The sequence below is a fragment of the Lottiidibacillus patelloidae genome (genome assembly GCF_002262935.1).
Taxonomy (GTDB): domain Bacteria; phylum Bacillota; class Bacilli; order Bacillales; family SA5d-4; genus Lottiidibacillus; species Lottiidibacillus patelloidae.
Genome location: NZ_NPIA01000006.1, coordinates 1 through 115,343, shown reverse-complemented (window position 1 = coordinate 115,343; position 115,343 = coordinate 1). Strand labels below are relative to the sequence as shown.

The following is a 115,343-nucleotide window of genomic DNA, read 5'->3' as shown; positions in this document are numbered from 1 at the left end:
TTAAATAAGGAAGTAACGAAAGTATTGTTTAGTAATGACGCTAAAACCGCAACCGATTATGAAATGGATATTAATATAGCTGGTCCATTTTCAATGGTGTTACCTGAAGTAGATAGTCATATTGTTAAAAAGGGCCGTTCTTTGTGTGATGTCTGTCACACTAGAGTTTCGGCAGGTGCATTTTCCTCTACGTTTGCTCCTGTTACGGTAAGCATTTGCGTCACCTGTTCAGCTAGAGGAGCTCAACCTTATGGTGTACTTGTCACATATTATGCTATTAGAAAACATGATTGGGGTAGTTATAATCCATCTCCTAAAATTCAATATATTACCAAAGCAACATTAAAAACTTGCAATATTACGAAAGAGCAATTTGAAAAGGACGTTGATGAAAGAGTTAAAATAATGAGCCAAAAACAAATAAAATGATAAATCTACATTTTATGATAACGAAACCATAATGAGCCCAGTTCCATTTTCCTAAAAAGTATACCTACGTACATTGTAGAACAGTAAACCATTTGCAATCTTATCACAACGAAGCTTTCGTTTATTTAGGTGCTGTTGACCAGAACGATCAGCAGTTCTTGACTTTTATAAAAGATAAACTGTTAGAAGCATATGAAATTTATTATTTAGGTAGGTATTAAATTAAGTAGGAAGGCTTGAGATTATTTATGCTCGAGCCTTTTTATAAGTAACTAATTGCCTGCCACAACACTAAACTATTTAGTAATAGTTGTCAGATATAGGACATAATAATAAAGAAAAAGTGAAATTTTTAATAAAAGTATTCCATGGTGGAAAATTACTTCATTTTTAGCCCCAGCATGTAATTCGACATTTGTTAGAAACAGGGTCATTTTTGGTCGAATTTCCGTCGAAGTAGCACGAAATTTGAGGAATTTTGGAAGGTGGAAAATTTTAGTTTACATAATATATTTTTGAAAAACGGAAAAAATCCGCACCATGTAATTTGGCTCTTGAAAGCCTTGGGGCAGTAAGGTAAAATATGGGTACAGTAGAAATGAATATGACTCGTCCAGAGTATTAACACACATCAAAGTCGCGACGGTGATGTGAAGTACGAATTACAGTAGAAATGAATATGACTCGTCCAGAGTATTAACACTCTCCTTTCCGACGCATGTTACGACGTCGGAGTGGAAGAGTAGAAATGAATATGACTCGTCCAGAGTATTAACACTTCATCAAAGATATTCACTTTATTGATGATATTTCTGTAGAAATGAATATGACTCGTCCAGAGTATTAACACACCCCTTTGTTATAGAGCAGACTTTTACGGACTAGTGTAGAAATGAACTTGACTCGTCCAGAGTATTTTCATCTGTGTGATCTATTTCCTTACTTCAAAAAACAAAACCCAGCGCAAACTCTTTAACATAAAAGAGTTTACTCTGGGTTTTTAGTTTGACTAATTCCGAGAAGTGACAGATACCTTAATCAAAAATACTTTGAAATCTTATTTGATCCTCTAACTCTTCAAGTTGTTCCTCGGTAAATTTCGGCTCAATTCCTTTATGCCGTTTGTCCAAATGATCAATCATTGTTGCTAGCCAGCTGATTTCATATACCTTAATAAACTTCGGTGCATTAAGGTCGATTAACTGGTTCGTACGAAGATAACGGTTTTCCGCCATTCTCCATGTATGGAATTTCTCATCAAATTCAGAATCACTTTCATTAATTGAGAGTCTAGACATATAAATACTTTTATTGATTGCATTAAGAGTTGATTGTATATCTTGATTGTCATCTTTTTCTACCATATCAAATTCATTAATAACATTTGCTGAAGTTTTCCTTGTAAATTAATTCTTTTTCGGTAAATCCGCATAAATCCCCAAACATAAACCTTGAGCTTGAACTTGTTTTACAACATCCGCCCATAAATCTTTTGCTTTTTCATTCTCAATCTCTGTTTTCTTGAACCCCATTGATAAGTTATCAGTAATATAGTCATTAATTTTAATGCTAGGTCTTGCAAACCCTACTGAATTATCATCATACTTTTTACAAGGAAAGAAGCTATACATTCCTTTATATTTGTCACGCTCGCTAAAACTAACCCCTTTGTAGAGACGGAATGACAAATCTCCGGAACAAATTAAGCCACCATTGTACAACTCTTCCTCTCTATCAGACTCCCGCTCTTTTGGTATGTTACAAGAAAGCTGAGTTTGGGCATCGGCAGTATCAGATGTATATAAACTAGGATATAAAGGTAGTATTGTAGTTTCAAAATATGTTTGTGAAACATTTGCCTTAATATCACTCACTATGTTTTTACTGTTGTAATCAGTAAAGTTTTCTCCAACAACAAAAACTGTATCTAAAATAAAGTCATTGTTCTTTCGAGAACCAAATAATATAATTGATCCTGGCGCTAAATGCCTAACACTCGTTGAACGAAATTTACCTTTATACTTCTTATACTGCCGACAACATGTGTAGTAAAAATTCTCTCCAAATACAAAAGGGTCCGTATTTTGTAACCCCTCATAAGAGTCAGGTAAAGAATAATATGGTTCATAAAGATACTCTGGCTCGCTGGTATTTGAACGGCTTAGTTGCTCAATTAAAAATGCTTGCGCTTCCCATTCTCCCCAAAATTGCAAAAGATCTTCTTTCACTTCACCATTTTCTATATAACGCCCTTTACTACGCATAAATTTACGCTTATGTGGACTTTTGTTCCACTTTTCACCTGTATTAGGCTTATGTTCTACTCCCGGATGCATGAATTGCACAAATAATTGCTTGTTCTCACTCAACCTTTTCTCCCCCTTTATACTCATTACTTAATAGCTCTAGCGCACATTGTCCAATTTCATATTTTTGCTTACTAGAAAAGTTTTGATATGGCAAAAAACTCCTTTTGAAGTGATAAATTATAAGAGGTTTATCTTTTTCACTAAGGTAATATACTTTTTCTCTTTGTCTATCCTCATTGATTACTGCTCCATCTGCCATTATTTCTTTTTTGTATAATACTTCTCTGTCTTCATATTCACCGAACAAACTTTTAAAGTCAGTTTCAATAACGGACTCCATGTCCCTTCTTTTTAAATCTAATAAAATTACATCTGGTTTTAAGATTTGAACTAACTTTTTCCACAAATTCCTTCCTGCTCTTTTTAACTCACTTTGCTCTCTAGTAGTAAGTTGTCCAAAAACAGGATCTGTAGGTAAGATAGAAAAAATATCCGTTTGAATTACTGTATTTTTAGGCTTTCCCTTTCTATTAACCTGACAATTTCTTAATACTTTACATTGATAGTCATCCCAATAACTACTGTTCATTCCATTTAAGATTGGCTCATAAGAATAAAACCAATTTAATGGCCTTATACGAAAGTAATTATTTAATGATTTAAGGTAAGTTTCGCTAGCTTCACTCTTTGATTGAATATCCTTAAACGTTAGATTTTCTGCAGTTGGAAATCTCATAAAGGACTGAACGTTTTTCTCTGGTTTATGTGGGAACTCGTTTCTTGAAGGGTTAACGCCTACTGTAATGATTTTAACTTCTGACTGTAGATACTTCTGAAGATCACCAAAATATAAAATTGGCATGGATTGAGGCATGCTTTCTGTTGCAATAATTCCTTTTAACCGTTCACTTGTTAGTGCATTTTTGTATGTATCCCAAGATTCTCTTACTAACTCATCTAACTTTAACTTAATTCTATCCTCCATAAATTCTCCTTCCATAACTTTATTACTAGTAACTTCTATTTACATATGTTTGTCTTGTTTCATTTATACCTTTAGCCTAGTAAAAACGTTATATAAGGGCTAGATACCACTAAAATGCAACATTTTTTCATCTATGGACACATTAATATTGAAGGAATTGAATATAAATGGATTACATGGTGGAAAATTGCTTCATTTTAAGCCTTAGCATGTAATTTGACATTTGCTAAAAGTAGGGTAGTTTTTGGTCGAATTCTTGTCGAAGCGGCACGAAATGTGAGGAATTTTGAAAGGTGAAAAAATTTAGTTTACATAATATTTTTTTGAAAAACGGAAAAAATCCGCACCATGTAATTTGGCTCTTGAAAGCCTTGGGGCAGTAAGGTAAAATATGGGTACAGTAGAAATGAACTTGACTCGTCCAGAGTATTAACACATCGTATTCATGTGAACCCCTCCGAAATTTTTATTTGATGTAGAAATGAACTTGACTCGTCCAGAGTATTAACACAATGAAACATGAAATCATCTCCTTTTTTTGGGTTTAGTAGATATGAACTTGACTCGTCCAGAGTATTAACACCGCCTAACACTTCTGCTAAAGCAGCGTCATAGCGTTTTGTAGAAATGAACTTGACTCGTCCAGAGTATTAACACTTTAATACAACACGACTTTTTTTCTTCATCGCTTGTGTAGAAATGTACTTGACTCGTCCAGAGTATTAACACACCTTCGTCAAGAGTCATTCCCGATGTAGTTTGATAAGGTAGAAATGTACTTGACTCGTCCAGAGTATTAACACGCGTTCTTTTTAGAACTACCTTCTTCGACCGTGCGGTACCCAAGTAGAAATGAACTTGACTCGTACAGAGTATTAACACACTAACTGGAAGATCGCTTGGATTCCTTGGTTATTCATGTAGAAATGAACTTGACTCTCCAGAGTATTTTCATCTACGCTTATACAAAAACAAAACCAGCGCAAACTTAGATGTTTGTGCTGGTTTTTTGATTTGATTAAATCCGGAAAGTAACTGGCATTAAAGGCTATATTATTTATCCTTTCCCCGTGGAATTTGCCCGAATAAGTGCTGGTCTTTAATTACTTTCGTTGGTTTTTCACCTGCAGTAAGGCAATCTAAATATTTCATGTGCAGATATAAACTATTCCTATTACGATCCTGCCATATATGAGAATTTTCTTGCAGCATACTTTCTGTAAAACTTTTACCAGCTTCACTTTTCGCCTTAAAGTTATTTTGAACCATATACATTCTATATTCGGGCATACTTTTTAAACAAATTGCATTTTCCTCTTCACTCCATCGTTTCGCCAAATTGTTCAACCCCTTTTAAAAATTTAATTTCTAATACATTTCTAATGATACTTCGGGCATGTAGAATCATTTCCTACACCCCTATATACCAACATACTTAAGGGCTTAATATCGGTAATAAGAAAAAATAGCTTTTATCACACTGTCTGGAATGCGCGACTAACATGCGATTTATCTGACCTTATCCAGAAATTGACTTACATCCATCAAGCCACTACTTCCCTCTCCTTCACTTGTACTTAAATGTTGTATAATAGATTACAAGGAAGAATTTAACACTATTTTAATAGAAGAAAGCAGGGGGAAAATGAAACGGATCATTTATTTCATTTGTATTGTTTTTTTACTTTCGGCGTGTACGGAAGAAGCAACACCAGTTCCTACTCAGAATGGTAAAAGTGGTGGAAAAGAACCTGTGGTAAAAGAACCCGCGGCGAAAAGCGAGACGTTAGCTGGAAAGTTATATTTTATGAAGGATAATTTCATTTTTTCAGCAAATACAGACGGCACAGGTATAACGCAAATAAGCACGACTGGTGAGAGTGAAAAACCAGACGCCAATCCTAGTGTTTCACTGGATGGAAAATACATAACGTATAGTAATAATAAAACAAAAATTTATATGATAGCATCAGCTGGTGGCGAGGAAAAATTAGTTGCAAATCAATGGTTCGCTGACCACCCTGTCTTTTCACCTGATGCAGCAATGGTCACATTCGATATGGAATCTTACGGTATGACGATTGCTACTGCTCATACGGAAAGTGGAGATTTCGGCAAAACGTACGATAGCATTTATCCTAGAAGTTGGCCACATTGGTCACCTACTACAAAAACTGTTATTGCAACGCAAATTAGTAATAATGGCGAGTATTTTAAATTAATAACGATTGATTTGGATACTAAGGACGCCGAAATTCTAATTGACGATCCAAACGTTGACTATTTCTTTGCAACTTATAACTACGATGGGGATAAAATTGCTGTAATACGTGCTCCTACTGGAACCGAAGATTATAGTTTGTGGATTATGAATGCTGACGGATCAAATGGAAAAGAGTTAGTGACCGACGTTACGATGGCAAGACCTGCATGGGCGCCAGATGGAAAGCATATCGCTTTCGAGAAAGATAATTCAATATTTATCATGCCTGTAGATGGTGGCGATGCTAAAGAAGTTATTAAAGGCGGAACTGCACCTGCTTGGGGAAAATAAATAAAAAAACTCCGTTAGCCAGCAAATGGACAACGGAGTTTTTTTCTGCAAATTTTGGGAAACTTCTTCGGGAAGTGACTGGCACCACCGATCATCATCAACAGGTGATAATGATTTGTCATTAAGCAATAACACGGTAACTCAAATGGAATTCTAGTATGAATTTTCATTAGCATATAAAAGAAAGTTTTATAATCTCCTACATCTAAAAAGAGAGCTTCACGTCGATTACCACGGCTAACAATGTGATAAAAGAACGCTGGATTCCAGCTACGCGGCTTTCGCCCCATGACTCTTCTCCCTCCTTTGTTCTGAAGAAATAGTTCAAGCAATCATCTATTTCCCTTAAACCTACTTTTTGAAACTTTTTGGGGTAACAGACATAAAAAATACAGCCTCACTCCGGACTGGTTCTTTATTTTATTCGTTCGACAAATCTCGGGAAGTGACAGGCACCACTTATGGGGTTTCCCTCCTTTTAACAACCTGCTTACATACTGGACATGGTAATTGCATTGGATTGTGGAATATTTGCACATCGTCAATTCCACAGTTATTACACAAAACTGCGTGAATCGGCTTGTCTAACTTTTTATCATAAATCACTATTTGTTCAGCACTATGTTTACAATGAGTACATATGACTAAACTTTTACGGCATTTTATTTCTTCCTCTAGGATTTCTCCATTTACAAAGCGATGATAAACACTTCTCCATTCATTCAATGCGTGATGATTTGTAGCTAATTGAAGCTCCTTTTCTAATTTCTGATAAATTGTCCTTTTCCTTTTTGAAATTAACGAAATCCACTCTTCTTGCCAGCCACAGTCACACCGAAAATAATATATGGTTAAAGCCATTAAGGCTTCACCTCCTAATTTAAAATTTTCAATATTATCTACATATATATTATCTATAATACAGGTACTCTCCTACACTATTGAAGAAATAACAACTACTTATAATTTGTAATTCCTTCTATTTAAAATTTATATGATGACAGGTACTATTAAAGCTACTTCACGTTTAATATAAGGAACTTTATACCTAGACAAAGAAGCGCAAGCCTCTTAAGATAAAAGAGCTTGCGCTTGTTTTTGGTTCAACTTAATCATGGAAATCACAATATGAAACCTAAGCTTCAACCGATGGAGAAATTGAACTTACATCTTCAACTTTCAAAAAAGATGTAACGAGTAAACCTATCGCAGACAGAAACGTTAAGTATCCTCCATAAGCTAAAAATGTGAAAATAGGAGCTCCATCCCTTGCCATACTCACTGCAACTAAACATATTAATAAAGTAAATATTCCAGCTATCATGCTCCAAACACGAGATTTCGCTGTAATCAAAGAAATTACTGCTAAGACAGGAATAAGGTAAAGAACATAAAAGATATTAGCAAAGGAATCTAGCATTACTACGAGTTCAGATGTGAAAACTTCTACAAGCTTAAACCCGGAAATATTAGCATCTGTAATTAAAAAATCCATTGAAAACCAAGGTAAGAAAAAAGACAATAATAATAGTGCAGATAAACCCATTTTTACATTTTTAATCATACAATCTCTCCCATCTTTCACCTTATTTGCAATGTGCGTTTCATAAATTTTAACTTTCTCTCATGCTTTTCTTTTTATTTTCTACTGAAATGTCGTTATCTTTTTACAGAATCTATGCATTCTAATATAATGTTTATTGCTCGATCGATTGTTTGCTTACCCAAAAAAGTTTTTAATAACGATAAATACAATGATGTTCTCATAAAAATTCATTAGAAGAAAATTAGGAATGAAAAATAAGAGGGTCTTCCTCTTATTTTTCATTCAAGTAACTATATTACTAAGCGCTAATACGCTCATGTGAATTGTTTTTGTTAATTGCGTGTAATGATTCATGCATTTTAAAAAGCACAATTAATAATTCACAATAAATGCGAGATACTATTGGACCTACAGACATAATAAATAACCCTACTAGTACCTGCAAACCACCTTGAAACATCATTGCAAATCCTGCCAGAATTGATAAACTTGCACATGCCCAGAAAATAAATTTAATAATTGCTGGTGTTATCATCTTGTCAAAATGTAAAAATTCTTTCACTATATATACCTCCTTTTTAATGTTTAGCAGGAATAAATTCCCATTATAGTATATTTATACTATATAGAGTTGGGGTGTAGAAGTGAAGATATTAAATATTCAAAATAATTTTGAAAAAAATAACAGATTACACCAAGTATGTCTCTAAAATCTAACTGTGGAAAAACGCTGTTATTGAGAGTTTCTTTTATCAAAACTCCATGAAAAAGAAAATTATTCTATATTACAACGAAAACCGAATCCATTATAAACTTGGATTCGGTTTCTCTAATAGTTACTACCTAAGTTACAAAAATTTATAAATAGTGTAGTGTTTTAAGTTTGTCTATTTTTGAAGGGATTGACCACAGGCACCACCAATCATCCCATCAATTTTTTTATTATTTTCAAGCCATATTTCGCATTTGGATAGCGGAAGGAGAAGTCGAACTTAGTCGTCTGCTTTAAGACGCTTTTGTAATGAGAAAAAGTTTTAAAACTGCTTTCTCCGTGATAACTTCCTAATCCACTTTCGCCTACTCCGCCAAAAGGAAGGTAAGGCGTTGCGACATGAAGTAGCGTATCATTGATACAGCCACCACCATACGAGATTTCTGTATTGATTTTCTTCTGCACCTTTTTTTCATTACTGAACAAGTAAAGTGCTAATGGTTTCGGTCGACTGTTTACAAATGCAACAACTTCTTCAAGATTTTCGTACTCTATCATAGGCATAATTGGACCGAAAATTTCCTCTTGCATGACTGGCACTTCTAAGCTTTTCGGAACAAGGATCGTCGGCTCAATTTTATGAAGCGCTTCGTCTACTTTTCCACCTACAATGATATCCCCATCAGATAAATAAGAGCTAACTCTATCAAAGTGGCGTTGATTGACGATTTTTCCGTACGTTTCATTTTTGATGGGCTCGTCCCCATAAAATTCTGTTATCGCTTGTTTGTATGCTTGAATGAAAGCATCTTTTACTTTTTTATGAACGAATAAGTAATCAGGGGCAATACATGTTTGTCCGGCATTTGTTACTTTTCCGAATGCAATACGCTTCGCTGCTAATGAAATATCTGCATCCTCATGGACAATACAAGGACTTTTCCCACCAAGCTCTAATGTCAGTGGCGTAAGATTTTTCGCTGCCGCTTCCATCACGATTTTCCCTACCGGTACGCTTCCTGTGAAAAAGATATAATCGAATCGCTGCTTCAGTAAATATTGATTTGTTTCAACGCCACCTTCTATTACATGAATATAGCCTGGATCAAAATGTTCATTAATGATTTTGCTTAATAAGGCTGCGACGGTTGGTGTCAATTCAGACGGCTTGAGGATTGCAGTATTCCCTGCCGCAATTGCGCCAAGTAAAGGTGAAAGTGCTAGTTGAAACGGATAGTTCCAAGGAGCAATAATTAAACTTACTCCGTATGGTTCGGGAATCTGAATGCCCTTTGTGCCAATGTGCGTTAGGGCTGTCTTTACTTTTTTCGGTTTGGCCCAGTTGTGGAGGTTTTTCAAAATGAACTTTATTTCCTCTTTTAATACGGCAATTTCGGTAATATACGCCTCGGCTTCTGATTTGTTCAAGTCTTTCATTAAAGCCTGAAGTATTGCTTGTTCATTGTCACTAATTAATGTGCGAAGTTTCCGCAATGCATCTTCCCTTGCTTGAAGTGGACGCGTCTTTCCTGTAGCAAAAAACGATTTTTGCTTTTGTAAAACCGCATCAATGTCTTTATTCGCTGTTTCCTTAATCGGCGAAGGCGTAGAATTTTTCTCTATAACTGTCGTCTTCATGTTGCACCCCTTTAGATTTTATAATCGCTTCATTGGACAAGCACCGGATAAAAATTACCTATCCCACTTTAACCGTCTATTTATGACACCTATGTTATAGTCTCTATATAAATTTCTTTTTCCCCACTGCATAAAATGCTCATAATCAGGATGGTCTTTATTAGCAATTACTTCTAAGTAATGCTCATAACCACCTTCACCACCGACATCTTCCGGAGGTGTTTCCCCTTTCAGTTCAAGACATTGCGGGTAGTTTTTATCGAAGTCTTCTATTTCTCGTTCTACTTCAAAATAATGCTCCCAATTATCACCAAAGTCATACACATATTTCCCTCTTGCAGGAAGATATTCCTCTAGTCTTACATCCTTATCAAGTTTTGCTGGCAGATCATCTTCATCCCGATAGCCGAAAGACTCTTCATCACAAAGTAAATTAATGACAGGGTGATGCCCATCTGGATGATACGGGTTTTTTGTCCACGTAAATTCCTTCTTATCCGCATTCATATATATATAAAATTCATGTAAATGATAGTCTTCCCAATCAAAAGCTATTTGCAACGCATTATGAAATTGCGCAAATGTCATGTTAGCTGGAACGACTAATCTACGCCATACTTCATGATTCTCTAAATGAAGGAAAACTTTCATCACGTAAGCTTTCACTTCAAATACTTTTTTCCCAGTATAGTCAGCTAAATCTTGAAACATTTCTTCATTAGGTCGTATAGCGTTTTTCATACCTTCCCCTACTAATTCGCCGCTTGCTTTCATACTAACAATTGGTTGAAAGATGGAAGATTGATCAATATCTCGCTCATAAAAATAAACATAGTCGCAGCCTTTATTCATTCGAGCTACTGACTTACGGTCTTTCGTTTTTGTATATGTAATTGTCGATGCATTCTCCAAAAAGTCATCAATGACAGATTGTTGGATGTTTTCTTCAGTAAAAGTATTGCGAATTGCCTGAACAACAAGCGTATTAAAGTTTTTAAAGTCCTTTGCTTTTAAGCCAAACAGGACGATTACATAGCGATTTTTATCATTTACTAAAACAACCGTCTTTCTACGCATGATCGTAATGATATTGGCATGCCAGGATGTGAGAGCTGTCTCCTCTTCACTTGCAACTTCTGGCTTTATTTTTAATTGGTCTAGTAGTTTCTTCGTACATTGAATTAGCAATTGTCATGCTCCTTATGGTAAATGTCTTTGTGAAAATTGATAACTATTACTTCTATTTTAACTCATTTCTTAAATAGAAATAAACTTTGGGATTTAAGATGTTTTTTTAGCACAAAAAAAAATCAAGCGAATTATCCCATACATTTAACAAGAATCTTGGTTGGGCAAACAAAAGCAGCTCATATTCTCTTGATTGAGAGCATGAGCTGGAAATTGTTTTTCGAGGTGACTGGCAACCAAAAAAACGGTAACCGAACACTATTCATTCATATACTGCAATAACATTGGATCTGGTAATTTATGACCATATTGATCAAAAACATGCATGTCTTTAATTCTAATAGAGTAAGACTCTCCATCAACTGTGAAGGTAAATACTTCACCATTATTTGTAGTTTCTTTGCCTACTTTTGTTAGTGTCGGCCAGTGCAAATCTCTCTCAAGATAAAGTTTCGCCTCTTCCCAATTCATTTCAACTGGGTAATGAGTTGCATTATATGAAAGCATGCTATCGATTAACCAGACACCATTTCGCTTTACAAACCTATAATTCGTTTTATATGCCTCATCCATAAAGAATAAATTAGGATCAACTCGATACGGAAAATCTATTCTAGTATAGATGATATAATTACTACCTTGTTCTCTTACTTTTAAATGTCCTACGCCTACATCAATACCTAATCTTCGATGATGGTATCGATTTTCAAAATCCACTTGATATCCTAGTAGAACATTAAACAAAGCTACTTCTTTCATATCATAATGGACTTTTTGATCTCTTAAATAGTTGTAATAACTTTCTGTAATATATTTTAGTGCTTCTTTTTTTACTATGTTATATTCATCTGCCGTTAACGGTCTGTCTGTGTTCCAACCATTTTTACTGCCTAGCCCGATCATTGCCGCATGGAAGTTAGCACGAAGTTTCATATAGTCACTTGCTGTCATCTTTTGCTTTGGTGGATCAGATGGTTCTGTCGTTTCCGTTTCATCTGATTCTTCTGTTTCCTCAGAAGTTTCTTCGATAATCTCTGTTATTTTCCCTGTTTGGCGATTCATCTCATAGTTACTTTCTTTTATTGTGAAAAAGAAAACTTTTTCGCCGCTCTCATTCTTTTCTTCCTTCATGTTTTCAGGCGTACCTTTTTTAACTACACTTTCATTCGTAATTTTACTAAGGTACTTTTTCGCTTCTTCCCACGTTAACTTTAAGTCGCCCTCTGTAACTTTGTACGTATCCACTTTCCAAGATGCGCCTTCACGAATTAAAGTAAAGGTGAAGTATTTCCCGCCTGTACCTAACTCTGTGTCAAAAATTAACGTGTACACTGTCGCGTTAAGCTCATCTTCCTTGATAAGTTCTGCTCTTATATCAGGTGATAGACCGTTTGGAATCGGACTTGTACCGTTCTTTACTTCTTCAGTGCCGACTAACTGGTGAATAACCGTTTTGTCCGCAAGCAGTTCCTTTTCGAAAAAGCTAACTGTAACAAAGTTTCTCGCAGTTTTTTCAATTAATAAATAGTCAGCACCTTTTAAGCTAGTTTCATAGTTCCAACCTTGTTCTGTTCCTAAAGCTTTAAGTGCTTCGCTTATTCCGTTATACTGCTTTACGGCTGTCTCTATTGTGACAGCGCCAGGTATATCGGTAATATTGACTGTAATTTCAGCACTTACTGTTTCACCATCGACAGTAGCTTTAATTGTAAGGATTGCATAATTTTCAGTAACTGTGTCCATAACAGTGATAAAAATACTAGTTTCTGTTTTCTCAATCCTTATGACGTTTTCGGATGAAATACTAATTTCAAAATCATCTACTCTATCATTATCTTCTAAAATGTTAAGCATTTCTTTATCACTATTGCTAAGATTAGTTACTGTTGCAAAAACTTCTGCAATTTCAGCACTTTCCCCCTGTTTTAAATGCAGTACATTCGGGTTAACTGTTAAGCTTTGCTCCACGCTATATGTATCAGTAATACCTTCGTCTGATGGTTCAGTGTTAGTCGGAGTATCCGTATTTGAATTAAAAAAACTATAGATAATAATACTAGAAATTAATAGCAATAAACTACTACTAGCGATAACTGCAATCTTCTTATTTTTTATGAACTTCATAAATACCTCCAGTTTAAATTATCTGCCCTCCTCATTTTACCTTGTTTTTCTAGTTTTTAATAGGCAGTAAAGGTGACAGGCACCAAAAAATACACACACCAAATTTTAATTACTTTTCCAAGAAGTGTATAATTAAGAAATAGAAAAGTAGATAAATAGAAAAGAAATGAGTGATCACGTTGTATTGTTCAAAGTGTGGTAATAAAGTTACAGAAGACGCCTTATTTTGTTCAGCTTGTGGTGAAAAAGTAATAAGAATAGCCGCTAAGAATGATGAATCGAATGCAAGAGAAGATGAAAAATTTGAAGAAATCAAAGCAAATAAAACAAGTGAAGAAGAAGTAATTGTAGAAAGTCAGAGTGAAGATTTATCTACAGAAGAACCGAATCAAGATGAAGTTCTTGCAGAAGCATATGTTGGTTCTAAATATCCTTACTATAAGGAAAAGTGGGTTAAGATGGATGAAACTGGCTCGGGTGGTGCCGGTAACATTGCTGCATTTTTCTTGGGAGTATTTTGGTTAGGCTACAGGAAAATGTACAGAGAGCTTTTATTTATCGCCTTAGCTTTTCTGTTAATTGACTTTCTATTAGTCTATGTCATTAATTATCAGTACTCAACTGAAAGTTTCATTGATCCAGTCGATAGCGTTATCGGTCTAGCAGCATCTATCTTAATGGCTATTTTCGGAAATAAATTGTATAAATCTCATGTTGATAGAAAGATAGAAAAGATAAAGAAGGAAGATTCAAACTTTGATGAAACTATTAAAATCGCGAAAAGAAAAGGCGGAAACAGGTGGCTTGGAGTCCTTATTGCTTTAGGCGTTTTTCTGGCTTATAGTTTTCTGACTTCCTACATAGCTCCAAGTAATTTGGACGCTATATATGCTGTGCAAGGGGGCGCATTTTACGATTACCCTGAGAAAACGGTTGAAGAAGCTTTTGATGATTTTTTCTTAGAGGGTGAATGGGAGTATATATCGCAGAATACTCCATATGATGTTGTCCTTTTTAGAGGTCTCGCTCCTTCTAAAGATGGTCTCGATGAGTTAGATGTAGAAGTTAAATTCATTTTAGATCCAGATAATAAATCGTTTGAATTAACAGAAGTTATCATTGAAGGTAAATCATATACATCAGATGAGGATATAAATGAGTTCTTAGAAATAGTGTATGAATAGTTTATGCCTTCTTGCATTAATTAATGGAGAAGCCGACTAATGAAGGGTTTTTTCAAAAAATTCTATATATTAACAATTTTATTAATGATATAATTTTCGTAGAAATATATTTTATTTTATTTAGGAGGTATTAAAATGGAGTGGTATTTGAAAGTATTAAAAAACTATGTAAACTTCAGTGGTAGAGCTAGAAGAAAGGAATACTGGATGTTCGTTCTTTTTAATATGATCGTAGCATTCGTCCTAGGTTTTATTGATGGAATTCTTTTCGAAGTTGGATTATTAGGAAACTTATATCTCTTAGCAGTATTATTGCCATCATTAGCAGTAAGTGTAAGAAGATTGCATGATACAGGAAGAAGTGGTTGGTGGTTACTTATTAGTTTAATTCCTCTAATCGGTGGTATTATTTTATTATTCTTCTTATGTGAAGATAGTAAAGACGCAAACCAATTTGGTCCTAATCCGAAAGCTGCTTAAATCTACAGTTAATTCTCAAGTTATAAGCCGCATCTTGCATGGAAATGCAAAGTGTGGCTTTTTTCATGGTGACAGGCACCACTTCCGGGAACTGAGCGCATGACCAATACAAAATTCTTAGTAATACATAAAAATATAAGGGCATATTAATATAGAAGAAATGGAACTAGTTCTTGAAGTGCTACATGGTGGAAAATTGCCTCATTTTAAGCCTTAGCATGTAATTCGACATTTGCCTGAAATAGCGTAGTATTTAGTCGAATTTCTGTCGAAGCGGCATGAAAAGTGTAGTATTTTGCCAGGTCGAAAATTTTAGTTTACATAATATATTTTTGAAAAACATAAAAAATCCGCACCATGTAATTAGGCTCTTGAAAGCCTTGGGGCAGTAAGGTAAAATATGGGTACAGTAGAAATGAATATGACTCGTCCAGAGTATTAACACATAGTTGGACGTGAATTCGTTAATATTGGAGTTTAAAGTAGAAATGAATATGACTCGTCCAGAGTATTAACACTAAGATACTTGCGTATCCTAATAAAACTGCCCATTGTAGAAATGAATATGACTCGTCCAGAGTATTAACACATTTTTTTCAATTCCATTAAAATCGCCACCTTATATTATTTGTAGAAATGAATATGACTCGTCCAGAGTATTAACACATCTTGTTTTTGGATGTCTATTTCTGAGATTGCTATTTCAAGTAGAAATGAATATGACTCGTCCAGAGTATTAACACACAAACGTCCCAGAGGTCTTGGAGTCCACTTTGCCGTAGAAATGAATATGACTCGTCCAGAGTATTAACACACCTTACGCTCTACAACGTCGATGATAATAGGGACAGAGACGTAGAAATGAATATGACTCGTCCAGAGTATTAACACACCATGCTTATCATTTAGATGCTTCAAAAAGTTAGCATGTAGAAATGAATATGACTCGTCCAGAGTATTAACACACCGTTCAAATATGTAGTAACGTCTTTAAATTCATTTTCGTAGAAATGAATATGACTCGTCCAGAGTATTAACACATTCAGACGCCGTATATAAAATCTCCGAACTAGATACGTAGAAATGAATATGACTCGTCCAGAGTATTAACACTTCCATTCTGTGTCCTTTTCAGTCACAAACAGAAGTACGTGTAGAAATGAATATGACTCGTCCAGAGTATTAACACATTTACTGCTGGGCAACAGTTTGAAGATGTTCTTTGTAGAAATGAATATGACTCGTCCAGAGTATTAACACGCTCCTGCTTCTTCATGCCCAATATCTTGAAGTTGATGTAGAAATGAACTTGACTCGTACAGAGTATTAACACGAAAACTTTTTTGGGCTAGTTGATACTTCTGCCATCATTTCGTAGAAATGAACTTGACTCGTACAGAGTATTAACACCACTTAATACCTTTCACTGCATGTGGTTTTGCCCACGTAGAAATGAACTTGACTCGTACAGAGTATAAACGCTTTGAATTTTCAGATTTACTCTCTTTTAGTTCTCAGCACACACCAAAAAATCCAGCTCACACTCTTATTTGCAAGAGTACGAGTTGGATTTTTTTCTCTTCATTTTCGTTTGGAGTAACTTTCAAAATTCCCGTTCAACAAAAATCGGGTAGTGACAGGCAATAAAAACTTTTTTCACCGTAGGCAGCTTTCCTACACCCCAAAAATAAACTGTTCATGTAAAAACTTAAAGGAGCTGATTTTATTGTCATTTAATATCTTTAATCCTACAGTACCGAATTATTCAGGAGGTATTAATAGCTATGACCGAAGCTTGCGGACATATATTGACCAATACGTGGAGGTGGTAATATGTGGGTGACTAATCATTTAATCCGTTTCAATAACAATGGAACACTTTTTATTAACGAACGTACATTGCAACACATTAATAAACAGTTTAATACTCAATTTGCTTCAAATTTAGGTATAGATGTTTGTAACTCTATCATTATGGATGCATTATTGGAAACTTTTGAGCACATTAGAAGAAATAATATCTCTATTACTCATCAACAAGTTGCTAGAATTTTTAAAGCCAATATAAATAAACGTTTAGATGTTGTTGAATTAAATAGTTAAAAATAATAGTTTTTTTAATTTCATAAGGTGTAGGTACTCCTGCACCTTTTCTTTTGCAAAATCACATAATAGGTGTCTTTTTCAAAAGATTCATAGGTTTTTCATAGTATATTCTTCCGTTTATGCATGGGTAAGTAAAGGTTTGAATATAGCTTATATATGTATGAAAAAATTCGAAATGTAAATGGGAGTGAATTGCTTGTTACCTGAAGAGAAGTTTAATGAATATGTAACTTATCTAATAGAAAAAGATGAGTTATATACTATCGTACTAAAAAATTTTATGTATTATAGTGCTGCAGAGTCTCATGCAACATTAGCTAGAATTTTGAGACGTCACTTCGATGATCAGCATCCCGAACGGAAAACGGACGCAATATCCTTGTTGGAATCATCGATTGACTTGCACCTTAATACAGAACAATACGACGATGACTATATTAACTATGATCATGTCATTTGGGCATACCAAGACTTAATTTCTTTGCATTGGGATGTATATAACGATGCTAAAAAATGTTTAGAACTTTCTTTAGATGCATTAAAAATATTAGATTTCGTTAGTGATGATCAGCTTAATTTTGGTGTACGGGGAGAGATTTGGTATAACAAGTGGTATTTCCTTTCACAAACAGGAAAGGAAGCAGAGGCAATTGTGGAGTGTAAGGCAAAATTAGAAGAAATAGAAGCCAAAGATTTACCTTATCGGCAAAACAGTATGCTTTACTATGGCAACCTTTTTCTAGCAGTCACATACAAAAGGCAGGAAGACTACCTACAAGGAATTAACTATCTCAAAAAAGTAGCAGTGCTCACCCCTATTTACGATGATTATCACAAATATAATCTCCCACGTTATAAAGAAATATTACTAAGTCAAGATGATGACCCAAAAGCTTGCTATGAGGAACTGTGGAGTTTTTTAGATAGGATAAACGTACACCCTACTTGGGATTTTGATCCGAAATTAATAGAAAACAGTGATGGTTCAAGAAAGTGATTCACTGAAAAGCTAAAGCCGTAATTCCGCCTGCTGAAATTACGGCTATTATTTTTAGATTATCTTTTCCTTAGAAATCACAGAAAAGCAATCTATATACTTACTGTATTTCTACATCCAGGAAACGAACTACAACCGAAAAACTTACCGCGCTTCCCTTGTCGCAAGACCATTTTCGCTCCACAATCGTCGCACATCAGTTCACGAATTGTCGTTTCATCACCTCGGCCATTAGCGTCTGAAACACCATTTTCCCCTATGTGGTTTGTCTCTATAATTAATCTTATTAGTTCATTGCGGCCAACTAGTTTTATGCCATTAGCTTTTGCTAGCTGTATTGCAGGTCTAGTATATGTACTATTTGTAACAACCCAGCCAATATCTGCACTATAGTGTGCTAGCGATCCAATTACTTCTTGCACAGCTTTAATACCAACTTGTTTGCTGTAGCGCTTTGCTTGTACACAAATTCGTTCGTCTTCTTTTTCTAACAGTAAATCCGCCCCGAAGTCTCCCTGGGAGCTTGTTATCCTAACTTTATAGCCCTTGCGCTTAAATAGATGAGATAAATACTGTTCAAATGCAATACCATCCATTCTGTCAATTTCATTAATCCCAGACTTCTTCAAATCTCTTTTTCTATTAAAACTAACCTTTATGTTGAATAGTTGAATACAAACATAAACAGATATCCAGTAAAGGAAAAAGATTTTGAAATTTGTATAAAACAAAATAAATAAACTAACTAAAAATGCTCCTAAGAAGATTACTAAAGCCCTTCTTCTAGATATATTTTTCGCTAAAGAATTAATGAAATGATCCCCTAATAAATCTACAACACTTGCATTTTTACTCATTTTATCCCCCTAAACTTTATTCTTCTTCATTTATACACATAGGAATAGCTCTTTGAAAATTTTATTCTCATCGATGAATAATCAATTCTTTCTGAGCCTCTTATTGCGTTTTCTTTACCATTTATTTCTTTTCTGTATATAACTCCTATATTACAACACATTTTTTAATAATGGTGTCGAATATTGTCTTGCTAAAAGGCAAGTGAAAGACACCTTATTATAGAAAAAATCCAGCCTTTTCCCCTTTGTCATAGAGAATGGACTGGATTTGACACTTTTCATGAAGTCATACATGGGACTATAACTAACCTTTTTTTCGTAAATAAAACCACATTGCTATATATGTTAAGAAGAGCAATAGTAAAAATATAGGTACAGAAAGAACATCATTAATTACCATGCGTGTATTAACACCTCTTTTTATTTTAGACTATCCAAAGGTACCGGGAAAAATAAGTAAAAAAGTATTGCTAATGGAATGGATATTAGTATAGCTCTTACTGGATTTTTATAATGAATATACAGCACAGTAAATAAAACTGAGTTTAATATAATATTTAGCCAGCCATTCCAGCCATTATCGTAAACATACATACCTTTATATGCAAAAAGAGTCTCGATTACAGAATAAAATATTACCCAAACTGCTATGTAAATCAATTGATTCATTGCTTTCTGTTGCGGAAAACGTTGCAAGTAAATAATTAGGCCAACTGGGCAAATAAAAAATGTAAATGCCATATTAATGATGGAATGATTTATCCAATCTGCTGTTACTCCTCTGAATGCCCATAACGTATGATTATAATATAAGAAATTATACGAAAGATTTATTACTATAAAATATAGAATCGTCGGATATTGTTTTTTCCATTGCGACCAGTCTACAAACTTATATGCAAACAAGATCCAGACAACTATTACTAATAACAAGTACAAATACCTCACACCTCCACTTTTTTACTACTTGCATCTTTAACATCAATTGGTCATTTTATTCCTTTTTTCAGAATTTTAAATACTTAAGAGGTAATGCACATTATTTTTTCCCTACAAATTTTGAGTGACAGGCAACTATACGAGAATCTTTATATGTAACTGAGCGCATAACCAAAACAAAACTTCTTAGTAATACATAAAAGTTTTAGGACATATTAATATAGAAGGAATGAAAATAGACCTTGAAATAATACATGGTAGAAAATTACCTCATTTTAAGAGTTAGCATGTATTTCGACATTTGGCAGAAATAGCGTAGTATTTGGTCGAATTTCTGTCGAAGGAGCGCGAAATGCGAAGAATTTTGGAAGGTGGAAAATTTTAGTTTACATAATATATTTTTAGAAAACGGAAAAAATCGGCACCATGTAATTTTGCTCTTGAAAGCCTTGGGGCAGTAAGGTAAAATATGGGTACAGTAGAAATGAACTTGACTCGTCCAGAGTATTAACACCGTTTTTAGTAGCGGCAAGAAAATCCATCTAAATAAAAGGTAGAAATGAACTTGACTCGTCCAGAGTATTAACACACTTTCGATGTCTTCGACATTTTCAAACTCTGAGAAGGTAGAAATGAACTTGACTCGTCCAGAGTATTAACACCCCATATAGGGGATGCTAACATCTACCTTTACGATGTAGAAATGAACTTGACTCGTCCAGAGTATTAACACATACTTTTTATCTCCAAACATTGCATGCAACGATTTATAGTCGTAGAAATGAACTTGACTCGTCCAGAGTATTAACACACAGAAGAAAAAGTCTTTTTTCCTTCGATCTCAATTTCTTGTAGAAATGAACTTGACTCGTCCAGAGTATTAGCACCATACTTCGGTGTCCAAAAGTCCCTAAAATAGTTAGATGTTAGTTTTAGACACAAAATAAACCCAGCTTAAACTCTTTTTTAAAAGAGTTTAAGCTGGGTTTTTGGTTCGTCATCATCTCTGGAAAGTGACAACCTCCCTTTTAGAGCAAAGACATCTGCTCTACTTCTTTCGCTTTGAATACAGCCTTTTCTAGTTTCTCATCTTTTTCTAGTGTTGCATCTTCTTTTATTTGCTGCTCCAGTTTAAGGTATTCACTAGTCCCAAAGACGTTTTGCCTTATTTTAATCATGTAAATGAGATTGAAACAGTTTAGAATTGAGTTTTGCTTCAAGTCAGTTAAACAAATTAGTTGGGTATTGTATTTGCTTGCAATATTAAATAATGGCTTTAATAAATGCTCTGATGAAATTGGTCCAAATGGGTTGTCCATGATTAACACTTTTGTATCGGTATTTCGATCATAATCATCTACGTACTTCATGCTAGTTCGAGTATATGACATGAGTGCGACAAGGACGGCAAAAAATGAGACGAAGCGCTCACCACCGGAATTTTCTTTCATTACTTGTTCCCACGTTTTGTACGTACTATTTTTCGCATTGATATCAATTTTATAGGCAGATACTTTCATTTTCCCTAAGTCAGATAAAACGTTTAATAGCTCTTTCGTCGACATATATTTGCTTATCTTTTTACGGATTTCTTCGATTTTTTTATCTTCTTTCATATCTTTTTTTATGATTTTAACAGAGTCTTCAATATACTCCTTCATCATTTTGATGTTTTCTTCGTCTGTTTCACGTAATGCTTCCATTTCAATTTTGAGCATTGGAATCGGTCTGTTCTTCCCATCGATTTTAATCGATGAGTTTTCAGCAATCTTTTGCACTTCATCATAAACTTGTTTTGCATGAAGGTAACTATGTTGAACCATATCTTTTTTGTTCTTTTCTACGTTCATTAACCTTTGCTCACATGCTCTGATCAAGTTCTGCAATGCTTCATTGCTCTGTAGCATTCGTTCGCCTAAATAGTAATATTGATCCTTATCACTTACTGCAGCTTCAACGAAATAGTCTAGACCTGTCATTACGTTTTGGATATGTTGGTTTTTCTGTTCATAAGAAGCCTTTAAATTACTATATTGTCGAGTAACATTTTTTTCATGATTTTCATTACTTTTTTTCATGTCAGAATGTTGCTTTACTAACGCTTCATAATCGGCATTCACATTTACTTTTATGTCATATTTCGCATTCACTTCATGATTAGATAGGTCAATTTTTCCTTCAAGCTTATTCGAAAGCTTTTCATATGCCTTACTTTGATCGCCTAACTTTTGAATTGCCTCGTTTGCTTTGGCAATTGACTCTTTTTCCGCTTTTCTTCTCACTCTGAAGTTTAATTTTATAAGTGATTTTTCCAACGGCGCACCCGCTAAATTCTTCACTTCCTTTTCCGCAGCTTCGAACTTTCCTTCTGCGTTTCTAAACTCCCCTTTTAGTTCATGGAAAAGGGAGTTATTTTGCTTTTCTTTCGCTTCTATTTCTTTAAAAACTTTTTGTAGCTCTTTTAACTTTTCGGCGTAAAAGGTGACATCTTTATATTGGCTGTCTTCCAGTTCATATGACAATAAAGTGTCCTGCTTCTCTTCAAGTTCCTGCTTGGCTTCTTTGAGATTTTTCTCATACCATTCTAAGTTATTACTTATTTCACTTTTAAGTTTTTGAAGTTTTTCTTCCATAATGTAAATTTCTTCTTCTAACAATACCGCTTCTTGGGCATTTTCATATAGCTTGTACTTCTGCGCTTTTTCTTTAATTCCTAGTTCAGTTTTATTTTTACTAATTCTCAATTCTTCTCTTCGATTAGAAAGAACTTCTTTTTCCTTTTCGAGTTCTTCCTTCTCTTTTTGTAACGATTTTAACCTTGAAACAGTATGTTCCAATGCATGTCTATTTTTTATATAGTTTTCATTCGCTTCTAAAAACTGCTCAAATTTTTCTTTGCGCTTTTTTTCAATACTTAAAAGTTGCTCAATCTCATTATCTCGTTTCTCCAACTCACTTTTTCGATTAGCGATCCGTTGTAGTTCTTCATCTAGTTTAGAGATTTCTTCTTTAATGCTTTTCATCTTTTGCTCTAAACTATCTTTTTCTTTTTCAAGCTTCCACAAATAATCTTTATCAAACGTAAATTGCTTGAGCAGTTGTTTTTCTTCTCTAGCTACTTCCAATTCATTTTTGAAATGTAACAGTTGCTCGGTTACTTGTGTTAACTCATGCGCTAGTTCTTCTAAATAATTATCTAAACTAGAGGAGTTAAACATACGATTGTCATATAAACTGAACAGCTGCAATTTATTTTGGACATTAACTGCATTTCCGTTTACTACTAGCATTTTGTTTACATCACTATAAGATATTACTGGCACTATATGTTGCGTTTTACAGTCTATCTCCATCTCATTTAAACGTTGTAATTCACCCTCATTCAATAGAAATGCATATGGTAGGATTGGGTTTTCTTGAAGAAGTCTTGCTTTGACACTTTCACTTTGTTTTCTTAAATAGTTCTCGCCCGTCTCGAAGTCAAAATCATGATTCATTAACCATTGTCGAAAATCATTAGAAACGTGGAGTGTTCCTTTCTCTAGTGCTTTCATTGTTTCTGTTATTGTATGACTATTGAATTCAAGGTCTCTTACGTTTTTTTCCATCTCACCTATTCGTTTTTTGATAAATGAAACGTTTTCTTCATGATTAAATCGGCGTGTAAAATCAAGTCCATACTTATCAAACAGCTGCCTAATCGCGTCTTCTATTTTATGATAGCTATAAATTTTTTCAGCAAGTTGAGTATCGTTAGCTACAAGGACTGCCTGTTCTTCTCTTAGACTAATTAGGTTTTCCTTTATTTGTCCACTTCGCTCATCGAGTTTTTGTCTTTCATCACTATTTTCCACTTGTTCTGCATGTAAGCTTTCTTTTTTTCTTTCCATCTTTTCCTGAAATGCATCGAAGTAAGCTTGCTCGATTTCCCCTAACAGATTTCTTTCATAAGACAATTCTAACTCGTCACATGTTTGTTGTTCCGTTCGTTCAAACTGTTTTATCTCACTTTGAAGCGATCCTTTTTCAGTCTGCAATTTACTATTTTCTTTATCGATGTCCTTCAAGCTTTTGTCCAGATTAGAAAGTTTCTTCACCAACTGTTCCAACTGGTCATTAACTTCTACTTGTTTCTGTTCTAACTTTCGACACTCGTTTTCATAACGGATTTTTAAAGAGTACTCTAAATTGCGAATTTCTTCATTTTGATTTCCAATATTTTTTAATTTGTTAATTTCTGTATTAATACCTGCAATTTTTGCAGTTAAGTTCTTTACTCTTTCATAATCTCTTGCCGCTTCCTGTAGCGTAGCTTCGTTCTCCTTTTGCGCCAACTCCGCTCTTACTTCTTGCAACTTATTTTCTTCAATATATAATTGTTCTTTTAATGTATGTACCTTGTCCAAGGCATCGTAGTAGTCTTTCGATCTTTCTTCTAGCTTAATTTTTTGTAATTCCACTTCACTTGCAGAAATATCTTCTTGATGTTTTTCGACTTGCTCATTCATTTGCTGGATGCTTTTCTTTAAGAAAAAGTACATGTTGGCAATACGACGCTCTACGTCTTTTTCTTCATCTAACGATTCCGTTAATTTATTGAGCTTGTCCATAAATTCCGAGGACTCTTTTAGAAATGTTTCATACATCTCTTTTTCATAAATGAACTGCTCATTTTTTATCATTTCTTCTACTAAGTTTTCTAGCATTTGTTCTAGCTTTTTCTGGTCACGATCTTCTTTGTTCACTACTTTTTCAATTGATTTTAATATCCAATCATTCATTAATTGCTGGGACGTTTTGCATTTTTCGAAGATTTCAATGACGCCGCCTTCAGATTCATTTATTTTTAGAACGATAGACTTCCATTCATCTTGAAAAATGTTAAAGCTTTCTAAGTGCTTTCGATATTCCACTCCGTCATCATCATTGAAAAGCGTTAATTGCGCAGTAGCATCTCGTTCTTTTAGCCGTTTTCTCGCTTCCTTAAACCCTTTGACGACAATATTTCCATCTGTCTTTTCGATTAAAGGAATGTTTTCAATGTCGAATGGATTGGCTTCACGGTAATTAGATGTAAACGTAAAATACTTCAAACTGTTATTCGCATCTTCTTGCTCGCGCACCTGGCTCTCTCTATTACTTAAAGCTACCCCTGTTAAGAAATAACCACCTTGGTCCTCAAGCTTCCATTCTATTAAAATATAAGATGGTGTTTTCTTACCTTTGAAAAAGTCTTCTAATCTTCTACTCATCAATCTCGTTTTCGGAATAATCGGCTGTAGAAGCAGCTGTACTAAAACACTTTTCCCTCCACCGTTTTTCAAGTTAAGCAGGGCGTTTTCCCCTTGAAAAAAGTCAAATGTTTCATCGACGATATTACGATTATGGTTGTTATATGAAAAGTTAATAATACGTATTCGATTAATTTGAGGCATGGACAGGCTCCTCCTTAAAAATACTATTAATCTCCTGAATGCGGCTATCATTTAAAAAGTAGTACGTCATTAAGTCATCTAGCTTTTTAGTTGTGCGAATTTCCTTTTTGTCTTCCAACAAACGAATAAGCTTTTCTTGTTCAAGTAGCGAACATATTCTGATTACTGTTCCGTATTTCGTTGATCGCTTATTTTCTTCATGGACGATTTTTTGATTCCACACTTCTGCAATTCGAATTAGATTGATGTTTAATTCCTCTTCCACTGCAATCATATCTTCTTCATCAGTAGATAAAATAGCCTCGAACTTTTGGTCTAAGTCATCGATTAACGTCATCACACGAATAAAGTCTCGTTGTTTTGGGTTTTGATTTTTCCCACCGTAAAATTGATGTAAAAGAAACATCGTTATGTAATAGGAAAGATAGACATCGCTATTAGTGGCTCCAGAACCAAACGAACTTCTAAAATCTTTATTACGAAAACCTAGTAAACTATTATCAAAGTTAGGCAAAAGATAAATTGAGTTATTTAACTTAATAATTTTGCAGTCCATTTCTTCTTCAAAATCACTTAATACTTCCTGCACTTCTGAATTTAAATACTCAATAAATAAATCGCTATGATCGTCCCTGTCTAGTTGGCCGTGCTCGACAAGGATTTTAAAGATTTGGATACCTGACTTTACACTACTCACCGCTTTTATCCACCTTTATTATGAAATTTGATACTGTGACCTTTTCTAACACTTGCAATTCTTCATTTATGGTTCTTTTCACATCAACTTCTACGACGGAATTATCTTTTTTAAACAGGGAAATCTTTTCGATATTATTCATGTACTCGTACGTTTGATGTAATTCGGAAAAACAATAATCTAAATTTAATTCTTCCGATAAGTTCATGACTACTTTATCGTTATTACTACGCCATACTTTCAGATCGATTTCTCCGATATCATATAACTTTAGTAACGTCGTAAATAACAGGCGATCTTCACAAAAGCGCTGAAATAGTTCATCATCACGTTGTAAGGAAGCGATAACCTCTTCGAGACTAGACTCATTAGTATCGTGTAGTCCATAGTTAAAAAGATAATGTAAAATTTCTACATATGTTTCATTTATTTGCGCGATGCGCTCTTGTTCTGTATCTTCTTGCAGCACTTCTTTTTCAATGACGTTCGTATTCTCTTGTTCTTCTAACTTAATCATTCCTTGCGGCTCGTACACACTTCGAATATTCATATTTTGATGGATGTTCGGTAAAAACAACGGGTTAACTAGCTTCCAAAAGTGTTCAACTTTATCGACATGCTGCTCCATCTGCTTAAGAATTAATTCTTCAAAATCAAACCTTTTTTCCATGCTATAGAGGAAAGAATCACCGATCGTTTCAATGTACACTTTTGATAAAGATTGACGTGTAATTATTAAGTCCTTTTGCTCACTTAATGTCGCTTTAATATTTTGATTGATCTGCTTTATTTCAAACTGGGCCTTTTTTAAACTTTCATCCAGCTTCATTTTATCTTCGTATTCCTGGCGTATTTTCTCTTCTGATTTTCGCGCCATATCCATAATGCCACTCAATAACTCATACTCTTCATGTAGTAAATCATAGGTGCTATTAATTAACCGCTCGTACTCATCAATATCGACATCATGGATATTTTCTTTAATTTTCATCATAAACAAATGTATTTCTTTTTTCTTTTGACGGACCATCTGTATAAGATTTTGGCTTTGATTATGCGCTTTTTTAAAGTTTTTCCGTTTAATCAATTCTTTTAACTTTAATTCTTCTATTGTAATTTGGATTTCTTGGTCAACTTCTTTTGTCCGAAATAAAAAGTCATATCCTTGGTCTGTAAGGGAATATGTTATTTTATATCCTCCATTAACCTCTTGCACGTGGTCAGCGACTAAGCGAATCGCTATATTTTTTCTTTTCTTCTGTTCATAATCTATCGTTTGAAAATGGTAAGCGACTCCTTCGTTTTGGAGGACATTTTTCAATATGTACTGTGTTAACTGATATAAATCCTCTTCTTGTAAGTGCATATCGTAATAAGGAGGGAGAATGTTACCGATAAACTTTTGGATATGGCTACTATCACAATCACTATCTTCCGCTAATGTTTTTTCCATAATAAATAATAAAACAGAGAATACAAGGTTAATAAAATCATTGTCATTAAATAAGCGCTCGATTTCCATGTTTCTTTTCTTCCGATTGACGATTGATTCAACAATACCGACAATCTCCATTCGCCTTTGAAAGCCTTCTAAAAAATTAAACATCTAGTCATTCAACCTTTCCATCATTTTTGCTTTAAATAATGGGTAATTTAATATTTCTTGCGGGATATAATAACCATTTTCTAAAATAGTTGTGATGTCTGCCTTGTCGGAGGCTGTAAATTCATTTAAAAATAGTGAAAGATCGATTTTCTTTTGGCCAGCTTTTGCCTTTGGTAAGTTGTATATATTTGCTTCCTTTAGCATCAACACATACAGCTCTGTACATAAGTGGATTGATAGTTCACAATTTTTTGTGACAAGCGTTTGATAAATATCAATTCCTTCGTAATCTAAATCACCGAAATAAAAGTAGTTATTTGCACTTCCAGTTAATAATTGATCATACTCGTTTAAGCGGTTGTTTCTACTAATGATCATTTTCCCTTCGCCGTATAGCAACACATGGTAATCCCTGAACAAATAGTTAATTCCTTCCTCACGCATAATTTTTCGTAACGTGAACCACGTGTCTTTATTTTCGATAATTAAAATATTCATCTCTTTTTCATTCGCAAAATTGTATTCAAAAAACGGTTCAGGCGTTTCATAGACATTTAAGATGGACATATCTAAATCATTAAATTGAAAGATCGTTTTAATGACTGATTTCTCTTTGATTAGCTTTTCGATTCCCCATATTTGAAAAGAACGTTCATTCATAGACATTGGTTGTTTTAGCAGGTCTTCCTGTTCCCAAAAGAACTGACTTAATAGTTCAATTTCTTTTTTGTACTTCACGTACATGGCAGGCTGTTTAGCGTACTTGGAATGATTAAAGTTTGGATGTAGTAATTTTATTTCATCTAATGCAGTTGAGTAGTCTTCTTTTGGTTTGTTAATGCGGTATTTATTATAAAGCGAGGGTCTTCTTCCATTTGTCCGGCTAGCATTTACAGGCTCTAGTAGATTTTCTGCGACATATTCATTAATGGTTGTAGCAAATTCATTATAATCAACATCGCCAGCCAGCTTCATCAATTGCTCTATCGTTATCGTTTTCGTTTTAAATGATAATAGTTTCTTCTTCATTTCTTAGCCACCTCTTGTTGATATGGAAACCTATTACTCTACTATCATTTTAACTTAACTATTGCAAATAATCACAGAAATTACCTAATTTTAGCATAATTTGTCTTACTATATGTATTTTTAATTTTCCTCTACCTAATATTCGAAAGAACTTGCGAATATTTGAATACCAATAGCATTCCTCTTACCTTAGAAGTAAAATGTTTAATCACTTATTCCCTCTGAAGCACTTATTAAAACATCAAATCAAGCAGAATAAAAAAATCCAGCCTATGCTCCTTTAAGAGCATGGACTGGAATAGACATTTCTAAAAAAGTGACAGAGCACATTTAGGGAAGTGACAAGCACTCATAACTAACGCTTCTCTCCACCCCCGCCCCATATTTCTCTTCCACCTGTATGTCCTGTGTTGCTATGAGATTCCTCATTTACAAGTTGGAGAACTCCAGGATCTTCGCTATGATGCCAAACATATCCTTCAGGCGTTGTATTTTGGGAAATGTCTACAATATCAGATGAGGATAGACCTAGTTCATTTGCCAAAGTAGGATTGCCTTGAATCGATTCATAAAGAACATCGTTTGCTACTGAAAAATGGAATCTATCACTTTTCTCATATACCTCTTCTGTAAGAACAACAGTAAACTTAGATTCAAATACAGGGAAGGTCCCTTCTATAACATCCCCATTTGATAGCTCAATCACTTTTGTTTGAAACGGTACACCTGTTTCTGAATGTTCCAACCCTTGCAAATGATCATTTCTAGTTTCAAGAATCTTGGCTTCCGCATGGTCTGTCCCATCTAATATGTCAATTATTCCAACAGCAAACGTTGTAACGGCAGCCACTTTCCCCAAATTTTTAAGACCTTCTACAATTTGTCCTCTGTCATTTGTCCGAAGGCCACGATAAACAACTTTTCCATTATGAAATGTATATTTAACACTTGTCCCAATTCCTCTTACAGTTCGTACAGTTGAATCTTTCATCTCACTCCAACCTTGCTGTTTGATGCTATCATCTTTTTTCCATGCACCATAACTTGTTCGTACTGCACCATCGGCAAATTGACCAACAGAATCCACCGCACTCTTTGAAGCGTTTATTACACTAGTGCCTACTTCATTGATATAATTACCGACCTTATCGTTTTTAGTAGAAACTACTTTACTAAATAGATTGACTCCACCCTCTGCCGCTCCTCCTACAACTGAGTTTGTAATTTTTCCTACTTTACGGAATATGAACATAATATCCCCCTTCTCTACTTCAGATTGTTATGTATATTATAACACCAATAGGAATAATTTACCTTTTATGTTAATTAAGTAATTATTTTTGAACGTAAACATTTTCTTTTAATCTATAGTAAGTGTGGTGTTCATAAAAAAATAGAACCCTTCAAATTTACGAGGGTCCTACTATATTAAAAAATGAGTGAAAATTTAAATTATTTTTTTAAAAAACTTTTTATTTGTATATGAGTTACTACATTAATGTGGACTAATTGTTGTTGGTACCTCATAACCTTAGAACTTATATTACTCTTTTATCAATTTGTTTCAACATCCAATTAAAAGATACATCATTTGAATTTAGACTGTTCTCGTTAAATAAAGAACTCCTTGCAAAAAATTGATAATTACTAAATTTATGTTCCAATCTATTCAAAAAGTTGGCTTCACCATTTTCCTTTAGAAACTTTTCGCACATCATATTACTTACTTTTCTTTCATTTAGTTTAAATAGTTTTCTCTTATTCTCATCCATATACTTTTGAACCGCATTTACTCCAATTTGCTCCGATAAATCATATGCATCTACTTTTGTGAAAATAAATGATACAGGCTGTGACACTTTCTCTTTTGCCTTTATTCCATAATGTTTCTCTAAGTATAAAACAAGAATGTCTAATGTATCTGACAAACAACTCTCACTAGCCCTGTATTTATCAAATCCTTTTTGAGTTTCATACCTCTCTCGGACCTTTGAAATTGAAAATGGATCAATAATAACAGTTAGTCCATGGAAATAATTAAATACTCGATATTGCGCCATTCTATTACTACTTTCATAGATTTCACCAGCAAAATCATATAAACAGACCATTCTTTCCACGTTTATTGAGCTTGACCCTTTTTTTACTAGCATATTATAGTCTAACGGCATAGCAGTTGCTGTTTTGGGAGGGAAAATTCCTTTTTTCATTCCTTTTGTTAATCTTAATAATTCATGTTGCCCATGCTGGCTAGCCATTTTAACTCGCAAATTATTCATTACCGATTCGTTTAAAAATTTATTTATCGTAGATATTACGTAGCTTGTCTTCCCCACGGAAGGTCCACCAATAACAGGAATACAAATTACCCTATTCTCTTTAAATTCTAATGGTACATGACACTGATTACAAATCGCCTTATTTCTTACCCTTTTTGAAAATAAGCTAACTGCAATTCGAGTGCCACAGTTACACTTTTTAAATAATATATGAGTAAAATGTGGGCTAATATCGGAATGGACTTTCCCACAATTTTTACATAAATATGAAGGTACTTTCATAGTATTAAGACAGGATGGACAAAATGTGAGTACCTTATTTACTGTAATATAAGACCATTCCATAAACTTAACACCATAGAGGTTTATAATAACAAAAGGTGCTATCGAAAGAAATAACATCATATGAAGAAATAAAAATATAAGCATTATTGGAAAAGAAAATAAAGCGTATGTTATAAGAATATATACAGGTGGATGTGGCAATCTATTTCTCATTTTTAATCTCTGCTTTTGATGAAAACTAACTAAAAAACCTTTTATTCTGTCCAATATTAGACTGGTAGTTTTACCAACTCTTCTTACTTGTAGTTTATTCGTTTTTAGATATATGTACGGAATGTGTAATATTGGAAAAAAACACCCTATTATGACATAGAATACGCATACTATAGAGTAGTATATACTATAAATAAATGCATACGCTAAGCCAAACAACGATCCTGTAGCTATTGTCCAAATCCAAGAAAAAGAAAAGTATGACCTTCTATAAAAATATTCTGCAGATGAAGTGAAGTCTTTATTATGAAAGTACTCTTTTTCATTTTCAATGTAGGTAAATATATCTTTTTTCGTAATTGTGTAAGCTAAATGAAAATTGGAAGTTATACCACTTTTCCAAATTTTTATTACTTTTACCGTTGCGTTAATGCCACCATTCAATGATCCAAATAATAAACCATATATTAGTCCTATACCTACATAGCTAAGAACAATTATTAGAGGAACAAGAACTATCCAGAAAACTAAGTAAACAATGAAATCCACTATTTTACACTCCTTTATTGAATTTTTTTTTGTTCCTCTTAGTCCGTTTGAACATAAACTTCAAGTTTCTAATTATAGGATTCATATTTTCGTAAGTATATTCGTCAAAAAATAACTTGAATTCATTACATGATTGATTTAATTCAGATTCAATTTCCTTAAATGTTCTGATAGTGGTTGTCTTCGCTTCAGCATTTATTAATTCTTTTATCGTATTAATTATTTCATCTTTATTTTCAATAACCTTATTATCATTTTCTAAAATTAGAAAATAGAAGTATATTACTTTCTTTTTCCATTTATTAAATTCCATTGAGCTCAGTGAATTTTTAGTAATACTCCAAGTTTTAGAAAGTTTGGTCCATAGGTGGTTTAAGCAAAAATAATGGATTTCGCTTAGCTCCTCTAAGTCTTCTTGTATCTGCGTAGATTCAAATATTAGTATTAAAGTAGTAATTCGAAACTTCTCTTTAATTTTTCCATCTGGTAAGTTAAATAAGAGATCTGAGATAGTAAATAATGACTGACCTTGGGTTTTCCAATTTTCAATAGCATTTAGGTATTCGATATGAATGTCTGAATCTAATTTATACTTTTTCTGAACATTTAATGTCATATGTATTAATTTATGAAACTTGAAGTCACTAAGATAAATAAACAACTCTCTCAGGCTAATATTTGATATTGTTTCATTAATTTTCTCTTCCAATATTTTGATTATGTTTTTGATTATGTCTATATTTTTTAAATTTGGCTTCTCACTTAACTTCTCAAGTACAAATAACCAATCCTCAACTATTAAACTTTCATCTTCTTCTAATATTTTACAAAAATATTCCATTTGCTCAATTAATATTATGCTAGTTTGTTTTTTATATGTCTGAAATAATTGTTTATATAATAATTGTAAAAAAAACTTAAGTTCTTCCTTATTCTTATCCCCTTCTATATACAAATCTTGTATGAAGACATCTTCTAATTGGCTGACGAAAATCGAATTCCAAAATAGTTCTTTGTTTTCTACTTCATTCTTTAAATAATTCATTAATAACTTCGTAACTTTACCCCTCATGAATACTTTGCTGTACATATATAATAAATAGTTTAATGTTGCTCTTTTGTCCTTATTAAATTTATTATATAATTCATCTAAACTAACTTCGGCAATATAGGAACCCATTAGTTCGATAGCATAACATTCAACACTATTTTCATTGTTCTTGCTTTGAATATAAGGTTTATTTGATTGAAATGCATTTATTAAAATATGACAATCAAGTAGTAACTCTCCTAGATATATTTGTTTATCATTTTGCAAACTAGAAAAACTACTAATATATTTACTAAGCCTTTCCTCGTTCATTAAATGTGAAATCCATTCATTTGACGGAAGACTAATAATAACTTTCTTCAAAAAATTAGAGTGCTCATTAAGTGAACTATCATTTTGCATAATCAACCTATCTAATTGATTAAATATAGCACCAATGCTTTTTTGGTACAGATGTTCTTGTAAGTCATACTTCGTAATACTTTCTAATAAAAATTCTAAAATTACTTTTAAATTATTTACTTCTATAATATCCTTTGTGATCTCTCCGATCAGTGCATTCAATAATTCTAATTTAACAATGTGATGACCGTTTTCTTTAGATATTCTTATTACTTCATCTAATTCATTTAAAGAAAGTTTAGTTTCTTTAAAATAAATAAAATCATATACTTTAGCTACTTTATTTATTGATGTTAATTTTACATCTTGAAATTTTGTGATGAAGGATAAACAGTTCTTTATCTGTTCGATATTATTTGTTTGTAGCAAAGCATTTAGTGTAATTAAATACTTTCTATTATTCGGTTCTATTTCATTTGACTCTCTTTCTAAATCTACATATAAAATTTCTGGATGATTTTGCAAAGCATATGATGAAAACCTTGCACCGCTTGCTAAAACTCCTGAAAGAAAATAACTCTCCTCAAGAGGTCGTTGCGTATATGATATAAAAGAAAATTCTCTTGATATTTGTTCAGGCAGGAGGAAATTAACTGTTGCTATATATTTTAAAGCGAGTTCATTTTCGCATGAAAACACAATTCTCTTGTTTTTCTCATTTGCTTTAAAAACTAAATTTAATAAATGTAATACTGCCTTTCTATGTTTAACTGCAAAAGCAATACTATTTTCTTCGTTAATAATTGATCCTTTTTCAATAGTATTTATTGAAGACAGTTGCTTAACCTCACCACTACTTAATTCAGATTCATCAAAAGATTGAATAAAGGAATTTGACCCATATACTCCCACTGGGTTAGCTATATATTTTTCATCGTTAAATACGTATACATGACAATAATAATTACCGAATCTGCCACTGTAATCTTTACCTAAAAATTTAGTATACATAATTGCCCATTTACCATTTGATAATTTATAATAGGAAAAAACTTTAGGGAATAACTCTTCTATTTCCTCTTTGTTGGGCTGGGATGTTAAATTACTGGGTGGAATGTAAAAACAATGCGTCTCTATCTCCTTGCGTTCCTCTTCAGTAATGCCTTTTGACATAGAGAAGACTTGAAACCCAGCTCTTCCGCTTACTCCATTTCGACAGGAAGTATATATTAATTGATCTATGGCCACTTGATCTCCCCTACTTTCTATGTATCTAAATCTCAATTATTGGAAGGATTATGATATGATTTTATTTTTCCACAATAACCATAAAAATGGATCCTCAACGCGTCGCGGTTGCAAAGTATTAGTAATTTTTGCATCTTTAGGGTTACTTCCTAAAGCACTTATTCCAAAACAAGAATAATTTATGAAATTAGCATTTATTTGACTAATAAAATGTCCGCCACCGAATCTTGTAATATAGTTTTGCATTTGATGATGTACATCTTCAAAGTCTTGTTTATTTATAGCCTGGCTTTCAATATGTGGTGAATTGTTTTTAACGATGGAAGATCCATCGATAATATCATCTAATGCGTCCATTTTTGAAAAAGAGACTGCCACAGGAATATTTATAAGCTGATTTGGTAATATATCTCTACCTTTTTTAATTAAGTTTGCAGTACGAGACAACAAGTCTTCTACCTCAGAATTTTGGTATGGCAAAGGAATTTTACCTTCTAGGCGTTCTCTTACTTCAGTAATCTGTAGTGGGTCTAATAAAAAAATAATACCTGATGAATTATAAATATATTTATTTACTGTTGCCATAGTATCTTCATCATTCATGTCTTCTCCTGCAGTATCAAAGAATGCCAATGTAATGACAGATTTTATTACTTTTTTCCCGAAAATATTCTTTCCAAAAAATGATAAGTTGTACAACAATGGTCTTTGTACTTTCTTATCACTTCGAGCAGACATAGTCACTTGAAGTGTTTCTTTGTTTTTAAATAGAGGATTATGGAAATCTTCCCGGTATCTTCTTATTGTTTCATCACTTAAAGGCTGTAGGGCACAATGAAAAGCCATGCCCATTTCATTCATAATTTTATTTAACAACACCCCTATGTAGTGACTCTTTCCAGCTTCTTTTGCTCCTATTACGGAAATAACAACTTCCTTTTGTAGCCCAAAGGTATACGGAAGCTCTGCAGTACAATGCCCACAAATTCTTGTAGTTGTTGTTTTTTTACATGATTTACAATTACCTTTCATTTTTGAAATGCTTTTACTAGGAAAGGTTTCCTTACAACACTTAAAAAATACTTTTGACTTCACCAATTTTGTAAAGCAATAGGGACAAATTGCTTCCATCTTTTTCTTCATAAATATTCCTCCAATTACCATAATTTGATTTCTTTTAATGTTTTTGGTATTAATTTGATTGAATTATATTGGTTATTGGCAGCATAAAAAAGTTGTACAAAAGAATTAGGCTCAATGAAATCAATCGGTATAACAATTACTAATTTTAAAGAACTCTCGAAATCAATATCTTCCAATTTAATAATAGTCGTTCCATCATATCTATTGATTGGTGGAGTAGAGTATCTTTTAACTAATACTAACGGTGGTATTTTTGATATGTTCCCCTCTTTTTCTAGATGTAACTCAAGCTTTTTGTAACCTCCAAAAAGATCTCTTTTAATAATTATAGAGTAATGTATTTTTGTGATCTGTAGTTGATGAACTAATAGATTAGTACCCATTGATATATAGTTTGAATTATTTGTATTTAGTTCACAATAAGCAGTAAGTAAATACTCATTATCGTTTTCAAACTCAAATATTACTTGTCCACTAGGTTGATTATCTATTCGATTTTTTCTAATTGTATCTATTGGTATATCTGCTTTGTTACAGGAGAATTTATTACTTCTAAAACTAATAAGGGCACTCGTAACGTTATCAGGCCATGACCAACTAATATATGCTTTGCCATTAGTAATATAACTACTTAAATCAGTAACTTCTGAGACATATACAACTTCTTGTAAATCTGCGATTATTCCAACAGAAGCAAACTTCCTTACCGTAATTATAGTTATCTTTGCACTAACGTCTATACTAATCTGAGATCTTCCTGTCTCAGTAATATCTATACTGTTCCAGCCCTCTTTTGTAAACTCATTTAAATCTAACACATTACCTTTAACATATTTTGTATCTAAACAAGAATAATATAGTTCGTGTTGTCCAAGAATAGTTGGGTCATAGTAAACTATGAATCCTTTTTCCATTCTTTCTACCTTGTACTCACTTTTAATCATTAAGTCTTCAATCAATAGTTCTCCATTAGAAAACGTAATAAACTCTTTATCTTCATCTACTACACCAAAACTAACATCTTTATTTATCCTATCTATATATTCGTACTTAGGTTGTATTAGCCAATGTCCACTAGTTGAAACCGCACCCCAAAGTTTATTTTGTTTTACTGGTATAATGTTATTAAATTCCAAGCCAACCTCTTCAAAACTCTCATACATTACTGGAGCAAACATTGCATTTAAGATTAAATATTTATGATCCTCTTTCATTCTGAAAATTGGTGAATCATTATCTTCAAGACCATTAATTCTTTCCCCTACTTTGTCTCCTAATTCATTATAGATGTATATGTTTTCAGCTTTTTTAGCTTCAATTAATTTTTCTTTTTCAAGCCATAAAAATGAGTCATACTCAGCATTAATCACGTATTCATTTGCCCTTGTGAGATCAATTACCCCATATTTATCATTCTCTTTTACAGTTATCAAATGTTTATGTAGTTTTTCTATGTAATTAAATTTAAGGTCATTTATGCTTAACCCATCTTTATCTAACAGAATATATTTCTCATTATCTTGCACAGACCATATATATTTATTTGCATTATTACTATAAAGTTTCCTTCCAACCTTTTTTAAGTTTTGATCTAATAAGTATTCATGCTTATCTTGTGTCACTTTATAGTAACCATCAAATGGAACAAACTCCTTAAACTTTGGTTTAAGTAAAATCTCTCCACTTAGTGTACTAATACCATATTTCTTCCCTTTTTCTATTAGTAATAAATTATCAGAAATCCTATTTATACTCGTATAGGATAAAGAAAGTAAAATCCTCCCTTGGTTATCTATTAAACCCCATTTTCTTTTTTGTTTCACTAGATATAGTGATAAAGAAAGTGTTATTATTTCGTCAAAAACTAACTCTTTATTTAAAAGTTTATTTTCATCAATAAGTTTTTTCTTACCATCTGTGAATATTGCAAGAGACAACTTAGGCTTAGCAGAAGCTACCGTATACTTTTTCCTTCCATCTTGCAAATACAATTCAGTGACTGCTAATTGCTCGGATTTTATTGTACAAACATCAAATTGAGCGTAAATTATAGGTCGAGAGGTGTTATTAAATTTACTCAATTTTTGTGGAGCAATATTAAAAACAACCAACGATTTAAAGCTTATAAAAGAATTCCAAGGTGTAACATCTAAAGATAAAGGTATTATTTTTTCGTTTGGGTGGTTGTATAAATCATCTAAACTGTTAGCATAACCCATAGGAATAGGTCCTAATTTCAGCAAACGCATATTATATTCTTCATTTGTTTCATAAGCTGTTTTTGTTAGTAATATAGGAGTCAATTTTCTTTCTTCACCTAATAATGTTAAGCTAAGTGTTTCTAAATCTGCATATATAACTCCATTGTTAAAAATAAAGCTACAATATATTATGGATATATCTGTGTATTTCAAGTTGTTGATTGCTTGGACTTCTTCCTTTTTTATCCTTAAAAAAAGATTATTTGTTTTTGGGAATTCAATTGGTAATAACTCATTCCATTCACAGTGATAAAAAACATATTTATCAAAAAAAACCTCATTCATCTGCTTTATATACCCTACTGGAAATGTAGTGATTTTCAAGCGCTTAGTGAATTCGTCATCTGTTTCGTTAGGGGTTTGACTAATAGAACTTTCCCATTTATCTAAAACTTGAATAACAGAATTAATTCTTTTTTCCGAAACAACCTCTCCACTCAAATTTACTTCTTTTGTAAATTGTTCAAGTTCACTAAGTTGAGAGATAACTTGTAGCTCTATTCCTATAGCCGAAGCTTTTAGTCTAAGATTACGATCCTCGCTAAACAAAACAACATTCTTTCCATCTTCTTTTAAGAACATCGCATGAGCAATAATTCTATTATCTGGAACCTTTAAATCAAAAGATACATTTCTTTTAATTTTATTCGTTATATATAAATTGTTATCATTCTTCTTGCTTTCAATATTTCTAGAAGCTTCTCTTGCCTTATGACTCTTTATATGATCTGAATTTAGTTTTAATTTATCTAATTCATCAAGGACGGTTGTACATATGACTACATTTACTTCATTATCTTTGATTTTTGAAAATAAATTGACATCATTCATTATAGTATTTGTATCTATTAATAAATATATCATTCTATCCTTCCTTATCTATTGTTTCATTACCTCTACATGGTTTATAAGTAAAGACATTATTTTACATTAAAGACTATATTAATAGTACTTTCGACACATAAGCATTATATCCTTTGAAATAATGTTATATATTTAAATCTTTTGATAATACCAACTTCTTAGTTAATTTATCACGATAGATATGAAGAACAATATGAACAGGTGCTGTATATAACTAATACAAGCTTGGAAATACATACTGGAAGCAACAGTTCTCGCATAAAAACTGTTATAATCCTACGGTTTCATCACACTAGAACAATAATCATTTTGGAGTGGTTAAATCTTTAATTCAGACTTGATAACAAAGGGGGTTTTCATTAATGGGGAGGCTAAACTTTATACTCTTTTAGATAATAATATATGGAAACTATAAGTGTTATCTAATAGATATTGTATTACCAACAACTTAAAACTATTTATATATTTATATCCTAGTTAGTAGATTTTAAAGCCTGCAAAAGGGTCTTTTGGTACAGCAAACCTTAATGATTTCACTTTCTATGTAATTCACTAAAACACATAGAAATAGACGCTCCCAATTCGGGTATCGGCCATATCTGCCTCTTTAGAATTATGGAGAAGCGATTTGATTTTTAAGATATATAACACTTTTCTTCTCTTTTATTACATATCTATCCAATAATATACTGCACCTACCAATGTTTCAAAGCAACCAAATAATAAACCACCCTCTATCTCTTCTCTTCTTCCACTGTATCCGCCTGCAAGCCCCTTTGTTTATAAAGGATTATTAAATACTTTGTCGAAAATAGGATATATGTGGTGAAAATTAACATGCAATATAATTGGAGGGTGTAGATATGTTCAAATTAAATTTAATAAAAAGGAATGACAAGAAGGCTGATAAAAAGAATACGAAAATTTTAAAAGTAATAAACTTTATTACTAACTATAGGGTTTTGTCATTTATTTTTTCTGTTCTATCATTGTATTTAATTTCATTCACTTTACCTCTTGCTAAAGTAAACATTGTTGAATATATGGAGAATGCTAGAACTTTACTTTTAGCATTAGGCGCTGGATTTTTTGGGTTACTAGGGTTTATTGTAGCTGGTTTTTCTTTATCTTCAGGAAAAATGCCAGACACTTTTAAAAAACAATTGAATATGTATAGTTTGGATATGTTTAGAACAAAAAAGCATAAAGATAATCTACTAAATAATTATTTAATTATTAACAAAACGTATTCAGATATTCTTAATGCTTTTAAAAATACCATAGCAATAATTATTTTTAACATTATTTCTACATTTGTTTCATTTATTATAACGCTAATACCAAATGAATTTAATGAGGTATTGTTTTGGTTATGCATCTCAGTAATTGTTACTTCATTTTATCTGGCTATTTTTAATACTATGAAATTATTTAAGCTTGGGATGACACCATTATCAATAGATTTAATTTTTTTCGAATTTGAGATTAGAGAATTGATAGAACACCACTATAGAGAGTTTGGGGAAATTTCATTATTGCTTAGAGAAAGGATTAAGAATAACATAAAGAATGGGGAAGAATATTTAAAGAGATTCGATAAATAATTAATTAGCTTCAGAATCCTCTTTATTTAAATGGCTTTTAAGTGAACTTTTACTAGAGTATGAAATTCCTGACACCGTACCACCTCGTATTTATTGGTCATCCCCGAACACATTTAGATAACTTCCCTAATACGACTTATTTAATATACGGCTTTATGTCATTTGGAATTTCGCTAGCGGATCTTCCCAATACGACCACTCTCATGTGTACCAATTGGATTGAAGTAACGCCAATACTCTATTAATACATCAAACCTTACTATAAAAAAACCAGTCCTTGCTATATAAGCAAGGACTGGTTTTGGTTCTAAATTAGACAACCAACAACAAGTGATAAGCACACCTGCACTACACTGAAAAAGAGAAGTCTCCGCCATATGGAGGTTGCGGAGGAGAGAATGGTGTAAATCTATTTGCTACTCGTGCTGCACGCATTAATTGTTTGTCTAAAGATTCATACGATACGTTAATTCTCTTTTTCTCCCCATTACTGAAAATGACTTCTACACTATTTTTATCTATTTCTATGATGTTTAGAACGTGATGGAAAAATAACCAGATATTTTCGTCATTGTCTGGCGAGTGCGTTGGCACTGCAACTACTCCATGTTCTGGAAATACAGGAATGACCGTACGTTGAATATATTGAAATGTTTTCTGGATTGCTTTTCTGCGCCCTTCATATGTAGATCCACTTATAATGCAAGCTTCGTCCATTAATTTTTTCCAACTATTTTTACTAAATACTGCCTCATTCTCATTAGCATTTTTTATTTTTGTAAGATGATCTGGATGGTTTACCTTTTCTAAATAAAGTGTTTGAGTTGTAATTCCTCCGGCCATATCAATTCGCCCCTTCTTTTCAAGTGATTTATTAAAAAGATTATTAAAGTAAGTCATCACTCATTTCCCTCCTTAAATTTTTTTCAAAATCATAATTTTCACACGAGTGATATTATTACTAGAATAAATAATTAACAAAGTAATTTAAGGGTAAATAGCTTTCTACTTTCATCTCTCATCTACATTACAAATCTACATTACAAATAGAAGACTGATAGGAATCAACTACAGTTAGCTCACCTCTACACTATGAATAATTTCTACCTTCATCTTTCTTCTCTCCCTTCAATATTATTTATCTATTTGTTGAAAATCCAAGGTGTTTATATTCCTATACCCACTTTGAAAAATTTTATAAACCTATTTTTGGAATTTTTTATATTTTTTTAGAAATTTCATTATTAAGGACAGAGCACTAACAAAGTCATGAAGAATTTAATTTTTGAATGTGTAAGGAAATTGAATATAAGCCTGACTTTGGTAATGGTGGGAGCAAGATGCTATGAGAAGTAAAGAATGGGAGATGATTGAGACTATAAGCAGCCAAACGCAAAATAAATGAAGAACTGAACTATGTAATAATTGATCCTTCTTAGGCTATTTTCACCTGGTGTTGCCGCTCCTTTACAAAAGTGGGACAACGATTTTATCTAAAGAGAAAAAAATATTAAAGAAAAAGCCTATTTCTTAGTTTTTCTTAGAAATTAGGCTTGTGGCCATCTGTGACTTTGCAGCAAGCTGTCAGTTTTTTTATTGAACTGTATCCTTGTTCTGCGCTGTAGTTAAATCCCTGTTGAAGAGCAGTCGTAACTTGAAGGATTTTTTGTAAATTAGTTTATTGGTACAAACCTTTTTAGAGTTTCGTGCATCTAATATATTAATAAAGTTTAGGAGGTGAATAATTTGTCAAATTTTCAACAGCAACAAGAATTAAGACAAATGCGTTGTTGCGTTTATCTTAATAACCAATCGGGACGCTTTACAGCGTTTTGTACTCCGGTAGAAGCTTCTGGAACGCTTTGTCCAGAAAGACAAGGACATACAGTTGTTATGGGTTTTACTTTCGGGACAACTCTCCCACCGGGGCAAGCCTGTGAAGGTTGCAGAGATCTGGGACAAGCATTTAACCAAATGAATATGTTCAATGATATGACAATTGAATTCCCAGATCATCTTTAATTTTATTATTAATGAGGCTGGGACATAACTAGCTTCAAATAGTGAGGAAGTTGAATTTGTGCGCACTCAAATTCTCCTTTCTCTTTATCTCGTGTGTAAAATCTTCTCATTTTAGGTAAAGTTCACCATGACTTCTTCTTATACATAACTGCCTAAACTAGAATAGTTGCAGTAATCTAATTCGTTTAGTTGAACAATACTCCACCTTATCTCAACAAAAAGAGCGAGCACTTTTCATTAAGGGAAGTGACAGGTACCCTATTTTATGGAGAATATATCTTTTCAAGATTGCAAGATATTGGCAGTGAGTAAAGTAATAAATGTAAATTAATGAAATAAAGTTCTTTTTTTTATGAATATTAAAATATTAAATGGTAATAATGTATCAAGTCTAAATTTTTCAATCAAAAAAATTCATTCATACTAACTATATAGAGGAGAATGGCTTTGGATAAACTTAATCAATCTTTTATAAAAATTGACACCGCTTGGAAGAAAAGAAGCTTAGCTAAGAAAAATAATCATCAGGAGTTTTTATTAGCTGAGAAGACAATTGATTTACTTAATAAAGAATTGCTAAATTATAAGAAAGGAGACTCGCTAGAATTTTTTAAGGGATACATAATAGGAGATGGACCAAATTCAATTTCAAGTGAAGGTCAAGCCACAAATACACAGAAAAATTTACTGACTTTTTTTGAAGATGACATTACTAAAGATAAAATAAAGGAATTGATTATACTTAAGCAAAATAGCTCAATTATTAAATACCAAAAGATTAATAAGATAAATAGTATTGGCTTATTAGATTATTTGCTTAAATATAAATTTTCAAATGGAAAACGCCCGATCTTATACGTCCATAGAATATTAATAATGATGTATACTGAAATATTTACTACAATAACTGATAGTAAAGCTCTAGAAGAAACACTTAAAGAATTAGATATAAAGAACGTAAAGTCTTTTGCAAATAAACAGGCTCAAATTAGAGAAAAGATAAATGATTATCTTCATATTACAGGAAAAAAGGGAAAAGAAAGTGAATTTTTTGAATGTTCTTTAGCTTGGTGGTTATTAAATTAATATACTCATTAACTAGTAAAAGAGGTGTAATTTATAGGTATGAATTGGTATACAAATTTTTTATGTAATTATAAACAAGATGAAAACCAAGCAACGAAAATTTTATTAAATATATTAGAATTAAATGTTAAATATGCAATTGAATTTATATACTTATTTACTAAAGAAGATAAGATTAATAAAAATGCAAAAATAAACTTCTTTCACCAACGAGTACCTGAATCGCTAGCTAATGAAATGAGATCAAAAAATATCCTACTATGCATATCTGAAGATAGTAAATACGAACAGAATGATTTAATAAATAAATCTAATAGTAGACCAGATGGTGTAATAAAAATAAAAGACTATGATAAAAAGATTAATATTATCATTGAAACGAAAATAAGAAATGCAGAATTAAATAAAGATCAACTTGAAAGGCATAAACAGTTCTTTGGTCATAATAAACCAATAATAATTGAAAAGAAATGGGACGAGGTATTAGACTTTTTAAGAGTAGTAAAAGATAGAGAATTAAATAATAGTGAAAGGGATAATCGATTAATTGTATTAATAAGCGAATACTTAAACTTTTGCATAATAAAAGGTATCGGAAATTTTGAACACGATAAGAATACATTACTTAGTAGCTTTCAATATTATTATGATATAGCAGTCGAGATAGATGAATTTCTATTAAACGGAATGGGTATCGGTGTGGAAGTGTATGAACATGATTTAAAAGTAACAAAAAATGGTATTAATTATAATATGAAAGAGAATGCATTAAAAGATAGATTTGCAAAACTAGAAGCTGATATATACAAAAACAAATACCAATTAATTTTACATTTCTGTAAATCACATGAAAAAGAAGCGTTATTAATACAAGAAGAATACAATATTCCTGTAACAAACAATCCAACAACACATGAATTATGGATACGTCTTGAATGGATAGTTGAGGGGAAAGTAAAAATGGAAACTGTAAAGGAATTATGTAGACTAGCATACTTAAAGAAGTATAATTTAAATTAAGTAAAAATAAAAGTAAGTACTAGGTAAATATGTGCTTAGCACATTCTCCAAAGCCTGTAATTAACTCTTTTACCTGAACTTACATCCATCCTGAGAAAGTGCTGAAAGTTTTGACCTTAAAGATGGTAAGTTCAATTTTGGAGTTGTGCTTCTTTCTTTAGTTTTTTGTTTTCTTTCTTTTTTACACAACAGAAGCTGCAGAGTCTGTTTGATTAACTGCCAATGCATACACCAATGTTTCAATACCCCTTCTAATTTACGTAAATGGGTCACTAAATCAAGAGCGAGTTTGATTTTGCGCATTTTTTTCAGCGCCATGAGTCCACACACATTTCGTAGATTCCTTTTTCTGCTTTCCAACCTTGTTCTTTTTCTGACTTTGTTGGGTCTGCATAGCATTCTCCAATGTCACCTGGTCTACGAACAAAAATGTTATAAGGAATTTCTTTACCTGATGCTTCTTCAAATGACTTTACTAAATTTAGTACGCTATAGCCTTGTCCTGTATCGAGATTATAAGCTTCCACTCCATTTGTACCCATTACTTTTTTTCAAGTGCTTTTAAGTAACTTTCGCTAACTACCATCTGGTGTGTCGTAATCACTATCGATTACGTTTAGCTTGTTCAGCTTACCGACAGCAATATGCGTAATGTATGGCATTAGATTGTTTGAAATAGCGAAGTAAGGCTACGCTCCACTCGTTATCAGATACGAAAATGTCTCTCAAATCGGGAAGTGACAGGCACTCAACACTAACTCGACTCGTCCAGAGTTTTAACACACATAACGCTCTTCAAGAAGTTTTTTCTCGTTAGCAAAGTAGAATTAAACTCGACTCGTACAGAGTATTGTTTCAAGAGAAGAACCCTTCTAAATAAGTTCTCAACACACCAAAAATCCAGCCCACTCTTCTTCTCAAGAGTGCAAGCTGGATTTTTTAACTTTCTACTATAGCTCCAACAATAAATAAAGGAGTTAAGTTTTCCACCTAGAAGTATAGTTAAAATTAGTTACAATCGTATAAAACATAATACTGAAAACAGATAGGTGCGTTTTTTCCTAAACAAAAACGATAGAAATTACACATGCAATCGCACAACATCTATCATCATATATTTTTATCAAAAGAAGGTGAGCCCAATCGACTTAAGACCTAAACATTCCTTACATTCATTTAAAACAAAGCAGTCTGCTGTTAGGCAATTTACTGATCGCGAAAAACCTACTGCTGCTTTTAAAAAAGCATTAAAAGAGAAAGTGACGGACCAATATAAAGTTCTGACATACTATGGCATCGGTGGTATTGGAAAAACTAGACTTCAAGCAGAATTACTTAATAAGGTTGAAGAAATAGATCCGAAAGCTATTAACGTTGTACTAGATTTTAAAGAAGAAAAACTTCGTAATGCTAGTGATGCTTTAATTTCATTGAGAGAACAATTAAGTAAAGAACAGAAAGTAAAGTTCACGACTTTTGACTTAGCTTATGCGATATATTGGACAAAATCTAATCCGCAATTAGATATGAAAGATCCGGCATATCATATTCCTTTTATTGAAGAAGGTAGTTTTATAAGTGAGTTAATCGACCATTTAGAGTATGTCCCTTTTGCTCAATGGGTACCTAAATCATTAAAATTCATTACGGGAATGATGAAATACAAAGACATGCTTTCATGGTGGAATGGACGAGGCAAAGATGTCTTAGCACAGCTGCAAGAAATGAAGCCTTTTGAAATAGAGGAGAGGCTACCTGTTTATTGGGCAGCTGATTTAAAAGATTATTTGAAGAACAATGACTTGTCTGCCATCATTTTTATCGACACTTTTGAAGCACTATGGCAAAACGCTCGGCTAGTTGGGTCTTTTCATAAAAAAGATGAATGGGTTCGTGAGTTCGTGCTACATTTACTAGAAGTGTTATGGGTCATTTGTGGAAGAGAAAAAATAAGATGGGACGAAATAAACCCTTCTTGGAATGACGTTTTAGATCAACATCTTATGGGAGAATTGTCTTCAAATGACTCCAATAAATTTTTATTGTCATGTGGAGTAAATGAAGATGATATTCGTGATGCAATGATTTCTTCTTCCCAAGGGTTACCATACTATCTCGATCTTATGGTCGATACCTATCATTTAATTCAAGAGCAACGTATACCTAAAACAAAAGATTTTGCTAATACTCCTCATGAGATTTCCGAGCGCTTCATGAGATATCTAGACCTTTCTGAAAGAGAATCATTAAAGATTTTAAGCTGTACACGTTTTTGGGATACACATTTGTTTCGCGAACTCATTACTCACTTTAAGACAGGCTATCCAGCGACTGCTTATGATGAATTATTTCGCTTTTCGTTCATTATAAATCACGAAGGCGAGTGGCAAATGCATGCAATTATGAGAGCTAGCCTCCAAGAAGAGATGAAGAAGCAAAGCATGTCACTTTTTAACGATGTTCATCACTATCTCTTCTCCTATTTTGATAACGTTATTACTGCAGATAATCCAGTTGCCTTTAGGGAAGCTTTTTTCCACGGAAGTATATTGGGGAAATCTCAAGAGTTGCTAGAATGGTTTCTTAAACGAGGAGAGCTTTTCAAAAAAGCTGGTTCCTATCAATTGCTATTAAGTTTTGAAGACGAAGTCACCGAAATGTATACAGACAACGAGGATGTTTATGCTTTCTTTGCTACCATTCATATGTATGTAGGAAACTATGAGAAAGCAATCACATACTATGAAAAAACGATAGATATCACCAATGAAGAAAAGCTAACTAATAACATAACAGTTGCTAAATGCTATACTGACCTAGCGGAAATCATGATTCAAATAGCAGAATATGAGAAAGCGTATGCCTATTTGTTTAAGGCGGATAAACTATATGATTTTGTAGTGGAAAGAGGAGATGACGTCGCTACGAACCAAGCACTATTACAAATTCGTCTAGGAAAATTAAACATCCGGTTTGCTAAATATGACGAAGCGATGGAAAATTATACGAAGGCAATTTCTTGTTGCGATCAAGTTTCCACAGTAGAAAGTAAAGGCATCGAAGCACTGGCATATGAAAAACTTGGGGAACTTCTTGGTAGCACTAACCTAGAAAAACAAGGAGAATGTTATCACCAATCGGTCGCTTTATATAAAGAAGCACTCCAAGGAAAAACAGCTACAAATAACATGCGCTTACTAACGAATCAAGGGCTTGCATACAAACGACTAGCAGAATATTATTGTTCAAAAAATGAGTTGCCAGAAGCAATGAAAAGCTTCCGTGAGGCACTATCCATTTACGAACGTGTGCTAGAAAAAGCTCCTAATTTTGTAGATACATTAGAAAAGAAGGGACATGCCTCTGTGGACTACCTCGCCCTGTTAATTAAGGTTGGATTCTACGAAGACGCACTACAAGTATTCGAAGACGCAAAAGATGCGTTCCAAAAAGCTTTAGAACTCTCGCCACAACAAGGTAGTTCACGAAACCGTTTAGCTTCGGCATATCGTGAAATTGCTGGACTGTACTTAACAAAAGGTGAAGCAACACAAGCAATAGCTACCCTTCATGAAGCCTTGAAGCTAAGTGAAGAGACTCGTAAATATAGCCCTGACTATATTTATGTTAATAATAGTATCGGGAAAATACACAAACGTTTAGCAGAAGCATATATAACTTTGAATGAAAATAAGATGGTCCAATTTCACTATACAGAAGCGCTAGAATACTTCAATAAAATGCTAGAAAAAGCACCTGGTTTACGAGGAACATTACAAAACATTGCTGAAATAGAGGAAAAGATGCAGCAACTTTAAACCTATCCTATAAAAATTAACGTACTCATGCCCAAAAAAGATCCAGCCAAAATCGCTCTTTAGCGCCGGCTGGATTTATCTTTTTATATACTATTCATTCGCTAAATCAATGATTTCTTGTAGTACCTTTTTCAACTTCCTACAGCTTGTATCGATCGTACCCAAATGCTCATTACGAATGACTAACGTTATTGTGTCAAACTCTTCTCCATCAGTAAATCTCCACCACGAATGGCTTGTTGGAGCATTTTTTTCAATCGGAATATACTTCAAGTTACTAGTTGGGTCAATCACTTGTGCGACAGATTCTCGCGTTAACGAAGCCTCCACCTAAACCTATACCGAATGTACTTCCAACCCTTTAATACCTATACTTTGAACTACACCCAAACAATCACCCCTGAAAAAATTGTTTGCACACCTATTCCCGGTAATCTGCTGTCCAAAACACTTTAAAACACAAAAAATACAGCCCGTGCTCCTTTAAGAGCACAAACTGGACATACTTTTTTATTCGACAAACTTCATCAAACTCCGGGAAGTGACAGGCACGCAAAAATTAGTACATTTTTAAATATTATGTAACTCATAAAAGTGCTAATTAATACTACAGAATTTAACTGAAAAATATTTATATGAATTACAATTAATAAGGATAAGTATGATGTACCAAAAAAGTTCATGGCTGTTTTTTTGTCTATTATTAATATTAATATAGTTATTAATAGAAAAACAAATCCATCACTATATTGATTTCTTTGCTGTGCATTTACACCAATTAATAGGAATAATAACATAACCTGTAATACTATTGCTAATAAATTATTTTCTTTAAGATAATTAATTAGTTTATCAAACGGATTTGTTTTATACAAAATAATAATCCTCCTAAGTAAATAATCCTAAGCTAATAAATTGTACATAACACAAATATACCCGCCAAGCCAATAATTGGCATAACGGGATTTTGATAAATTTACTTTTTCTTATAATACTCAACATACCAATCAGCAAACTTCTGCAAGCCTTCTTCGATTGAAGTTTCAGGCTTAAACCCAACTGCTTTTTGTAATAAGTCGGTTGAAGCATAAGTTGCTGCCACATCTCCAGGCTTAATAGGCTCAAATACTTTTTCAAATTGAACTTCTCTGGCTAATGATGTGCTTAGACACTTCTCTAATGTTTCAATGAATGTCATTAACTTCTCTGGATTGTTATTTCCAATGTTGAATAATTCATGTTGAACTTCTCCTTCAGGAGGATTACTTAACAAGCGTTCAATTCCTTCAACAATGTCATCAATATAAGTGAAGTCACGATATAGGTCATTTTCAAAGTCACCGTTATTAAAAATCTTAATTGGTTCATTTGCAAAATACTTATCCGTAAATCCAAAGTAAGCCATATCTGGTCGTCCCATTGGACCATATACTGTAAAGAAGCGAAGCCCTGTTGCAGGAATTTTATATAAGTGGCTATACGTATGAGCCATTAATTCATTTGATTTCTTAGTAGATGCATATAATGAAACAGGGTTGTCCACAAAATCAGTTTCTTCAAATGGTATCTTTTTATTGGATCCGTAAACAGAGCTTGAGGAAGCATAGACAAGGTGATCCACCGGATAGTGTCTGCATGCTTCAAGTATATGGTAAAAACCAATGACATTGCTTTGAATATATACGTCTGGATTTTCTATTGAATAACGAACTCCTGCTTGTGCAGCCAAGTTTACAACAATATTTGGCTTGTACTCTTCAAAAATATTGATAATTGTACCTTTGTCGGAGATATCTCCTTTTATAAAGGTAAACTTATCAAATGGTTTCAGCTGTTCCAAACGAGTATGTTTAAGGTTTACATCATAGTAATCATTAACATTATCTATACCAATCACATGGCATCCTTGTTCTAATAGTTTTTTAGATAAATAGTAACCTATGAAGCCCGCTGCACCAGTGACAAGGTAAGTTTTATTAGCATTAAGAGTTTTGTATTTCAATGTTCTTCGACTCCTTTTTACCTTCTCTACTTGCAGGTTGTCTTCCAATGGAGTGGTATTCAACTCCAACTTCTTGCATTTGTTCTACATCATAAATATTTCTTCCATCGTACACTAAAGGAGTTCTCATTAACTTCTTATAGTTTTCAGGCGTGACTGCTTTAACTTCTCCCCATTCAGTAAAGATAAAGCAGACGTTTGCATCTTCTAATGCATGTTCAACATTAGAAACATACGTAATTGTTCCCTTGCCATTCTTATCTTCTGGATGCACTTTCGCAAAGTTAGCTGCTCCTACCGGATCATAAGCATAAATATCTGCACCTTGCTCTAATAATAAAGGCACATTTTCAAGAGATGCTGCTTCCCGTAAATCATCCGTTCCAGGTTTGAATGTTAAGCCTAATACAGCAACTTTAAGACCGTTAAATGTAATAAGTCTTTTGCTAGCTTTTTTATACAACATTGTCTTTTGTTTATTATTAACATCAATTGCAGCCTTTACAGTTTTCAGCTCATATCCGTTCTGTTTTGCTATATATTCAAGTGCTTTTGTATCTTTAGGGAAGCATGAACCTCCATAGCCAATACCTGCATTTAAAAATTTATTACCGATACGCGCATCATAACTCATACCTTTTGCTACATCCTGAACATCAGCTCCAACTAATTCACAAAGGTTCGCAATATCGTTCATATAAGAAATCTTAAGTGCAAGAAAGTCATTAGAAGCATACTTAATCATCTCAGCAGACCTTCTATTTACTGACACAATTGGTAATTTAAACGGTTCATAGATTTTCATCAATCGCTCTTCAGCCCATTTACTTTCCGTACCGATTATAATTCGTTCCGCTTGCAATGTATCATGTACAGCTGAACCTTGTGCTAAAAACTCTGGATTAGATGCTACTTCTACTTTGACATCGCTAACTAAAAAGTCTTGGATAAATTGCTCTACTTTATCATTCGTCCCAACTGGAACAGTTGATTTTACAACAACTAAACAATCTTTTTCAACGGATTCAGCAATTTGCCTTGCAACTGTAGCGATATATGATAGATTTGCAGAACCATCTGGTTGCTCTGGAGTACCAACTCCAATAAATATTGCATCTGCATCCTTATAAACTGATTTATAATCAGTTGTGTAATCAATTGTTCCAGCATTATAATTTTTCTGCATTAAATCTTCCAAACCAGTTTCAAATATAGGAGATATGCCAGATTTCATTAACTTTACTTTATCTTCATCAATATCCACACAGGATACGTGATGGCCAACTTCAGCAAAGCATACACCTGCCACTAAGCCGACATAGCCTGTTCCAGCCACTGCAATTTTATACATGATTAATTTCCTTTCAATAAGTATGATAATTTATATATATTAATTACATACGGGATCACACAAATTAGAATTAATTCTAATTTTTACTTGATACAAATAAATCTTTGTACTTATCCTTATTAGTGGTGAAAGATTATCAATTCGAGAGAGTATCCAAGGACATATGTCGCAAGTACTGTTCAATCTTTAGAATAGATTACTTTTTCAATTCCCTCGACACTTTAGTTATCTTTCCAGAAAATATTTTAATCTTATATCTCTATTATAAATAAATGTATCACCTTACGCCTACACTATGATAGACCCTAATGTCAGGTTATTCAATATAGTCCAGGCACGTTCTACGGGAAAAGGGTTTAGTGATTATCTGAATTACTTGAAGAGGAACTGGATTGAAACAAAAAGGAACTTAATTTTGATTAGTTTTGTTGTATATAATGTAGCATCTTCTTTATTACTTCATTTTCTCAGCTATTAAAATTAAATTCTAGTCGGAAATCTATAACATTCATCTTTTTAGCAAATATTACCTATATTCGTAAAATAAATTCTTTAAACTAACATTTAAGATATGAATGATTAGCCCTCTTTCCTGACTATAGATGCTTCACTTTTACTAATATACATTTTTTCATAATATTTAGTGTATTCCTTTGAGATTATACTATTAATCCACTCACTATTATTTACATACCAATCTATAGTCTCTTCTATACCCTCTTCTATCGTATATAATGGTTTCCAGCCTAATTGTGATGTTATTTTGCTATTGTCGATGGCGTATCTTCTGTCATGTCCTGGACGATCTTTAATATATTTAATAAGTGAATTAGATTTTCTTAGCTTTTTTAATATCACACTAACTATTTCTATATTTGTTTTTTCATTGTTTCCACCTATATTATAGATTTCTCCCTCACTACCTTTATGTAGGACAGTATCGATAGCAGAACAGTGATCGGAAACATGTAGCCAGTCTCTTACTTGCATTCCATCTCCATACACAGGTAATTCTCTTTCTCTAATGCAGTTAACAATCATAAGAGGAATAAGTTTCTCCAAGAATTGATATGGACCATAATTGTTACTACAGCGAGTAATGTTAACTGGCATATTATATGTTTCGTGGTATGCTCTTACAAGTAAATCTGCACTGGCTTTAGAGGCTGAGTACGGGCTATTTGGCATTAAAGGCGTAGTCTCTACAAACTTCCCTGTTTCACCTAAGCTACCATAAACTTCATCAGTAGAGACTTGTAAAAATTTAACACCAGGTTTAAATCTTCTGCAGTATTTGTCACTGGGGTTTAATTTCCAGTTTTTCTTTGCAACATCAAGAAGTACCTGAGTCCCAATTACGTTAGTACTTAAAAATATCTCTGGTTCTTCAATACTTCTATCAACATGGGACTCTGCTGCAAAGTTTATAACAGTATCAATTTCGTGTGACTGAAATATTTCTTCTATTTGCTTTCTGTTTCTAATATCTACCTTTAAAAAAGTGTGGTTTGGATTATCTAAAACACTCTCTAAATTTTCAAGATTTCCAGCATAAGTAAGTTTGTCTATATTTATTATTTTAAAGTCCGGGTGCTTGTGTAACATCATTTTGACAAAATTGCTACCTATAAAACCTGCACCACCGGTAACTAAGATATTTTTCATTGTCATAATCCTCTCTTTTTTAATCAGCTGACTTTCCCAATACAAAATACTACTATTATAATAAATGTTAACAGAACGTAATTAACACATGCTTAAGTTTCAATAAATTGAATTTCCATAGTAATACAAGCTAAGATTTTGCTATGCTTAATATATATTTTCCATATTCAGTTTTTTTATAGACTTGTCCTAGTTTACAAAGCGCTTCTTTACTTATCCATTGGTTTTTATATGCAATTTCTTCTAAACAAGCTATATATAGCCCTGTTCTTTTCTGCATAGTCCTCACAAAGTCAGAAGCATTTGCTAATCCATCATAAGTTCCAGTATCAAGCCACGCAAAACCTCGTCCCAATAATTCTACCTTAAGCCTTTGCTCATTTAGATATCCTTTATTTAAGTCAGTAATTTCTATTTCACCTCGAGCTGAAGCTTTTAAGCTCTTTGCTCTATTGATTACACTGTTGTCATAGAAGTATAAACCTGGGATTGCATAATTTGATTTTGGTTGATTAGGCTTTTCTTCTAATGATAAAACATTACCTTCTGAATCAAACTCAACAACTCCAAATTCACTAGGGTCTTTTACATAATATCCGAATATTACAGCCCCATCTTTTACAGAACCTGCAGCGTCCAATCTTGGAACAAAGCCTTGCCCATAAAAAATATTATCACCTAGAATTAAACAAACACTGTCATTTCCAATAAACTCTTCTCCAACTATAAAAGCATCTGCTAAACCTCTTGGTCTTTCTTGCACTTGATAAGTAATTTTCATGCCTAGAGAAGAACCATCGCCTAGCAGATTCTTATAGAAGTCAATATACTCCGGGTTAGATATTATTAATACTTCTCTAATTTTAGATAACATAAGAACACTCAAAGGATAATAAATCATAGGTTTATCATAAATAGGCAATAATTGCTTACTTATTCCTTTAGTTATTGGGAAAAGTCTTGTTCCTTTACCTCCAGCCAAAATAATTCCTTTCATAAATAAATCCTCCCAAACTCCAATTTTCTGTTATTACAATCATTTTATTCGATTACATTATCATGCAAGGTATTAATTATTCTGGCAACTTTTTATTATACTATACCATTTTAAATTCTCGTATTTCCCTCGAATAATAACATGTTCTGCAAATTCTCCTTCATATTTAAAACCATACTTTTCATAAAAACGGATAGCTCTTGTATTGCTAGATATAACATTTAAATACACTTTATGAAGTTCTAATTCCTTGAATGCTATATCTATTATTTTGTCAGTCGCTCTCTTGGCAATATTATTACCCATAGCTTTTTTCCTCAAACTAATCGCATACTCTGCATTAGCATCTTGATAATTAATATTTTTCAGGCTAATTGTTCCAAGATACTCATCGTTTTGATCTACGATTGCAAAATGCTTATCTTTTTCATTCACATCTGCATTAGTTATAAAGTCAATGATTTGTTCCTCACTAATTTTATTTGGATCAAATCGAAAGTAGCTATTTATTTCTGGATCAATCATCCATTCAAGCATACCAAATTTATCTTTTAGCTCCAATTTTCTTATTTTCATATAAAGTCACAACCTCTCTATTAGTTGTCATTTCTCCTAATTAATGAAGTTATTATAGTTTTTATATCTCTGGTGTATAAAATAAAAATTAAGACTATTCCTAAGAACGAGAAAATATTACTGTTAATATTATCAAATAAAAAAATTATAATAACTGTAGCAGCTGTGGCCATACTGACTAAAATAAACCTTGTACTAATTTCTATTAATTTTACTCTTTTTACCATAATTATCATAATTATAGCGGATATGGAATATCCAATTAAGGTAGCTAAAGATGCCCCCTTAATTCCGTAGGTATTAATGAAAATATAATTTAATGTAACATTGGTTAATACTCCAATAATTAAACTTACTGTAATTAAGTAACTCTTTTTGGCAATAAGAAATTGGTTTCCTGCAGTTTGAAACAACATCAAAAGTAGAGGTGACAAGAACAAATATGGGAAAACAGAAGAACCAAGAACGTAATCGCCTGTGAAAATTATCCTGAATATAAAGTCATCAAAAAAAATCGCAATGAAAAATGCAAAAAATGATATTATTCCTAAATATTCTAATATCTTAGATGTTAATCCCACTTGATCCTTATCTTTCATTGTCGAATATGCAAAGTATTGCCACCCTCCAGAAAATGCTGTATATATGAAAAGACTTATTGAAGCTACCTTAGCCCCCACTGAATATATACCCACTTGTGCTAAATTAAGCATATTAGCAATCATTATCTTGTCCATGGAATTAAATACCCAATAAATAATAAAAGTAGGCATTAACGGAAGTCCTATTTTAAACAATTCCTTTATAATCTTTTTATCGAAAACCTTCAAATTAAAGAATTTTCTATTAAGTGTTATAAAGAAAATGAGTATAATTGAAGCCGAAACCAAGTTTCCATAAATCATACCTTTATATCCAAATCCAAAGTAAACTAATGTAATTGCTAAAATATAATAAGTAATCGAGTACAATAGACCAGATACAACATAAACGGTTCTTTTATTCTGTATTCTTGTAGGAGTTGATATAATCTTACTAATAGCTGCAATAAGTAACCCTATTGAAGCCATAACAACTATAGAGCCACTCTGTATATCTCCTAAAAAAAACTGTGAAAGAGAGTGATTAAAGAAAATTAATATGATTGACAAAATAAGAGATGATATTAATACTATAATCAACGATAAGGAAGTAACTCGTTGTCTATAATCTTTATCATCTTTTTCAAAATATTCTCTAAACATGGCATCATTCATACCAAGTACAGCAAGACTTGAACCAAGACTCATAATTGTGATATACATATCAAACTTTCCAAATTCAGCAGTATCTGTTAAAAGCCGCGTAATAATAGGTAACATTAATAATGGTACTACTTTATTTAATGCATTTATAGCTCCATAGGCCATAAAGTTTTCTATAAACAATTTCGCTCTACTTTTAGACATATTTTACACTCTTCTTTTTTAGGCTCTTCATAAAAAGACCTTAAAATTTATTTAATATATCTACGACATAATCTATTTCTTCATTCTTCATTCCATTATATAGCGGCAGACTTAAGAGTTCATTTGAGTATTTTTCTGTGGTAGGAAGATCTCCTTCATTGTATCCCAACTTACTGTAACATTCAGCCATATGTGGTGGAATTGGATAATGAATCTGAGTTTTGATACCATTATCAAATAAATATTCTTGTAATCTATCTCTCATTGAACATTGAATTACAAACAAGTGGTATACATGTTCTGCATTTTCAAGTTTTTCAGGAAGTAATACTTTATTATTGTTTATACTGGTATGATATCTTCTTGCAATTCTTATTCTGTCTTCTGTAAGCTCATTAAAATATTTTAGTTTGACACTTAAAAGAGCTGCCTGTATCTCATCTAATCTGGAATTAACACCTTCAATTTCGTTACGGTATTTTACTTTACTACCGTAGTTACGCATCATCCTAATTTTTTCAGCTAAAGTAGGATCATCAGTAATAATTGCTCCTGAATCCCCGAAAGCCCCCAAATTCTTAGTAGGATAAAAACTAAAACAACCAATATCTCCAAATGTACCAGTAATTTGACCCTCAAATCTTGCTCCATGAGATTGAGCACAGTCCTCTACCAAGTATAAATTATATTTTTCAGCTAACTCCTTTATTTTTCTCATATTACAAGCTTGTCCATAAAGGTGAACGGGAAGTATTGCTTTTGTCTTACTCGTAATAGCATCTTCTATTTTGTCAACATCAATATTATAATACTTATCCGGTTCCACAAATACTGGTGTAGCACCATTTTCTGTAATACCAATCACTGAAGCAATATAAGTATTGGCTTGTACAATAACCTCGTCTCCTTCACCAATGCCCAAAGCTCTAAAAGCAAGTATTAACGCATCCAGACCTGAATTAAGTCCCACACAGTATTTACTTCCACAAAATTCTGCATATTTATCTTCAAATTTTTCTACTTCATTACCGAGTGTGTACCATGCAGAATTTAGAACACGAATTGCTGCATCATTGTATTCTTTTTCATACATTTTGTATTGCCTATCTAGTACATTAAATTCGATATTTCTTTTCCTCATTCCAGAAACCTCTCTTTACCAATTCTATAAACTCATCATAGTCTCTAATGTAATCTTCTTCATTATAATAATCTGAAGCAGCAACACATAATACTGAACCTTCTTTCCTCCAGTACATATCATGCCAGTAGCCTTCCGATACAAGCAATGCTTTATCGGGTGAATCTAAAATATATCTATTTTCTACCACGCCATCATTTAGGATAACTTCAATTTGTCCATATGGACACCAAAGTATCTGCTTCAGTTTCTTATGGGCATGCATTCCTCTTTTTGTGCCAATGGGTACATCGTATGTGTAGTATATTCGTTTAATTTCGAAAGAAATCTCCCTTCCTGTCTCGAAAAATGAAAGAAACCCTAAATTTTTGTCTCCATTGGTAGTTAAATTTAATAAAAATTTATCCATTTTTGTTTTTCACCTCTACTGAATTCCAGGTATCAATGTATTTTTGAGCCACTTCAATATGGTTGTGAAATTCTTCAACAAACAACCTTGACTTTTCGCCTATTTCTACTATACCTTTTTTATTTAGTACTAGTTTTTCTAACTTGTTATAAATATCATCAGAAGAAGGAAGTATATTAATAACTGGAATGTCACTTCTCTTAAATTCTTCTTGGTTTTCTTGTTCATTCCCACTAAGCACTACTTTCCCCATAGCCATTGAAAATACTGCATTCATTCCATATTCATATGATAAGGCTTGGTCAATAACAACATTAGTCTCATTAAGAACACTTAGGTACTTATCAAGAGGCATTTTACCATCTATTAATATTTCTACATCATTAGGATATTTTTCTTTAAGCCTATTCATTGCTTCTATGATATATTTAGACCCTTTGAATCCTTCACGGGTTATTCCATGAAAAATTTTCAATTTATTATTCTTAATGTTTTGAGGAGTAAACTGAATTTTATTAATATTCACTGGAAATTGAATTGTATTTAATAATTTTGGATGTGACCTGAAAGCTTCAGCGTAAGTGAAAAGTGTTGGGATTATTCCATCAACAAGGTTTGCAATTTCAATATTATTATTAATATATTTCTTTTTAGTAAATGGATTATTTCCATTTAAATCATATTTTATTGTAGGGTCTAAATAATTATATCTTAGCTCTTTTCTAATTTTATAAACAAAATAATTGCTTCCACAAGAAGATAGGAATAACTTACCAGACCTTTTTTTTATACTTTCGATCAATCTGTAATTATAATTAAACTTCAGACTACCAAAAGGCACAGGACCAATTAATTGTACACTATCATAATTGTAATAGTGTTTTATTCCACCAAATGGAAAGGTTAGCATATCGATTTTCTGCATCAAGCCCTTTCTTGATGTTGGATAGATTAAGTCTGATTTGGATGTCTTCTTATAACCATCACCTGAAGTAGCTAAATCAACCTTGTATCCTAATTCCATCAGTCCATCTTTTAAGTTTTTATGAAAGCCGCTGTAATCACCTAATAATAAAATCTTCATATATTTATATCTTCCCCCGCATTTATAGAGACTCTTCTTTTAATCTAAAGTTATCACGTCAGTAGTAACGATATCCTAGGTTGTGATAAAAATAAGTAAATAAAGTTTGATTAACTATACTTTTTAATTTTATCTGCAATTACCTTTGCTTTATGGTTCCATGAATTTTCAATTAAGAAATTTTTATATTCCTCAGATTCTTTATCAATAGGATTATTTATTAAATTATTAATTTCGTCCGAAAACTCTTGTACATTTTTAGCAAATCTAATAAATGAGTTTTTTTGATATCCATCCATAGGAATCGTTATAACTGGGGTTCCTGCAAATATAGATTCTACTATTTTGATTGGTCTTGTTGCTTTCATAAAATCATTTTGTTGATAAGGAACAATCACTGCATTAAACATTTTATAGTAGTCAACTACTTTTTCTTTGTTTGTGATACCAAGATAAATTGTATTAGAATTATTATTTAAAAGATCTTTAAAAAATCCTTGCATATCGTTTTCCACAGGACCAGCAAAACCAAATGTAACATCTGGTCTGCTCTGAATTAAATTCTGGAGCAATTTAACATCAATCCAATTTCTAAAATTACCTATAAATGCTACTGATTTATTTAATTTTATTTTGTTGTTAGTTGTGTCAATCCATTTTGCACCATTACCAATAGTAATCATTTTTTCTCTGTACTTATTTCTCTTTTTAGTTATTTCGTCACTCATAGTGAAAATAAATTTACTTTTCACACAAGCCTTTTCATCTAAATTAATTGCCTTAACATTTTCTTCTGATTTATTGGGGAAATATCTAAATTCATCAAGTATATAATAAAAAAAGTTTATTTTTAAGTTACTCTTGCTTAATTTATCTATCCATAACCTAGAGTAGGTTAATATATTTAATTTATAATCAGCGATATCAGGGTAATATTTTTTTAATTGCATTATCAAAAAAATTATAATTATAGAATCTAATGATTTAGGCGTAATCTCAGGTCTCAACAAAAACATTGGTCTAATTATAGATAAGTTTTCCCCAATGTTTCTTTTCCCCTGCATAGCTTCTTCAAATCTATACTTTTTTTTCTTCAAGTGAGTAACAAGGTAATCAGCGGGTAAATCTAAAATTAAAGTTTCTCCGTATAAATTTTTTGAGAGCTCTTTCCATAGCTTTTGATGATTTGCTCTTTCATAATCTTGTGGTGAAATTATTATATTTAAGGTTTTCATAAAACCCTCCCAATAACCTATATATTAATTAAAAAAATTACAAGTTTGGATCAGAGTGTGTATCCATCGATAATTTAGTCTATCCACTTTACTCTTTTTAATTGTTTAATTTTATTTCTCAAGAAAACTTTTAAGTAGTAGCACTAATATTAAAAGTTTTCTCATGCTTAATATAATTTTTAACGCGTATCAAACACATATATTGCCCAAAACATATAAATCCATACTCCAATATTATTACTGCTGAAAAATACCATTTCACCCATATTTATAATAAGCACGGAAACTGGTAAGAAACCTACGAATTTAAACTCCCTAATATTTGTCCAAAACATCTTATATATATATGATGAAAAAAGAATGAAGCCAGTAATACCACTATAAGAAAGAACTGCAATTATCAAATTTCCTGGTTCAACAATATAGTCACTACTAAAACTATAAGTTCTAAAAGGGGTTACTGGAACAGCAAAGCCATTCCCAAACAATGGATTGCGAAGGAAGTTAGCTACTAATCCACCAATTTGCTCTTGTCTTGAAGAAAATATATCTGTATTTCCTTTATATAAAATATCCAAAATGGAACTTAGTATAAAATTATCACTTACCAAAATTACAATCATTGTAATAGTTACCATATTAATAATCATAACCTTGATGTACCTGTTAATATTTATAAAGAATGTATACATCAAAAATAATACAACACATGTGATAAAAGCTGTTCTAGATTTACTAAGTACAACCATATAGATTGTTATTGAACTAAGTAGAATAACCAAAAAATAATTATTAATTCTCTTCGTTTGAACACAAGTAAGTAATATTCCAACAAATAATGCAGCTAATAACCCAAACATATTTGGATGGTTACTAAGCCCTTGAAAAGATGAGCCAGTTCTAAGGTAGCCCAGTGACATACTGATCATTGGAATGGAAATTGACATAAATAACACAAAAATTTTAAGCATCCATTTAAGCCAGTCTATCTTATTATGTGTATAACCGATTCCGATAAGGACACTCATAAAAATAACTACATAACTTAGCAGTTTAAAAATCGCTACTGTGGGTAATGTGCTAAACCAAAATGAGGCTATTACATTATATACAGTAAACAATAATACAAGTCTTACAATACCTTTTATTTTCTTTCTGTAAATTTCTTGTGTTTTTGAATATGATTTCAATAAATAAAATGCACATAAAAACATAATCAACCATTTTAAGTTTTGCCATTCACCAATATTAACAGCAATACCTGGGTTAATGATAGTGCGTAGTGTGATAATATTTATTATTTTCAATGCACCTATTTCTTTTTGCCTTAAAAATAGCAAAAGAGATAATAGAAATAATAACAATGTAATACTGTTAATAAAACTGAATATTAGTAATATAGTTAAGACAATCCATTCTATTGTCTCTTTAGGGATTGATATATTTGAACCTCTTCTTTTATATGTCTTACTTATACTTTCCATTGTTATCCCTTTTTTTTAGTATAGTCTCGAAAATTTTATTAGTTTCTATAGCCATATTTTCAATTGTAAATCTTCGTATTTTTTTCAAACTCCTGATCGCCATTCTTTCTGAGACAATATCATCATACAATATCTTCTCAATTTTATTTGCAAGAGTATCACTATTATCTACTTGTACTAGATACCCATTGTCGAAATCTTTGACTAACTCTAGCCCTGCATTACATTTATCAGTAGTAATAACAGGTAGGCCATGGGCCATTGCTTCATTTATTACTAATCCCCATATGTCTTCTCGAGTAGGTAAGACAAAGAGATCACTAGCCATATAGTATTTTTTAAGCTCATTTTTGGACTTGAAACTTAGAAAATGTACATTTGAAAGACTTAATTCATGAACTATTTTTAAATATTCTTCTGGTGGGATCCCACCAATAATGTAAACCCCTATTTCTTTTGGAATTCTCGAAATAGAATTTAATAATACATCAAACCCTTTTCGGTGAATTACCTGACCAACAGATAAAATACACTTGTCGTAATCAATTGATAAATTCTCCTTGTATTTCTTTTTGGTTAATTTATCCAATGTACTTTTTAATAAATCTTTTTCTGACAAAGATGTAAATGGATAAATATATATATTACCTTCATCCGCTCCATAATTCACTAAATATTCATTAGTTTTCTTGCCAGTACTTAGCCAATAACTTGCTGAACTGATGAAATGTTTTTTTATCATAAACTTAATATTACTTTCATTACTTAAAATACCACCATCAGAATTGAGAATGAAAGGTATTTTCTTTAACTTTAATACTTCAATAGCCAACATTCCAGTTGGTGTACTATAACCACCTATCACAATAATATCAAACAAGTTCTTTTTTAAATATTTTATTACATCAAAAGAAAGTGTTGAGTTTTTGATTTTGATTCCTTTTAAAAATATAGCTTTAAAATTAATAAAATTATTACTAAGCCAAGACTGTTCCCTCTCAATTGATTCCCCACTTTCAAACAAGACAGTTAAATCACATAACTTCCCTAATTCATTAAAAAAGTCAACTCTATATGGGGCAGGAATATTGACTAAAAAAAGAACTCGAGTTTTATTCTGTTGCATAAGGTATGCACCTCTATTTTTATGATTGAAGTATAATTCTAAAAAAGCATTTTTCATTACAAATGTTTTAATTATAACATTAAGCAAAACCAGTTGTACGAAGGTAAAATAGATCTTATACATATGTGCCTATTAGTTGGTTAAGTAGAACTCTACAATCTCCAATAACTATATCCTTTATTCTCAACTATTTGTTTATCAAGAAGACTTTTGACATCGATAATAACTCTCTCACTATAGTCAATACTACCAAATAAACCATCAATTTGTTCCCAGCTCATATTTTTAAATTCATTATGAGCTACCGTTAGCACAATACAATCAGCATCTTTCACCTGATCAAGACCTACTAATTCAATTCCATATTCTTTTTGTGCTTCATTCTCATCTGCTTGTGGGTCAACAATGAGTGGTTTTATTCCATACTCATTAAGTGATGTTATAATGTCTATAACTTTAGAATTTCTTATATCTGGACAGTTTTCTTTAAATGTAACTCCAAGAATAACAACCTTTGCTTGTTTCACAACTTTATTAGCAAGGATCAATTTTTTTATAATTGTGTCGGAAACAAACTCACCCATTCCATCGTTAATCTTTCTTCCAGATAATACAATTTGACTATGATAACCTAATCTTTCAGCCTCGTAAACGAAGTAATAAGGATCTACACCGATACAGTGTCCACCAACAAGACCGGGATAGAATTTTAGTGCATTCCATTTAGTATTCATAGCTTCAATAACATCTTTTGTATCAATACCCATTCTGTCAAATACCATCGCGAGTTCATTCATAAATGCAATATTTATATCACGTTGACTATTTTCTACAACTTTAGCAGCTTCAGCCACTTTAATTGAACTGGCTTTATGGACACCTGCTTCAATTATCAATTCATAGACATTCGCGATTTCCTCTAAGCACTCACTGTCCATTCCCGAAACAATTTTAATTATTTTTTCTAGTGTATTTACTTTATCTCCTGGATTTATACGCTCTGGAGAATATCCTACTTTAAAATCAATACCGCATTTAAGCCCAGATTCGTTTTCAAGTATTGGGATACATATATCTTCTGTAACCCCAGGATAAACTGTAGACTCATAAACTACAATAGACCCCTTAGAAAGATTACGACCAATAATTACACTTGCACCTTCAACTGGACCAAGGTTTGGTGTCTTATCTGTATTTATCGGGGTTGGAACTGCAACTATATGAAATTTTGCTTGCCTTATGTCAGATTCAGCTGCTGTAAAATTCACAGTCGTTTTTTTAATAATCTCATTACCTACTTCATTAGTAGGATCTATACCAGATTTATATAATTGAACCTTTTCTTCATTTAAGTCGAACCCAATAACATCCACTTTCTTTGCTAATGCAACTGCTAATGGCATGCCAACATAACCAAGACCAATCACTGAAATTTTTTCTTCTTTATTTACTATTTTGTTAAATAAACTCAACAATATATCCTCCCTAAACTCAAAAATTTGCATGCTAGCAGTACGGCTAACTTAGCCTATCTTTTGTATATATTCTTTTAAATAACTGGATGTAAGCTTCTTTTATTTCTGAAACTTTTTGCACTTCAGTAATATATTCTTTTGTAGCATTTCTAAAATTCCGGTATTCTTTTTCGTCCATATCAACCAAGGTTTGTAAAGCAGTAGTATAATCATCTTTATTTTTCAAAGGGATGTCCCAACCTGCATTTTTATTTTTCAAATCCCGCCATGGAGTTTGATCACTGATAATTACAGGTGTTGCACTACTTAACGCCTCTACTATTACGTGACCATAATTCTCACCTAATGTTGGTAATAGCAATACTTCACTTTTCCTAAAGACAAGATCAACTTTGTCATGAGGTAAACTACCATGATATTTCACTATAATATTGCTTTTCATCTTAGCAATAAACTTCTTACAAGTGTCCCAATACTCGTTGTCAGATATAGGACCATAAATATTAAAATTAACTACGCCTTTTACGTTATTAAGAGCTTCTAGTGCAAGGAGTAAATTCTTTACTTTAGTTATTCGTGATATATATACAACTTCTAATTTTCCCTTTACTTTCTCATTTTGGGAGTTATCTAAGTGTTCTACATTATTATTTGGTAAATTTGGGATAGTTACTATATCTACATTTCCAAATGCTCTTAAGGCATCGATTTTTTCTGATTCTGATGTTCCTAACCAGGTTAACCCATCATAAAGACCAAATTGCTTTGCTATTGTTAAGAAAAGAGACTTTTTTGAGGCTTTCAAAGATAGAGCTCCCATTGCTAAATCCCCTCGAGGCATTATTACAGTGGGGATTGACTTGATAAGTTTTAACCTTCTTAACAATAAATATCTAATAGTGTATTCTGAAAGAATTCCATTAAGCAAAACTCCATCATAATTATTACTGTTAATTATTTTACGCAATGTAAAAATTGACATTTCCTTTTCTTTTTGATAGAAAACTAGCTCATGAGTTAATTTCACCCATTTATTGAACTCAACATTTTTATAAGGCTCTAAATCCCCTGCATCCCTATCTCTTGTTAATATATAAAACTTAACATCATCATTTAAATGGGATACTAGATTTGCCAAACTCCTTATTGGACCACCAGCTTTATACCCAGGGATATAAACACCATTAAATGTTAATACCTTTAACATTATTAATCTCCTCTGTCTTAACTATCATTATTTCCTTGTATTCTTCTTATATTCATAAATCTTTGCATCAACTAAGAACCTATACCAAAAGGCTTGTAATACCGCAAATATTAACCCCTCTTTGCCATCTAAGAATCCCAATTTTATAAAATATCTATACATAAAGTATGCTAACGCTCTTACACCCATCGGTAACTTATAATAAACTTTAAACTTAATGATTCTTTTAATCTTTGCACTTTTATTCAATTTAGTTCGGTTGTCAGTTTTTGATAAATTTTCTAAATAGTCCTGAACTTCTCTAGAAGAATATTTATTATGTTTTTCAATCCAAAAAGTAAGATCCTTATAATCATAATGTAAAGAATCACTCTTTAATTCTACTGATTTTCCCTCTGTTAAAAAAATATGTTCATCCATATTCCTATCTTCAATATCGCCATAACCATATTTAAATACAAGTAGTTTTTTAAATGGATAAATTCCGCCATGCTTCAGTTTTTTTCCCAAGAAATTCACTTCAAACCTGACTATGATACCATTAATATCCGTTTCCTTGTTTTCCGTACAAATTTCTTCAATTTCATTAGTTGATGCCATTGTTAATCTTTCATCAGCATCAATTCTGAATACCCATTGAGTTGTTATATTAGCAATATCTAAACCATACTTGAATTGCTTTGCATGATTAACAAATTTATTTTGGAAAACTTCAGCTCCCATGTTTCTAGCAATTTCAACTGTCTTATCATTACTATAACTATCAATTACAACGATACGTTTTGATATACTTTTAACAGACTGTATACATTTTTCAATGTTCAATTCCTCGTTATATGTTAAAATTATTGTTGTTAAATCTGCCATTTTTTACACTCCTAAGTAAATCACTAGCCCTAGCCCGAGTTCTTATTTTAGTTGAAATACTATAAAAGGATATCTATTTTACATTTAATATACACCCTATTTATACCAAACAACTCTATTCACATAATCAGTATATGATAAGATTATTCTAAGCACCTTATCAGATACATTAGTCATACTATAATCCCCAACAAGTCTTAACGTTTCTTTATCTTGTGTTTCCAGTATTTCTAGTCCTTGTAATATTCTTTCTTTTTTCAATCCTACCATCATCACTGATGCCTCTTCCATCGCTTCTGGTCTTTCATGTGCTTGTCTGATATTAAGTGCTCTAAATCCTAGAATTGATGATTCTTCACTGATCGTTCCACTGTCACTAAGTACGGCTTTGGCTTTAAGTTGGAGTTTTACATAATCATTAAAACCTAAAGGTTTCATTGTTTTTACTAATGAATTAAACACTATACCCTTTTCAGTAATCATATTTCTAGTTCTCGGGTGTGTACTTATTATTACCGGCATATTGTATTTTTCTGCAATAGTGTTTAAGCTCTCAACTAAATCTAAAAAGTTTGTTTCAGAACTAATATTTTCTTCTCTATGAGCTGATACGACAAAGTATTTTCCTTCTTCAAGGTTTAATCTATCTAGAACATCTGATTTTTGAATATTTTCCTTTTTTGAATTAAGTACTTCGAACATAGGACTTCCTGTTTTAATAATTCGGTCTGCTGGGATACCTTCTCTTAGGAGATATTCTCTTGCGATATCACTATACGTTAAATTAATATCAGCAGTGTGATCTACAATCTTTCTATTTGTTTCTTCTGGAACTCTTTGGTCAAAGCACCTATTTCCCGCTTCCATATGGAATATTGGAATTTGTCTTCTTTTCGCTGCTATTGCACAAAGACAACTATTCGTATCTCCTAATACTAAAACTGCATCTGGTTTTACCTCTGCCATAATTGGATCTATTTTCACTAAAATATTTCCTACTGTTTCAACTGCAGTTCCAGTAGCTGCATTTAGAAAATAATCTGGTTTTCTTAAGTTAAAATCATTAAAGAACACTTCATTTAATTCATAATCATAGTTTTGACCTGTATGGACAAGAATATGCTCTATTGACTTTGACTCTTCTAATTTATTGATAACAGCTGACAGTCTAATAATCTCCGGTCTAGTACCTACAACTGTCATAACTTTTAATTTTTCCATTTATTTAAACCTCCAAAAAGAATGTGTCTGGTCTCTCAGGGTCAAAGTACTCATTCGCCCACATAACAGTAACCATATCTGTATCACCTAGGTTCTCAATATTATGCGTATAGCCAGTTGGAATATCTAACACTTCTAGCTTTTCTCCACTTACGTAATACTTTATCACTTCATCTGAATCAATTTTCCTAAAACGAATAACACCTTTCCCACTCACTACTAGGAATTTCTCGTTCTTAGTGTGATGCCAGTGATTGCCCTTTGTAATTCCTGGTTTAGAAACATTTACAGAAACTTGACCTCTATCAGGTGTTTTAATGAATTCTGTGAAAGACCCTCTATTATCAACATTCATTTTCAAGTCGTAACTAAACTGATCTTCTGGCAAATAGCTAAGATAGGTACTATACAACTTTTTATTAAATGCATTAGACATATCTGGAATCGATCGTTCCTCACGACTATTTTTGAAAGAGTAAATTAAATCAACGATTTCTCCAAGCGTAATTGAATGAACAGTAGGAATTTCACATAAATCTCCAACAATGTTTTCTTTTCCATTAAGTCCATTTATAAGTTCTTCAACTACATCATCAATGTAAACTAAGTTCATTTCGGCAGAACGGTCGTTGACAGTGATTGGTATATCTCGGGCAATATTATGGCAAAAAGTCGCTACTGCACTATTATAGTTAGGTTTACACCATTTCCCAAAAACATTTGGTAAACGATATACGAGTACCTTGGCTTCCGTTTCCTTACTATAATTAAACAGTAATTCTTCCCCTGCTTTTTTACTCTTCCCATATGGATTATCTAATGCAGCTTGTGTAGAAGATGAAATCATAACCGGGCATCTATTCTGATTTCTTTTTAAAGTTTCGAGTAACTTTGATGTAAAACCAAAGTTCCCTTCCATAAATTCAGTTTGCTCTTTTGGACGATTGACACCAGCAAGATGAAATACAAAATCTGCTTTTTGACAATATTCATCTAGTAAAGAAGAATCTGTTTCTCTACTAAATTCAAAAATATCTGAATAACCTTTATTTCTTAGCTCTGCTATTAGGTTTTTACCGATAAATCCTTTTGCACCGGTTACTAGAATATTCATTACTGATTCCAACCTTTTAATTCTTTTCTAACGTAGTCAAGCATTAATAATTTATCTTTTATCGCTTCAATACTTAATCGCTCCGTGTTATGAGAATTGTACTCCTCTTCAGAAGATAACTTTTGGTCACCTTCTACGAAATACTTATCATAGTTTAAGTCTCTCTTATCTGCTGGTACTCTATAGAAGCCACCTAAGTCTTCAGATACAACATGCTCTTCCTTAGTTAGTAACGTTTCATAAAGCTTTTCACCATGGCGTGTCCCTATTACTTTAATTTCATTATCAACATTGAATAACTCTTTAAGAGCTTGAGCTAGATCTCCAACAGTAGAAGCTGGAGATTTTTGAACCATGATATCCCCAGCTACTGCATTTTCATATGCGAAAACTACAAGTTCTACCGCTTCCTCAAGACTCATTAGGAATCTAGTCATATTTGGGTCTGTTACAGTTAAAGGTTGTCCACTTTTAATTTGTTCAATAAATAATGGAATTACTGATCCTCTTGAAGCCATTACATTCCCATATCTTGTACCACAAATTAAAGTTCTTTCTGGGTCTACAGCCTTTGCTTTAGCAACAAACACCTTTTCCATCATTGCTTTAGAAATACCCATTGCATTAATAGGATAAGCAGCCTTATCAGTAGATAAACAAATTACCTTTTCGACTCCACTTTCAATTGAAGCAACAAGTACATTCTCAGTACCAATTACATTTGTTTTTACAGCTTCTAAAGGGAAAAATTCACAAGACGGAACTTGCTTAAGAGCAGCAGCATGAAATACATAATCAACACCATGCATAGCATTTTTAATGCTAGCTAAATCCCGAACATCACCTAAGTAAAACTTAAGCTTATCATTCTTAAATTTTTTACGCATATCATCTTGTTTTTTCTCATCACGGGAAAAAATTCGAATTTCTTTGATGTCTGTTTCTAGGAATCTAGCCATTACAGCATTCCCAAAGGAACCTGTCCCACCTGTTATTAAAAGAGTTTTATCTCTAAACATATATATTAATCCTCCAACTTCTTATTGAAAGTTTTGGTCCATTTTCACTAGCAATCTATCTTTATCAAAGTTCTGTTCATAATAAATACGAGCATTCTCTCCCATTACCTTTCTTTCACCTTCTTCAAGGTTCATCATCTTGATAATGGATTTTGCTAATTCTTCATCATCACCAGTATAGGTACAATATCCTGATCGAGATGAAGCTATTATCTTCTTAGTTTCCCCTCCAGCTGATGCTAAGATTGGCTTTCCGCAAGCTAAATAGGATTGCAATTTTGCAGGGATTGTCATATTAAATAAGTCATTGTCTGTAAAACTTAAAAATGCTGCATCACTACTACTTATGAAATTGGGAATGGCTTCCGCAGGCTGCCGTTCTATAAAATTGAACATAGCATTTAAATCCATTTCTTTAATAACATTTAATAGCGTTTCTTTATATCTTCCATCGCCAACAATATTAAAGCGAACTTTATTTCCATATCCTTCGCCTTTTAATATATTTGCTACCTTTGGTAAGATATCTAATCCCTGGGCATTGCCAATATTGCCAGTGAATATTATATTAAATCTATCGTCATTTGGTATCGATTCCATTTCCATTGCTTCTAAGGGACGATAAAAACTTTCTGCATATTGTGGCCAGTACTCTACCTTTGATTTCTTCACCCCTCTATTAACAATAGCCTCTACGAAGCTTTCTGAAGTAGTGAATATTCGGTTACAATTTTTATATATATAATCTACCATTTTACCAATTGATCCAATGACATATCCATTTTTAATACCAGTAACGATTTCTACGTTTTCTGGCCATAAATCCTGTACATATATATAACAAGGGATATTTCTCCTCTTGGAGTACCAGACACCCGGTAAGGCTTGCGTCATGGGGGATACTTCAAAAATAAACACATAATCAGCTTTGATTTTTGAAAAAGTCTTCCACAGTAATCCAGATACTACAAAGGAAAAATAGTTAAGAGCTAACATAATGGAGTTATTACCTCTTGGGATTAGCGGAATTCTAATAATATTAACTCCGTTATATACTTCTTTTCTTTTTTTAAAGAATCCATATCCATCATAAAATTTCCCCTGGGGGTAATTAGGAATACCAGTTATTACCGTAACCTTGTATCCTTTATTTACCCACTCTGTACAAATATCATTAATCCGAAACTGCTCGGGATAAAAGTATTGTGAGATAACTAATATATGCTTCTGCATGATAACCTCACCTTTCAGTTTCTTTTATAGAATCCACAAGGGAATTAACTCTATAGTCTTGTTTATAATTACTCATATCCATATCAAAAACTAAATTTCCAAACATCTTGTTCAGAATTTCAACGCGCCCTATAAAAGGGTTAATTAGGAAGTTTAATCCCTTTGTTAGCCTTACTTTCCTACCATGGACTTCTCCTACTAATCGTACCATCTCACTTGTTTTTGTATACTCACTATTTTGTGGAAAGAAAAGTCCACTATCATTATTATCTATTAAAAGTTTTATAAATTCACATAAGTTATCAACATGTAACATGCTTCGTTGATTATCAATATCCGGAAAAGCCGGGACCATTTTTGCAACTTTTGCTAGTTTAGGATAGTTGCCTTTTGATCCTTTACCATAAATCATTGGTGGTCGAATGATTACAACTTTAAAGTGATCATCTTCTAATTCATTAATCCCTTTCTCTGCCTGTAATTTACTGTCACCATAGAAATTACTTGGTTTAGGGGTTGTATCTTTACGGATGACTTGTTTTTCTGTAGATCCATCACCGTAGACTATGATACTACTCATAAAAATAAACTGCCGAACACCTTCAGCTTTAGCCTTTTTTGCTATTTCAATAGTCAAGTCTCTGTTTACTTTGTAATATAAATCTTCCATTTTGGGGTCACGAGACACATGAGCGATCCCTGCAAGGTGCAATACTGTATCAAACCCTTTGAAATTATACTTTTTCCAGGATTCATCACGAACAGTAATTTTTTGAATTTTATATTTAGTTGTATCTTTATTTAGCCAAACTTCAAAACGGTTTCCTATATAACTGCTTTTTCCTGTTATCAATATTTTGTTCATTTAGAAATGCTCTCCTTGCTACTAGCAATTTCTTTATTTGTACCAGTCCCACCTTCAACAACCCCGTCACTCTTAACAACACTCAAGATGGTTCGAAAAAAACATTTAGCATCCATCCATAAGCCAAGTTCCTTAACATAATCCCCATCCAACTTCGCCTTAACCTCAATTGGAAGTTCGTCTCTACCATTTATCTGTGCCCAACCTGTAAGGCCAGGAGGTACATCATTAGCACCATATTTGTCCCTCTCTGCTATTAAATCATACTGATTCCATAAGGCAGGCCTTGGACCAATAATACTCATCTGTCCAATAAAGATATTCAAAATTTGTGGTAGCTCATCAAGAGAAGTCCTCCGTAAGAATTTACCCATTTTAGTAATATATTGATCTGGGTTTTCCAATAAATGAGTGGGAGTGTCCTTTGGCGTATCTATTCTCATAGTGCGAAACTTCAAGATGTTGAAATGTGTTTTGTTAATTCCCACACGCTTTTGCTTAAATAGAACTGGCCCTTTTGAATCAAGTTTAATAGCAACAATTAGCATTAAAAAAATAGGTGATAAAACAATAAGCCCTATTAAAGAAAGAATGATATCTATTAATCTCTTTATTTTTAAATACATTCCTAGTACACCCCCTGAGAGTTTTTTAGTAAATTAGTACTTTATTGTAAGTTTATAAATAGTTTTACTTCCAAATACGTACTAATTAACTAAAACATAATAAAACTTTTTTTGCTATTCAGTAGCTATTTACTTAACTGTCATACGCTCAACAGCTTCTTGCATATAAGCCAACAAGTCACTTTTTAACTCATCACGCTGTAATGCGAATTCAATTTGTGTCTTAATAAATCCAAATTTTTCACCTACATCATATCGCGTTCCTTCAAAGTCATAGGCAAAGACTCGTTGAATTTCATTTAGTTGTTGGATCGCATCCGTTAACTGTATTTCCCCACCAGCACCAGTTTCTTGTTTTTCTAAAAACATAAAAATCTCAGGTGTTAAAATGTAACGTCCCATGATTGCTAAGTTTGAAGGTGCTGTACCTTGTTTCGGTTTTTCAACAAATTGATTTACTTGATATAATCGATCAACATTTGATTGTGGATCAATAATTCCGTAACGATGCGTTTCTTCTGACGGTACTGTTTGCACGCCGATAATAGATGAATACGTTTGTTCAAACTCGTCCATTAATTGACGTAAACATGGTTTTTCTGCTTGGACAATATCGTCACCAAGTAATACCGCAAACGGCTCATTACCGATAAACTTGCGTGCACTCCATACTGCATGTCCTAATCCTTTAGGTTCTTTTTGACGAATGTAGTGAATATCTACTAAGTTCGTTGCTTTATTTACTTCTTCAAGCAATTCAAACTTTTTCTTTTCTATTAAGTTTTGCTCTAGCTCAAACGCGTTATCAAAATGATCTTCAATTGCGCGCTTCCCTTTACCTGTAACGATAATGATGTCTTCAATCCCTGATTCTACAGCTTCTTCAACAATGTATTGAATAGTCGGCTTATCAACAATTGGCAGCATTTCTTTTGGCATAGCTTTTGTTGCTGGTAAAAAACGTGTTCCAAGTCCTGCTGCTGGGATAATTGCTTTCCTTACTTTCTTCATCTCTACTTCCCCCATTTAACTGTTTACTACTACTTGTTTCTTTTGAGGATGGGCAATAGCCATTAATTCTTCTTTTAATTGCACTTTGTTCATACCTGAATAATTATTAATAATATTTTCTATTGAACTCATTTCTTCGACTTGTGATTTCCCAATATAAATCTTCGGAAAGACTTGTTTATTATGAATTTCTTCATCGTTTAACAGTTCTTCATACAATTTTTCTCCCGGACGTATGCCACTGAACTGTATACCAATTTCATCAATGGAATAGCCTGATAGTTTAATAAGGTTTTTTGCTAGATCTACTATTTTGACTGGCTCACCCATGTCAAGGACAAAAATTTCTCCACCGCGAGCTAATGTTCCTGCTTGAATCACTAGTCTTGACGCTTCAGGAATTGTCATAAAGTAACGAATCATATCTGGATGTGTAACTGTTACTGGTCCACCTTTTTCAATTTGCTTTTTGAAGAATGGAATTACACTACCACGACTACCTAATACATTTCCGAAACGTACAGCGACAAACTTTGTAGTACTTGTTTTATCGATGTTTTGCACAATCATTTCGGCGAGTCTCTTTGAAGCTCCCATGACACTTGTTGGGTTTACTGCTTTATCTGTTGAAACCATTACGAATGTTTCGACTGAGGCATTATCGGCAGCTTCCGCAACATTTTTCGTACCAATGACATTGTTCTTAATTGCTTCTTCTGGGTTGCGTTCCATTAATGGAACATGTTTATGAGCCGCTGCATGGTAGACAACATTCGGTTTATGTTTTTCTAACACAGTAAACATTTTCTCGCGATCTTGCACATCTGCTATTTCTGTAATGATTTCAAACTGCCCTTTATAACTTTCTAGCAGTTCCATTTCTATTGAGTAGATGCTGTTTTCACCATGTCCTAGCAAAATTAACTTTTCTGGACTAAACTTAGCAACTTGGCGGCATATTTCCGATCCAATTGAACCACCAGCTCCTGTTACTAATATTGTTTTTCCTGTTAACGAGTCTGAAATACTTGCAATATCAAGTTCAACTGGCTTTCGACCTAGTAAATCCTCTACTTGCACATCACGTACTTGATTTACGGAGACTTTTCCAGTCATAATATCTTCAATCATCGGTAAGATTTGTGTTTGTGCATCAGTATTTGCACAAGCTTTGAAGATGTCATTTATTTCTGATCTAGAAAGAGAAGGAATGGCAATGACGATATTGTCGATGTCATACTCTTTTACCGCTTCTTCGATGCTTTCAACGCCACCAACTACTGGTATTCCCATAATTTCTAACCTATGCTTTTTCGCATCATCATCAACAAAAGCAACTGGATATAAGTTTGACTCACCATTTCCGGCACTTAGAAGTTGACGGGCAACCATTGTCCCCGCTGAACCTGCCCCAACGATTAATGTGCGTTTTTTATTTCCAGCCTTAGCAATGAAATTGTCACGGTATACTCGCCAAGAAAACCTTGAACCACCGATAAATAAGATGTGCATCATCCAAGTGACAGCTAATAAACGAACATATACGTCACTGTAGATAAGTTGTTGGATGATTCCTGTAATAACAATCGAATACGTTACTGCTTTAAAGATATTTAATAATTCCCCGATACTCGCGTATTCCCACGCTCGTTTATACAAACTATATTTATAAGCGAAAATATGATGGCTAATTAAGAGTGCAATCGAACTAAAGACGATTGGTTCGGTAATCCAATTGACGTCTGTATAAAACATATATCTACTCAAATAAATTGAAGTAAGTACGATAAGTGAATCAACAAGGATAAGTGCTGAAAGACGTTGGCGATATGACATAGCGTTTCCTCCCCCCTAGATTAAAAAATCCCTAATATTTTTTTCTTTTTTATTCGCTCTGGGACTTCTTTGATTAACGTTTGTCCATTAAGCGTATATGTAGCATTTTCTTTCATCATATAAACTACTTCTTTACCAAACTCTTTTTCTATTACTTCATACGCTTCTTTCATATGAAAGCCACGCGTTTCAAGATTATGAGCATCAGATGAAACCAAATGTGCTAGATTAGCGTCTATACATTGAAGAGCAAACTTTTTAATCTTTTTTCCAAAACGACCAGTGATACTTGCGGCAGTGACTTGCGTTACTGCACCATTTTTGACGAGGCGATACAAAAGGTCAGGGTTTTCAATAATTTCACGGTTGCGTTCTGGGTGCGGAATAATTGGAATAATCCCTTCCATTTGCAAATCATATAGTAGTTTTTCTGTATATCTCGGCACTTGGTCAGAAGGTAGTTCAACGAGCATGTATTTACCGTTATTGTTTAAAGTAAGTAATTCCGTTTCTATTGCGTCTACCATTTCGCCAAAAATGCGGACTTCTTGTCCTGCATGTATAGACAAAGGGATACCTTCACGTTGAAGAATGTTGTTGGCATCTTTTACTAGTGAAACTATCCCGTCTTTATCATTATCAAACTGATTGTTACGGTGGTGAGGGGTTGCGATTATTTGCGTAATCCCCTCACTAACCGCTTGTTTAGCCATGGCAATTGTTTCTTGCATATTTTTTGCACCATCATCGATGCCTGGTAATATATGAGAATGAATATCGATCATTTTGTACACTTCCTAATATTTTATAACAACAAAGCTTAACTATACTCTAACTATAGTGGAAATATATCTAACTAAAGTTATAGAGCGTATTTTTATCCAAAAGAAAATCTAATACTCTACCTTCTTCCGTAATAGTAGTAATATTCGCCTTGCTTTTGTTTCTTTTCATTTAAAACAACGCCGAGCAGTTTTGCTTTTGCATTCGTTAACAGATCTTTCGTTTTCAAGGCACTTTCCGTCTCTGTTCTGCCACTATTTACGACTAAAACGACACCTTGTACTTTATTTGCAAGTACTTGTGCATCAGTTACTGCTAAGACTGGTGGTGTATCAAAGATGACGATATCAAACATTTGTAATGCTTCTTCGATAAATAGATCCATTGCCTTTGAACTTAATAGTTCCGCTGGGTTTGGTGGAATCGGTCCACATGAGATAATTTGTAAGTTATTTACTTCCGTCTCACAAACTACTTCTTCTAATGTCGCTTGTTTTGTTAAATAATTCGTTAATCCTTTAATATTATCCGTACGGAACGTATAATGAACGGTTGGGCGGCGCATATCTGCATCAACTAGTAAGACTTTTTTATCTTGTTGGGCAAATACAACGGCTAAGTTAGCAACAGTCGTTGATTTACCTTCCGATGGATTTGCCGACGTCACCATAAAAGTACGTAAACTTTCATCTACTGCTGCAAATTCAATGTTCGTTCTTAATGTACGATATTGTTCGGAAACTGATGATTTCGGAGAACGATGGGTAATGATGCTGCGATTCCCAGTTTGCAATAAAGATTTTCTTGAGTTTTTCACTTTACGCGCCAATCGTTTCGCCTCCTATGCTGTTGTTTTTATCTAATTTTGAGAAGTCCATTTCGTTTTCTAAATCAATCTTTGTTACTGCTCCAAGGACAGGTAATCCTAATGTTTTTTCGATGTCTTGTTCTGTTTTAATTGTGTTGTCTAAGAAGTCTAGTAAGAAAGCAAGTCCGATACTCGCCATTAAACCTACAACAATGGCGATCATAATGTTTCTTGTTGGGATTGGTGAAATAGGCGCTTCACTTACTGCAGCTTGCGAGAGAATGCTAACGTTATCGACATTTAATATAGTAGGTAATTGTTTTTGGAATACTGCCGCTGTCGTGTTAGCAATGTTTGCTGCCATTTCAGGGTCAGTGTCTTTTACCGTAATCGTAAAGACGATTGAATCAGATCTTCCACCAATTGTAGTTTGTCCACTAATTTGTCCTGCTGATCTTCTACCATCTAATTCCGCGCTAACTTTTTCTAGTATTGCTGGACTTTTAATAATGTCGCTGTATGTGTTGATGTATTGTGTGTTTGAGCGAATGTCAATTCCGTTCGCCATTCCTACTTGATCGGCTTTTGATTGATTCACTACTACTAGTGTTGAAGATTGATAAACTGGTGTGATATAAAAATAGCTAATAATCGCAGCTGCGATCGCTGCAATTGCTGTAATTGTGAGGATCATCCATAACCTTTTGCGTAACGTTTCAAACAACTCTTTTAAACTTATAGTTTCTTCCATAGTAGCCTCCCATTAGTTGAGAAATCTCTCTTTCATATCTTGATAGTATATCATAAACATTGTCGTATTTTGATAGCTTTTCTGACAGTTTTTTATATTTTTTGAATAGTATTTTACCATTTATTGTTATTTATTTTCATATACTGTAAATTACTAACTTTATTATATACCAAAAGTAGTATATAAATAGCCCAAACTCAAAATTACCATAATTCTACCAAGCGATAAAGAACTATCGTTTTGCAATTCCCAACACAATTCGACAAATGCATATTGTTAATTTTATTAAAATCCACTCCCTTTCCGCTTGAGTATTTGCTACCAAAAGGTTAGCTATTGTTTGTGAATATCATTGAAAAATCTTAGGCAAATAGCGAACTTGAACAAAATATAAATATAACCCTTTAGTAAAGAAAAAAAGAAATGCGCAGCCAAAATACGGAGACTCCTTCGGGAAATCACGCGAGTCCGAAGACAAGAAAGCGTGCTTTCTGAGGAGACTGAGGCCATGCCCGTGGATAGCGACGTATTTTGACTGCGCTAGATAACTACAGATGTATGCTTATTATTTGTATTTCTATTTTTAAATACCGGATTTTTAGGAAAATAAAAAATCCAACCTTTCCAGACGGGATATCTGAATTGGTTTGGATTTCTTAATAATTCCTATTAATAAACCGGTTTTGCATAAACAATATATCGCTCTGGCGCTCCACCAACATTAGAAAATGGATAGCATGTCGATAAAACAAGTTCTTCATTCGGTGCTGTAGATTTAATAACATCTTGATTATATTTATCTACAATTTCAGTTCCGTATATTTCATATGTGAATTCACCGTATGGTAAATGCATGATGAATGTATCGCCAATTTTTAGTTTTCCTAAATCACGGAAAACGGTATCGCGATGCCCTGACAATACAATTTGATCATTATCAGTCGGGTATTTACTAGTGTAGTAATGTCCTACGCCACGTTTAAGCTCATCGGCGTTTGTTCCTTCTATTATAGGAAGCTTTGCTTCAAGTGCTGGAATTTCTAAAATGCCAACCGTTTCCCCATGAACTGGAACAAACTCACTACGGAAAACGTAGTGAGGACCTTCTGGCTTTTCTGTGTCTTCTTCATCTGAGTCTGTTGTTGTCGGGACAGCTTGTTTGTTTTTACTATAGTTTTTCAATATGTTTTCAGCTTCTTCTAGAGCTGCATCTTGTTCTTGTGAAGACGACCATATTTCGTATCCACCATAACCAATAAATGAAACTCCACCTATTATTAGTAGCAGCGCAAACCATTTCATAAGTTTTTCACTCCGTTTATCATTATCATCCCCTAATTATAACAGATAAAAACATCGAGTTAGGATTTTCCGACTATATTTTTTTATTTTAGAGAATTTTCTATATTTTGTTTTTCTGATGCTGAACTATGTTCTTTTCTAAATAGATTGAGCTTGAATCTGGGAGTAGCAAGATTGGATTCAGTTGAATCTCGGCTGTGACACCATTATTTTCCTTTTGTATGGTAAAAGTACCGCGGAACAAATGAGAAAGGCGCCTTTCTAAAAGGAGTTATTTTCAATGCAGGTACAAGAGCAATCTTTTGAAGAAGTACTCGAGCAGTTTATGCCGTTAATTAAAGGACAGTTAAAAGCGCTGAATATTTATAAAGACCACGATAACTTTTATCAAATTGCCATGATTGCGTTATGGGACGCATATCGAAACTTTGACGATGAGAAAGGTCGTTTTTCGACGTATGCCTTTCGCTATGTGCGTGGACGGTTGTTAACTGCCTTACAAGAGAGTAGAAACTATGATGAAAGAAACCAATTGCAAGATACGTTTGTAGAGGACAGTGTGGAAGAAGAGTTTTGTGTAGATGAAACGATTGAAGGATATTTACGTCATTTGACCGACAATCAGCAGAAGTGGCTGCGGTATTATGTGTATGGACAACTTACACCGTCAGAGATTGCGGCAAAGGAGAACGTTTCAGTGGAAGCTGTGAAATCGTGGCGGAGGCAAGCGATTAAGAAGTTGCGACGTCTTTTAACAGACTAAGAATAGTCTGTTAGGAAGCGTTCCTTTAATAGAAAAATACGAAACGCTTGTCAAAATACTTCGCTTTCCACGGGCACGGCCTCAGCCTCCGAAGAAAGCAAAAGACGCTTTCTTCGGGGCCTTCGGACACGTGCTGTTCCCGTAGGAGTCTCCGTATTTTGACTACGCACTTCTAATTCAAGTAGAATATTGAATCTTTAAAAGCGTTAGGTCGCATCGCATTTTAAACTTATTATAGTTGCTCTTACACGAAATCCACGACACTCCTGCGGGAATAGCGAGCCAGGCAAGACCCCACAGTGAGGCACGAACGAGGAGGCTTGCGGTTCGCCCGCGGAAAGGGAGTGGATTTCGTTGCAATATCTTAATTTTTGAACTTCAAGATAGTATTTCACTTAAAAGGCGAAAGAGATGCGAAGTATTTTGCCAGAGCATCTCTTTGGTTTCTTAAATATCTTATTCTTGCTTGTCCCCTAAAGCGAACATTAACTCTGTTTCACAAACAACTTCACCGTCAACAGTCGCAAGGCCTTTTCCTTTACCCATTGCACCACGAACGCGCGTCATTTCTACTTCTAACTTCAGAACGTCACCAGGGCGAACTTGTCTTTTAAAGCGACATTTATCAATGCCAGCGAAAAATGCTAAGCGACCACGGTTTTCTTCTTTTTTCAGCATCGCTACTGCACCTACTTGTGCAAGTGCTTCAACAATTAATACGCCAGGCATTACTGGGTAGTTCGGGAAGTGCCCGTTGAAGAACTCTTCGTTTGCAGTGACATTTTTAACGCCGACTGCTTTTTCCCCTTCAACTACTTCAAGAATTTTATCAACAAGTAAGAACGGGTAACGGTGTGGAATGATCTCTTTAATCTCATCAATATTTAGCATGTATTTTCTCTCCTTTAATGTAAGTACTAATTTATTTTTAATTAAGAAGAACTGAATAGCGCTGTGCTGACATCTACGACACTCCTGCGGAAAAACGAGCCAGACGAGACCCCACAACGAGGTGTACGAGTGAGGAGGCTCGTGGATCGTCCGCGGAAAGGGAGTAGATGTTAGCTAATTATGTATTACTCATAGAAAAAGTGCAGCGATAGCTGCTGCACTTTACTCTTTATTAATTAAATCAAAGATGTTTTGGAATGTTTCCCACTTTAGTGCGTCGGTCGCGTTTCCATCACCGATTACACCATAACCGAACATTAGTCCCGCAAATAAGCTTAGGACAATTAAAGCAAGGACAACGATTAGGCGAGCCCAAATTGGGAACTTGCGTTTTGGTCTTGGCGATTTAAGAAAATCTGGACGTTGTTTGGAAGCTTCCTTTTCTTTTTCGCGTTTTCGTTGCTTCCGTTTTTCTGAACGAGAATGTTCTTCTGTAACTCTATTCATTTGTATCGTTTTTTCATCGTCTTGATTTGTCATCATTGTTTTTCAACCTTCCTCATACTCTAGTGGCGAAGGGTATTTTTAGCTAAGTCTTTTTTTTGCTGGCAAGTTGTCGATGTACTCAAGCATAATACCAGTTCCTTTTGCCACACAATCCATTGGATCTTCGGCAATAATTACTGGAACTTTAAGCTCTTCTGATAGAAGCTGGTCAATTCCATGTAATAAAGCTCCACCACCTGTTAATATAATACCACGGTCAATGATATCTGCCGATAGTTCAGGAGGCGTATTTTCTAAAACGGTACGACAAGCTTGAACGATGCTGCTTACCGGCTCTTTTAACGCTTCTAAAATTTCATCAGAGTAGATAGTGATGGTACGTGGTAGGCCAGAGACCATGTCACGCCCACGGATATCTAATGACTCATTTCGTGCGCCAGGGAAGACCGTTGCAACTTGAATTTTAATATCCTCTGCTGTGCGATCACCGATTAATAGTTTATATTTTTTCTTTATGTACTGTAAGATTTCATGGTCAAATTTATCTCCAGCGACTTTAATAGAGGCAGAAGTTACGATATCACCCATAGAGAGTACTGCAACATCTGTTGTTCCACCACCGATATCAACAACCATGTTACCGGACGGTTGGAAAATGTCCATACCCGCTCCGATTGCGGCAATTTTCGGCTCTTCTTCTAAATATACTTTTTTCCCGCCGCTTTTTTCAGCTGCTTCACGAATAGCTTTTTGCTCAACAGACGTAATGTTAGCTGGGCAACAGATGAGCATTCTTGGCTTTGTTAAAAAGCCGCGAGCATTAATTTTGTTGATAAAGTACTTTAACATTACTTCTGTAATATCAAAGTCAGCGATGACGCCGTCTTTTAATGGACGAATAGCGACGATATTACCAGGCGTACGCCCAACCATTTTACGAGCTTCTTCTCCTACTGCTAGTGGCTTCCCAGTAGTTGTGTCAATCGCAACTACAGAAGGTTCATTTAAGACGATACCTCGTCCTTTAACGTGGATTAATACATTAGCTGTTCCTAAGTCGATACCGATATCTCTTGCAAACATCTTGCTCCCCCTCTACCCATACCGTTTCAAAGTCTCTTTTATGTTTAATTTTAGCATAATATCAAGATGTATTCATATCTTTTTGTAAATTTGTTGACAATTTTCTGCATAATTTTTCTAATACGAAGGGGGAAAAGATGTATTCATGTGAGAAAGTTTTTTGAGAAACGAAAAAACAGGGAAAAGTTCCCCTGTTTCATAGTCTCAAAATTACTTTTGAGAAGGGTGAGGGTAAATAGCGCTGCATCTATATCTGGATTTATATGGAAGGATGATGTAGTTTGTTAGTTTACATTACTGTTTCGTTTTTATACTTTAGTTTTGTCGCCTCTCCTCCGCGCAGATGGCGGACCGATTTGTGATATTCTAAGATGTCCTTTACTTCATTTGCAAGATCAGGGTTAATTTCAGGCAACCTTTCTGTTAAGTCTTTGTGTACAGTGCTTTTCGATACGCCAAATTCTTTGGCGATTACGCGAACGGTCTTTCTTGTTTCTACTATATAGTTTCCAATCTTGAGCGTTCGCTCCTTGATGTAATCATGCACACCACTCGCCTCCCTAATATGGATGTGAGAGTACTGCAAGGGGGAGACCCCACGGGATGGCGTTTTTCGAAGTAGTGTAGTTGAATGTTTGCGAGGACTTATGTTTGCACTTTTATCGGTTGGGACTTCGAAGCCATACCTATCATTCTCACCTCTTACCCTCATTTGGTTTTGTTAAAGTCTATTAGACAAAATGGGGTATTATTCCTAAATGTCAAGGGGGACAAGGTTTTTTTACAAATTTTTTTGACAATTGGGGCAAGTTGCTGATTTTGGTTATATTGTTGGGGGCATGGTGAATAAGTATAGTAGGTTGGGTGGGTGGATAGTTGGTTAGGTGGGTGGATAGTGGTTAGGTGGCTAGTGATTAGGTGGGTAGGTGGGTAGGTGGGTAGGTGGATTGGTGAATATAGATGAAGGTTAGGGTTGCGAGATAATTGCGATGTGTGTGGAAAGGGCAGGCCCTTGTTGAACAAAACAAGAAAAAGCAGGCTAGGTCGACTGCATAAGGGGTTTTAACATCTAATTTATTGGAGTTAACTAGACTTATGTGTAATTTATTGGCACTATAGCGTTAATAAAAATACCTATAAGGAAATAATCTGCAAATTAATATATCAAAAATTCTTTGTTTTCTTTCCTCATAACAATTGTAAAGTCATATTCATTCTGCATTTTATTTAATGTCTCTTCACTATATTTACTATAGTTAGTCGTAAATTCTAATTCATATATATATTTACCAGGCTTAGATAGTTGTTTATTCTGACTAAGAGCATAGTCTACATGGTAACTAATTGAATTGTTTAAAGGTTCAACAGTAAAAACAAACTCTTTAAATTCTTTCGGCATAGTTAAGTAATCATTTGAAGTTAAGTAGGCCTTATACGTTATTGCATAAAGTTCTTCCCCATTCACTTTAATTGTGGCAATTCTACTATCTATCGCTTTTAATCGAAAAGGATTATAGGTAGCGTACTCATCTTCGCTTTCTTCCTCAGCAGCAGCTGTTTCAACTGTAGCAGAATGGGTAGGCTTTTCATTTGTTTCAACTTTTTCTTTTTTATCATTTAAATCGCTTGCTAATAAAATAAAAAAGGCTACCAAAATCAATATTACATAAAACTTTCTCATCCGTTTCCTCCTAGACGCTATTTGTTTGTTAGTCCCCTTTCGTTTTCTCCATTTCTGTTCTGTTCTCCTTTAATAAAAACAGATTTACTTCTTATGTAGTATACGGTTAGACCTTTGGAGAAATTTTTTTGGGGGCCTGTCATTTAACCGAGGTGGTTAGGTGGTTTGTGGTTAGGTGGTTAGGTGGTTAGTTAGATAAGCTGGGGGATTGCATATGTTGAAAAAGCAGGCTTATTTGCCTGCTTGATGAGGTATTTTATCGGTTAAGGGGAACACGTTAACCTCTCCATATATGTTCGCTTGAGCGTGATTGTTTTTAAGTAGGTCAATAGGTGTGTTTTCGGTGGGATAATTCACTGTGATATAAGATGACCTACAAGATAATAGTCCTATTTCAAATAGTCGAACAGTAAATTTTATAGAAAAGCTCAGTCAAAATACGGAGACTCCTACGGGACAGCACGAGGCGAAGATCCCGTTAGAAAGCGTTCTAAGCTTCCTAACGTAGCTGAGGCCGTGCCCGTGGAAAGCGAAGTAATTTGACCGAGCTTATAAAAAATAACATCATTTTATATTTAAGTGCTAATTGATAAAGCTTAAGACGGCTGTTGCAACTCTCTGTTCATCCCTCTGTCTAATACTTTTTCTAAGACGACGAGCATTTGTTTCCAAGCTTTATCTGTATCTTTTACATACTCCGTCCAGTTTGGGTGTATTTCATGCGTAAGTGTTAGCTTACACCCTTCACATGTATCAATTATATCAATGTAAACAGTGTCAGTATCGGGTGTTATTTTCGGAATACCAAACGTGAATGCTAGCCGCGAAGGTGCTTGTATTTCAAGGTACTTTCCGCGGTGGTCAACGGCAGTTCCTTCTCGGTCGACTACAAAAGAAAATTCACCTTCGATATTAGGGTTTATTTCCACTTTCAAAAGAAGTTCTCCTGGAAATAGCCATTTCTTCAAGAGACGCTCATCTAGCCATGCACGAAACACAGTTTCAGCAGGATGATTGTAATGATGTGTTACCACTGAATTTCCAGCCGCTTTATTCATCATTTTTTCGCTCCATTCTGGCTCCTGTCAGGTGACAGGAACCTCCCGAGATTTTCGATGTTATCTTTGATAATCCACAAGGTTTCCGAAGAACTCATAGCCGCTCCACGTTAATGCATAGTTATTTAGGCCATGCGGGTGGTAGAACTCGTTTGATGGATCTGGCAGTAATGCCCCGATAATACGGATTTTCCCGTTACCGACGTTTATTTCCCCTAAAGATGTCCAGCCTGCATCAGTAATACCTACTGTAACTCCGCCTTTATTTTCCCAAGCTGAACGGTTGACGCGCCATACTGGTGAATCGTCCTCACCATCTTCAATCGAGATTCCTAACGGTACTGGCTCGTACGTTTGACGACGGTTGTTCGTTCCACCTGCCGCTCCGCTTTTGTTTAAGTTTTTCGCTAAAGCATGATTGTATGTTTCCATCTGCACGTATCCTGCGTATTTTCCAACCATCTTAATGTCGTCTGCTTTGATGATGCCGATGTCCGCTAGCATTTGCACTGCTCCATCCATTAAGACTAAGTTCCCGCCTGTTTCCACGAATTGTTTCAATGCAGCACTTACTTTCGTTTTTTGCGTTTCAGATAAATTTGCACTGTAGCTATGGTTCGCTAAGACGATGCTGTCATAAGTAGATAAGTCGATCTTATTACTCGCAATGTTTTCATACGAAAGCTTGTTAATCTTTTTCGCCTCTGGCAAGTAGTTATTTAACTCATCAAAGAATGCTAAGTTTGTGACGTTATATGCTTTTTGTAATGGCTGGTCCCATGCTAGTTCTTTCGTAAAGTTTATTTCACCATTTATATAAGATGGACCAGGTGCCATTAAGCTATGTTCAACAACAACTTTATACTCACCAGGTGCTAAGTAGTTCGCAGAGACAACTGCTGCACTTTGCAAGTAAATAAATGATTGGTTAAAGTTGCTCGCCATTTCTTTCCAACCGCCATGGTCATCATTGTAGTACAACGTAATGTTTGGTACGTTCGCTGTCACACCTTGGACACTTGAACCACGAACGCTTACTTCTAATGATGTCGAGCTAAAACCGTCTCCAGGACCTTTTACTTCGAAATAATGTTCTGTTTGTGCTGGGTAGACCATTGAAAACTTTTCTAGTGGTTGCGCTGGCAGCTCGTCATTCGGATCAACCGCTACTTCTGTTCCGTCATTGGAGATTGTCACACCATGATCTAGCACGGCTACTTTTCCGTTTAGAGGGAACGTTTTTTCTTCTTCCGTCCACTCTTTCAGCTCTGCCGCCATTTGTGTGAAAATTAGTCCTTTGTTTCCATCAACATGCATTTGCTCAATGATTGGGTAGTAAATGTTATTCGTTGCTAAGTGGCTAAGTGCCATTTCATTATCAATCACATCACCGTTTAATCCGAGAGGGTTTCCTGCCCAGTTACCGAAGTCTCCAGTAACTGTGTAGTTTAACGTATCCCAAACCGTTCCCCACTGTTGTCCGACCATGACCGTTTCCGTGCCTGTTCCTGGCGAACCTTGCTCGACAATTAAAGGCGACCAACTTAAACGTTGTTGCGCATCTTCATGGATACCTTCTACTAAGTTTAGGACGCGCTCGTTTTTGAAATAGTCAAGCTGTCCTGCCGGCATCATTGTGTATGTGAAGGCATTAGCAGTAATCATTCCGTGCAAGTCTGCCCCACTATCCCACTTTTCTGCAACATCTTTTAAATATTTCATATAGGCCTTTGTTTCCGGCTCTGAACCAGGTGTGTATGGTTTGTACGTGTAACCAACAACTGGCCAGTCGCGGTTTAAGTCCATGCCGTTTCCGTTATATCGTTGGTAGAACGGACCACCTCGCGTAATATCGCCACGGCGCCAGCCATCTGGGTTAATAAGCAGGAAGTAAACTTCTTGTTTTTGCAATGCTTCATGCATCGTGGCAGAGTCAGACTTTAACGTTAGCTTGTCGTATTTGCTTGCAGAAACGAGGTCTTCAATGGCGCGAAGTCCTCCTTCTAGTCCTGCTTTTTCAATACCGTGCATACTTAAGCTAAAAACAACACGTTTTTTGTCTGTCGTCACCGTCTCGTCTGTGACACGAACGACGTAAAGAGGTGATCTTTCTCTTTCACTTGTTGATGTTCCAAGTCCTGCTGATAAAAGCTCTGGATCATTGAAATGTTCATCAATACGGATCAGTTCGATACGGTTTGGATATTTCATTTCTAAATATTTTAAGCCTTTAATTGCTTCTGGAAATTGAATAAACTGTGTTGCTGCGACTTTTCCTTTCGCATATGGTGAAACACCTGCTGTTTTCGGAAGTCCTCCTTGTGGATCTGGGAAAACACGGCCATATGCTTCGTACATTTCATCATTGTAAGCTACTGGTGAACCTGCGTAGTTTGCGACAGGTCCGATTGTATCGAAAACTTTTTTCACAGCAGCATGTGCGTCCACATAACCTGCGCCTACTTCCCACGTTTCATAGCCGGCCATTTTTTCTGCTGTGTCGATTAAAATTTGTTTGATGTCTGCTGGGTGTAAGGATGGGTTTACTTCAAGTAATAGTGCAACGATCCCAGCAACGTGCGGTGTTGCCATTGACGTTCCGTTCATTTGTGCGTAAAACGGGGCGTGTGCTGGTTCAATTTCATCTGGTGTGCTTATTGCCATTAATGGGCTCGGTGTAATCGTTGAAATAATATCGACACCAGGAGCCGTAATTGTTGGTGCGTTTGTGTACGTCCACGTTTCACCATCAATTTCGTAAGTCGCTCCGTCATCTTTTAAGCCTCGAGATGAGAAATCAGCTAATTGTTTATCTTTTGTACCAGCCGCTACTGTAATGACCCAAGGAGCTGCATAGCGAGTTAACGTATTTTCTCCGCTTCTGCCATCATTACCTGCAGCGAACGTCACGACAATGCCGCGCTCATATGCTTTTTTACTAGCAATGTTTACAGGATGGTTTGGATCAAAGTCACCTGAACCGCCCCATGAATTCGTAATGACGCGAATGCCATACTCATATTGGTGTGTTAAGGCATAATCAAAGCCACCGACACCGTCAAGAATGAATAGTGCTCCACCTGATCCATACCCAATAAGGTTTGCTCCTGGCGCTGCTCCGGCATATTTTCCAGCCGAACGCGTTCCATCACCTGCTACGGTTCCGGCAACATGTGTTCCGTGCCCTGAATTCGTATCCGTGTTGATGACTCCTTCAACATAAGAGACAGGGAAAATCTTCGGTGACGTTAAGTTACTTAAGTTCGTTGAACCTAAGACGTTTTCTAGTACTTTTTCTCCGTATTTTAAATCGCCGTGTGTTGCGTCAATTCCTGAGTCGTTAATGACAACGGTAATGCCACGACCTGAGACAGGAAATCCGCCTAGCCAAAGTGATGAATCTTCTTTCACTTCATTGACTCCTGTGAGTTCATTTGCATCGGCATTCGTATATTCTACTTTTTCATTTAAGTAAAGGGAGCGTACATTACTATTTTCCGCTAGCTGAATTACTTGCTCTTTCGTAGCAATAATCCCAGCCATCGGAAGAGATGTCATCGTAATACCGGTTGTAACCCCGATACTTTCTAGTAAATTTACATCTGTGTCTGTTGGGGCACCGTCCCCATGGAAGGTGACGATTACTTGCGCTGTTGCTGACGTTTCAAAAGCTTCTAGTAATTCTGGTTGGATTTTCGAACCTACTGCTTCTAGTCCTGTTTCTGATGTATTGAATCCTGGGGTGACTGCTTGTGCGGGGATAACGAGACTAGTAATTAATAATAAAGTTACTAGTAGTGAAAATAGTTTGTTTTTCCTGTTCAATTTTACTCCTCCTTATTGTTTGAAAATTCATTTAGTTCTCTTTCATCTTATAAGGAGGCGTCCCTTTCAGTAAGGTATATTTTGAAAACAAGCCATTGGTAGTAATGGAGGGGAAAGAAGTAGTGCCTGTCACTTCCCGGGATTTGTCGAAGGATGGCAGTACAGACACCACTCCCCGAATAAAAACCACATTTTTACGAATGCTAAACGTAACATTGTGAAATTTTTCTACGTATGTATTTTCATGTTCCCTATTTGGAGTGGTCCTTATGACTTTATTTTTATTTATTCTTGTAAATATCGCAGCCATAGCTTACTTACGTTTTGTGATGAAGAGAAATCTTCATTCGCTCGAGATTCTTGTTTATTGGTGCATCTCAGCAATCGTTATTCAAAACATATCTGCGATTCTTTTTTTAAAGTTCGAGCTAATAAAACTTTCAGAAATTGCTAGTTTAAATTGGGCAGATGTTATCAACCGGACGGTTTTAGTTCCTATACTTACCATTACCATTCTTAATTACTATGTCACGTTGCAGTCACTGCTTAAAAAGCTAGTGCTCATTTCTATCTATGTGACGATATTGACTGGGATTGAGTGGCTCAGTGAATGGACGAATCTCTTTTTCCATGCCGACAGTTGGCAGCTTTGGTGGTCATTTGCTTTAAATGCACTTGTGATTGTCGTTACACTTACAAGCTTAAAAGTTATCCGACACACCTTTTATAGAAAGGATAAGGCTAATGGCTTCTACGTTTGATTGGAATGAAATCTTTTTTCTCGCCTCTACCTTAGTATCCGTAACTATTGCCTACCTTTTGCCGAGAAGATTTCATCCTTACGCAACGTTTTCACTTTGGATATTTGTCGTCATTTTCATAGAGACGATTGACTATACGTTAGGCGTGAGACCATATGATTTTTATCACTTTTTAGATGGGCCAGGCTATCAAATAACGGTTGGAATCGCCCACTTTTTCTTATACCCTTCTGCAGCTTACATTTTTATTTACTTTTATGACAAGTGGCAGCTTCGAGGCAAACGTTTAGCGCTCTATATTACAGGATGGACCGTTGTTTCCGTCTTCTATGAATGGTTATGTGTAGTGAATGAAGTACTCACCTATATTCACTGGAACTTACTTTTATCGATTCCTACTTATCCCGTTGCCTGTCTGATTACGATTACTGTCTTTCATTTTATTAAACGCAACTTTTCGCTTCACTGGTGATCTACTCGTTATGCTACACTGATAGAAAACAAGAAAGTGGGGAAAGGAAAATGAAATATAACGTTTCAAAAAATATCGGCTTTCAAGTAAATGATGTGGCGAAGGCGAAGAAATTTTATGAAGAAGTTCTTGGGATGAAGGAACCAGCTGAAAGCACAGTAAAAGAAGTGGAATTCACTACTGCGCACAATAGCATTTTCCTCATTCCTGGCGAGGAGAACTTAGGACCTGTCATGGAAGTCGAAGTCGATGACTTAGAAGCAGCGAAGGAACATTTGCTCGCAAACGGCTGTGAGGTTGTCCGCTGGCACGGAAAGGGGAAGGATTGTTACATCCGTGATCCGTTCGGAATGGTATTTAATGTGTGGGAAAAGAAATAGTGGTGCCATTTCCCGGGATTTGTCGACAGATGGGGATGCCTTTCACCAAAAAACCCGATGCTGGTCGTTTTTTCTCGCGGCCATTCGTCGGGTTTTATTTTGGTTTATTTTCCGATTTCTTTTAATAAAGCGTCAATGCCACGATTATACTCATCAATAATTAATTTACCGGCATTAAGGTCAACATTACCTGAGTTGATCAGGTTCATATCTTGCTGTTCGACTGCGGCGAGAAATTTTTTCATTGCTTCGTAATTAAATTTCACGCCTTTAATGTATTCTTCATGAAGCTGCTGAATTCGTTCATTTGACGATTCAATCTTTTGCAATTCACTCAAAAACGTTTCATACTTCGGGACAACGTCATTGCTTATGACAGCGTAAAATTGGGCATCATCCGTATAGTTAGCCCCGACAACACTGTAGTAACTCTCTATCGCCTCGGTCTCTAAATGGGCTATCTCGTTAAATTGATCCAGGTACGTGTCCAAGTCATTTTCTAAACTACTTCCGAGAAGGTCACAGGCTGCTAAAAGAAACGGGAGCACAAGAAAAATGAGGAGTTTTTTTCCTCTCATCTACCTTCCTCCTTTCCATATGAAGTTTGCTCGCATGTCTAGTAGGAATAGGAGTCCGGATAGAGGGGAATTATTATTGTGATTTTTGCTACAATACAAGATTATGTTACGATGAAAATGTCCAATGACTATTTTTGAAAAAATTTATTGAAGGTTACATAAGGAGATAAAATGGAACACGAAGTACTTAACGTTTTCAATAAAGAGCGTGAGCTAATCGGAACGGCTACTCGCGCAGAAGTACATAGAAAAGGGCTCTGGCATGAAGCATTTCATTGTTGGTTCGTGGCAAAGGAAGATGACGTTGAATACATCTACTTGCAACTGCGCAGCCCACAGAAAAAAGACAATCCGAATCTTTATGACATTACAGCCGCTGGCCATTTGTTAGCAACAGAATCCGTCGAAGATGGCGTTCGTGAAGTAAAAGAAGAGCTTGGCATTGATGTCGCGATTGAGCAATTACTGCCACTAGGCATTGTTGAATATAGCGTGAAGAAAGAAAACTTTATTGATAATGAGTTTGCTAATGTCTTTTTATATCGTGGGAACTTTTCCTTTGATGATTTTTCCTTACAAAAAGAAGAAGTTGCTGGAATTGTGAAAATAGCTTTTTCTCACTTTTATGAACTATGGTTAGGGGAAAGAGAAAAGGTGCAGCTGACAGGTTTTACAGAGATAGGTGAAACGGAGAAGGTTTTTCTTAACGACGAAGTCGGAAAGGATGCTTTCGTCCAGCACCCTCTCGCTTACTATGAAAACATTTTAATGTTTATCGCAAATCATTTAGCTCGTTAATCTTTTTCAATATTTTCTGTCGTGTCCGCTTCGACAACTTCGTCTTTGCTTTGGTTAATTAACGTATTTAACTTTTGGCTAATACTAAATAATAGACCAATAATAACGGCCGGAACAAATATTGCTTTGTATAAATCAAAATCAATTAGTGTAGCAAATAAAAATAATATGACAAATGAAATTGCTATATATAATACAATCATAAGACACCTCCAATATATTATTTCGTCAACATGAGAGGTGTCTCCTTCAAAAATATTAACTCGTATGCATAAGAGTAAGTTCACTCTGGCATACTTGGTTTCTGCCCCGCTCCTTTGCCTCATATAAAGCGCGATCAGCTAGTTTCACAAGTTGCTCACTGTTTATGTCCTCATCCATTGTCGCAACGCCAACACTAATCGTAACGATCGACTTAGCTTCCGCATGGACATTCGGTATTTCTAACTCTTCGATGCTACTGCGGATTTTTTCAGCGACAACCGCTGCTTTGTTTTCACTGAGCCCTGGGAGAATAACGGCAAACTCTTCGCCGCCATACCTAGCCACAAAGTCACTCGGTCTTTGCAAATTTCCCTTTATTTCGTTAGCTACAGATTGCAAGCAATAATCACCTTCTTGATGGCCGTATGTATCATTAAATGCTTTGAAATTATCAATATCAATCATAAGCAAGGATAGCACTTTTTTCTCCCGCTTCATCCGCTTCGTTTCTTTTTCCAACGTATCATTAAAGCTGCGACGATTGGCAATCCCTGTTAAGCCATCGATGTTCGCCATTTTCAATAGTTTGCTATTTGCTTCTTGTAGTCTTGCTTCCATTTCCTCATGTGCTAAAACTAGTTCTTGCAATTTTTCGTTAGCTTTTTTTCGTTCAAAATACGCTTTGTTTAAATCAAAAATGTAGTCACAAACATAGTAAGATATAAATGCAATTATGATTGTTAATAGCCAAAATGTCAGAGACACTTCTAATGGCTGTGCGAGGTACCAAGCAGCAACACTTCCTGTCACAATAATTATTAGTGCTGCCTGTCGAACCGGTTTCAGTGGAATGGTCACCAATAATGCACAAACAACCCCAATGCCGACAAACCCAATCCCGCTCGTGCTACCTACTATCGCCATGCTACTTAAAGCGATAAAAAGTGCTGAAACGATCGCAGCTGGGGCACTAAAGAATAGGGCGGCGATGACGATTGCTATTAAACTTAAATCCACTGTTACTTCAGTTGTTACTGGAATTGGAAATGCTAGTAATATTACTCCTAAAGCTGCAAAAAGCAGTCCTGCACTAACTTGTGTTTTTAAACGACTAAATATTTTATGATAATGTTTCCCTTCATGTATCGCTCGAGAAAATTGCCCTATGATAAATAAATAAGAAATAATAATTGCTATATTAATAATAATTGCTTTAATCATCGTTACTCCTCCTAAGAAATACAACATGTCTGTGCAATCATCTTGGTGGAAGACGATTCAAAAGCATGCACATTTTTGCCTCCTTAATCGTATAGTTATTCTCGGTTGACCTCTGTGATTTATATCACATTACTTCGGAGCAAACATAAAAAATTAGAAAAAGCAGTCTAACTGATAATCAGCGACTGCTTCCATTTATAAATCCCTACTATAATGGTAACGTAGCAAAAAGCTATTTGATAATATTATGCTTGTTTCATTTGCATGTACGTTAGTATTTCTTTGTCTATTTTTCCTTGTTCAAGTTCGCGCTCTTCAAAGTTTTCCGTATGAATGTAAGTGCGAAGTGCTTGTTGCAACGCTTCATCGGTTGGGTTCGATTCACTCAAATATTGGTGGCGGTGCAGCTGCTCGATAAGTTCATTGCGAACGAGTCCTTTAATACTTAAAATGTTTTCTGGCTTTGTTTTTGCAAAATAAAGCTGATGCAACGAGTGGAGACGGATCAATTCTTTGATTGGCTCGGGATGGTCGTCAACACGTAAATCAATTGCCCGGTCATTGTAACCACCATAACCACCCGCTTCTTTAACGATAAGCAATGAGGCAGACTGTTTACCCCGACTATCTCCGCCAGCCTCCTGCCCTGCGTCTAAAGCTGCTAGGAGGCGTTCTGCAAGAGTTCCCTCCGTGTTTTTAAAGGTGTCTGCCATTGCTTGGACTGTTTCTTCGCTTACAAGGATGTTCCCTTGCGCTGCGAAGTTTTCTTCGGCAATTCCTCCTGCCCAGTCATAACAGTCTTTTCCAGTGAATGTTGCGGCATTACCTTTGCTATCGACAATACCAACTTGGCGATATTCTTTTCCTTCATCCTCGTTTGTCAGGAGCTTAATCGTTTCTTCTGCTGATATTCCTTGCTCCATAAGTTCTAGCCCTTTTGGTCCATAAGTCGTATTTGCATAGGATTGTGTAGCAACCGCTCCTACACCAGCTTTGGCCCATGGAACAACAGCACCGACGCCAATAAATTTTGATTGTACGGCAATACCAAGTTCTTTCGTGTTTGGATCAAAACCAACGATTGAAAAAGTCATTTTCCTCATCCTTTACACCTTTTTATCTATTTTACTATATATTCTGAAAATTTACAGGCTTCTTGCATATAACATAATAGGAGGTGTGAAAATGGGCGAGTGCAAAGAGTGTGGGTATTATGGTTCATGGGTCGATTGTAGTGATTGTTTTGATTTAAAAGTTTGTCCTAGCTGCGGTTTTTGCCAATATTGCGATGAATATACGAAAGCAGATGATTATTAGTTGTTTAAAAAAATGTGCTACTGGGCAATAGGCTAATGTAGCACTTTTTTCATGTCCTGAAGTTTATCACCCTATTTAATGCAAAAGAAAAAGCCACCGGCAAATGCCAGCGGCTATCTCCAATACTATGCGCGTATTGTTATTAGGTTGTACTATTTGGCGTATCATTATCCTCAGGATTTTCTTCTTCCTGATGATTTTCTTCTTGATCACCGTCTTGATCGCCTTCATCTTCGCCATTTCCGTTGTCTTCCTTTTTCTTAGGAATCGACGTAATTGGTTGGTTGAAGTAATCAATTGGGTTTACTGCAGTCATTACTCCATTATTGTCATAACGGATTTCAAAATGCACGTGAATACCAGCATCTTGGTTGTACACGCTACGACCAGCTGTTCCAAGGATCATTCCTTGTGAAACTGTATCACCTACTGCAACTCTCGCGTCAGCTAAACTATGGTAATGAGTCATCACGTTATTCGCATGCTCAATTTCAACGACATAGCCCATGTGATCGTCTTTATCTACACGAGTGACAGTTCCACTCATTGCAGCGATTACATCAAATGCTTCCCCGTTTTGCATCACAAGGTCAATACCTTTGTTCTGGTAGTAAATATTGTTGTAAACTACGATTGCTGCTTCTTGCTCACTTTCAGATGCTCTAGGATCATAGAAAGGAGTGAAGATTGTTGCTGCAGAGCTATCGACAACAGGCCATCCGACCATTTCAGTCGTATTAGTGACAGGGACTGAACCATCGTTGTCTCGATCATCACTAGGATACTTGACGTATTGGTCTAAATTATACTCGCCACTGTCAATGTTAGCTTGTTGTTCTCCTTGCATCCAAAAGGCAATGCTAATTACCAATGCTGCTACAACAATATAAACTGTTGGATAAAACCAACGCTTTTTGGCATATTTTTGCCAACCTTGTTGATTAGAAGAATGTTTGTTTTCTTCTTTCATATTTCATCACCTCAGCAATCATTCTGAACAGATTGCTGGTAATATATACATATTAGCAAAAAATTTATCTATTTATTTTTCGACAAACACTTTCATTTTATGCATGAAAATTACTTTTTCTTTTTCGCCCCTGGTAAATAAGCGTCAATCGAAGAGATTTTTACGCCTTGATAATAGTAATTAACTATGTCTTGATACGTCTTACCTTCAAGTGCCATCCCGTTTGCACCGTATTGGCTCATCCCAACGCCGTGCCCATATCCCTTCGTCGTAATCGTTATTTCATTCCCTTTTCGCTGCCATGTGAAATCTGTCGAATGTAATTCTAGTTTCTGTCTCACTTCCCGCCCAGAAAATGATTTTCCACCGATGATCACTTCACCAATGCGATCACCTGACGTTCGCGAAACTACTGAACCAATTTTATCTCCACTAGGAAGGGAAACACCGAGTTTCTTTTCAAAGTCACTCTTGGAAATCGTAATGGTCTTTGTATAACGTGGACTATTGACATCCCACGGACTTGCAACACTTCGAAGGTATGGAAAAGCATTTTCCCAATAGTCTTCCGAGTTAACTGTATACCCATTACTCGTAGAGAAAAATGACGCAGTAATTGGTTGATCATTATATGTTAAAATTTCTCCTGACGTTGCATATACCGCTTGTTTTACTTTAGCAATTTTCCATTCATAGTCATCGCCCCAAAGCTTTTTATAGTCTTCGTAATTGCGATACACTTGATGGTAAACCGTATCTGTCACATCTGCCCCTTCTGGCAATTTAATGTCACTTGGGTACATGAGCTGTCTTAAGATGTAAGTTCGCGCAGTTAATGCTTGTGCTTTTAGTGCCTCTTCTTCAAATTCAGCCGGCATTTCCGAAGCGACAACACCGATCACATAATCTTCAAGGTCAACAGTCTCAATCTTATTAGCGTTATAACGAAAGACTGCGATGTCTATCGATGGTTCTGGCACGGCAATGACAGGTTCATATTGCTTGTTAGGGTTGTCCTTTTGTGCGACATATTCTTTGTCATCTCCACTAAAAGGAAGTACGAGAAGAGCTGGTAAGATTAGAACAAGGAAAATAGTTACTGTAACGAAAGCTAGGATTGGTTTTAGATTCATATTCCAGCATGCCTCCAATATGATGTTTACCGCGTGTTTATCACGGGTATAGTACAACATATGAAAAAGGACAAGCATTTAGAACAAGAAAAGGGCAGGCGATTTAGTGTGATAAGTGGGTGGCTAGATAGTTGGTTAGGTGGATAGGTGGATAGGGATTAGGTGGGTAGCTAGATAGTTGGTTAGGTGGATAGGTGGGTAGGTGGATGGGTAGATAGGGATTTAGTGGGTAGGGATTGATTGCGATGTGTAAACTGGACACTTTGAATGAGGGCAACATGATATTCCTCGCAATCGCAAATATCCACTCCCTTTCCGCGGACGATTCACGAGCCTCCTCACTCGTACCTCGTCGTTGTGGGGTCTCGTCTGGCTCGTTATCCCGCTGGAGTGTCGTGGATTTTACTATATTACGTTAAATTTTTTCGGCATCACAAAAAGCAGGGCTTTTGCTCAACCACCTATCACCAACTAAACACTAACCAACTAACCAACTAACCACTAACCACTAATCACTAATAACTATCCAACTAAACACTAACCAACTAAACACTAACCACCTAACCAACTAACCACCAAAAAAAAGAAGCCATACCATGTTGGGCAGGCCTCTCGTTGTGTTATGCAAAATTAGGATTGATTTTTAATGTGTTTTGATCTTTACTTTCTACATCATCGATGACTCTTTCGATGTCAGCGCCTAAAGCAGATAGTTTAGCTTCAAAATTAACGTAACCGCGATCTAAGTGATGTAGTTTTACAACACGTGTATATCCTTCAGCAATTAAACCAGCAAGAATTAATGCAGCTGCTGCACGTAAATCTGTTGCAGCTACTTCAGCACCTTGTAATTGCGCTGGCCCAGTTATGATGGCAGAACGACCTTCGATTTTGATGTTACCGCTCATACGTCCAAATTCTTCGACGTGCATGAAGCGATTTTCGAATACCGTTTCTGTTAACATACTTGTGCCGCTTGCTTTTAATAGAAGTGCCATCATTTGTGATTGCATATCAGTTGGGAAACCAGGATAAGGCATCGTCTTTAAGTCAACTGGCTTTAATTGCTCAGGTGCGACAACGTGAATCCCTTCTTCTTTTTCTGAAATTTGCACTCCCATTTCTTCAAGCTTAGCTATTAACGGGCGTACGTGATCTGGTTCTGCATTCTCAATGAGAACATCTCCACCTGTAATTGCTGCTGCACACATAAATGTTCCTGCTTCAATTCGGTCAGGAATAATTGTATGTGTTGTACCGTTAAGTGAATCAACACCTTCAATACGAATCATACCAGTACCTGCGCCGCGAACCTTCGCACCCATTGCGTTTAAATAGTTCGCAAGGTCAACGATTTCTGGTTCTTTTGCACAGTTTTCAATCGTTGTTACACCTTCAGCAAGTGTTGCAGCCATCATGATATTTTCCGTTGCACCTACGCTTGGGAAATCAAGATAAACTTTTGCGCCTTTAAGGCGACCTGTTACACGTGCTTCTATATAACCGTTTCCGATATCTACTGTTGCTCCCATTTTTTCGAATCCTTTTAAGTGTAGTTCAATCGGACGTTGCCCAATTGCACATCCACCAGGAAGTGCGATACGCGCATGACCAACACGCGCTAATAACGGTCCCATTACTAAAAATGAAGCTCGCATTTTTCTCACATATTCAAAAGGTGCTTCCGTTTTCAACGGCTTTGTTGCATTTACTTTGATTTGACCATCTTCAAATGTTACATCGACATTTAAGCTACGTAAAACTTCACTTATCGTATATACATCAGCTAAAGCTGGCACATTAAAAATCGTACTATTGTTATTACTACCTAATAAAGATGCAGCGATGACAGGCAATACAGCATTTTTGGCACCTTCAACTCTTACAGTACCTTTTAAACGCCTACCACCACGGACGATTATTTTTTCCAAGGCAATTCCCCTCCGCGTCCATTTTCTATATATTAATATTCAATCGTTATTATTGGTGTGCCAATTATGACGGTTGTTTTACCGCCCATTCCTTCATTTCGCAGTGCAAGTTGTACATTCATTGCTGTATTATCTGTGGATATTGACGTGTCGAAGCGGTTACTATAAGCAGAGTATGATACAAAATGCTCTTCCGTTAAACTTTCAACTGTTTTTGCATCAAGATCAACTAACAGTTTCCTTGCTTCGTCGTCTAAAGACTCCATCATTCTATCACCCGCATTACCTTTGATACAAGTGAAAATTACAGGGAATTCCTCAAATAATTGCATCGACCGTACATTTATTTTTTCATTAACTTTTTCTGCTATGTTTTCATTCCATTTAGTTCCTGTAACCTCGTATATAATATACGTCGAAAACATTTCTTTCTGTCCGTACATAATAAAAGTTACCTTTTCAATGACACTTGTTTCTTTCGTTGCTGTAATCTTGAAGCCGTTAGAATCTTTGACCAACTGTGTCCAAGTGAAACTTTGTAACATTTCTTTTTTTTGCGCAATCCATGCTTGCATCTCTTTTTCTGAATGTAGCTTTTGAGCATTTTCACGCGCATATAACGTCCAGCCATCTACTTCAATATCGCCCTGGTTCATCACTTCGATAATTTCAGTCGCTGTTTGTGTCACTTCAGTTTGTGAATGTTCTCCAAACGTATGGAGTGAAAAAAACATACCAAAAATAGATATGAACGATACGATTGCTAATTGTTTCATCTCCGACACTTCCTCTCCTTATTTACATTGTTGCCTGTAAGAGAGGGGCATCATACATGGAAGATGTCGTCATTTTATGACAAAAAACGAAAAGCTGATGCAATCGCATAGCGACGTATAAGGTGGAACACTTTGAATGAGATAAAGGAAACACGAAGCAGAGCTTCGCTGTTGACTTATCGCAAATGAAAAGTGTGAAGCTTACTAGTCGCTGATTGCTGAAGCTGGATCATTCGAAAAGACGATCGATTAGGGTCATGAGAATTTCATCATCTATACAATTAGACGTTAGAATAAATACTTTAGTTGCATCGAATAATAAAAATAAGCTAAAAAGAACTCGGCAACTGCAGAACCTAATGCAATCGTTATAAAAATAAATAAAATTCTAGCGCGCAATACATCCGTTGTTTTAACAATTAGATCAAACTTTAAAGCTTGTAATGCCCACCATGCTACTCCGATGAAAAAGAGGTGCACGACAATACTTAAAATTGCTTGTTGGCCGAAAATAAGTTCCATTGTAAGGTAGTTCTCCTTATTTAACAGTCATGTCATAAAAAATATTTCGACAATTCTTTGTATTTTGTGCTATTTTACCATTTCCAAGGAAATAAAAAAAGAAATATTATGTCGAATTATTGTATTTGCTGGGAAGAGATGAAAAATATGAAAAAAGGACTAGCCTTTGGCTAACCCTTATATTACGCGTATTGCTTATTAAATTTTTCGACGAGTGCAGCATATTCGATGAAAAAGTCTGGAATTTCGTTTTTTGGATCTAAATTGGCGAATACTTCTTCTTTAATAGTTGTATAGTACCACACTTGATCTTCCATTTTCTTACTAAAGAAATCCTCAATTTTTTCTCCTTGTTTTTCGATGACTAGTGCGTCATGGAATAAACTTTGTAAATTATCAAGTTTATCGGCAATTAATAGTGCCAGCTCTTCCATCGTTTTTTCCGGTATTGCGTTTATTGTATCTTTTTTTCTGTCATCCCACGCTCGTTTGTTGCCATCATCTTCAAGCTTTTTTTCTGTATTGCTCGCAACAATGGTAGCTACTTTTTCACCAAATTCATTATCGATATCTTCAATTGTATACGGAGTGTCTTCGACAACATCGTGAAGCCAGCCAGCTGCGACCACTTCAGCAGCCATTCCTGCATCTTGTAAAATTTTCGCTACGCCTTCTGGATGCTCGATGAATGGATTACTTCGCACTTTGCGGACTTGCCCTTCATGTGCTTTTGTCGCAAATTCCTTCGCTTTTTTAATTATATCCACTATCCTCAACTCCTTATTTTTCGTAAATGACATTGCCGTCTTTGTCTAAACCAATTAATTGATCGTGCTCTTTATCAATGGCTAGCTCTTCATTAGACGTATAAAGCCAATATGACCCATAGGTACCTTGAATCACCATTGGTATAAATTCCTTTCCACCCTTGATGGCAATGACCTTTTGAATCTTTTCATCATTGATTTGTCCATAGTAAACGGCAAGTTGATTGTCTACTCCAGCAGTCAGCCCAGAATCAGTTAAAGGCAATTCTGTATTGTATCGTTGTAATGATGATCCAGAAAATCCCCAACCATTTTCACGCTTTACAAACTCAATGACTCCGAAACCTTCTTCCGTTTCATAAAATGTGACGACAAAGTCATCAAGTTCGATTGTTTCAATCATCTGATTCATAGGTACATCATGGTTCATCTTTGCTTCTTGTAATGTTATGAATGGTATTTTTTCTCCTTCAGTACAAGCTACTAAAGAAATAGTGATTAGTGCAATCGCAAAATATAAATTAATAATTCGGATGTGAAACACCTCTTTTTCCTTTATTTTCTAATTTCACTTTATTATACAATTATTAGCAATACAAATATAGTTTCTCATTTTTAAAAACAAGCATATGATTCTGAAATCACATGCCTGTCCAAAATGTCCGTCTATTCAATTACGTAGAAATCATCTGCTGTTACATCATTAATGACTAGTTGTGAAAATGATTCTAACGTTGTCGTCTTGTCGCCAGCAGCAAATTCAAAGTAACCTTCGATGCTATAAAGCTCTCCAGTTTCTTTATCAATTTCATACGTTTCTTCGAAGAAATTGACTGTAGGTGAAGTACCTAAATATGAAATAAGTTCCGTAAAATCTCTCGTTTCCAATAAGTATTGCAGAATGCTATCAGTATGTTTCGTTATAGTGATCGTAACAAAATAGGAATCTTTTGAACGTTCAAGTGTTACGTTATCAGAGATTAATTCAATTTTTTCAACGATATTAGCAATGTCCTCTGATAAATACTCTATTAATTCCGGATCCGTTTCCGAGATATCCCAATAATCTTGTTCACCTACACTTGAGTACATGACTTCTTCATCATATTGTGTTTCTGAATACATTTCATCATCTTCAAAATAAAGATAAGATTTAAATGATGGCGTATATTCTTGGACTATATATGTGTAAAAATTGAATTGTTGTTCATCATCGTTAGCTTTCATCGTTACGTAAATGTCACTTTCACTTCTAATTGACTCTGCACTTTTTAGCATTGCTGCAGCATCTTTTAAAAGCTCCATCCCTTTTCTTTTGTTAACGTTTGATTTCGCCTGTTCCATAACAAGCTCTGGAATGACCAAAGGTGAATCGAGTGCATAGTTAACCTCATTAAGGTGAACTGTCACCTCCATTGCTGCTGTTTCATCCTGGTAATCTGTAAGTTTACCATCAAAATTGATCACATAGTTTCTCGTATCAATCATGAACGTTTCCTTATTTATGACAAGTACTTCTTCGATACTGTTTATTGTATATTCGGCTACTATTTCAAACATATCATTGATTGTATTACCTTCTACATAGGTAGTTAACACCGCTTCATCAGCACTACTAAAAGTTAGTTTGTAGGAATCTTCAAGCTCTTCAAACGTTACTTGTTCTTTTACTTCTACTAATTTAGCAATCGAAGCTGACTCTTTCTTCATGAACTTGTTAAAGTAATCATCATTGTATTCTAAATCGGCATTAGCACGCGTATCTTTTTGCCATTCACTATGTTCACCGACTGTTTTATACCAATCTTCGTCCGTAACATAATACTCAACTCTCGGAAATTGGTCATGCAGTTCATGGTAAATAAATGGTTCTAATTGCACTGTTTGCTCGATTGGATAATCCAAGATTTGATCACCATTATATGTAAAGGTGAAATTACCTTTCATTTGAATGACATTAGTATCAGCCATTGCTTGCGCTGCTTTTTCTGCGACCGTTTCTAACGTCGCCTTTTCCGCTGCTTTTGTTGCTTCTTTTGTCGTTTCTTCTTTATTGCCACAAGCTGTTAATGCAAAAAGAATCATAAGTAGTGCCATTATTTTTTTCAATTGTCTTTCCCCCAGTTGTTTTCTTCATTGTTAGTTAATTGTGTTTTCATTTGCTTCTGTTATTACTTCAGTTGGGACAACGAGTTCGTTGTCAATCTCGTAGGTAACGTCCAGCATATTGACGATGATATCCATTTTTACTGGTTGATCGCTTTCATTTCGTTTACCAGTAAGTGTTAGTGAAATCACTCTATTTGTTACTTGGAATGTTTCTTTATTCACAACAATCGTTTCATCGAGATGAGTTATTTTGTATTCGGCCAACTCTTTAAATAATTCAGTAATGCTATTACCTTCAACGTATTTTGCTAAAACTTCCGAGTCGGTGCTGGAAAATTCTAATTTATATTGAGATGATGGTAGCTCCACTAACGTAGCGTATTGTTTGAATTCAGCTAGCTTTTTAATAGACTTCGCTTCGGCAAGAATGGCCTGGCTAACATTACTTATGTAACTGATCTCTTTCTCTGCATTTCTACGTGTGTCGTGGATAAAGCCGCCTACTTTCTTATCCATTTTAAACCACGTTGTATTTGTGATATAAAACTCGTTCGGATAAGGAATTGTATCATGCCTTTCATAATAAACAAAAGGCTCCTTTTGGATTATTTTCTCAAAGTCGTATTCCTTTTTCGTTTCAAAATCAAGACTTATCGAAACGTTCCCACTCATATGTAAGACATTACTTTTTGCTAAGGCTTGATATGCTTTTTCTGTTACGGTTTCCACCGTTTCTTTTTCGGTGCAAGCGGTTAATAAGAGTACTAGTAGTAATAATCCAATTAATTTTTTCAAGAAACCCCTCCAATATCAATATTTCGCCACTCACTTACCCTCTACTAATTTAACATATTTTTACACAAAAAAGAGCACCTAATTTTCTAGTGCTCATCGCTAGTCTACTTTTGTTTATTGTTTTTTCTTCTTAAGTATAAGCTTCGCTACTGATAAATAGCATCTAGATAATAGTTTTACAAGGAGTACTAATAAGGCGGAATGGTACCACTCCCAACCTCTTTTGAAGTGGAGTAACTTTGTTTTTCGTTCAAGAAAGATTTCATATGCCGCTTGCGGTACTGCAAACAAAAATGATTTTGCTAATATTTTAGAAAATTTATCATTATACGTTGTTTGGCAAAACCATACAGAAATATAGGAACAGACTAAATAATCATAAGTCACATTCACTTTAAAGATTTTTGGTAAGTGCCTTTTAGGATATTTTAACTTCTTTTTTCTAACTAAAATTCGATCAATGAGATGGTTCGTAATTCCGTTGATAAGAAATAACGAAAGCCATAGTTTATTTTTCTGTTTACGAAATAGCGTTGGAAAGGCTAGCAAGCCAAAGATTATCCCAAAGCGAAGCATGCCTTTTTCAATATTCATGCTTAACCCCTCCTATCTTTATCTTTTTTAGCATACCCAACAATTTTCGATACATAATCATATTCCGGTTTGCAATCTAAAGCATATTGTGAACACGAAATACTTTTCTATATAAAAAAAGAAGGGGAAGCCCCCTCCTTTTACTCTACGAATAAATCAATCATATAAAAGTTATTTTCAAAGAAATCGATCCCAAGTCCTGGCATGATTCCTAAAATTAATGTCCCCGCTGCACAGATGAATGCGACAATCAACATTGTAACCGGCGCGCTCACTTTACCTTCTGAGAATGGTGTACGGAAGAACATTTGCATCATGACGCGGAAGTAATACACATATGAAATTACCGTCGTTGTAATCATAACAGCAACTAATATATATAGTTCTTCTGATAATGCGCCAAAGATAATCCAAATTTTCCCCATAAATCCTGCTGTAAAAGGAATACCGGCAAGTGAGATTAAGAATAACCCCATTAAGCTAGCTAACAATGGTGCACGTTTGTAAAGTCCACCAAAGGCAGTTATTTCTGCTGTACGCTCTTTTTCGGAAACGATTTGAATAATTGTAAATGCTCCGATGTTCATAAATAAGTAAACAACGAGGTAGAACCAAAGCGTTACCATCGTATCGACACCAGCAAAGAACGGAACGAGCAAGTAACCTGCATGAGCAATACTTGAGTAAGCAAACATGCGTTTAATGTTTGTTTGTTTTAAGGCAATCGTGTTACCAACTACCATCGTTAAACCAGCAAGAATGATTAACATGTTTTCGATGTATTGTTGATACTCCACATCAAGAACGTCAATAACGATTAATACTAAACGCCATAACATGATGAAACCAGCTGTTTTGGAAACAACACTTAAAAATGCTGTTACTGGTGTTGGTGCACCTTGATAAACATCTGGTGCCCACATGTGGAATGGAGCGGCAGCAATTTTAAATGCTAAACCGATGAACGTAATAATTATTGCAATAAGCAAAATATCTTGGTTCGCTACGGCCATTCCGTATTGTAATGAGTCATGGATTAAAAATAAATTCGTGTAACCAGTTAGTCCGTAAATGTAACTCATCCCGAACAACGTAATCGCTGTAGCAATACCACCATTTAAGATGTACTTCATTGCTGCTTCATTGGCATTTTTGTTACGTTTGCGAATACCAACTAACACATAAGATGATAGCGATACGAGTTCAAGTCCAATAAATAATGTAATCATGTCGGCACTTGAAGCCATCATCATTGCCCCAAGAAGAGCTGTTAAAAATAAATAGTAAAACTCTCCGTGGTCATCCATTTCGCCGCGGTCATTATGGTTCACCGCTAGAAGAAGGACAAGACCTGTACCTGCTAGTAGTATTAATTTAAAGGCAATCGCAAAGCTATCTAAACGATACGTTTCATTTAAAATAATACTGACTGGATCACCGATTTGCATCGTTAAGGCGATAAAAGCAGCGATAACTCCCGCTAAACCTAAATAGGCAAGTGGCTTACGGCTTGTTTTATCTCCCATAAATAGATCAATCAATGTCAGGAGGGTCGCTGTACCTAGAATGATGAATTCAGGAAGCATGCTTCCCCAACTGTAGCTTAACAATGTTTCTAAATCCATGCGTTACCCTCCTATCCTAACCATTAGTGCATCTACTGTCATCTTAAGTGTGTCTACAATAATATTCGGATAAACCCCAATTCCGATAATGAAGGCAAACAGAACGATGATTGGTACGAATTCCCATGATTTTATATCGTAAAAGTCTTTTGCATTTTCATGTAATTCTCCAAACGTGACGTTAAGTACGGCACGAAGAAGATAAACTGCTGTTAAAATAATTCCAAGTGTACCTACTGCAGCTACGATTGGCATTACTTCAAAAAGTCCCATAAATGCTTGAAGTTCAGAGATGAACCCACTCATTCCTGGAAGTCCAAGAGAAGCCATGGCACCTGCTAGTAAAAAGCCAGCATAAAGTGGCATTTTCTTAGCAATCCCGCCTAACTCATCAATAAATGTTGTACCTGAACGGACATATAAAACACCGATTAAGAAGAACAACAATGCGGAAATAAATCCGTGTGAGATAACTTGGAAAATCGCTCCTTGGATCCCTGCTTCATTTAAGCCAGCTAAACCAATTAAGACAATTCCCATATGCGAAATACTTGAGTAAGCAAGAACCATTTTTAAATCACGTTGAACGAAAGCAAGAAATGCTCCGTACAGTAAGTTAATAACACCTAGTATTGCAATGAAAAAGGCGATTTTTTCAAATTGCTCGGGAAATAATGTTAACCCGAGAATTAATCCGTAAGCACCAATTTTCAATAAAATACCCGAGTGAATCATAACGATTGACGGTGGTGCCTGAACGTGGACGCGTAGCATCCATGTGTGTAATGGGAAGACAGGTAACTTTACCGCGAATGCAACGAATAATGCTAAAAGAAGTCCCATTTTCGTCCCGTCAGATAGGGCAGCAATGCCATCTGGTAATTGATCTAAGTTAACTGTGCCTGTTAAAACAAACAACGTTAAAATCGCTACTAATAATACAGCTGATCCTAAGCCGTTATAAATAACGAACGAAAATGCTGCTTTTTCTCTTTCGTCATAACCCCATTTTCCGATTAAGAAGAACATCGGGATTAACGTTATTTCGAAAAAGACGAAAAATAACAATAAGTTTTCTGCAGCAAATACTCCGAGCATCCCTAATTCTAAAAGTAAGAATAGGAGGAAGTACCCTTTCCATTCTTTTTTAATATGAATAGAGGCGATTGCCGCTAAACTCGCAATAACAGCTGTTAATAAAATTAGTAAAATAGTAAGTCCACCAACGCTTAACTCATAGCGAACTTCATAGCCATGAAAAGTAATCCATTCCATGCTTTCCGCTAACTGTCCAGCAATTCCAGCGTTATCAAATAAGCGATACGCGTAAACTGCTAAGCTAAGTGGCAGTAATGTTGTTAGAAAACCAACTAGTTTAATTGTTTTTTCTAAGTGCTTCGGTAAAAATGCAATTACTAGCATTCCGAGAAGCGGGGAGAATATGAGTAATGATAACAAGTATGTGTCGATCATCCTAAAAGCCCCCCTGTCCAAGCGAATAGTACTACGATAACGGCAAGTGCGAAGATTACTACTGCTCCGTACATTTGCGTTTGACCATTATGAACGCGAGAACCAATTCTGCCAATTCCGTCCGTAAACAGTGCTACCCCTGTAACAATTCCGCCTACGACAAATCTGTCGAAGTAATTTAAGAAGAGACCGAACGCTCTCGTGAATTTCACAATCGTTACGTTGTATAGTTCGTCGATATAATACTTGTTTAATAATAGTTTATAAATTGGTGAGAATACTCTCGCTAAGAAATGACGGTTAATCGTTTTCTTCACATACATTGCCCAAGCTAAGTAAATACCTAGTAGTGTAACTAATACTGCTACTAAAGCAATCCAAACTGGTGGATGATGATCGCCGTGTGCAAAGCTTTCATTTCCTTGAAGTAACCAATCCCCTAGGAATGTACCAAACCAAGGTGTATTTACATATCCAGCGAATATTGCTAAAAATGCTAATAACGCCATCGGAACAACCATCACTAATGGAGACTCGTGTGCATCTTTGTTCGCTTCACGTACTTCACCCATAAATACCATGAAGAAGAGACGGAACATGTAAAATGCTGTGAAAAATGCGGCAGTTAAAGCTAAAGCAAATAAGCCATAGTCACCATTTAAGTACGCAGCTGCTAAAATTTCCTCTTTCGAGAAGAATCCTGAAAATAGTGGAATTCCACTAATCGCCAGTGTACCGATTAAAAATAACGGCGCAGTCCATTTTAGCTTTTTCCATAAGCCACCCATTTTTTCGATGTTTTGCGTATGCACTGCATGAATAACACTTCCAGCTGCTAAAAATAGCAATGCTTTAAAGAATGCATGTGTCATTAAGTGGAATACTCCAGCGACATATCCGCCAACACCTAATGCTAACATCATGTACCCTAATTGGCTGACCGTTGAATAGGCAAGAACACGTTTAATGTCTGTTTGCACAAGTCCAATCGAAGCGGCAAAGATAGCAGTTACACCACCGACAATCGCTACTGTTGAAAGCGCTAGTTCGCTAGCTAAAAACAGTGGATACATCGTTGCTACTAAGTACACCCCGGCAGCTACCATTGTTGCTGCGTGGATTAAAGCCGATACTGGTGTTGGACCTTCCATCGCGTCAGGAAGCCAAGTATGTAACGGGAATTGACCAGATTTACCGATTGCCCCGACGAAAATTAAAATCGCCGTAATTGTAATGATGTTCGATGTTAAATCACCACTTGCAACCGATGCAAAAATTTCATCATATTCAAAGCTACCAACGTGCCAGAATAGGAGAATCATCGCGATAAATAAACCAACGTCTCCAATTCTCGTAACGATGAAAGCTTTTTTCGCTGCAGCTCTTGCTTCCTCTTTATAAAAGTAAAATCCTACGAGTAAGAATGAACATACACCAACAAGCTCCCAGAAAATATATAATTGCAACAAGTTTGGTGATAGTACGAGTGCAAGCATTGAGAATGTAAATAATCCTAAATATGCATAAAAGACAGAGAAGCGCTTGTCGTCATGCATGTAACCTTTTGAATAAACATGTACTAATAAACTAACAAACGAAACAATGACGAGCATTAACGCATTTAATTGATTTATTTCAATCCCCATCGTAATGTCCATGTTTCCGATTGTCAGCCACGTGTCTTCCACTTTATAATTCTCTCCACGTAGTCTTTCGAACAGCACTTGCAATGAAAGAATGAAAGAACCTAGTAATAGGACTATACCTACATAGGCACTATTTTCTTTTAACATGCGGCCGAAAACTAGTAGAAGGAGGAACGATAGAAACGGTAAAAGCGGAATGAGCCATGCTAGTTCCATCATCATTTATCACAATCCCCTTTTTTCGTCATCGCTTTAGTCGATCCATTTCATCAATGTTAACTGTTTGACGGTTACGGTATAACGCTATTAAAATCGCTAAACCTACCGCTGCCTCAGCGGCTGCTACTGCAATTGTAAAGAGCGTAAATACTTGCCCTGTAATACCAGGATTAATGCCGTATTTACTAAAAGCAACGAGGTTAATATTTACTGCATTTAACATTAATTCAATCGAGATTAAGACGATAACGGTATTTCGTTTCGTTAACGCTCCGTATAGCCCGATACAGAAAAGGATTAAAGCGAGAACTAAGAATACCGATAAAGGAATACTACTCATCGCCCTCTGCCTCCTTCTCATCATCACGCTTTGCTAATACGATTGCACCGACAAGAGCAACGAGTAGCAAGACGGACGTTAATTCAAATGGGATGACATACTCTGTAAATAAAGCAATCCCAATGTTTGCTGTGTTATCTACATGTAAGTCTGTCGCTTGCTCGCCAAATGTTAAGTTATTTACCGCGAAATACATCACTAGGAAGAACCCAACCACACCGAGTAAAACAAGTAAGTTTTTCAAAGGTGCTTTTTGCGGTTCACTAGTATCGTTATGACGTGTAAGCATGATTCCAAATAACATAATAATCGTAATTGCACCTGAATAAATGAGTACTTGTACGACTGCGATAAACTCTGCAGATAAAAGAACGTAAATCCCTGCAATACTTAAAAAACTAAAGACGAGCGCTAAGACCATATGCATTACTTTTGATAAGTTTAGCATTAGGACTGCTCCACCGATTGCTATGAGACCAAGGATAAAAAAAGCAATTAATTCTCCACTCATGCCTTATTCTCCTTTCGCACGTTCTCATCATTTTCATCAAGCCATTGTAAGTTTTTAAATAGGTCGTCACGGGAATACTCCGCAAGTTCAAAGTTGTTCGTCATGACGATTGCTTCCGTTGGACATACTTCGGTACAAAGATCACAAAGGATACAAATCTCAAAGTTAATGTCATACGTATCAATAATTTTTCCTTTTTTATTCGGATCAGGGTGTTTTTTCCCTGTGAGTTGAATGCAATCCGTTGGACAAATATTTGCACATTGGTTACAAACAATACATTTTTCCGGATAAAACTTTTGAATTCCACGGAAGCGGTCTGGCATCTGTAACGATTCATTTGGATAATCGTACGTGACTTTCTTTTTCGTTAAGTTTTGTAATGTATATTTTAAGCCTTTTGCTAAACCTAGCATGTTTTCACCGCCTTTGGATGTTTTTCAATGGAAAGAACATCGTGATTAAAACAATTCTTTTAGTAAAGCCGTAATAAAGATATTCGCTAATGCAAGTGGTAATAATACTTTCCAGCCAAACTCCATTAACTGGTCAGCACGGACGCGCGGGAACGTCCCACGGAACCAAATCATTAGGAAAATAACGAAGATGAATTTAAGTGAGAACCAGACTACTCCTGGAATGAATCCTAAGTATGGAATTGCCTGCCAACCACCTAAAAATAGCACAGTAATTAAAGACGCCATTGCAAATAAGTAAACGTACTCAGCTAGCATAAAGAATGCCCAGCGGAATCCGGAATACTCGACATGGAAACCAGCAATTAACTCTGACTCTGCTTCCGGTAAGTCAAATGGAGTACGGTTTAATTCGGCTGTCGCTGCAATTAAGAAAATAACGAATGCGAGCGGTTGTTTAAAAATAAATGCCCACGTTTCTTGCGCTTCAACGATGTCGATTAAGTTCATACTTCCTGTTAGTAAAATAATACCGATTACTGACATAACTAGCGGAATTTCATATGAAATCATTTGCGCTGCAGAACGCATTGCACCAAGTAGTGCGTATTTGTTATTTGAACCCCAACCACCAGCGATTACACCGATCGTTGTAATTCCTGAGATTGCAATGTAATAAAGTAAGCCAACACCGACATCAGCGTATTGTAAGTTTTCCGTAAAAGGAATAACTGCAAGTACCATAAACGCTGGCGCGAAAGCTAACACAGGCGCAATAATAAACATTGGCTTATCTGCTTTTTTCGGAATGGTATCTTCTTTTAATAATAGTTTTAAAACGTCGGCTACTGTTTGTAAGAGACCGAAGCGACCACCGACTTGTGTCGGGCCGTGACGAGCTTGCATGTAACCTAGCACTTTACGCTCTGCTAAAATTCCGTAAGTAACGAAACCTAGCACGGCAAGAAGTAATCCTGTTCCTAATGCAAAAAAGAATAAAAAGTTCATCCAACTAGGTGCTGCTGCTAATAAATCGTTTATCATTACCCATCAACCTCCCCGAGGACGATGTCGACACCGCCTAAGATCGTAATTAAGTTAGCGATGTTTTCTCCTTCCAATAGTTTCGGAAGGATTTGCAAATTGTAAAATGATGGACGACGGAACTTTAAGCGATACGGTTCTTTTTTCCCATCACTTGCAATATAGCAACCTATTTCTCCGCGTGGTGATTCAATACGTACGTACGTTTCACCTTTTGGAGCTTTTATAATACGGGGAACTTTCGCCATGTAAGGACCTTCTTCAGGGAACTGTTCTACCGCTTGTTCGATAATTTTTAATGACTCTTCCATTTCGCGCATGCGGCATTTGAAACGTGCCCACGCGTCTCCGCCTTCTTCGACTACTGATTCGAAATCGAAGCGGTCGTAGATCGAGTATGGCTCATTTTTACGCAAGTCCCAATCTACTCCTGTACAGCGTAAGTTTGCTCCACTTAATGAGTAGTTGAATGCATCTTCCTTCGTATAATGGCCGATACCTTTAACACGGTTTAAGAAAATTTCATTTCCAGATACAAGCTCATGGTACCCTGCAAGTTGTTCACGCATGTAAGGAACAAATTCGCGAACCTTTTCAATCCAGCCTTCAGGCGCATCCCATTTCACTCCACCAACACGCATGTAGTTAAATGTTAAACGAGCTCCTGATAGTTCATTTAGCATGTTAATAATCATTTCACGCTCACGGAATGCATATAAAAACGGACTCATTGCACCGATATCTAATAAATATGTACCGTACCAAACGAGATGAGAAGCTACACGACCTAATTCCATTGCGAGGACACGTAAGTATTCAGCGCGTTCTGGAATTTCTAGTCCCATCATTGTCTCAACAGCATGACAAATGACGTAGTTGTTCGTCATTGCGGATAAGTAGTCCATTCGGTCTGTATACGGGATAATTTGCGTATATTGTAAGTCTTCTGCTAGTTTTTCCGTTCCACGATGCAAGTAGCCGATGACAGGTTTTGCTTCCTTAATGACTTCTCCATCTATTTTTAAAACGAGACGAAAAACGCCGTGCGTACTTGGATGTTGTGGTCCAACATTAAGTAGCATTTCTTCCGTACGAATCATACTAACCTACACCTCCACATCATAAGGCTCATAATCCTTGCGTAGTGGATATCCTACCCAATCATCAGGCATTAAAATCCGTTCTAGCTTCGGGTGACCTTCGTAGTTAATTCCTAATAAATCATAGCTTTCACATTCTGGCCAATTCGCACCAGCCCATAGAGGTGTAATTGACGCAACGACTGGCTTATCACGATCAATTTTCACTTTTAAAGCGACTGAGTGTTTATGCTTGAATGAGAAAAGATGATTGTAAACTTCCATATGTGTTTCGAAATCAGAGCCATGATGCTCAGAAACGTATTCAAATGAAAGGTCTTCATTATTTTTTAGTAACTCGGCAATTTTGTAGTAAGACTCTGGTTTAGCAACGAGCGTCGGTACGTCTTTTGCTAAACGATTAATATAGGAATCTTCTAAAACTTCTTTGCCGAGGTTTTCTTCAATAATTTTTACATATTTATCAAGTGTTGGTTGATTTGCAGATGGCTTTTCTTGTTCTTCTTCAGCTGCAGATCCACCAGATTTAGCTTTCGCTGCTGCTGCAGCTTTCGCCTTGGCTGCTGCGGCTGCTTTTGCTTTTGCTTTTGCTGCGGCGATCGCTTTTGCTTTTTCATCGTCTCCGGCCGGAGCATCTTCGCCAGACTTCGCTTTCGCGGCGGCTTTTGCCTTGGCTGCTGCAGCGGCTTTCGCCTTCGCTGCCGCTAATTTTTTTGCTTTTTCTTTATCAGCGTCAGTTGCGGGTGCGTCTTCTTCTCCAGCACCTTTTGCTTCCATTGCTTTTTTCTTGGCAGCTGCAGCGGCTTTCGCCTTCGCTGCCGCTAGTTTTTTCGCTTTTTCTTTATCGTCGTCTACCGCAGGGGCTTCTTCTGTTCCTGCACCTTTTGCTTCCATCGCTTTTTTCTTGGCAGCTGCTGCGGCTTTTGCTTTCGCTGCTGCTAGTTTTTTTGCTTTTTCTTTATCATCATCAGCTGCAGGGGTATCTTCCGTCCCAGCTGCTGACTTTTGTTCCATTGCTTTTTTCTTAGCAGCTGCTGCGGCTTTTGCTTTCGCTGCTGCTAGCTTTTTCGCTTTCTCTTTATCTAGTTCGCTCACGAATTAGTCACCTGCTTTCCAGTCTTCGCTTCATAGCGAATCTTTTCTTGCAGTTTATTAATTCCATATATTAATGCAGCTGGGTTTGGAGGGCAGCCTGGAATGTAAACATCTACAGGTACAATTTGGTCAACACCTTTAACGACAGCATATGAGTTAATGTATGGTCCACCTGCTGTTGCACAAGAGCCCATCGCAATTACCCATTTAGGTTCAGGCATTTGATCGTAAAGTCGCTTTACAATTGGAGCCATTTTTTTCGTAACAGTACCTGATACGATCATCACGTCTGATTGACGAGGTGACGTACGGAAAATGGAACCGAAGCGGTCAACGTCATAGTGCGAAGAACCGACACCCATCATTTCAATCGCACAACATGCAAGACCGAATGTCATCGGCCAAAGTGAGTTACTTCGCGCCCATGCTTTTACTTGCTCAAGCGTCACGAAAAAGACGTTACGATTTAACTCTTCCTGTTCCGCTGGCGTAATATTTTCTAGTCTTAAGTCCATTTTAACACCTTCTTTTTCCATGCATAAGCAAGGCCAATTAGTAGTAATACAACGAAGATTAACACTTCAATTAGAGCAAACAAGCCTAGCCTGTCATAGGCAACTGCCCATGGGTATAAAAAGATTGTTTCCACATCAAAAATAACGAATAATAATGCAAATACATAATAACGAACATTAAATTGAACCCAACTTTCATGAAACGGTTCAATCCCACTTTCATACGTCGTCTGTTTTTGTTCTGTCGGTTTTGCAGGGCGTAACAAGCGTCCTAGCGTTAGCGCAACGACAGGTAGTAATATTCCTAATAGCAAGAATGCTGTAACGATTAAATAGCTATTATGATAAATATTTAACTGTTCCATTTTATCCCCCTCAAACACATTAGTATAGATTTCACCCATTATGTAACCGTATACCATTATAGCAAATGAGCATAGGTGTGTCGACAGAGGAAAGCGCCTCTAATTAGGGAAGCCAATGTTCGGTACGTGAAATCTCAGATTAGGTTGTCTTCTTATTTTTTCATTTACTAGATTGATACCCTGTCCGATTAATTTGCTAGACATAGAATAGAGTGTGGGGAGCAATAAAGGTGAAGATAGAGAAGATATATTTAGGATTAAACGTGAGAATGTCACAGTAGTATAAAATGATTAAACTATCCCACTTTTTTATCAATTTGGAGTCTTATCTGCAAAAATTTTCAAGACGGTTTATTTAGTTGTTTTAATGGCAGTTCAAGGTGGTATTGTCGCAAATGGTCCCCAGACATTGACCGTTTCAAAATGTAAGATAATGCATATGGCAATGCATATTTTTCCAATAAGAAAAGTGCATGTTGAGTACATGTACTTTCTTTTTTTACATAAAAATACCCCATGAATTGGTACTGCACCCCAGAAGTTAGAGTTAAAATTCTAACATCTGGGGTGTTTTTGTATGGCAAAATATAGTGAAAAGTTTAAATTAAGAGTCGTAAGAGAG

102 protein-coding genes, 1 pseudogene and 3 CRISPR repeat arrays (1 of these 106 running past the window's edge) are annotated in these 115,343 nt (G+C 34.9%); of the genes and pseudogenes, 17 read left to right on the top strand and 86 right to left on the bottom strand.

Features of this window, described 5'->3' with window-relative positions; genetic code table 11:
* Positions 1–429, top strand: the end of a protein-coding gene (locus tag CIB95_RS11845; RefSeq protein ID WP_094925444.1) for a Sir2 family NAD-dependent protein deacetylase. It extends 906 nt beyond the left edge of the window; only the last 429 of its 1,335 coding nucleotides appear in the window; its start codon lies off the left edge, out of view; the stop codon is at positions 427–429.
* A gap of 592 nt (positions 430–1,021) precedes the next feature.
* A CRISPR array of direct repeats spans positions 1,022–1,351; the repeat unit is 36 nt; unit sequence GTAGAAATGAATATGACTCGTCCAGAGTATTAACAC.
* Between the two features lie 112 nt (positions 1,352–1,463).
* Here CIB95_RS11845 and CIB95_RS11840 read toward each other — a convergent pair.
* The 4 genes from CIB95_RS11840 to CIB95_RS11825 form a co-directional block, all read right to left on the bottom strand.
* A complete protein-coding gene (locus tag CIB95_RS11840) occupies positions 1,464–1,727 on the bottom strand; it encodes a hypothetical protein (protein WP_142296504.1) in 264 nt (87 codons plus the stop codon).
* A 108-nt stretch (positions 1,728–1,835) separates the two neighbouring features.
* Entirely contained in the window at positions 1,836–2,798 is a 963-nt protein-coding gene (locus tag CIB95_RS11835) for a hypothetical protein (RefSeq protein ID WP_094925440.1), read from the bottom strand.
* Positions 2,791–3,723: a hypothetical protein gene (locus CIB95_RS11830; protein ID WP_094925438.1), complete on the bottom strand. Its 933-nt coding sequence runs from the start codon at positions 3,721–3,723 to the stop codon at positions 2,791–2,793. Before CIB95_RS11830 ends, CIB95_RS11835 begins: the two co-directional genes overlap by 8 nt.
* Positions 3,724–4,776: 1,053 nt before the next feature.
* Positions 4,777–5,061 carry a hypothetical protein gene (locus CIB95_RS11825; RefSeq protein WP_094925436.1) on the bottom strand — a complete coding sequence of 95 codons (285 nt, stop codon included), beginning with the start codon at positions 5,059–5,061 and terminating at the stop codon, positions 4,777–4,779.
* Between the two features lie 307 nt (positions 5,062–5,368).
* On the opposite strand from CIB95_RS11825, the gene CIB95_RS11820 reads away from it, so the two are divergent.
* Positions 5,369–6,277: a lipoprotein gene (locus tag CIB95_RS11820; RefSeq protein WP_094925434.1), complete on the top strand. Its 909-nt coding sequence runs from the start codon at positions 5,369–5,371 to the stop codon at positions 6,275–6,277.
* A 14-nt stretch (positions 6,278–6,291) separates the two neighbouring features.
* Here CIB95_RS11820 and CIB95_RS11815 read toward each other — a convergent pair whose 3' ends face one another.
* The 7 genes from CIB95_RS11815 to CIB95_RS11785 all read right to left on the bottom strand — a co-directional run bounded on the left by CIB95_RS11815 (position 6,292) and on the right by CIB95_RS11785 (position 13,485).
* Entirely contained in the window at positions 6,292–6,567 is a 276-nt protein-coding gene (locus tag CIB95_RS11815) for a transposase (RefSeq protein ID WP_094925432.1), read from the bottom strand.
* Positions 6,568–6,736: 169 nt separating this feature from the next.
* Positions 6,737–7,138: a hypothetical protein gene (locus CIB95_RS11810; RefSeq protein WP_094925430.1), complete on the bottom strand. Its 402-nt coding sequence runs from the start codon at positions 7,136–7,138 to the stop codon at positions 6,737–6,739.
* Between the two features lie 274 nt (positions 7,139–7,412).
* Complete coding sequence (locus tag CIB95_RS11805; protein WP_094925428.1) at positions 7,413–7,841, bottom strand: hypothetical protein; 429 nt, start codon at positions 7,839–7,841, stop codon at positions 7,413–7,415.
* A gap of 280 nt (positions 7,842–8,121) precedes the next feature.
* Entirely contained in the window at positions 8,122–8,385 is a 264-nt protein-coding gene (locus tag CIB95_RS11800) for a DUF4282 domain-containing protein (RefSeq protein WP_094925426.1), read from the bottom strand.
* Positions 8,386–8,745: 360 nt separating this feature from the next.
* A complete protein-coding gene (locus CIB95_RS11795; protein WP_094925424.1) occupies positions 8,746–10,173 on the bottom strand; it encodes an aldehyde dehydrogenase in 1,428 nt (475 codons plus the stop codon).
* Between the two features lie 54 nt (positions 10,174–10,227).
* The gene (locus CIB95_RS11790) at positions 10,228–11,361 is read right to left on the bottom strand and encodes a plasmid pRiA4b ORF-3 family protein (protein ID WP_094925422.1); all 1,134 of its coding nucleotides are present in this window, start codon (positions 11,359–11,361) and stop codon (positions 10,228–10,230) included.
* 258 nt (positions 11,362–11,619) lie between these two features.
* Entirely contained in the window at positions 11,620–13,485 is a 1,866-nt protein-coding gene (locus tag CIB95_RS11785; protein WP_094925420.1) for a hypothetical protein, read from the bottom strand.
* A 179-nt stretch (positions 13,486–13,664) separates the two neighbouring features.
* Here CIB95_RS11785 and CIB95_RS11780 point away from each other — a divergent pair, with 179 nt between their 5' ends.
* The 4 genes from CIB95_RS11780 to CIB95_RS11765 all read left to right on the top strand — a co-directional run bounded on the left by CIB95_RS11780 (position 13,665) and on the right by CIB95_RS11765 (position 18,252).
* Positions 13,665–14,669 carry a DUF2628 domain-containing protein gene (locus CIB95_RS11780; RefSeq protein ID WP_158217615.1) on the top strand — a complete coding sequence of 335 codons (1,005 nt, stop codon included), beginning with the start codon at positions 13,665–13,667 and terminating at the stop codon, positions 14,667–14,669.
* Between the two features lie 135 nt (positions 14,670–14,804).
* Positions 14,805–15,149, top strand: a complete 345-nt coding sequence (locus CIB95_RS11775) for a DUF805 domain-containing protein (protein ID WP_094925416.1) — start codon at positions 14,805–14,807, stop codon at positions 15,147–15,149.
* A 409-nt stretch (positions 15,150–15,558) separates the two neighbouring features.
* A CRISPR array of direct repeats spans positions 15,559–16,631; the repeat unit is 36 nt; unit sequence GTAGAAATGAATATGACTCGTCCAGAGTATTAACAC.
* A gap of 351 nt (positions 16,632–16,982) precedes the next feature.
* Positions 16,983–17,252 (top strand): hypothetical protein, encoded by a 270-nt coding sequence (locus CIB95_RS11770; RefSeq protein WP_094925414.1) that lies wholly within the window; start codon positions 16,983–16,985, stop codon positions 17,250–17,252.
* A gap of 199 nt (positions 17,253–17,451) precedes the next feature.
* Entirely contained in the window at positions 17,452–18,252 is an 801-nt protein-coding gene (locus tag CIB95_RS11765; RefSeq protein WP_094925412.1) for a hypothetical protein, read from the top strand.
* A gap of 92 nt (positions 18,253–18,344) precedes the next feature.
* Here the strand turns inward: CIB95_RS11765 and CIB95_RS11760 are convergent, their stop codons facing one another.
* From CIB95_RS11760 to CIB95_RS11710, 11 genes are all read right to left on the bottom strand, one after another.
* Positions 18,345–19,109, bottom strand: a complete 765-nt coding sequence (locus CIB95_RS11760) for a restriction endonuclease (protein WP_094925411.1) — start codon at positions 19,107–19,109, stop codon at positions 18,345–18,347.
* Between the two features lie 420 nt (positions 19,110–19,529).
* Positions 19,530–20,048 (bottom strand): CBO0543 family protein, encoded by a 519-nt coding sequence (locus CIB95_RS11755; protein ID WP_094925409.1) that lies wholly within the window; start codon positions 20,046–20,048, stop codon positions 19,530–19,532.
* Positions 20,049–20,526: 478 nt separating this feature from the next.
* Positions 20,527–20,935: a CRISPR direct-repeat array (repeat unit 36 nt; unit sequence GTAGAAATGAACTTGACTCGTCCAGAGTATTAACAC).
* Positions 20,936–21,076: 141 nt separating this feature from the next.
* Entirely contained in the window at positions 21,077–25,483 is a 4,407-nt protein-coding gene (locus tag CIB95_RS11750; RefSeq protein WP_094925408.1) for a coiled-coil domain-containing protein, read from the bottom strand.
* Positions 25,470–26,180: a DUF6063 family protein gene (locus CIB95_RS11745; RefSeq protein WP_094925406.1), complete on the bottom strand. Its 711-nt coding sequence runs from the start codon at positions 26,178–26,180 to the stop codon at positions 25,470–25,472. The genes CIB95_RS11750 and CIB95_RS11745 overlap by 14 nt, the downstream gene beginning before the upstream one ends.
* Positions 26,173–27,786, bottom strand: a complete 1,614-nt coding sequence (locus tag CIB95_RS11740) for a hypothetical protein (RefSeq protein ID WP_094925404.1) — start codon at positions 27,784–27,786, stop codon at positions 26,173–26,175. The genes CIB95_RS11745 and CIB95_RS11740 overlap by 8 nt, the downstream gene beginning before the upstream one ends.
* A complete protein-coding gene (locus tag CIB95_RS11735; RefSeq protein WP_094925403.1) occupies positions 27,787–28,815 on the bottom strand; it encodes a hypothetical protein in 1,029 nt (342 codons plus the stop codon).
* 355 nt (positions 28,816–29,170) lie between these two features.
* Positions 29,171–30,067, bottom strand: coding sequence for an HNH endonuclease (locus tag CIB95_RS11730; protein WP_094925401.1), 897 nt, complete (start codon positions 30,065–30,067; stop codon positions 29,171–29,173).
* Positions 30,068–30,353: 286 nt separating this feature from the next.
* Positions 30,354–31,376, bottom strand: a complete 1,023-nt coding sequence (locus CIB95_RS16080; protein ID WP_408607225.1) for a TRAFAC clade GTPase domain-containing protein — start codon at positions 31,374–31,376, stop codon at positions 30,354–30,356.
* A 769-nt stretch (positions 31,377–32,145) separates the two neighbouring features.
* The gene (locus CIB95_RS11720) at positions 32,146–34,782 is read right to left on the bottom strand and encodes a GAP1-N2 domain-containing protein (protein WP_094925398.1); all 2,637 of its coding nucleotides are present in this window, start codon (positions 34,780–34,782) and stop codon (positions 32,146–32,148) included.
* Between the two features lie 48 nt (positions 34,783–34,830).
* A complete protein-coding gene (locus tag CIB95_RS11715; protein ID WP_198949197.1) occupies positions 34,831–35,925 on the bottom strand; it encodes a TRAFAC clade GTPase domain-containing protein in 1,095 nt (364 codons plus the stop codon).
* 14 nt (positions 35,926–35,939) lie between these two features.
* Positions 35,940–39,050, bottom strand: a complete 3,111-nt coding sequence (locus CIB95_RS11710) for a PIN domain-containing protein (RefSeq protein WP_094925395.1) — start codon at positions 39,048–39,050, stop codon at positions 35,940–35,942.
* A gap of 863 nt (positions 39,051–39,913) precedes the next feature.
* Between CIB95_RS11710 and CIB95_RS11705 the strand changes: the two genes are divergently transcribed.
* Positions 39,914–40,654 carry a hypothetical protein gene (locus CIB95_RS11705; protein ID WP_094925393.1) on the top strand — a complete coding sequence of 247 codons (741 nt, stop codon included), beginning with the start codon at positions 39,914–39,916 and terminating at the stop codon, positions 40,652–40,654.
* 348 nt (positions 40,655–41,002) lie between these two features.
* Here CIB95_RS11705 and CIB95_RS11700 read toward each other — a convergent pair whose 3' ends face one another.
* A complete protein-coding gene (locus tag CIB95_RS11700; RefSeq protein ID WP_233144133.1) occupies positions 41,003–41,554 on the bottom strand; it encodes a competence protein ComK in 552 nt (183 codons plus the stop codon).
* A gap of 846 nt (positions 41,555–42,400) precedes the next feature.
* Between CIB95_RS11700 and CIB95_RS11695 the strand changes: the two genes are divergently transcribed.
* The 3 genes from CIB95_RS11695 (at position 42,401) to CIB95_RS11685 (ending at position 44,782) form a co-directional block, all read left to right on the top strand.
* Positions 42,401–42,676: a hypothetical protein gene (locus CIB95_RS11695; RefSeq protein ID WP_094925389.1), complete on the top strand. Its 276-nt coding sequence runs from the start codon at positions 42,401–42,403 to the stop codon at positions 42,674–42,676.
* Between the two features lie 447 nt (positions 42,677–43,123).
* Complete coding sequence (locus CIB95_RS11690; RefSeq protein ID WP_094925387.1) at positions 43,124–43,762, top strand: hypothetical protein; 639 nt, start codon at positions 43,124–43,126, stop codon at positions 43,760–43,762.
* A 39-nt stretch (positions 43,763–43,801) separates the two neighbouring features.
* Entirely contained in the window at positions 43,802–44,782 is a 981-nt protein-coding gene (locus CIB95_RS11685; protein WP_094925385.1) for a hypothetical protein, read from the top strand.
* A gap of 69 nt (positions 44,783–44,851) precedes the next feature.
* Here the strand turns inward: CIB95_RS11685 and CIB95_RS11680 are convergent, their stop codons facing one another.
* Positions 44,852–45,100 carry a hypothetical protein gene (locus CIB95_RS11680; RefSeq protein ID WP_094925383.1) on the bottom strand — a complete coding sequence of 83 codons (249 nt, stop codon included), beginning with the start codon at positions 45,098–45,100 and terminating at the stop codon, positions 44,852–44,854.
* Positions 45,091–45,511: pseudogene (locus CIB95_RS16605) on the bottom strand (GDP-mannose 4,6-dehydratase); the annotation flags it as partial. The pseudogene CIB95_RS16605 and the gene CIB95_RS11680, both read right to left, overlap by 10 nt.
* Before the next feature lie 404 nt (positions 45,512–45,915).
* On the opposite strand from CIB95_RS16605, the gene CIB95_RS11670 reads away from it, so the two are divergent.
* Positions 45,916–48,600: a tetratricopeptide repeat protein gene (locus tag CIB95_RS11670; protein WP_094925379.1), complete on the top strand. Its 2,685-nt coding sequence runs from the start codon at positions 45,916–45,918 to the stop codon at positions 48,598–48,600.
* A 90-nt stretch (positions 48,601–48,690) separates the two neighbouring features.
* Here the strand turns inward: CIB95_RS11670 and CIB95_RS11665 are convergent, their stop codons facing one another.
* The 29 genes from CIB95_RS11665 to CIB95_RS11525 all read right to left on the bottom strand — a co-directional run bounded on the left by CIB95_RS11665 (position 48,691) and on the right by CIB95_RS11525 (position 79,236).
* Positions 48,691–48,930 (bottom strand): hypothetical protein, encoded by a 240-nt coding sequence (locus CIB95_RS11665; protein ID WP_142296502.1) that lies wholly within the window; start codon positions 48,928–48,930, stop codon positions 48,691–48,693.
* Positions 48,931–49,127: 197 nt separating this feature from the next.
* The gene (locus CIB95_RS11660) at positions 49,128–49,475 is read right to left on the bottom strand and encodes a hypothetical protein (RefSeq protein ID WP_094925375.1); all 348 of its coding nucleotides are present in this window, start codon (positions 49,473–49,475) and stop codon (positions 49,128–49,130) included.
* A gap of 101 nt (positions 49,476–49,576) precedes the next feature.
* Positions 49,577–50,602 (bottom strand): GDP-mannose 4,6-dehydratase, encoded by a 1,026-nt coding sequence (locus CIB95_RS11655; RefSeq protein WP_094925373.1) that lies wholly within the window; start codon positions 50,600–50,602, stop codon positions 49,577–49,579.
* On the bottom strand, positions 50,583–51,953 hold the full coding sequence (locus CIB95_RS11650; protein WP_094925371.1) for a UDP-glucose dehydrogenase family protein: 1,371 nt from the start codon (positions 51,951–51,953) through the stop codon (positions 50,583–50,585). Before CIB95_RS11650 ends, CIB95_RS11655 begins: the two co-directional genes overlap by 20 nt.
* Before the next feature lie 579 nt (positions 51,954–52,532).
* The gene (gene rfbB / locus CIB95_RS11645; protein WP_094925369.1) at positions 52,533–53,618 is read right to left on the bottom strand and encodes a dTDP-glucose 4,6-dehydratase; all 1,086 of its coding nucleotides are present in this window, start codon (positions 53,616–53,618) and stop codon (positions 52,533–52,535) included.
* A gap of 130 nt (positions 53,619–53,748) precedes the next feature.
* Positions 53,749–54,615 (bottom strand): glucose-1-phosphate thymidylyltransferase RfbA, encoded by an 867-nt coding sequence (gene rfbA / locus CIB95_RS11640; RefSeq protein ID WP_094925367.1) that lies wholly within the window; start codon positions 54,613–54,615, stop codon positions 53,749–53,751.
* 72 nt (positions 54,616–54,687) lie between these two features.
* Complete coding sequence (locus CIB95_RS11635) at positions 54,688–55,191, bottom strand: GNAT family N-acetyltransferase (RefSeq protein WP_094925365.1); 504 nt, start codon at positions 55,189–55,191, stop codon at positions 54,688–54,690.
* A 20-nt stretch (positions 55,192–55,211) separates the two neighbouring features.
* On the bottom strand, positions 55,212–56,639 hold the full coding sequence (locus CIB95_RS11630) for an oligosaccharide flippase family protein (RefSeq protein WP_094925363.1): 1,428 nt from the start codon (positions 56,637–56,639) through the stop codon (positions 55,212–55,214).
* A gap of 40 nt (positions 56,640–56,679) precedes the next feature.
* Complete coding sequence (locus CIB95_RS11625; protein WP_094925361.1) at positions 56,680–57,780, bottom strand: DegT/DnrJ/EryC1/StrS family aminotransferase; 1,101 nt, start codon at positions 57,778–57,780, stop codon at positions 56,680–56,682.
* A complete protein-coding gene (locus tag CIB95_RS11620) occupies positions 57,755–58,189 on the bottom strand; it encodes a sugar 3,4-ketoisomerase (protein WP_094925359.1) in 435 nt (144 codons plus the stop codon). Before CIB95_RS11620 ends, CIB95_RS11625 begins: the two co-directional genes overlap by 26 nt.
* Positions 58,182–59,273 carry a glycosyltransferase family protein gene (locus tag CIB95_RS11615; RefSeq protein ID WP_094925357.1) on the bottom strand — a complete coding sequence of 364 codons (1,092 nt, stop codon included), beginning with the start codon at positions 59,271–59,273 and terminating at the stop codon, positions 58,182–58,184. Before CIB95_RS11615 ends, CIB95_RS11620 begins: the two co-directional genes overlap by 8 nt.
* A gap of 110 nt (positions 59,274–59,383) precedes the next feature.
* Entirely contained in the window at positions 59,384–60,508 is a 1,125-nt protein-coding gene (locus CIB95_RS11610) for a glycosyltransferase (protein ID WP_094925355.1), read from the bottom strand.
* A gap of 179 nt (positions 60,509–60,687) precedes the next feature.
* Entirely contained in the window at positions 60,688–61,992 is a 1,305-nt protein-coding gene (locus tag CIB95_RS11605; protein WP_094925353.1) for an O-antigen ligase family protein, read from the bottom strand.
* Positions 61,976–63,118, bottom strand: coding sequence for a glycosyltransferase family 4 protein (locus tag CIB95_RS11600; protein WP_158217614.1), 1,143 nt, complete (start codon positions 63,116–63,118; stop codon positions 61,976–61,978). The genes CIB95_RS11605 and CIB95_RS11600 overlap by 17 nt, the downstream gene beginning before the upstream one ends.
* 152 nt (positions 63,119–63,270) lie before the next feature.
* The gene (locus CIB95_RS11595) at positions 63,271–64,590 is read right to left on the bottom strand and encodes a nucleotide sugar dehydrogenase (protein ID WP_094925349.1); all 1,320 of its coding nucleotides are present in this window, start codon (positions 64,588–64,590) and stop codon (positions 63,271–63,273) included.
* A 46-nt stretch (positions 64,591–64,636) separates the two neighbouring features.
* A complete protein-coding gene (locus CIB95_RS11590) occupies positions 64,637–65,800 on the bottom strand; it encodes a glycosyltransferase (RefSeq protein WP_094925347.1) in 1,164 nt (387 codons plus the stop codon).
* A 27-nt stretch (positions 65,801–65,827) separates the two neighbouring features.
* Positions 65,828–66,667, bottom strand: coding sequence for a glycosyltransferase family 2 protein (locus tag CIB95_RS11585; RefSeq protein ID WP_094925345.1), 840 nt, complete (start codon positions 66,665–66,667; stop codon positions 65,828–65,830).
* Between the two features lie 96 nt (positions 66,668–66,763).
* Entirely contained in the window at positions 66,764–67,888 is a 1,125-nt protein-coding gene (gene wecB / locus CIB95_RS11580) for a non-hydrolyzing UDP-N-acetylglucosamine 2-epimerase (protein ID WP_094925343.1), read from the bottom strand.
* A 4-nt stretch (positions 67,889–67,892) separates the two neighbouring features.
* Entirely contained in the window at positions 67,893–69,002 is a 1,110-nt protein-coding gene (locus CIB95_RS11575; protein WP_094925341.1) for a capsular polysaccharide biosynthesis protein CapF, read from the bottom strand.
* Positions 69,002–70,021 carry a polysaccharide biosynthesis protein gene (locus CIB95_RS11570; protein ID WP_094925339.1) on the bottom strand — a complete coding sequence of 340 codons (1,020 nt, stop codon included), beginning with the start codon at positions 70,019–70,021 and terminating at the stop codon, positions 69,002–69,004. Before CIB95_RS11570 ends, CIB95_RS11575 begins: the two co-directional genes overlap by 1 nt.
* A 21-nt stretch (positions 70,022–70,042) precedes the next feature.
* On the bottom strand, positions 70,043–71,254 hold the full coding sequence (locus tag CIB95_RS11565; RefSeq protein ID WP_094925337.1) for a glycosyltransferase family 4 protein: 1,212 nt from the start codon (positions 71,252–71,254) through the stop codon (positions 70,043–70,045).
* Between the two features lie 7 nt (positions 71,255–71,261).
* Positions 71,262–72,119: an NAD-dependent epimerase/dehydratase family protein gene (locus CIB95_RS11560; protein ID WP_094925335.1), complete on the bottom strand. Its 858-nt coding sequence runs from the start codon at positions 72,117–72,119 to the stop codon at positions 71,262–71,264.
* A complete protein-coding gene (locus CIB95_RS11555) occupies positions 72,116–72,745 on the bottom strand; it encodes a sugar transferase (protein ID WP_094925333.1) in 630 nt (209 codons plus the stop codon). The genes CIB95_RS11560 and CIB95_RS11555 overlap by 4 nt, the downstream gene beginning before the upstream one ends.
* Before the next feature lie 129 nt (positions 72,746–72,874).
* Positions 72,875–73,756 carry a UTP--glucose-1-phosphate uridylyltransferase GalU gene (galU, locus tag CIB95_RS11550; protein ID WP_094925331.1) on the bottom strand — a complete coding sequence of 294 codons (882 nt, stop codon included), beginning with the start codon at positions 73,754–73,756 and terminating at the stop codon, positions 72,875–72,877.
* A 15-nt stretch (positions 73,757–73,771) separates the two neighbouring features.
* Positions 73,772–75,592, bottom strand: coding sequence for a polysaccharide biosynthesis protein (locus CIB95_RS11545; protein ID WP_094925329.1), 1,821 nt, complete (start codon positions 75,590–75,592; stop codon positions 73,772–73,774).
* 20 nt (positions 75,593–75,612) lie between these two features.
* Positions 75,613–76,377, bottom strand: a complete 765-nt coding sequence (locus CIB95_RS11540; RefSeq protein WP_094925327.1) for a tyrosine-protein phosphatase — start codon at positions 76,375–76,377, stop codon at positions 75,613–75,615.
* Between the two features lie 116 nt (positions 76,378–76,493).
* Positions 76,494–77,204 (bottom strand): CpsD/CapB family tyrosine-protein kinase, encoded by a 711-nt coding sequence (locus tag CIB95_RS11535; protein ID WP_094925325.1) that lies wholly within the window; start codon positions 77,202–77,204, stop codon positions 76,494–76,496.
* Positions 77,194–77,934 (bottom strand): YveK family protein, encoded by a 741-nt coding sequence (locus CIB95_RS11530; RefSeq protein WP_094925323.1) that lies wholly within the window; start codon positions 77,932–77,934, stop codon positions 77,194–77,196. The genes CIB95_RS11535 and CIB95_RS11530 overlap by 11 nt, the downstream gene beginning before the upstream one ends.
* Positions 77,935–78,603: 669 nt before the next feature.
* Positions 78,604–79,236 (bottom strand): class D sortase, encoded by a 633-nt coding sequence (locus tag CIB95_RS11525; RefSeq protein ID WP_094925321.1) that lies wholly within the window; start codon positions 79,234–79,236, stop codon positions 78,604–78,606.
* Between the two features lie 280 nt (positions 79,237–79,516).
* On the opposite strand from CIB95_RS11525, the gene CIB95_RS11520 reads away from it, so the two are divergent.
* Positions 79,517–79,999 (top strand): sigma-70 family RNA polymerase sigma factor, encoded by a 483-nt coding sequence (locus CIB95_RS11520; RefSeq protein ID WP_094925319.1) that lies wholly within the window; start codon positions 79,517–79,519, stop codon positions 79,997–79,999.
* A gap of 456 nt (positions 80,000–80,455) precedes the next feature.
* Here the strand turns inward: CIB95_RS11520 and fabZ are convergent, their stop codons facing one another.
* From fabZ to CIB95_RS16075, 7 genes are all read right to left on the bottom strand, one after another.
* Positions 80,456–80,890: a 3-hydroxyacyl-ACP dehydratase FabZ gene (gene fabZ, locus CIB95_RS11510; protein WP_094925315.1), complete on the bottom strand. Its 435-nt coding sequence runs from the start codon at positions 80,888–80,890 to the stop codon at positions 80,456–80,458.
* A 222-nt stretch (positions 80,891–81,112) separates the two neighbouring features.
* The gene (locus CIB95_RS11505) at positions 81,113–81,433 is read right to left on the bottom strand and encodes a DNA-directed RNA polymerase subunit beta (protein WP_233144127.1); all 321 of its coding nucleotides are present in this window, start codon (positions 81,431–81,433) and stop codon (positions 81,113–81,115) included.
* 42 nt (positions 81,434–81,475) lie between these two features.
* Positions 81,476–82,480 (bottom strand): rod shape-determining protein, encoded by a 1,005-nt coding sequence (mreB, locus tag CIB95_RS11500; protein WP_094925313.1) that lies wholly within the window; start codon positions 82,478–82,480, stop codon positions 81,476–81,478.
* Positions 82,481–82,769: 289 nt separating this feature from the next.
* Entirely contained in the window at positions 82,770–83,027 is a 258-nt protein-coding gene (gene spoIIID, locus CIB95_RS11495) for a sporulation transcriptional regulator SpoIIID (RefSeq protein WP_094925312.1), read from the bottom strand.
* Between the two features lie 609 nt (positions 83,028–83,636).
* On the bottom strand, positions 83,637–84,161 hold the full coding sequence (locus tag CIB95_RS11490; protein WP_094925310.1) for a hypothetical protein: 525 nt from the start codon (positions 84,159–84,161) through the stop codon (positions 83,637–83,639).
* A 596-nt stretch (positions 84,162–84,757) separates the two neighbouring features.
* Positions 84,758–85,222 (bottom strand): SRPBCC family protein, encoded by a 465-nt coding sequence (locus CIB95_RS11485; protein WP_094925308.1) that lies wholly within the window; start codon positions 85,220–85,222, stop codon positions 84,758–84,760.
* A gap of 57 nt (positions 85,223–85,279) precedes the next feature.
* The gene (locus CIB95_RS16075; RefSeq protein ID WP_142296501.1) at positions 85,280–89,044 is read right to left on the bottom strand and encodes a S8 family serine peptidase; all 3,765 of its coding nucleotides are present in this window, start codon (positions 89,042–89,044) and stop codon (positions 85,280–85,282) included.
* 269 nt (positions 89,045–89,313) lie between these two features.
* Between CIB95_RS16075 and CIB95_RS11475 the strand changes: the two genes are divergently transcribed.
* From CIB95_RS11475 to CIB95_RS11465, 3 genes are read left to right on the top strand one after another with little or no spacing between them, the layout of a single operon-like run.
* The gene (locus tag CIB95_RS11475; RefSeq protein ID WP_094925307.1) at positions 89,314–89,805 is read left to right on the top strand and encodes a CBO0543 family protein; all 492 of its coding nucleotides are present in this window, start codon (positions 89,314–89,316) and stop codon (positions 89,803–89,805) included.
* Positions 89,789–90,277, top strand: coding sequence for a hypothetical protein (locus CIB95_RS11470; RefSeq protein ID WP_094925305.1), 489 nt, complete (start codon positions 89,789–89,791; stop codon positions 90,275–90,277). The genes CIB95_RS11475 and CIB95_RS11470 overlap by 17 nt, the downstream gene beginning before the upstream one ends.
* 50 nt (positions 90,278–90,327) lie before the next feature.
* Complete coding sequence (locus tag CIB95_RS11465; protein WP_094925303.1) at positions 90,328–90,657, top strand: VOC family protein; 330 nt, start codon at positions 90,328–90,330, stop codon at positions 90,655–90,657.
* A 104-nt stretch (positions 90,658–90,761) separates the two neighbouring features.
* Here CIB95_RS11465 and CIB95_RS11460 read toward each other — a convergent pair whose 3' ends face one another.
* On the bottom strand, positions 90,762–91,235 hold the full coding sequence (locus CIB95_RS11460; protein ID WP_094925301.1) for a hypothetical protein: 474 nt from the start codon (positions 91,233–91,235) through the stop codon (positions 90,762–90,764).
* A gap of 171 nt (positions 91,236–91,406) precedes the next feature.
* Here CIB95_RS11460 and CIB95_RS11455 point away from each other — a divergent pair, with 171 nt between their 5' ends.
* A complete protein-coding gene (locus tag CIB95_RS11455) occupies positions 91,407–92,033 on the top strand; it encodes an NUDIX hydrolase (protein WP_094925299.1) in 627 nt (208 codons plus the stop codon).
* On the opposite strand, the gene CIB95_RS11450 is transcribed toward CIB95_RS11455, so the two are convergent.
* From CIB95_RS11450 to CIB95_RS11440, 3 genes are all read right to left on the bottom strand, one after another.
* Positions 92,030–92,236, bottom strand: a complete 207-nt coding sequence (locus CIB95_RS11450) for a hypothetical protein (RefSeq protein ID WP_094925297.1) — start codon at positions 92,234–92,236, stop codon at positions 92,030–92,032. The two genes, CIB95_RS11455 and CIB95_RS11450, sit on opposite strands and share 4 nt — an antisense overlap.
* A 55-nt stretch (positions 92,237–92,291) precedes the next feature.
* Positions 92,292–93,458 carry a GGDEF domain-containing protein gene (locus CIB95_RS11445; protein WP_158217613.1) on the bottom strand — a complete coding sequence of 389 codons (1,167 nt, stop codon included), beginning with the start codon at positions 93,456–93,458 and terminating at the stop codon, positions 92,292–92,294.
* Between the two features lie 245 nt (positions 93,459–93,703).
* Complete coding sequence (locus CIB95_RS11440) at positions 93,704–94,552, bottom strand: DUF1028 domain-containing protein (RefSeq protein WP_094925293.1); 849 nt, start codon at positions 94,550–94,552, stop codon at positions 93,704–93,706.
* 91 nt (positions 94,553–94,643) lie between these two features.
* On the opposite strand from CIB95_RS11440, the gene CIB95_RS16520 reads away from it, so the two are divergent.
* Positions 94,644–94,775 carry a hypothetical protein gene (locus tag CIB95_RS16520; protein WP_269844993.1) on the top strand — a complete coding sequence of 44 codons (132 nt, stop codon included), beginning with the start codon at positions 94,644–94,646 and terminating at the stop codon, positions 94,773–94,775.
* Between the two features lie 142 nt (positions 94,776–94,917).
* Here the strand turns inward: CIB95_RS16520 and CIB95_RS11435 are convergent, their stop codons facing one another.
* The 21 genes from CIB95_RS11435 to CIB95_RS11335 form a co-directional block, all read right to left on the bottom strand.
* Positions 94,918–95,745: a M23 family metallopeptidase gene (locus tag CIB95_RS11435; RefSeq protein WP_094925292.1), complete on the bottom strand. Its 828-nt coding sequence runs from the start codon at positions 95,743–95,745 to the stop codon at positions 94,918–94,920.
* Between the two features lie 110 nt (positions 95,746–95,855).
* Complete coding sequence (gene spoIID, locus CIB95_RS11430; RefSeq protein ID WP_233144126.1) at positions 95,856–96,878, bottom strand: stage II sporulation protein D; 1,023 nt, start codon at positions 96,876–96,878, stop codon at positions 95,856–95,858.
* A gap of 620 nt (positions 96,879–97,498) precedes the next feature.
* Positions 97,499–98,809, bottom strand: a complete 1,311-nt coding sequence (gene murA, locus CIB95_RS11425; protein ID WP_094925289.1) for a UDP-N-acetylglucosamine 1-carboxyvinyltransferase — start codon at positions 98,807–98,809, stop codon at positions 97,499–97,501.
* A gap of 32 nt (positions 98,810–98,841) precedes the next feature.
* Positions 98,842–99,585: a YwmB family TATA-box binding protein gene (locus CIB95_RS11420; protein WP_094925287.1), complete on the bottom strand. Its 744-nt coding sequence runs from the start codon at positions 99,583–99,585 to the stop codon at positions 98,842–98,844.
* Positions 99,586–99,873: 288 nt separating this feature from the next.
* Complete coding sequence (locus tag CIB95_RS11415; protein WP_094925285.1) at positions 99,874–100,107, bottom strand: DUF1146 family protein; 234 nt, start codon at positions 100,105–100,107, stop codon at positions 99,874–99,876.
* A gap of 182 nt (positions 100,108–100,289) precedes the next feature.
* On the bottom strand, positions 100,290–100,874 hold the full coding sequence (locus CIB95_RS11410; protein ID WP_233144125.1) for an HD domain-containing protein: 585 nt from the start codon (positions 100,872–100,874) through the stop codon (positions 100,290–100,292).
* A 13-nt stretch (positions 100,875–100,887) separates the two neighbouring features.
* Positions 100,888–101,418: a hypothetical protein gene (locus CIB95_RS11405; RefSeq protein WP_094925281.1), complete on the bottom strand. Its 531-nt coding sequence runs from the start codon at positions 101,416–101,418 to the stop codon at positions 100,888–100,890.
* Positions 101,419–101,540: 122 nt separating this feature from the next.
* The gene (locus tag CIB95_RS11400; RefSeq protein ID WP_094925279.1) at positions 101,541–102,983 is read right to left on the bottom strand and encodes a hypothetical protein; all 1,443 of its coding nucleotides are present in this window, start codon (positions 102,981–102,983) and stop codon (positions 101,541–101,543) included.
* A 30-nt stretch (positions 102,984–103,013) separates the two neighbouring features.
* A complete protein-coding gene (locus CIB95_RS11395) occupies positions 103,014–103,778 on the bottom strand; it encodes a DUF6612 family protein (protein WP_094925277.1) in 765 nt (254 codons plus the stop codon).
* Positions 103,779–103,892: 114 nt separating this feature from the next.
* Positions 103,893–104,372 carry a CBO0543 family protein gene (locus CIB95_RS11390; protein WP_094925275.1) on the bottom strand — a complete coding sequence of 160 codons (480 nt, stop codon included), beginning with the start codon at positions 104,370–104,372 and terminating at the stop codon, positions 103,893–103,895.
* Between the two features lie 140 nt (positions 104,373–104,512).
* Positions 104,513–105,997, bottom strand: a complete 1,485-nt coding sequence (nuoN, locus tag CIB95_RS11385; protein ID WP_094925273.1) for an NADH-quinone oxidoreductase subunit NuoN — start codon at positions 105,995–105,997, stop codon at positions 104,513–104,515.
* A gap of 3 nt (positions 105,998–106,000) precedes the next feature.
* Entirely contained in the window at positions 106,001–107,470 is a 1,470-nt protein-coding gene (locus CIB95_RS11380) for a complex I subunit 4 family protein (RefSeq protein ID WP_094925271.1), read from the bottom strand.
* On the bottom strand, positions 107,467–109,335 hold the full coding sequence (gene nuoL, locus CIB95_RS11375; protein ID WP_094925606.1) for an NADH-quinone oxidoreductase subunit L: 1,869 nt from the start codon (positions 109,333–109,335) through the stop codon (positions 107,467–107,469). The genes CIB95_RS11380 and nuoL overlap by 4 nt, the downstream gene beginning before the upstream one ends.
* Before the next feature lie 25 nt (positions 109,336–109,360).
* Positions 109,361–109,675: an NADH-quinone oxidoreductase subunit NuoK gene (gene nuoK / locus CIB95_RS11370; protein WP_094925269.1), complete on the bottom strand. Its 315-nt coding sequence runs from the start codon at positions 109,673–109,675 to the stop codon at positions 109,361–109,363.
* Positions 109,668–110,186 (bottom strand): NADH-quinone oxidoreductase subunit J, encoded by a 519-nt coding sequence (locus CIB95_RS11365; RefSeq protein WP_094925267.1) that lies wholly within the window; start codon positions 110,184–110,186, stop codon positions 109,668–109,670. Before CIB95_RS11365 ends, nuoK begins: the two co-directional genes overlap by 8 nt.
* Positions 110,183–110,602 (bottom strand): NADH-quinone oxidoreductase subunit NuoI, encoded by a 420-nt coding sequence (gene nuoI / locus CIB95_RS11360; RefSeq protein WP_094925265.1) that lies wholly within the window; start codon positions 110,600–110,602, stop codon positions 110,183–110,185. Before nuoI ends, CIB95_RS11365 begins: the two co-directional genes overlap by 4 nt.
* Before the next feature lie 45 nt (positions 110,603–110,647).
* A complete protein-coding gene (gene nuoH, locus CIB95_RS11355; RefSeq protein WP_094925263.1) occupies positions 110,648–111,646 on the bottom strand; it encodes an NADH-quinone oxidoreductase subunit NuoH in 999 nt (332 codons plus the stop codon).
* Positions 111,646–112,746 (bottom strand): NADH-quinone oxidoreductase subunit D, encoded by a 1,101-nt coding sequence (locus CIB95_RS11350; RefSeq protein ID WP_094925261.1) that lies wholly within the window; start codon positions 112,744–112,746, stop codon positions 111,646–111,648. Before CIB95_RS11350 ends, nuoH begins: the two co-directional genes overlap by 1 nt.
* Before the next feature lie 6 nt (positions 112,747–112,752).
* Positions 112,753–113,841: an NADH-quinone oxidoreductase subunit C gene (locus CIB95_RS11345; protein ID WP_233144124.1), complete on the bottom strand. Its 1,089-nt coding sequence runs from the start codon at positions 113,839–113,841 to the stop codon at positions 112,753–112,755.
* On the bottom strand, positions 113,838–114,356 hold the full coding sequence (locus CIB95_RS11340; protein ID WP_142296500.1) for a NuoB/complex I 20 kDa subunit family protein: 519 nt from the start codon (positions 114,354–114,356) through the stop codon (positions 113,838–113,840). The genes CIB95_RS11345 and CIB95_RS11340 overlap by 4 nt, the downstream gene beginning before the upstream one ends.
* A complete protein-coding gene (locus CIB95_RS11335) occupies positions 114,347–114,721 on the bottom strand; it encodes an NADH-quinone oxidoreductase subunit A (RefSeq protein WP_094925257.1) in 375 nt (124 codons plus the stop codon). The genes CIB95_RS11340 and CIB95_RS11335 overlap by 10 nt, the downstream gene beginning before the upstream one ends.
* Between the last annotated feature and the right edge of the window lie 622 nt (positions 114,722–115,343).

Excerpts from the sequence above, each read along its gene's own strand:
- CIB95_RS11840 (WP_142296504.1), bottom strand. The coding sequence starts at position 1,727 with ATGTCTAGACTCTCAATTAATGAAAGTGATTCTGAATTTGATGAGAAA.
- CIB95_RS11830 (WP_094925438.1), bottom strand. The coding sequence starts at position 3,723 with ATGGAGGATAGAATTAAGTTAAAGTTAGATGAGTTAGTAAGAGAATCT.
- CIB95_RS11820 (WP_094925434.1), top strand. The coding sequence starts at position 5,369 with ATGAAACGGATCATTTATTTCATTTGTATTGTTTTTTTACTTTCGGCG.
- CIB95_RS11815 (WP_094925432.1), bottom strand. The coding sequence starts at position 6,567 with ATGGGGCGAAAGCCGCGTAGCTGGAATCCAGCGTTCTTTTATCACATT.
- CIB95_RS11810 (WP_094925430.1), bottom strand. The coding sequence starts at position 7,138 with ATGGCTTTAACCATATATTATTTTCGGTGTGACTGTGGCTGGCAAGAA.
- CIB95_RS11805 (WP_094925428.1), bottom strand. The coding sequence starts at position 7,841 with ATGATTAAAAATGTAAAAATGGGTTTATCTGCACTATTATTATTGTCT.
- CIB95_RS11795 (WP_094925424.1), bottom strand. The coding sequence starts at position 10,173 with ATGAAGACGACAGTTATAGAGAAAAATTCTACGCCTTCGCCGATTAAG.
- CIB95_RS11785 (WP_094925420.1), bottom strand. The coding sequence starts at position 13,485 with ATGAAGTTCATAAAAAATAAGAAGATTGCAGTTATCGCTAGTAGTAGT.
- CIB95_RS11775 (WP_094925416.1), top strand. The coding sequence starts at position 14,805 with ATGGAGTGGTATTTGAAAGTATTAAAAAACTATGTAAACTTCAGTGGT.
- CIB95_RS11770 (WP_094925414.1), top strand. The coding sequence starts at position 16,983 with ATGTGGGTGACTAATCATTTAATCCGTTTCAATAACAATGGAACACTT.
- CIB95_RS11760 (WP_094925411.1), bottom strand. The coding sequence starts at position 19,109 with ATGAGTAAAAATGCAAGTGTTGTAGATTTATTAGGGGATCATTTCATT.
- CIB95_RS11750 (WP_094925408.1), bottom strand. The coding sequence starts at position 25,483 with ATGCCTCAAATTAATCGAATACGTATTATTAACTTTTCATATAACAAC.
- CIB95_RS11740 (WP_094925404.1), bottom strand. The coding sequence starts at position 27,786 with ATGTTTAATTTTTTAGAAGGCTTTCAAAGGCGAATGGAGATTGTCGGT.
- CIB95_RS11735 (WP_094925403.1), bottom strand. The coding sequence starts at position 28,815 with ATGAAGAAGAAACTATTATCATTTAAAACGAAAACGATAACGATAGAG.
- CIB95_RS11730 (WP_094925401.1), bottom strand. The coding sequence starts at position 30,067 with ATGTTCATATTCCGTAAAGTAGGAAAAATTACAAACTCAGTTGTAGGA.
- CIB95_RS16080 (WP_408607225.1), bottom strand. The coding sequence starts at position 31,376 with ATGAAAGTACCTTCATATTTATGTAAAAATTGTGGGAAAGTCCATTCC.
- CIB95_RS11715 (WP_198949197.1), bottom strand. The coding sequence starts at position 35,925 with ATGAAGAAAAAGATGGAAGCAATTTGTCCCTATTGCTTTACAAAATTG.
- CIB95_RS11710 (WP_094925395.1), bottom strand. The coding sequence starts at position 39,050 with ATGATATATTTATTAATAGATACAAATACTATAATGAATGATGTCAAT.
- CIB95_RS11705 (WP_094925393.1), top strand. The coding sequence starts at position 39,914 with ATGTTCAAATTAAATTTAATAAAAAGGAATGACAAGAAGGCTGATAAA.
- CIB95_RS11700 (WP_233144133.1), bottom strand. The coding sequence starts at position 41,554 with ATGACTTACTTTAATAATCTTTTTAATAAATCACTTGAAAAGAAGGGG.
- CIB95_RS11685 (WP_094925385.1), top strand. The coding sequence starts at position 43,802 with ATGAATTGGTATACAAATTTTTTATGTAATTATAAACAAGATGAAAAC.
- CIB95_RS11680 (WP_094925383.1), bottom strand. The coding sequence starts at position 45,100 with ATGGCGCTGAAAAAAATGCGCAAAATCAAACTCGCTCTTGATTTAGTG.
- CIB95_RS11650 (WP_094925371.1), bottom strand. The coding sequence starts at position 51,953 with ATGTATAAAATTGCAGTGGCTGGAACAGGCTATGTCGGCTTAGTGGCA.
- rfbB (WP_094925369.1), bottom strand. The coding sequence starts at position 53,618 with ATGAAAAATATCTTAGTTACCGGTGGTGCAGGTTTTATAGGTAGCAAT.
- rfbA (WP_094925367.1), bottom strand. The coding sequence starts at position 54,615 with ATGAAAGGAATTATTTTGGCTGGAGGTAAAGGAACAAGACTTTTCCCA.
- CIB95_RS11635 (WP_094925365.1), bottom strand. The coding sequence starts at position 55,191 with ATGAAAATAAGAAAATTGGAGCTAAAAGATAAATTTGGTATGCTTGAA.
- CIB95_RS11630 (WP_094925363.1), bottom strand. The coding sequence starts at position 56,639 with ATGTCTAAAAGTAGAGCGAAATTGTTTATAGAAAACTTTATGGCCTAT.
- CIB95_RS11625 (WP_094925361.1), bottom strand. The coding sequence starts at position 57,780 with ATGAGGAAAAGAAATATCGAATTTAATGTACTAGATAGGCAATACAAA.
- CIB95_RS11620 (WP_094925359.1), bottom strand. The coding sequence starts at position 58,189 with ATGGATAAATTTTTATTAAATTTAACTACCAATGGAGACAAAAATTTA.
- CIB95_RS11615 (WP_094925357.1), bottom strand. The coding sequence starts at position 59,273 with ATGAAGATTTTATTATTAGGTGATTACAGCGGCTTTCATAAAAACTTA.
- CIB95_RS11610 (WP_094925355.1), bottom strand. The coding sequence starts at position 60,508 with ATGAAAACCTTAAATATAATAATTTCACCACAAGATTATGAAAGAGCA.
- CIB95_RS11605 (WP_094925353.1), bottom strand. The coding sequence starts at position 61,992 with ATGGAAAGTATAAGTAAGACATATAAAAGAAGAGGTTCAAATATATCA.
- CIB95_RS11600 (WP_158217614.1), bottom strand. The coding sequence starts at position 63,118 with ATGCAACAGAATAAAACTCGAGTTCTTTTTTTAGTCAATATTCCTGCC.
- CIB95_RS11590 (WP_094925347.1), bottom strand. The coding sequence starts at position 65,800 with ATGTTAAAGGTATTAACATTTAATGGTGTTTATATCCCTGGGTATAAA.
- CIB95_RS11585 (WP_094925345.1), bottom strand. The coding sequence starts at position 66,667 with ATGGCAGATTTAACAACAATAATTTTAACATATAACGAGGAATTGAAC.
- wecB (WP_094925343.1), bottom strand. The coding sequence starts at position 67,888 with ATGGAAAAATTAAAAGTTATGACAGTTGTAGGTACTAGACCGGAGATT.
- CIB95_RS11575 (WP_094925341.1), bottom strand. The coding sequence starts at position 69,002 with ATGAATATTCTAGTAACCGGTGCAAAAGGATTTATCGGTAAAAACCTA.
- CIB95_RS11570 (WP_094925339.1), bottom strand. The coding sequence starts at position 70,021 with ATGTTTAGAGATAAAACTCTTTTAATAACAGGTGGGACAGGTTCCTTT.
- CIB95_RS11565 (WP_094925337.1), bottom strand. The coding sequence starts at position 71,254 with ATGCAGAAGCATATATTAGTTATCTCACAATACTTTTATCCCGAGCAG.
- CIB95_RS11560 (WP_094925335.1), bottom strand. The coding sequence starts at position 72,119 with ATGAACAAAATATTGATAACAGGAAAAAGCAGTTATATAGGAAACCGT.
- CIB95_RS11555 (WP_094925333.1), bottom strand. The coding sequence starts at position 72,745 with ATGTATTTAAAAATAAAGAGATTAATAGATATCATTCTTTCTTTAATA.
- galU (WP_094925331.1), bottom strand. The coding sequence starts at position 73,756 with ATGAAGAAAGTAAGGAAAGCAATTATCCCAGCAGCAGGACTTGGAACA.
- CIB95_RS11545 (WP_094925329.1), bottom strand. The coding sequence starts at position 75,592 with ATGTCATATCGCCAACGTCTTTCAGCACTTATCCTTGTTGATTCACTT.
- CIB95_RS11540 (WP_094925327.1), bottom strand. The coding sequence starts at position 76,377 with ATGATCGATATTCATTCTCATATATTACCAGGCATCGATGATGGTGCA.
- CIB95_RS11530 (WP_094925323.1), bottom strand. The coding sequence starts at position 77,934 with ATGGAAGAAACTATAAGTTTAAAAGAGTTGTTTGAAACGTTACGCAAA.
- CIB95_RS11525 (WP_094925321.1), bottom strand. The coding sequence starts at position 79,236 with ATGAAATGGTTTGCGCTGCTACTAATAATAGGTGGAGTTTCATTTATT.
- CIB95_RS11520 (WP_094925319.1), top strand. The coding sequence starts at position 79,517 with ATGCAGGTACAAGAGCAATCTTTTGAAGAAGTACTCGAGCAGTTTATG.
- fabZ (WP_094925315.1), bottom strand. The coding sequence starts at position 80,890 with ATGCTAAATATTGATGAGATTAAAGAGATCATTCCACACCGTTACCCG.
- CIB95_RS11505 (WP_233144127.1), bottom strand. The coding sequence starts at position 81,433 with ATGATGACAAATCAAGACGATGAAAAAACGATACAAATGAATAGAGTT.
- mreB (WP_094925313.1), bottom strand. The coding sequence starts at position 82,480 with ATGTTTGCAAGAGATATCGGTATCGACTTAGGAACAGCTAATGTATTA.
- CIB95_RS11490 (WP_094925310.1), bottom strand. The coding sequence starts at position 84,161 with ATGAGAAAGTTTTATGTAATATTGATTTTGGTAGCCTTTTTTATTTTA.
- CIB95_RS11485 (WP_094925308.1), bottom strand. The coding sequence starts at position 85,222 with ATGATGAATAAAGCGGCTGGAAATTCAGTGGTAACACATCATTACAAT.
- CIB95_RS11475 (WP_094925307.1), top strand. The coding sequence starts at position 89,314 with ATGACTTTATTTTTATTTATTCTTGTAAATATCGCAGCCATAGCTTAC.
- CIB95_RS11470 (WP_094925305.1), top strand. The coding sequence starts at position 89,789 with ATGGCTTCTACGTTTGATTGGAATGAAATCTTTTTTCTCGCCTCTACC.
- CIB95_RS11465 (WP_094925303.1), top strand. The coding sequence starts at position 90,328 with ATGAAATATAACGTTTCAAAAAATATCGGCTTTCAAGTAAATGATGTG.
- CIB95_RS11460 (WP_094925301.1), bottom strand. The coding sequence starts at position 91,235 with ATGAGAGGAAAAAAACTCCTCATTTTTCTTGTGCTCCCGTTTCTTTTA.
- CIB95_RS11455 (WP_094925299.1), top strand. The coding sequence starts at position 91,407 with ATGGAACACGAAGTACTTAACGTTTTCAATAAAGAGCGTGAGCTAATC.
- CIB95_RS11450 (WP_094925297.1), bottom strand. The coding sequence starts at position 92,236 with ATGATTGTATTATATATAGCAATTTCATTTGTCATATTATTTTTATTT.
- CIB95_RS11445 (WP_158217613.1), bottom strand. The coding sequence starts at position 93,458 with ATGATTAAAGCAATTATTATTAATATAGCAATTATTATTTCTTATTTA.
- CIB95_RS11440 (WP_094925293.1), bottom strand. The coding sequence starts at position 94,552 with ATGACTTTTTCAATCGTTGGTTTTGATCCAAACACGAAAGAACTTGGT.
- CIB95_RS16520 (WP_269844993.1), top strand. The coding sequence starts at position 94,644 with ATGGGCGAGTGCAAAGAGTGTGGGTATTATGGTTCATGGGTCGATTGT.
- CIB95_RS11435 (WP_094925292.1), bottom strand. The coding sequence starts at position 95,745 with ATGAAAGAAGAAAACAAACATTCTTCTAATCAACAAGGTTGGCAAAAA.
- spoIID (WP_233144126.1), bottom strand. The coding sequence starts at position 96,878 with ATGAATCTAAAACCAATCCTAGCTTTCGTTACAGTAACTATTTTCCTT.
- CIB95_RS11420 (WP_094925287.1), bottom strand. The coding sequence starts at position 99,585 with ATGAAACAATTAGCAATCGTATCGTTCATATCTATTTTTGGTATGTTT.
- CIB95_RS11415 (WP_094925285.1), bottom strand. The coding sequence starts at position 100,107 with ATGGAACTTATTTTCGGCCAACAAGCAATTTTAAGTATTGTCGTGCAC.
- CIB95_RS11390 (WP_094925275.1), bottom strand. The coding sequence starts at position 104,372 with ATGAATATTGAAAAAGGCATGCTTCGCTTTGGGATAATCTTTGGCTTG.
- nuoN (WP_094925273.1), bottom strand. The coding sequence starts at position 105,997 with ATGGATTTAGAAACATTGTTAAGCTACAGTTGGGGAAGCATGCTTCCT.
- CIB95_RS11380 (WP_094925271.1), bottom strand. The coding sequence starts at position 107,470 with ATGATCGACACATACTTGTTATCATTACTCATATTCTCCCCGCTTCTC.
- nuoL (WP_094925606.1), bottom strand. The coding sequence starts at position 109,335 with ATGATGGAACTAGCATGGCTCATTCCGCTTTTACCGTTTCTATCGTTC.
- nuoK (WP_094925269.1), bottom strand. The coding sequence starts at position 109,675 with ATGAGTAGTATTCCTTTATCGGTATTCTTAGTTCTCGCTTTAATCCTT.
- CIB95_RS11365 (WP_094925267.1), bottom strand. The coding sequence starts at position 110,186 with ATGAGTGGAGAATTAATTGCTTTTTTTATCCTTGGTCTCATAGCAATC.
- nuoI (WP_094925265.1), bottom strand. The coding sequence starts at position 110,602 with ATGCTAGGTTTAGCAAAAGGCTTAAAATATACATTACAAAACTTAACG.
- nuoH (WP_094925263.1), bottom strand. The coding sequence starts at position 111,646 with ATGATAAACGATTTATTAGCAGCAGCACCTAGTTGGATGAACTTTTTA.
- CIB95_RS11350 (WP_094925261.1), bottom strand. The coding sequence starts at position 112,746 with ATGATTCGTACGGAAGAAATGCTACTTAATGTTGGACCACAACATCCA.
- CIB95_RS11340 (WP_142296500.1), bottom strand. The coding sequence starts at position 114,356 with ATGGACTTAAGACTAGAAAATATTACGCCAGCGGAACAGGAAGAGTTA.
- CIB95_RS11335 (WP_094925257.1), bottom strand. The coding sequence starts at position 114,721 with ATGGAACAGTTAAATATTTATCATAATAGCTATTTAATCGTTACAGCA.